Here is a 114,199-nt window from a genome sequence, read left to right on the forward strand (position 1 = left end):
CCCTGCATCACGTCCGCCTCCGCGCCCAGGGCGCTCGACGGCGGCTGGAGCAGCAGCGACAGCGACCTCGCCATGCCCGCGATGCCAGGGGAGCGCCCCAACACGCGCGCCTGTCCCGCGTCCGCGAGCAGGTCGAAGACCACCTCCCGGTCCCACTCGCCCAGCACGCGGCCCCCGGAGAAGAAGTCCCCTTCGTGCGCGTGCGCGGTGGGCAGCAGCGCGTCTCCCAGGCGGCGCAGCAGGGCCTGGGGCTGGAGGGGCGAGGCCTTCTCGAACAGGTAGATGGGCCCCAGCACCAGGCGCGCGGTGGTGAGCGTCACGCGCCAGCCGGTGTCGGTCGTGAATGCGCCGACGGCCGTCTCCCCGGACGCGAGCGCCGTGCGCAGGCCCATGCGGAAGGTGATGCTCCGGCCGCCGGTGCCGGACAGGCCGCAGCCCGCCGCGAGCGCTCCGCCCAACATCCACGTGAAGGCACGACGGGAGTAGCGCTTCATGGCCGGTCCTCCTGGAGGTCCAGGTACACGGTGAGGGTGCCGCGCACGGTGCGAGGCGCACCGGCGGAGAAGTGACGCGTGGCCAGCAGGGACGCGGGCGCGTCGGGGCCGCGGAAGTTGGACACGTAGTTGAACTCGGACTCGCGCCAGCGCGCGTCCAGCAGGTTCTCCACGGAAAGGCCCAGCTCCACCGCGCGCCACCGCGCGCGGGCCGCCACGTCGAAGAGGAAGATGGACTCGCTGTAGCGGTCCAGCGGCAGGGGCTTGGGCCCGATGGCGCTGTGCCCCAGCGCCACGCTCCACCCCACCGGCTGACGGGCCACGGTGGCCGTGCCCCGCCACGACGCGTCCACGCGCCCCAGCACCTGCGGGATGTACGGCAGCACCGCGCCGTCCCACAGCTTCCACGGCGAGGCCCCGGGCACCGGCTGTGTCGCGCGGGCCCACGCGAGGCTCGCCTGCACGTCCAGGTGCTGCTCCCACTGGAAGCGCGCGCTGCCGAACGCGCCCAGCCGCTGCGACGGGCCAATGGGCTGGTTGCGCCCCGTCGTCTCGCTGAACACCAGGTCCTGCGACACGCGCGTGGCGAACACGGCGCTCCGCAGCTCCAGCGAGGACGGACCGTCGGCCCAGCGCCAGCCCAGGCCCGTCTCCCCGGATGTCACCCGCGCATAGGGCGCGAATTCCGCGTCGGACAGGCCGGCCGCGTCGCTGGAGCGGGCGCCCAGGCCCGCGCTGGTCAGCCACGTGAGGCGCGGCGTCAGGCGCACCTCCGCGCTGGCTCGAGGGCTGGCGAAGAAGCCATAGGCCTCCACGGACTCCTCCGGGATGCGAGCCCCCTGCCGGTCCTCCGCTGGCCGGTTCAGGTCCTCCACGCCGAACAGGAACGCGTCCACGCGCACGCCGCCTCGCAGCGTGAGCCACTCCAGCGGCGCGCCGCGCAGGGACAGGTACGCGCCCAGGTTCGTCACGCGCACCTGGTTGTCGAACACGGTGGCGTAGGGCGCGCCGCCCTTGTCGCGCAGGCGCCGAGCGCGGGTGTGCACGGTGTCGTAGCGGGCCACGTAGCCCAGCTCCACCGGCTGCGGCTGGCCCCACCAGGTGAGGCCTGGCGTATAGCGGCCGCGCAGGCCCACGGTGGTGCCCTGATAGGACTGCTCCGTGTTGTCGCCGCGCTGGAACTCACCAATGGGCGGCGTGTCCTGGAGGAAGCCGGTGAAGTTCTCGCGGCTGCGCATCTGCCGGGCGATGGCGAAGGCCTGCTGCACGAAGCGGCCTCCGCGCTCCAGCCGGGACGTCAGCTCCACGGAGGCGATGTGGCGCTGGCTCGCGCCGCCCTGGTTCGGGTCGTAGAGACAGAAGAACTGCGAGTCCGCGTCCTGCTCACACGGCAGCCGCGCGTCCACGACGTCCGTCTCCCGCACCACGCCCGCGGAGGCGTAGCGCGCGGCGTAGCTCGCGCCGAACAGGCGCAGCTTCGCCTCCGGGCCCAGGCGCAGCTCCGTCTGGGCCATCAGCCCCGCGTTCGCGTACGCGCGGTTGGGACCGAAGCCGTGCCCCTGGCGCAGCAGCACGCCGACGAAGGTGGCGGCGGTGGACTCGGGAGGGCCCCACACCAGGGACAGCCGGCGCGACGCGAAGCTGCCGTAGCTGGCGGACGCGGTGATGCCCCGCCGCTCCAGCCCCAACTGGTACTCCACGGTGCCCGCGACGCCGAAGTCGCCCTGGGATGGATCATACGGTCCCTCCGTCACGCGCAGCGACTGCACCAGCTCTGGGATGATGAAGTACGTGTCCGCGTAGCCGTGACCGTGGGCGTTGGAGACCTCGTTGAGGGGAACGCCGTCCAGGCGCATCTCCACGTCCTTGCCCTCGCCCGCGTCGAAGCCGCGCAGGTAGACGGTCTCCGCGTGCCCCTCCCCACCGTGGTTGGCGAGCATCACGCCCGGAGCGAGCAGCATCAGGTCCGTGGCCGAGTTGCGAGGCACGTCCGCCAGCTGCCCCACCGTGATGTGGAAGTCCCCCACCGCGACCGGAGGCGGAGCGGCGGACTGCCCGCGCACCGTGGTGGAAAATGAGGACGGCTCCGGCTTCGCGGGCGCTGGGGCCTGCACCTCCGTGGAAGCCCGCGCATCCGTCGAGGCCGTCGGAGGCTCTGGCCGCGTGAGCGCTGTCTGCTCCGCGCCCGTGGGCGCCGGAGGCACGGGCGGAGAGCGCTCCTCCGCGAGCGGCATGGCCTCCGCCACCGGCTCGAACATCACCGGCACGTCCACGCGCACCTCCAGCGGCTCCTCGCCCTGGCGCGCGGGCTCGAAGCGCCAGCGCAGGGCCGCCGCCATCGCGGCCTGGTCGAACGCCACGCCCCCGGACTCCTGGACCTCCACCTGGGACACCTCGCCCCCGCTGTCGATGGTCAGCCGCAGCAGCACCCGCACGGCCTCCGTCAACGGCGGGACGTCCGCAGGCATCACGGGCGGCGGCGCCTCCACGGGGACGGGCGGCGTCACGGGCGCTTCGGGCGACGCGCTCAACAGCCAGAGCACCAGCGTCGGGATGAACACGGGCAACGACCTCGGACTTCGGGGTCCACCCGGCACGGGCGGACCTCCCAACGGCCGCCCGTGGATATCGCAACCCAGACTTGACTTGCAACATAGTTACAAATACCAACTGGATGCATGAACCGACGAAGCAAGTGGACCCGTGGCCTGCTGCCAGGTGCTTTGGCACTCATGGCCTCCGGCTGCGGTGACGCCGTGGCGCGGGGCGACGTGCGGGTGTCGTTGAGCGGCGGGGACGGCACGCAGCGCGGCTACGCGGATCACCTCTTCCAGGACGGCTGGTCCGTGCAGTTCACGAAGTACCTGGTGTCCCTGGGCGACTTCACCCTCACCTCCGCGGCCGGCGACGTGCACGCCACGACGGAGCACCTGCTGGTAGACGTGCAGAAGGGGGACGTGCCCCTCACCGGCCTCACGGGCCTGGAGGCGGGGCGCTACGGCGTGGCCTTCCGCGTGAGCCCTCCGGAGGCGCGCACCGTGGCGGGCACGTCCGTGTCCGAGGACGACCTGGCGATGATGCGCGAGCGCGGCTTCAGCTACTTCGTGGAGGGCCGCGCGCAGAACCGCGACCCCGCGCTGGGCCTCTACACCTTCCGCATGGGCTTCCCCGTGGACGCGCGGATGGTGGACTGCATCAACGGCGTGGACGGCACCCAGGGAATCGTCGTGCCGGAGAGCTCCGTGGCGGAGGCGGAGGTCACCATCCACGCCGAGCACATGTTCTACGACCGGCTGGGCACCCACCGCGGCGTGCAACTGCGCTTCGAGGCCATCGCCGCCACTGCGGACGCGAACCACGCCATCACGCCGGAGGGGCTGGCGTCCCAGGATCTGCTCGACCTGCGCGGACTGGACGGCGGCGAGCTGCGCGACGCCCAGGGCCAGCCGGTCGTCTACCAGCCCGGCGCCTACGCCCTGCGCACGCTCCAGGAGTTCGTCACCCAGAGCATCGTGGATCAGGCACACCTCAACGGCGGCGGCGTCTGCACCGTCGCCGCGCCGTAGGGCCTCCCCGTCACGAAAAGGGAAGGCCCCGGCGGAGGCGTCAGGCCTTGGGCGCTTCCTTCGCGGCGCGCTGCGCTTCGACCTCGCGCCGCACGTCATCCATGTTCAGCGCGCGGACCTGCCGCAGCAGGTCCTCCAGCGCCGCCGCCGGCATCGCGCCCGGCTGCTCGAACAGCAGGATGCCGTCCCGGAACACCATCAGCGTGGGGATGGAGCGAATCTCGAAAGCACCGGACAACTCCGGCTGCGCGTCGGTGTCGATCTTCCCGAACACGACGTCCGCGTGCTTGTTGGAGGTGCTCTCGAAGATGGGCGCGAACGCGCGGCAGGGACCACACCAGGTCGCCCACCAGTCCAGGATGACGATGCCGCTCTTGCCCACCGTCTCCTTGAAGTTGTCCTTCGTGATTTCGAGCGTCGCCATGAGGTCCTCCTACCGAACGTCCAACAGCTCCACCTCGAACAGGAGGGTGGCGTTGGGGGGAATCACACCGGCCGCACCGCGCGAGCCGTAGCCCAGCTCCGGCGGGATGGTGAGCTTGCGGATGCCGCCGACCTTCATGCCCGCGACGCCCTGGTCCCAGCCCTGGATGACCTGGCCCGCGCCCAGCCCGAAGGTGAAGCCCTGACCCCGGTCCCGGCTGCTGTCGAACTTCTTGCCGTCCGTGAGCGTGCCCACGTAGTGCACCGTCACCCGCTTGCCGGCGACCGCTTCCGCCCCGGTCCCGACCTTCACGTCTTCCACTCCCAAGCTCATGTCAGGCTCCTCGGGCGGAAGAATCCGCCCTGGAAAGATGCGCACTCTAACGCCGTGCGCAGCCTCCCGCCTCCCTGAATGCCCCACCCTGGCCCGGAATAAAAAAGTGACGGCGGGGCTCCGGATGATTCCGGACACCCCGCCGCCAGCTCCTGCCATGGAGACTTCAGGTCAGAACGTGCCACCCACGTTCAGCGTGGTCGTGTAGCTACCACCGCCCGACGGGTCGCTGCCGCCCGGATCGATGTCCGGAGCGAACTGCTTGTCGAACAGGAAGTTGTAGTAGCCACGCAGGTCCGCGGTGAAGTGGCCGAAGTGGCCGCGCACGCCCACGCCCGCCGGGATGTTGCCCACGGTGTCGTCGCTGTAGCCGAGCGACTCACCGCCGCGGAAGTGGTAGTTGCTGATGCCGATGCCGCCCAGGAGGTACGGCTGCACCGCCGTCGGCGTCACGGCCAGCGTCAGGGCCGCCTGGCCACCGTTGCGCACCAGGTCCGGACCGTCATCCGCACCCGCGGCACCCGCGTCCTTGATGTTGTTCAACGCGCCGGAGTAGCCCACTTCGACGCCCAGCACGGACGTCGGCTTGAGCGACGCCGTCACGGCCGCGGAGGGACCGGGAGCAATCTGCGGAGCCAGGGCGCCGGTGTAGCCTTCCACACCGCCACCGATGAGGAGCGTCAGCCCCTTCTTGTCGTTCTTGCTCTTCTTCTCCACCTCCAGCGGCTGGATGTCCTCATTGGACGACGCCGTGGGCGCGTAGGCCGGAGGCGGCGTGGTCATGCCGCTGCCACCCGTGGCCTGCTCGCCGGACAGCGAGCTGTCACTCTGGCTCATGCCGCCGCTGCTCGTGCCGGACGGAGGCGGAGGCGGAGCAGGAGGCTCCGCGGGAGGCTGCGCCTGGGGAGTCGATTCGAGCGGTTCGCTCTGCGGCATGACGTCACTGGAGCCACTGCCTCCCACGCCAGCGCCGCTGCCGCCCACGCCGGACTCGTTCACCGGCTCGCAACGCAGCGGCGTGTTCAGGTAGATGGCGCCGCTGCCACCCGTGCCCTTGGAGCTGGGGCTGCTCAGGCCCTGGTCGCTGGTGCCCAGGTTCTGACCGCTCGTCGAGGAGTCGTCGATCGACCCGCTGCCGCCCGTTCCTTGAAGCGATTCATCCACCGGCGCCTCCTCGATGGTGAGGTCCTCCTCCTGGACCCCGCCCTGAGAGGATTGCGCCGTCATGTCCTTGTGCTTGTCCTTGTGGACCGCGGCCTGCCCTGGAGGGCAATCCTTCTCCGCCGCACCCGCGCCCGTCCCATACATGAGCGCCGCGATGGCGCCCGCCAGAATCTTCGCTTTCATCCAACCCTCCATCGTCGACTGACTGACATGAAGGTTGTCGTGCGAGGGACATCCGGCAAGCCTTGCGCGGAAGGTCAAAGACAGCTGACCTGCACGCCTGCCCCCCAGGGGGGAAGACGTGGTTTCAGAGCCACTTCACGGGGACGGAGGGCTCGGACGCCCCCCTATCCACCGTCAAAGACAGACGTCCATGGACCTCCGTCAGGCGTTGCGAAGCCAGGCCGAACCGGTGACGACAGGCAATTGCAGCGCGCGCTCACGGTCCAGGTCCAGGTTGCCGATGTGCAGCGACAGCGGCGACTGCACCCACTTGTAGATGGACTGGTGGAACAGGCGCACGAAGCGGTCCACGTACCCGCCCAGCCGCTCCGCATCCACCTCCGGGAACATCGCGGTGAGCGCGGTGCGCATCTCCGACGGAGTGAGCTTCTCCCCCGCGTGCAGGTAGAAGCACGCGTCCAGGATGGGGAAGGGCATCAGCTCCTCTTCGCCCACCTGATCATGCGCCAGCTCCGGCCCCGCGGGCTTGGCCAGCACCTTGCGGATGCCCTCGTAGCCGGTGGTCTCCTGCAAGTAGTCCAGCAGGTACATCACCACCGTCTTGGGCACGTTGGCGATGACCGCGAGCGCGCCCATCAGGTCACCGCCGATGGTGGTGTAGCCCACGGACTTCTCGCTCATGTTGCCCGTCTGCAGGAACAGGCCGCCGCAGGAGTTGCTCCAGTTCCACATGCGCTGGGCGCGGATGCGGGCCTGGATGTTCTGCTCGGTGATGGGCGTGAGCTTCTGCTCGCCCAGCATCGTCTGGGCGGCGGCCTTCTCCCGCTCGAAGGCCTCTTCGATGGAGACCACCTGGAAGGGCACGCCCAATTCCCGCGCGATGGTCTCCGCCGCGTCGCGCGTCTGCTGGCTGGAGTACGGGCTGGGCATGTAGAACGCCTGGATGAGCGAGCCCGGGTTGTCCGGCCGCGCGCGCTTCGCGTACCGGTGCGCGATGAGCAGCGTGAGCAGCGAGTCCCGTCCGCCCGACAGCGCGATGCCGAACAGCTTGAAGGCGCGCGTCTTCTCGAAGTAGTCGCCCACGCCCAGGGACAGCGCGTCCAGGATGTCCTCGCACAGCGCCACGCGCGCGGTGCGGCGGGTGTCCGGCGCGGGGAGGAAGAAGCTGCGGTGCGCGGGCACGGGGTATGTCAGCTTCTGGCGCTCGGTCTTCACCGCCTGCGTGCAGTCCAGCGTGGGCACCTGCTTGCCGCCGGCCGACACCCAGTCCTCGCGGTCCACGCGCCAGGTGGTGTTCTCCGTGCGCAGGCGCAGCGTGCGGTCCAGGTCCACCACGGCGGAGGTGAAGCCCTGCTGGAAGCGCGGCGTCTCCAGCACGTGGCGGCCGTTCTGGTTGATGAAGCCGCCGCCGTCGAAGACGAGGCCGTCGTTGCTGCCCACCGCGTTCGCGTACGCGATGGTCACCTGGTGGTCGGACGCGCGCGTGGCGATGAGCTCGCGGCGCGTCTCCCAGAAGCCCAGCCGGAAGGGGGACGCGGACAGGTTCACCACCAGCTCGCCGCCGGAGTACGCGCGCCGGCGCATGGGGCCGTCCGCGCTCCAGATGTCCTCGCACACCTCCGGCGCCAGCGTGCCGAAGTCGAACTGGAAGAGGTAGTCACCCAGCGGCACGCCCCGGTGCGTCTCCGCCATGCCCGGCTGGCCGTGGCCGAAGGTGCGGCCCTCATAGAAGACGTTGTACGTGGGCAGCTTCTCCTTCGGCACCAGGCCCAGCACCTTGCCGCCCGCCACCACCGCCGCGCAGTTGAGGCGCACGCCCTGGTGGGCCACGCCCACGCCCAGGATGCTCACCAGCGGCAGCGCCGCGGTCTCCTTCGCGAAGCGCTCCAGCTCCGGCCACTGGTGGTCGATGAAGCCCTGCCACTGGACCAGGTCCTCCGCGGGGTAGCCGGCGATGACCTGCTCGGGGAAGACGCCCAACGTGACGTCCTCCGCCGCCATCTTCCTCGCCAGGTCCAGCACCCGGTCGGTGTTCGCCTGGAAGGCGCCCACGGTGGTGTTGACGCTGGCGATGCCAATCTTCACGAGCCGCATGGTGCGTCGCTCTCCTCGGAAGGCGTGATGTCCCGAGCAATGCGCGCATGGGGGGGCCAGGGCAAGCGGATGATGCGGCCTTGGGGCCCCGGGCGTTCAGTTCCCTCGGCCGGAGGGCCCGGCTAGTTCAGCGGTCCGCTGGGGCGCACCGGCTGCAACTGGCTCAAGAGGTCGCTCACGTCCACCAGCACCTGCTCCAGGCGGCGGCGCACGTCCAGCTCGCCCAGCAGCTCCTGCCGCCGTCCGGGCTCCGGCACCAGCGCGGAGGCCACCACGTCCGCCAGCATGCCCCCACCGGCGCGCGCGGCCACCGGCAGCAGGCTCTCCGCGAACGAGGGCGGCACCCGGCCCGCCAGCTCGAAGACGGCCTGGCGCAGCTGCTCCTCCTCCGGCCCGGTGTAGGGCGGATCCGCCAGCACCTGGGCGCGCACCTGGCGGTAGAGGGTGTCCGGCGACAATTCCTTCACCATCCGGACGCGGCTGACGCCCTGCAGGAGGATGTTGTAGCGCCCGTCCTCCACCTGTTCGTCCCAAACGATGACGCCCGCGCACATCAGGGGCTGCAGCGGCGGACGGCCCTCGTAGTTGCCCTCCCAGCCCGGCTCCAGCTGGCCCAGGGCCAGCACCCGGTCCGTGGCGAGGGCGTCCTTCACCAGCGCCCGGTAGCGCGGCTCGAAGATGTGCAGGGGAATCACGGTGTGCGGGAACAGGACCGCCGACGGCAGGGGAAACACCTTCAGCGCACCGGCGGCGCGTTCCACGGTCTCTTGTGCGGTCATGGTCACCCTTCCCCGTGTGTAAGCCCCCGGGGCATGGGGCGCATTCCAATCAGGCAGGCATCCGGGCCCGGGGTCCCGGTGGCAAGGGCCCCGGGTTCCGCTAGGGTGCGCCCCCGAATGTCCTCGACCGAGCCTTCCCCCCAGACCTCCCCGGCCGCCACGGCCGCTGACGCCCCGAAGCTGTCCTGGTACCGCCGGATGTACCTGCGCGTGGAGGCCGCCGCCTCCACCCCGCACGCGCTCGCCACCATGATGGCGGTGTCGGTGGTGGATGGATCCGTCTTCCCCATCCCGCCCTTCGCGGTGCTGGTCCCCATGGTGCTCGCCCAGCCGAAGAAGTGGGTGCGCTACTGCCTGCTCGGTACCCTGGCGAGCCTGGTGGGCGGCCTCATCGGCTACGGCCTGGGCGCGTTCGTGGGCGAGGGCATCACCCAGCTGCTGCACATCGACCTGGACGTGCGCGTGGACCGCTTCGGCGTGTCCGGCACGGTGGGCGAGCTGTTGGGGCGCAACTTCTGGGTGCTGGCGCTCCTGTGCTCCATCCTGCCCACGCCGTTCAAGATCGTCGCCATCGGCAGCGGCCTGGTGTCGGTGCCGCTGGAGCGCTTCCTCCTGGCGTCCATCATTGGCCGCTCGGTGCGCTTCTTCCTGGTGGGCAGCGTGGTGCGCTTCTTCGGCCCCACCGCCCGCAAGTGGCTGCGCGTCTGACGCGCGCCTAGCCGCGGCGCGCGCCGCCCACCGCGCCGCGCGCCGCCACCTTCGGGGAGCTGCCCTCCACCAGCACCTCCTCCACCGTGGACAGGAGCACGTCCGGGCGCACCGGCTTCTCCAGCACCCGCTGGGCCACCGTCTCCACGAACGCCCTCGCCTCCGGCGATGACGCCCCGCCGGAGATGAACACCACCCGCGACGCCAGCTCGGGCGCCTGCTGCTGGAGCCGCCGGTACACCGCGATGCCGTCCATGCCCGGCATCTGCAGGTCGCACAGCACCACGTCGAAGGACTCGCCCGCCGCCACCTTCTCCAGCGCGTCCTCGCCGCGCGTGACGGTGACGACCTCGTGGCCAGGCTCCAGCAAGAGGCGCATGGACTGCGCCAGCCGGGGCTCGTCGTCCACGATGAGCACCCGCCCGCGCCGCCCGGAGGCCGCCGGCGCCGGAGCCTCCTCGAGGCTCGCCACGGCATGCAGCGCCGGAGGGCTCCCCGCGCTCTGCACGGGCGCGGGCGGAAGCAGCAGCGTGAAGGTGGCGCCCTGGCCCGGAGAGCTGTGCACGCGCAGCTCGCCCCCGTGCGTGCGGACGATCTGCTGACAGATGGCGAGCCCCAGGCCGGTGCCCTCGTCACTGCCCTTGGTGGTGAAGAACGGGTCGAAGATGCGCGGCAGCACGTCCGGCGGGATGCCGCCGCCCGTGTCCTCCACCTCCACGCGCGCGTGGCCGGAGGCATCCGTGCTGGTGCGCACGCGCACCTCGTGGCGGCCGGGGTCCCCTTCCGGGATGGCCTGCAGGGCGTTCACCAGCAGGTTGAGCAGCACCTGCCCCAGCCGCGCCTCGCTGCCCAGCACGCGCGGCACCGGCCCGAAGTCCTCCACCAGCCGCGCCCGCGCGCGCAGGGCGTGCAGCACCACGCGCACCGCGGGCGGCACCAGCGCGTTCAGGTCCACCAGGCCGCGCTCCGGCGCGCCCTCGCGGCTGAACACCTGCAGGTCCCTCACGATGAGGCGGATGCGCTCCGCGCCCTCCTGGGCCCCGCGCACGCTGGAGAGCGCGTCGCGCACGCAGGACGGTGCCTGCGCGCCCTCCGGAGAAAGGCCCGCCGCGAGGCTCCTGCGCGCGGCCTCCAGGTTCAGCGCCAGGTAGGCCAGCGGGTTGTTGATTTCATGGCCCACGCCCGCGGCCAGCGTGCCCACGGCCGCCACGCGCTCGGCGGCCACCAGCCGCGCCTGCAGCTCCTTCGTCGCGGTGACGTCGCGGTGGGTCGCCACGAAGTGCGTCACGGCCTGGCCGTTGGCGCGCACCGGGGACAGCTGCATCTCGCTCCACACCCGCGTGCCATCCGGCCGCGTCAGCGCCACCTCCGCGCGCAGCGAGCGCTCCTCGCGCAGCGCCTCCAGCAGCCGCTGCCGGTCCCCGCCGTCCGCGGACGCCAGCAGCTCCCCGGGCGCCGCGCCGACGAGCTCCTCGCGCCGCCGGCCCACCAGCGCGCACAGCGCCTCGTTGACGAAGACGGTGTGCAGGCCGCCCGACTCGCGCACCTCGCAGATGAGCACGCCCTCGTGCACCGCGCGCACGGTGGTGGCCAGCAGCTCCAGCAGCTCCACCGCCTGGCGGCGCTCCGCGCGCGCCGCCGCGAGCAGCAGGCCCGTCAGCGCGGTGATGCCGATGAAGAGCTGCAGCACCACCAGCCCCCGGTGCGGCAGGTCCACCGTGAAGAACGGGCCCAGCTCCCGCGCCGTGCCGGCGATGGCCGCCAGCGCGATGGAGAGCGAGGACAGCGCCGCCCCCCGCAGCCCGAAGCCCAGCGCCGCCCAGGCCATCAGCGGGAAGAGCAGGAACGTCATCGCGTGCGCCGCCCCGGAGCCCGGCCGGGGGAAGGCGAAGACGCCCACGCACACCATGACCGTCAGCGCCGTGAGCAGCAGCGCCTCCCACGAGCGCGCCATGCGCCGAGGCCTGCGCAGCAGCAGCACCGGCGTCACCAGCAGCATGCCCAGCAGGTCCGCCATCCACCACAGCCAGCCGGCGGCGCCCCACTGCGCGAAGGGCACCACCCCGCCCAGGACAAGCCCCAGCGTGCCCATCCCGGAGCCCACGAGCGCCCCCAGCCCCGCGCCCGCGCCCAGCCACACGACGTCGCGCACGCGGTGCAGCTCCCGCGCGCCCTCCATCTTCCGGAACAAGAGCGCCGGCAGCACCGCCTCCAGCGTGGAGCCCAGCACGACGGACAGCCCCACGCCCGGGGTCACCCCCATGGCGTACGACACCGCGCCCGCGCCCAGCGCCACCGCGGGCCAGCGCGACACGCCCAGCAGCAGGAGCCCGCCCAGCGCCACGCCCGACGGCAACCACACGGGACAGATGTGGCTCTTCTCCGCGGCCAGCGACAGCGCCACCCGCGCGGCCAGCAGGTACACCGCCGCCAACGCGAGGACCTCCACGAGGCCCCGGACCGGGAACGCCGCCACACGGGCCTGAGGACGACCTTGGATGATGACTCCCCCCGTCCCTTCCAGGCCGTGACACCAGGGCCGGCAGGAACATGCGTCATGCTAGCGGGGACCGCAGTGCGTTGCACCCCATCCGCCGGCAGGCCCGCCCGGCAGGCAGGCGGTGTGCGGCAGGCGATGCAATGGACACCCTTGGGGACCGTAGGAAGGGGCAAGGAGGAACGAAATCCATGTCGCGTCCCGGTCTTGCTGCGCTGCTGTCGTTCTTCATCCCCGGCGTGGGGCAGATCTACAACGGTGACATCCTGCGCGGGGTCTTCTGGCTCATCATCACGCCCGGCTTCTGGCTGGGCACGGGCGGCATCCTCGGCTGGGTGTGCCACGTCATCGCCGCGGCCACCGCCTACAACCGCGCCGAGGACAAGGAGCGGATGAGATACGGCATGGGCTAGTCGCGCGGCCTTGATGCTCGGAAGAGCCCGGACATGAAAAAGGGGCCCACCGGCCCCTCGCCCACCGCCGCCCCGGTGCCCTCATGGGCCGGGGCGGTGTTGCTTCATCGGACTCAGGTGTTGAACGCGTCGGGCAGCGGCTGCGGGCCCGGGATGATGCCGGCGATATCGGGATCCTCTTCGCCCGGCCCGCGAGTCGGACGGTTGTCCTTCTCGGTCTTGCGCTCGGCCTTCTTGGCGTCCTTCTCGCGCTGCTTCTGCGCGCGCGCCATCTCCTTCTGCCGCTTTGTGGACCTTCCCTGCATGGAGCCTCCTGGGAAAACATTGACCGAAAAAGAGGCCCGGCCCCGTCAAGGCCGGACCTCGTGGATGCGTGAAGAGCAACTGAGCCGGGAGGCTCAGCCGACCGGGCGGACGTTCTCCGCCTGCAGGCCCTTGGGGCCCTTCTTCACGTCGAACTCCACCTTCTGGCCTTCAGCCAGGGTGCGGAAGCCGTCCGACTGGATGGCCGTGTGGTGGCAGAACACGTCCGGACCACCGCTGTCCTGCGTGATGAAACCAAAGCCCTTCGCATCATTGAACCACTTCACCGTACCACTTGCCATGATCTGCTTCCTTGTCCCACAGACAACCCGGCGAGAGCGCCGGGCTGCCCGCCCCGTGACTTTGGGGCGAAGACCGCGCCTTAACCCTGAACAGGCATGAAGTCGAGCCGGGAACCACTCCCGGTCTCCCTCACGGCGTCGAAGGTAACAACCTCGATCTCGGGGTGAAACGCCTTCTCGGGGCCGGGCATTTCCCGCTGGCTGACGCTCCAGGCAGCCAGGGGTGACACTTTTCGGGCGCACGGGTGTTCTGGAATAGTTTCCACCCCTGAACACTTCCGCCTGGACGTGTCCTATCGTGGGATCCGCCCGTACCCGCTCCACCCTGCCGTCCCCCTCCCGTGAGGCGTCCTTCCCAGTGACAAACCCGACCCGTGTGACCTTTGGCCAGCGCGATGCCTCCTTCGCGGAGGACCTGAAGCGGCGCGTCTCCGAGTACTTCGAGACCCGGAACCTCTCTCAGCGGGCCAACAAGGCCATGTACGTGAAGGCCCTGTCCATCATGGGCTTCACGGCGGGCGTCTACGGCTTGTTGCTCAGCGGCCACTTCAACGCCTGGGGCATGCTGGGCCTGGCTGTACTAATGGGCGTGGCCATCGCGGGCATCGGATTCTGCATCGGCCATGACGGCGTGCACGGCTCGTACAGCGACGACGCGAAGGTGAACGCGGTGGTGGGCTTCGCGTTCGACCTGATTGGCGCCAACAGCTACATGTGGCGCATCACCCATAACGTCCTGCACCACACGTACACGAACATCCAGGGCATGGACGAGGACCTGACGGTGAGCCCGCAGCTGCGGCTGTCGCCGTACAGCGAGTGGAAGCCGTACCACCGCTTCCAGCACCTGTACGCGTTCACGGCGTACTCGTTCACCACCGTCTTCTGGGTGTTCGCCAAGGACTACAAGTACTTCTTCCAGAAGGACCTGGGCCCCTACAAGGGCAAGAAGCACGCGCCGGCCGAGTGGGCCGCCTGCTGGCGATGAAGGCCGTGTACTACGGCTGGACGCTGGTGATTCCGTGGCTGGTGCTGGACGTCACCTGGTGGCAGTTCGTGCTGGGACAGCTGGCCATGCACCTGACGGCGGGCTTCATCCTGGGCATCGTCTTCCAGCTGGCGCACGTGGTGGAGGACGCCGAGTACCCCGTGCCGGACACGGACGGAAAGGTGGAGGACGCGTGGATGGTGCACCAGCTGCGCACCACCGCGAACTTCGCCCGCAAGAACCGCCTGCTGAGCTGGTACGTGGGCGGCCTCAACTTCCAGGTGGAGCACCACCTGTTCCCCAAGGTGTGCAGCATCCACTACCCGGCCCTGAGCGAGATCGTGAAGGCCACCGCCCACGAACACGGCCTGCCCTACATCGAGGCGGAGACCTTCCGGAGCGCCGTGGCGTCGCACTACCGCATGCTCAAGATGCTGGGCCGCCCGCCCGCGGTGGACGCCATCCCGGAGCAGCCCAAGCCGAAGCTCGCCGTGGCCGCCTGAGCCACCCGGCCATCGCGCGGTAGCCCCAGGGGCCGTCCTCCTCATCCGAAGGAGGCGGCCCCTGCTGCTTTTCAGGCGCCCGCGGTCCGCAGCGCGGCCAGAAGCTCCCCCGCCGAGGACACCACCGCGCGAGCCCCGTGCGCGTGCAGCTCCTCCGCCGTGCGGAAGCCCCAGGTGACGCCCACGCCGTACATGCCCGCGGCCTTCGCGGTGTCCATGTCCACGGAGGTGTCCCCCACGAAGCCGCACGCCTCCGGCGCCACGCCCAGCTCCGCCGCCAGGGCCAGCGCCGCGGTGGGGTCCGGCTTGCGGGGGATGCCCGGCCGCTCGCCGTACACGGCCGTGAAGCGCACCCCGGGCAGCAGCCGCGCCGCCAGCCGCTTCACGAAGTCGTCGGACTTGTTGCTGAGCACGCCCAGCCGCACGCCGTCCGCCGCCAGCTCCGCGAGCGCGTCCTCCACGCCCGGGTAGGCATACGTCCGGTCGAACAGGTGGGTGTCGTAGTAGGCGTGGTAGGTGGCCAGCACCTGCCCCTGGAGCGCGGGGGGCGCGCCGCCCGTGGCCCGCTCCGCCAGCTTCGCCACGCCCTCTCCCACGAAGCGCAGGTAGGCGGCCTCCGGGTGCGGCGGCAGGCCGTGCTGCTGAAGCGCGTGGTTCATCGCCGTGGCGATGTCCCCCAGCGAGTCCACCAGCGTCCCATCCAGGTCGAAGAGCACGGCGCGCAGGAACATGATGGGCGCTTCTCTAGCAGAAACGCGAACGCCCCGACCCAGGCAGGGTCAGGGCGTCTTTTGTAAAGCGCGGATCCCGGAACCGGCCGGGATCCGCCGCGAAGCTCTGGTTACGGCGTGGCGGCGGCGGTCTTCTCACCGGTCGCGGCGCCACCGGCCTGGATGACCGCGAAGTTGATGTTGCCGTAGCCGGCCGTGGCGCAGCTGAACATCACCCGCTTGATGATCTTGAACTGGACGTCCTTGTTGGCCTGGATGTTGACGTCACCCTTGAAGGTTTCGCCACCGCCGGCCATGGAGTGCAGGTCCTCGAACTGCTTCTTCATGTCCCGCAGCTTCTCTTCCAGCGCGGGGATGTTGAGGTACTCGTCCTTGGTGAGGTCCTCCACCCGGCCCACGATGGTGCCCGACACGCTGACCTGGTCGTTGGACACCATCACCACCGGGTGCATCTCCACTTCCTTCACGTTGACCGCTTCGGGAAGGACGATGTCCTTGGTCATCATCAGCACCTCGCCCGTCGCGGAGAAGTTCGCGATGAGGAAGAGCACGATGATGACGAACATGTCGACGAGCGGGGTGATGAGCAGGTCCGCGTTGCCGTTCTTCTTGCCGTGACCGCCGTGGCCGAAGACCTTGGAGTGCTCCAGCCGCTTGCCGTACCGCTTACCGGGAACCTTGATGCCCATGGCGTTCGGTGACTCCTGTTAGCCCATCGCCGCGGAGACCGACACCTGGGGCAGCCCGGAGCCGATGCACTCGTCGATGATACGGACCAGGTCCTCGTAGCGGACCGCGTCCTCGGTCTGAAGGGTGATGGCGGACTGGTCGGGCAGCTGCGCCTTCAACTCCTTGAAGCGCGCAACGAGCTTGGTCAGGTCCGGCCGGCCCTTGTCATCCCGGGTGAGGGGAATGGGGTCGAAGGCGCTCTGGTCGGCGGTGAGGCGCATCTCCGTGGCGGACACCAGGAGGGTGAGCTGGACCGTCTTGGTCTTCTCCTCCTCCTGCTGCTCGTCCGTGGAGGCCCCGCCGGCCTGCGACACCTGGAGACGGCCAATCTGGGTCCAGACCGCCGTCATGATGAGGAAGCTGATGGTCACTGCCATCAGGTCGATGAAGGGCACCATGTTGATGGCGGTATCGAGCGGCTTCTTGCCGCCCTTTCCACCGGTGCCCAGGTCCATTCCGCCGGCCATGGCGACTACCTCCCAACCCTACCGCGCTCTTCGCGCACGAACGACGTTTCAAGAAGACTGCGAAGGCTGGCGCGCCTGCCGGTGCCCTCCATGCCTCGGAGTGTCCAGACAGCGCGCCAGTACCGCCGGTTCCACGACACCGCGCTACAGCGAGGAGGACTACTCCTCGGCGTGGGCGGAGGCCGGGATGTTCAGGTTCTTGAACTTGTCGCGGTTGGCGACGATGAGGTTCAGCACGGAGACGCTGGTCTCGTTGATGTCGTTGATGAGGCCCTGGGTGCGGCCCATCAGCACGGAGAAGGCGATGAGCGCCGGGATGGCCGTGAGCAGACCGAAGCCCGTGCAGTTCATGGCTTCCGAGATGCCGTTCGCGAGAATGGTCGCCTTGTCGGCCGGGTTCACGTTCGCCACCGCCTCGAAGCAGGTGATGAGACCGTTCACCGTCCCCAGGAGGCCCGCGAGCATCGCCGCGTTGCCGAGCATCGCGAGGTAGCCCGTGCGCGCCTCCAGACGGGGCGTCTCACGCAGGCTGGCCTCGTCGAGCGCCGCCTGGACCTCTTCCTGGCCCTTGGGGACGTTCATCAGGCCGGCCTTGATGACGTTGGTCAGCGGGGTGCTCTTCTGGCCGGCCACGTAGTTGATGGCCTTGTCCAGGTCGCCCGCGTAGATGTGCTTCTTCAGCCCGCGCAGGAAGCCTTCCTTGTTGATGGAGGCCTTGCCGAACAGGACGATGCTGCGCTCGATGATGATGGAGAGCGCGATCACCAGACAGACCGCGATGGGGTACATGCCGGCCTGACCGGACTCCCAGCGGCGCCCCAGCTCCTGCAGGAAGGTCTCATTGCTTCCGCCGGCGTTGGCGAGGACGGACAGATTGGCTACGAACCCCAGGTTCATCACGGAAAGCCTCCAGATGGACGGCGCGGCACGCGCCTGCGAGCCGCTCCGCACTGCTACCGGCCGGGTGGACCTCCACCCTGGTCAGCGGCAGGAATTTTGGATCACGGTGGCGCCGAGTCTAGGAACCGCTCCCAGGCGTGTCAAGGCAGGCACCCTCAGCGTTAGTTACTGAAATCTCACAGGAATTTTGCGTTGGCGCGCGGCTTGCCAAGTCGCTCCACAGGGCACAGGACGGGCCCTTTTCAGTGGCTTGCGCAACAGGCATGCCAGCGATTTGGGCACCTTGGAATGACGTGTTAGGCGGGAAAACCATGGCCAGGAAGCGCATTGGTGAGCTGCTCGTGGAACGTGGCGCGATCACCCCCGCCCAGTTGGAGGCGGGGCTCGCGGCGCAGCGGCAGACGCGGCAGCGGTTGGGTGTGACGCTCATCGGGCAGGGCGCCATCACGGAGGCCACGCTCGCGCAGGCGCTCAGCGAGGCGCTGGGGATGCCGCAGGTGGACCTGGCGGCGATCACCCCGGACTGGGCCGCGGTGCACCTGTTGCGAGCGCGCTTCTGCGAACAGCACGACCTGTTCCCGTACGCGCTGGAGAGCGTGGGCGGCAAGCGCCAGCTCGTGGTGGCGATGGCTGATCCGCTGAACATCACCGCCATCGAAGAGATTGAGTTCACCAGCGGACTGAAGGTCAGCGGCCGGGTGACGGCGCTGTCCGCGGTGCGCGGCGCCATCCTGCGCTACTACCACAAGGTCCCCGTGGCCACGGGCCCCCGCCCCGCTCCGGCGCGGCCGCCCGCGAGAGCGGCTCCAGTGCCCGCGCGTCCGGCCGTGGAGGATGACGACGAGGAGGTCATCGTCGGCGAGGAGCTGCCCGCGTCGGAGAAGACGCAGCGCACGTCGCTGGCGGACCTCATCCGCGAGCGCGAGGAGCAGGCGAAGCGCAAGCGCGGTGGCGCGGCGGACAAGGGCAAGCCGCGGGCGCCGGCGTCCGGCGGGGGCGGCGTGCTGGATGACCTGGACTACCTCTTCGGCCAGGCGGCGCGCGAGGAGCCGGACCGGCTGGAGGAGCTGGAGCGCCGCTTCTGGGCCCTGATGCGCATCATGGCGCGCAAGGGCCTGCTCACGAACGAGGAGTTCCGGCGCGAGCTGGACGACGAGGGCGGCGAGGGCTGAGGCGCCCCACGCCGCACGCGCTCAGTCCGCGGCCAGGGGCAGCCGCACCGTGAAGGTGGTGCCCTGCCCCATCGTGCTCTCCACGGTGAGACGTCCGCCGTGGTTCTCCACGATGCCCTGGCAGATGGACAGGCCCAGGCCCGTGCCCCGGCCCTCGGGCTTGGTGGTGAAGAAGGGCTCGAAGATGCGCGACAGGTTGCGCGGCTCGATGCCGGTGCCGGTGTCGCGCACGCGCACCACCGCCTCCGTCCCCTCCTGAAGCGTGGTCAGGAACACCAGCCCACCGGGCTGCATGGCGTGGCAGGCGTTGGTGATGAGGTTGACGAACACCTGCACCAGGTTGGCGCGCACGGCGGCCAGGGGCGGCACGTCGCTGGCGTACTCGCGCTGCACGCTGACGCGGGCCTGGGACACGACGTGCTCGCAGAAGCCCACCGCCATGTCCACGACGGCGTTGAGCGACACGCGCTCCGGCCGGTCCTGCGCGGGCCGCGCGTAGCTCACCAGGTCGCGGGTGAAGCGCAGGATGCGGTGGCTGCTCTCCAATATCTTCTTCAGCTTCTCCTGGTCCGCGGGGTTCGCGCCCGGCGTCATCCGCGAGCGCTGCAACAGCGCGTCCGCGTAGGTGGCCACCGCGGTCATGGGGTTGTTGATTTCATGCACCACGCTGGCCGCGAGCTGCCCGATGGAGGCCAGCTTCTCCGCGTGGATGATGCGCTTCTCCAGCTCCTTCACCACCGTGACGTCCTGGCCGATGGCGATGACGCCCTCGACCTCGCCCGGCTGGGTCTGCATGGAGGAGGTGGCGAAGGACACGCGCACCTCGCCGCCGTCGCGGGTGAGCAGGCGCGTCTCGAAGTTGTTCACGGACTCGCCGCGCATGGCCGCCGCCAGCACGGGCACCAGCCGCAGCTGCTCGCTGTCCGCCACCAGCGAGGACAAATCCCGCCCCAGCACCTGCTCCTTGGTGAGACCGGTGAGCGCGCTCAGCGCCTGGTTGAAGACCACCACCTGCTTGTCCCGGTTCACCACCAGGATGAGGGCGTTGGCCTTCTCCAGCAGCTCCTCCAGGTACTTGCGCACGAACGTCAGCTCGTCGATGAGCTTCGCGTTCTTCACCGCCACGGCGACCTGGCTGGCCAGCTGGAGCAGCACGCGCTCGTCGTGCGCGGGGTCCGCGTCCAGCCCCTCCGGGTACTCCATGTTGATGGCGCCGAAGAGCTGGCCGCTCGCGACCAGCGGGGCGCTCACCGCGCGGGTGCTGCCGTGGAAGAGCAGCGGCACCTCCTCGGAGATGGTCACCCGCCCCTGGGGCAGCGCCGTCTGCGTGAGGTTGGTCTTCTCCACCGAGCGCTGGAAGAGCACCAGCGGCTCGTGCGCGCCCTCCTTGAGGCGCCCTTCCGCGTAGAGCGACGTGAGGCCGCCGGTGCGCGCGTCCACGATGCGGATGCAGAAGGCGCGGCCGGGGAAGAGCTCCTTCACGCCGCGCGCCACCGCGGCCACCAGCTCCTCCTCGCCGCCGGCCTCCGCCACGCTGCGGCCCAGGTCCAGGAGCACGCCCTCCGTGCGCGCCTGCTCCAGCAGGGCCCGCTCCGCCACCACCAGCCGGCCGCTGATGACCTCCGTGTCCACGCGGGCGCGCACCGCCACGGTGTCCGAGCGGCGCGACAGGGTGAGCACCAGCGAGGTGCCGCTCTGGAGCACGAGGTCGATTTCGTGGGACTGCCCGTCCTCCGGCGCGACGGCGCTCGCCAGCGCCTCCGCCACCACGTCCACGCTGATGTCGTGCATGGCGCAGAAGCGGCGCATGGCCGGGTTCGCGGCCGCGATGCGCAGGGACACGTCGCAGACGGCGGCGGGCTCGTCGAGCGCGTCGAAGAAGGCCTGGAAGGCGTCGGGGGCCAGATTTCCGGGCGGACGCACGGCGCGGACCTCACTCTTCATGGGAGCTGGCCTTGTCCAGGTCGAGGATCTGCTTCGCCCCCACGTACGACTTCACCTCGAAGCGGGTGATCTTCCCGATCTTCCGGACGATCTCCGCCATGCGCTCCGCCTCGCGGTAGATGATGTCCACCGGCCTGTAGGCGAAGTCCTCCTCCTTGAGCTTGCGCTTGAGCAGCTCCGCGTAGCCCATCACGGAGGTGAGGGGCTGGTTGAGTTCGTGGGCCGCGGTGCCGGCGAGCGCGACGATGACGGCGTTCTTCTCGCTCTCCTCCAGCCGCGTCTCCACGTCGTACAGCTTGCGCTCCAGCTGCACCCGGTCGCGGAGGTCCGTGAAGATGCCCACGGTGAAGGACTCGCGGCCGCCCTCGTAGACGATGGAGGCCGTCATGTTCACGGGCACGCGCTCACCGGAGCGGTGCATCAGCTCCTGGCGCGTGAGGGACAGCCGGCCCTTGCCGCCCATGTCGGGTCCGCGCAGCTGGGCCATGATGCGCTGGGCCTCGCCGGGCGGGTAGAGCTGGAGCGCGTTGAGCTTCTCCTGGGCCTCCTGCGCGGTGTAGCCGCACATGGCCTCCGCGCCCTTGTTGAAGAGGATGATGCGCCCCTTCAGGTCGGCCGCGATGATGGCGTCCACCGACGAGTCGATGAGCCGCTCCAGGAAGTCCTTCGTGTTGCGCAGCTCGTCCTCCAGCTTGCGGGCGTGCGTCACGTCGCGGAAGGACAGGATGGTGGCCGCGTCCTCGTCGCGCAGCGGCGCCGCGGACATTGACAGCGTGAGGCACCTTCCCGCGGGCGTGCGCACCACCACGTCCACGCCCATGCGCGCTTCACCCCGCGACGCGGACGTCACCAGCTCCATCAGCACGCCGTCGTCCACCGGCTGGGTGATTTGATTCAGGTGCTTGCCACGGGCCTCGCTGGCGGTGGTGTCCAGCATCTGCGCGCCGGCGGGGTTGAGCGACAGCACGGCGGCCTCGTCATCGAGGATGGCCACGCCCTCGCTCACGTGGGCGAAGAAGAGCTGGTAGGGCTTGAAGGACGCGGCCTTCTCCTCCGCCGCCAGCCGCGCCGTCTGCACGGACTGGAGCACCGACGCGCTCCGCAGCGCCACCGCCGTCGCGTGGGCCACCGTGGTGAGGAAGTCGATTTCGCGGGTGCTGAAGGCCCGCCTGCGCCCGGCCGCGCGCAACAGCAGCACGCCGCGCACCTGGCCCCGGATGGGCAGGGGCAGCGCGGCGATGGCGTGGATGCCTCGGGCGGCCACGGCCCTGCGCTCCAGGTCGCCCAAGAGCGGGTGCGTGGCGGCCTCCTGCATGACCACGGGCTTGCCGGTGCGCACCACCTCGCGGATTTCCGGGTAGCGCGCCAGGTCGATGCGCAGGTCCTTCATGCCCGGGTCGTCGCTGGCGGCGACGATGACGCCCTCGTCCACGCCGCCGCCCACCATCACCAGCGTGGCGCGCGCGATGTCCAGCTGCTCCGCCAGACGCCGCGTCACGCCGTGCAGGAGCGCTTCCACGTCGGAGCTCTCCGCGTAGTCGGCGGTGAGCTCCAGGAGCAGCGCCAGGTCCGTCTGGCTGCGGGCCTGCTCTTCACGCTCGCGGTGGCGCTCCGCGGCGCGCTGGAGGCGCCAGGTGAGCTCGTAGGGCAGCCCCTGGTGGGTGACGATGTCCGCGGGGCGCAGCGTGTCCACGGCGGCGAAGCCGCGCGGCTCCGGGGACACGACGGCGATGAGCGTGAGGTGCGGCCCGTTGAGGGACGTGAGCAGCTCCACCACGGCGGGGCCGCAGCCGGGGGCGGTGAGGTCCACCAGCGCCAGGGCGGCGTCGTCCGGGTTGTCCACCACGCGCAGGCCCGCGCGCTCGGCGGCGGCGTTCAGGGGTTCTCTTGCCACCGACCCTGGGGGGACCAGGACGATGCCGAAGGCGGGTTCCGACGGGGCCGACACGGGGCGCTGGACTCCGGAGCGAGGGGCGCCGGAGTCTACACAACCCCCGGGGTCAGGGGCAGCCCGACTCGAAGGCGCCCTGGTCCGGCGCCGCCCCACAGTAGGGCAGGCCCAGGGACAGGCCCGCCTCGCGCGCGGGGGACTGCGAGGAGAGCTGGTAGTCGTCCGCGCCCGTGTCCACGAAGCCGGGTGCGCGCTCCTGGGAGCGCTTGTCCAGGCCAGCCTTCGTGCGCCAGTCCGCCAGGCCCAGGGTGGAACCCTCCAGGTTGAACACCGCCGCGCCGCTGCTCCGGAAGTACAGGTTGCCGTCCACCACCGCGCCGCTCCGGCCCGCGCCACCGCGCGCGGCGATGCCACAGCCGGCGAGGATGTTGTTGCGCACATCCAGGCCCTGGCTCGCGCCGTTGGAGCCCGTGCCGAAGATGAGGCACGCGCCGCTCAGGTTCCACACGGTGTTGTGCTGCACCTTCACGTCCACGGACGCGTCGATGCGGATGCCGGTGCCCTCCTCCCCGTCCGCCTCGCCCAGGCCGTCGTGGATGAGGTTGCGGCGCAGGATGACGCGCGTGGGGGGCGCGCCCTCGCGGTTGCCGCCAATCTGGATGGCGCGCGCGTTGGCGTAGAAGACGTTGTCCTCCAGCGTGACGTCGGACGGGGACATGTGGACGATGACGCCCTCGCCCGCGGAGGTGGACACCGCGCGGTGGTTGTAGATGGTGTTGCCGCGCAGCGTGACGCGGGTGCACGTCTTGATGTCCGCGCCGTTCTCCCGGTTGTCGTGGAGCTGGTTGTCCTCCACGAGCAGGTTGTCGAACGGCGTGCCCGGGTTGGTGGCGCCGCCCTCCGGCCCCAGGCACTGCACGCCGTCGCCGGAGTTGTGGTGGATGTCGTTGCCGCGCACGGTGACGTTGCTCGCGGAGGTCTGCACCGCGACGCCGTGGCTGTCCACGTCGCCCTGGTCGAAGTGGGAGATGTCGTTGTCCTCGATGAGGACGTCGTGCGCCTTTTCCGTCACGTAGACGCCCGCGCCCTCCGTGCCGTTCTTCACGATGCTGTCGCGGAGCACGCCGTGGTGCGCGCCCGCGCCGCGCCACATCACCGCGAAGCTGGACTCGCCGCCCACGTCCACCGTGAGCCCCTGGATGTTCCAGTACGCGCCGCTCACGTCCACCAGCGACGTCTCGCCAATGGAGCCGCCCTTCAGGATGGCCGTGGCGCCCGGCGCGGCCCGCAGCGTCAGCGGCTTGTCCGCCGTGCCCTGCCGCTCCGTCAGTTGAACGTGTTCGCGCCACGTGCCGGACTTGAGGAACACCGCCTCACCGGGCTTCACCTGGGACAGGGCTCGCGCCACCGTGCGCAGGGGCAGCTCCTCCGTGCCCGCCGCGGAGTCGTTGCCGCTGGGGGACACCCAGAGCACGCGCGTGTACTGCGGCTCGGCGGGCGGCGGCGGCGGTTCGGGCTCCTGAGGTTCCTCCGTGGGTGGCGGGTCCACGGGATCCGTGGGCGTGGTGCCGCCGTCCGTGGCGACGCCCGCGTCCTCGTCGGGAGGCGTGCCCGCGTCGGCCGGTGTCTGGGGCCGTTCGGGCGGAGTGACGATGGGCGGACCGGACGTGCCCGGAGGTGTGGCTGTCGCGGGCGAGGGCTCGACCTTGCCGGTACAGCCGACGGTGCCAGCAAGCATCCCGGTGGCGCAGACGATGGTCGTCAGGGTCAGGCGGAAGCGCATGTGGACTCCTCGTGGGGGTTCACGGCGCGGGGGTGCGCTCGCGGGGTCGGCGGGCAACGGGAACACGCGTGCCGTGCATTCCCCGTGAGCCATGGACATGGACGCCGCCCGGTCGCAGGGCAGCCGGGCAAGAATGTGAATCCGCGCGGTTGGGCCTGGCGCCAGGGGCCCGCGAATGTGCCGGAGGGTGGTCACCGCGCGCAGAAACACGCGGGCCGTGTTCCCCGGCAGGAGGAACACGGCCCGGATGCGACGGCGGATGACGGCTTCAGGGGGCGGCGGAGTCCCGGGCCTCCCGGCCGAGGAGTGCGTCCAGCTCCCCGCGCGCCTCCAGGTCATACAGGTCATCGCAACCGCCAATGTGGCGGCCCGCGATGAAGATCTGCGGCACGGTCTGACGACCGCAGCGCCGCAGCATCTCCTCATGCCGCGCTTCGTCCGCGGCGACATCCACCTTCTGGAACTCGCAGCCCTTCTCGTTGAGCAGGTCCATGGCCTGCCGCGAATAGGGACAGGTGCGCTTCATGTAGACGACGACCTCGAGCATCACGACCTCCTGCGTCGAAGGGTGGGGACTCGCCTCGCGGTCCGCCACCCGGCACGAGTGCGCTCGCTCCCCTGCCCGCTCGCCTTTCAGCGGACGCCGGACACGGGCACCGCCGCGGGCAGGCGCGCGCTGGCCTCCCGGGCACGGCCGCGCAGGTCCCACGCGTAGAGGGCGCACCACTGGAGCACGGCGGTGAACACGAACAGCAGCGGCCACAGCGGCGTGTAGTGCAGCCGCAGGAGGTACAGGCCCGCGTAGTACACGTAGAACTGGAGCACGAACGCGAGCAGCGAGTGCCGACCGATGACGCTCGCCACGCGCAGCCAGCGCGCCAGGTATCCGGCCTGCTCGGCGTGAATCAGGAGCCCCAGCAGCGCGAGCGCCGTGCCGCCATAGAGCCCGACATAGGCGGGCCCCGGCGGGTACTTCTGCGCCTGCGACGTGAGCGCCATCAGCGTGTCGAAGCCCGCGCCATGCCACAGGTGGTGCACCGCGATGTGGAGCACCACCAGCCCGGCGCCGCTCACGGCGATGCCCAGGCCCACGAGTTCGAAGCGGCGCCCCACGCCCTTCACGTCCGCGCGGCCCCACGTCCCCAGCCACTCGCCGAACATGCTGCCCACCAGGTACACGCCCAGCCACGGCACCACCGGGAAGCCGGAGAGCAGCACGGACAGCTCGCGCTGACCGAAGAAGACCTCCTTGAACGCGCGCGCCACGCCCCACTCCGGCCACCAGCACAGGCTCACCACCCAGCTCAGGACGAACAACCCCAGCCCCAACATCGCCCGGGCCCGCCCATCGAGCCGCGTCACCACCCAGGGCCCCACGAGCAGCGCCACGCCGAGGGTGTCCGTCACCGGCAGGACCCGCAGCAGGACCCACGGCTCGTCCGGCCAGAAGCGATACGTGGGCACGATGAGCAGGTGGCCCGCGGTGAGCAGGAACAGACCCCGGCGCTGGAGCCGCGTGCGCAGCGGACCGAAGTCTCGGCTGCGCGCGTACAGCAGCCCCAGCATCAGGCCGCTGATGACCATGAAGCCGGGCGTGGCCAACCGTGTCAGCAGGTTGAGCCGCTCGCGCAGATGCGCGGCCTCACCGCCCAGCGGATAGAGATACGCGTCCGCGAAATGAGAGAGGAACACGAGCAACATCACCGTGCCCCGCATGGCATCCACCGCTTCCAGCCGTCCAGAGGCGGAGCGCGCCCCCGACACCTGCTCGCGCTGCATTGGGATTGTCCTTTCGGATGACGGCGCGCGGCATGAATGGCATTCCTCCCCCTCGAGGAATGTCGGCTCTGCGCGCCGCCACACCGAATATCACCCCGGCCGTCAAAGACAAACATTTGGACCCTCAATCCCTTCCCACTGGAATCCTTGTCGCGCCAAGCACCGTGTCTGGGATTCAGGATTGACCCGCGAGGGCCGGGTGCCCGCCCGGTGGGGAGGTGGACGGGCATCAAGAGGGGAGCGGCGGGAGCGGGCGTGCTAGGTAGGAGTCATGTCTCCCCGACGCCCCGAAATCCTCGCCCCCGCTGGTGACCTGGAGTCGTTGCGTGCCGCCCTCGCCAGTGGCGCGGACGCCGTCTACTTCGGGCTCGACGAAGGCTTCAACGCGCGAGCCCGCGCGGAGAACTTCTCGCTCGAGCGGTTGCCTGAGACGGTGGGGCTCATCCACCGGGCCGGTGCGCGTGCCTACGTGACGCTGAACACGCTGGTGTTCGAGCCGGAGCTGCCGGTGGTGGAGCACCTGTTGCGCGGCGTGGCAAAGGCAGGCGTGGACGCGCTCATCGTGCAGGACCCGGCGGTGGCGCTGCTGGCGCGGGCCATCTGCCCCCAGTTGGAGCTGCACGCGTCCACGCAGATGACGCTGTCCAGCGCGGAAGGCGCGCGGTTCGCCACGGGCCTGGGCTTCACGCGCATGGTGGTGCCGCGCGAGCTGTCGGTGGCGGAGATCCGCCGGCTGGCGTCGCAGACGGACATCGAGCTGGAGGTCTTCATCCACGGCGCGCTCTGCATGTCCTGGAGCGGCCAGTGCCTCACGAGCGAGGCGTGGGGCGGCCGGTCCGCCAACCGGGGCCAGTGCGCGCAGTCGTGCCGGCTGCCGTACGACCTGGTGGTGGACGGCGAGACGCGCGACCTGGGCGAGGTGAAGTACCTGCTCAGCCCCAAGGATCTGGCGGGCGTGCGCGCGGTGCCGGAGCTGGCGGACATCGGCGTGCACAGCCTGAAGATTGAAGGCCGCCTCAAGGGGCCGGCGTACGTCTCCAGCACGGTGCAGGGCTACCGCCGCTGGCTGGACGGCGTGATGGCCGGCAAGCCCGACAGCGTGCGGCTGGCGAAGGACCTGGCGGAGATGTCGCTGTCATACAGCCGGGGCTTCTCTCACGGCTTCCTGGCGGGCTCCGACCACCAGACGCTGGTGGAGGGGCGCTTCCCGAAGCACCGCGGGCTGTACCTGGGCCGGGTGCATGCGGTGTCCGGCAAGGACGTGCTCGTGGTGCCGGACGACCGGCCGTGGACGGGTGCGCTGGGCCTGGGCGACGAGCGTCCGGAGGCCCCGGCGGGCAACGTGTCCGCGCCGCTCACGGGCGAGCCCGACCCCGCGGACGTGGATCCGCGTCCGGGCATGGGCGTGGTGTTCGATGCGGGCGCGCCGGAGGACAAGCACGAGCCGGGCGGCCCCATCTTCCGCGTGGAGCGCGAGGGCGACGCGTGGGTGCTGGGCTTCGGCCATCCGGGTCCGGACCTGGGCCGCGTGGCGCCGGGGCAGCGCGTGTGGCTGAACAGCGATCCCGCGCTCGCGCGGCGCACGGGGGATCTGCTCGCGCAGGGTGAACCCGAAGGCCGCATCCCGCTGTCGCTGGTGGTGTCCGGCTCGGAGGGCACGCCGCTGCGCGTGCGGATGAGCACCGGGCGGTTCACTCGTGAGGCCGTGGGCACGACGCTGCTCGCGCCGTCGCGGGGCGCGGGCGTGGACGCGGCGCTGCTCAAGGACAAGCTGGCCGCGCTGGGCGGCACGTCGTTCCACCTGGCGGAGCTGGACGCGTCCGGCCTGGCGCCGGGGCTGCACCTGCCAGTGTCGGAGCTGAAGGCGCTGCGGCGGCAGTTGGTGACGGAGCTGACGGCGGATGTGGAGCGTGGCCCCGCGCGGACCGTGAGCACGGAGGCGGTGGAGGCCGGCGTGCGTCAGGCATTGCTGGCGAAGGTGGCGTCGCGGCCGGCGGAGGACGCGCCCCGGTTGCTGCCGCTCTGCCGCAACGACGCGCAGTTGGAGGCGGTCATCGCCGCGGGCCTGCGCGAGGTGGAGCTGGACTGGATGGAGATGGTGGGGCTCCAGAAGGCGGTGGAGCGGGCGCGCGCGGCGGGCCTGCGCGTCACCATCGCCACGGTGCGCGTGCAGAAGCCCGGCGAGGAGGGCTACGACACGCGCCTGGACCGGCTGCGGCCGGACGCGGTGCTGGTGCGCCACTGGGGCGCGATGATGCACTTCCTGGAGCAGCCGGCGGGAGCCTCGCGGCCGGTGCTGCACGGGGACTTCTCGCTGAACGTCACGAACTCGCTGACGGCGGCGCACCTGTTGAGCCTGGGGCTGGACACGCTGACGGTGTCGCACGACCTGGATTCGGAGCAGCTCTTCGGGCTCTTGGAGCAGGCGCCGGCGCACCGGTTCGCGGTGGCGCTGCACCACCACATCGCGACGTTCCACACGGAGCACTGCGTGTATTCACACACGCTGTCCAACGGGCGCGACTACAAGACCTGCGGGCGGCCGTGTGAGAAGAGCGCCATCGCGCTGAAGGACCGGCTGGGCCTGGAGCACCCGGTCATCGTGGACGTGGGGTGCCGCAACACGGTGTTCAACGCGCAGGCGCAGAGCGCGGCGTCGCTGGTGCCCCGGCTGCTGGAGCGCGGCGTGCGGCGCTTCCGCGTGGAGTTCGTGCGCGAGACGCGCGAGGAGGCCGCGCGGGTGCTGGGCGCGTATCAGGAGCTGCTCGCGGGCCGGCTGTCGCCCGCGGAGGCGGTGAAGCGCGCGGCGGTGCACGAGCAGTTCGGCGTCACGCGCGGCACGATGCAGGTGCTCAAGCACCCGGCGGCGAACGCGCGCTGAGACGCGCTGTTCGCTCAGGCCGCGGCCGCGGACGGGGGCTCGGCCTTGGTCGTCACGAGGTTCACCGGCTCACCGTCCTCGCCCAGGACCACCGGGGCGATGCCCAGCTTGCGCTCCACCAGCGCGTGGCCCAGGTAGACGAGCGGCGTCAGGCCGATGGCCACCAGCAGCTTCACCGCGTACGAGGTGAAGATGATGCGGAAGATGACGTCCTGGGGCAGCACGCCCGTCCAGGCGACGAACTGCACCACCACCGTGTCGATGAGCTGCGACACCACCGTGGAGCCCGTCGCGCGCAGCCACAACATCCGGTTGTTCGTCACCCGCTTGAGCAGGTTGAACACCGAGATGTCCAGGAACTGCGCCACCAGGTACGCCACCATCGACGCCATCAGGATGCGCTGCGAGCCGCCGAACACGTTGTTGAACGAGGCCGCCACCGTCCCGCTGTAGTCCTTGGCCTCCGTCATCGGCGCCCACGGAATCAGGCCCGCCAGCGCGACAATCACGAACGTGAAGATGGCCATCACGAAGCCCACCCACGTCACGAACCGCGCGACCTTCTTGCCGTAGAACTCGTTGAGGATGTCCGTCAGCAGGAACGTCACCGGGAACGGCAACATCCCCACCGACATCACCGCGACCACCGGGCCCAGGTGCACCTCGAACAGCTTCACCCCGATGATGTCGCCCACCACCAGCGAGGTGATGAACAGCCCCGCGAGCACCACGAAAAGCTGAATCCGCCGGTCCAGGGTCATCCGTTGCGTCCTTCAAGAGCAGAGGCGCCCCCACTGCTAGCACACCCTCCCGCCTCCGTCGCTTGGACGCCCGGGGCCTACTCGGGCAGGTAGTACTGCCTGCCCGGCCCCACGGGCACCGTCTCCCCGGAGCCGCCCGCCTCCGACAGCACCAGGCGCGGCCGGTACACCCCCAGCACCGTTTGCTCGGTCGCCGTCGGGTTGTCGTAGCCGTGCCCGAAGACCTCCGGTCCGCTGAACGCCATTCCCCGCCCCACCGGCTGGCCCTGGAGCACCAGCCCCGCGCCCAGCACCAGCTCCATGCCTTCCGTGTGGCCGTCCGCGCGCGGCGGGATGCTCGCTCCCGGCGCCACCCGCAGCCGGTACACGCCGTAGGTCGCGCCTTCGTGGATGACGTCCACGTGGCCGAAGGGCTTCGCGTCCGTCCGGTACACCATCTCCTCCGCGGTGCGGTGCACCTGGAGCGACGGAATGGCCCAGCCCGTCAGCGCCTCCGGCTTGGTGACCCGCACCGTGGCGGCGTGCAGCGGCGCGTGCGGCGCGGCGTCCGTGGGCGGCGCCAGCAGGTAGCGGCACACCGCCTCCGCCGCGGACTCCAACAGCTCGAAGCGGCACGCATCCAGGAGGAAGCGCAGCTCTCCGGCCAGGCGCCCGTAGTGCACGGTGTTCGCCAGCCGCCCGCCCACCGCCGCCTGCCGCGCGTCCAGGAAGAGCGCCACGTCCAGGCGCAGCGGCTGCGGCGTCACGCGCTCCCGGTTGTAGAGGCCTACGATGACGTCCACCGTGAGCCCGCGCAGCTCCATCACGTCCAGCGGACGGCCCTGCGCGTCGGTGACCACGGGGTGCATCCACACGGGTTCCTGGCTCACAGCTGCGCGCTCCTTCCGCCATCCACGGCGATGACCTGCCCGGTGAGATACGGCGCCTCGCGCGCGAGGAACACCACCGTGCGCGCCACGTCCTCCACGCTGCCCTCGCGCCCCATGGGCACGCGGTCGAGCACCTCCTTCCGCGCGGCTTCGTCGAAGTGCTCCGGGAAGGCCACCACGCCCGGCGAGATGGCGTTGACGCGCACGTGCGGCGCCAGCTCCACCGCCAGCGCACGCGTGAGCATCACGAGCCCCGCCTTGCTCACCGAGTAGTGCGAGTAGTGGCTCACCGCCCGCTCTCCGCCGATGTCGGTGAGGTGCACCACCAGCGGGTCCTTCCCCGCGCGCAGCGACGGCAGCAGCGCCTGCGTGAGGAAGAAGGGCGCGTCCACGTTCACGGCGAGCATGCGGCGGTACTGCTCACGCGTCACGGCCGCGAAGTCCACCCGCTCGTAGAGCCCCGCGTTGTGGACGACCACGTCCAGCGCGGGATGCGCCTCACGGACCCGAGCACCCAGCGCGTCCACGGCTTGAGCGTCGGAGAGGTCGCCGCTGTACAGCGTGACGTCGCGGCCCAGCGCTCGCAGCTCCTGGGCCAGCGACTCCAGCGGCTCCATGGAGCGGTTCGCGTGAAGCGCCAGGTCGTAGCCGGCGCGGCCGAGCGCTCGCGCCACCGCGCTGCCGATGCGCACGCCCGCGCCCGTGATGAATGCGGTCCCCATATGCAGGCCCTGCCTAACAGGCCCGCCCGCGAAAAAACACCGCGGGGCGACACCTGGAGTCCCCACTCCAGGCACCGCCCCGCGTCACTTCATCCCCTTTGCGTCGTCCGTCCCGTCTCGTCTCGGCTCCTTGTCCTTGCTACGGGTAGTAGACCACCGTCTGCCAGCGGCGCCCGCCGTACGGCACCCAGACCCACTCCGTCACCGCCTGGTAGCCGCCCGGCACATAGCGCTGGTCGTAGTAGCCCGGCGTGCACCGCGTGTGGCGGCCGTGGCGGCCACGGGACACGCACTGCTCGGGGACCCAGACCTGCTCGTAGCGCGCCGGCACCCAGCGCTCCACCGTCTGCAGCTCGTAACGGCCGCGCGAGTCCACCGGGCGCGGCATGGGGCCGTAGTTGCAGTTCGGGCCGCGGCAGCCCATGAAGCGGCGCGTCTTCGCGTCGTCATTGTCGTAGCGGAACGCCTGGCCCTGCGGCGCGGAGTCCCAGCCGCCGTTGTACCGCTGCTGGCCGCCCCACTGCGCGTCCGCCCGGGTCGGGCCGCGCCAGTCCGCCGCGAACGACGTGGAGGAACCGAGCAGCATTGCACCGAAGGCCAGGGTCGCGAGTCCGAGCTTGAAAGCCATGTCTTCCATCCTCCGTCCGAGTTGCTTGTCCTGACTGACGGGGCCCCCGCCGGAACATTCAAATCCCGTCGAGTCCCTCTCGACACCGGAGGCCGCGGGGTGGCGGGCCCGGGGGGATGTGGGTACATCTCCGGTCATGTTCCACCGAGACGGCCCCACCTTCCGCGAGCTTGCACGGCAGGCCCTCACCTCCGTCGAGGAGGGCTACGACCTGCTCGCGCCCAAGTTCGAGCACACGCCGTTCCGCACGCCGGATCCGGTGCTCAAGGCCGCGCTCGCGCACGTGGGTCCCGTGGGCAGCGCGCTGGACGTGTGCTGCGGCACCGGCGCCGCGATGCGCGTGCTGCGCCCGCTGTGCACGGAGCGCGTCGTCGGGTTCGACCTGAGCCAGGGCATGCTGGATGAGGCGCGGCGCAGGCTGGTGGATGCGCCGGGCAGCGCGGCGCTCGACTTCGTCCGGGGCGATGCGCTGGCGATGCCCTTCGACGCGGCGTTCGAGCTGATCACCAGCTTCGGCGCCTTCGGGCACATCCTGGAGGAGGACGAGCCGCGCCTCGTCGAGGGCATCGCGCGGGCGCTGAAGCCCGGGGGCCGCTTCGTCTTCGTCACCGCTCGGCCGCCGTCCGCGCTCAACCCCGGCTACTGGGTGGCCAAGGGCTTCAACGCCGCCATGCGCGTGCGCAACGCGCTCTGGAAGCCGCCGTTCGTCATGTACTACCTGACGTTCCTCGTGCCCCGCGCCCGCGCGCTGCTGGAGGCGGCGGGCTTCGACGTGGAGGTGCGCGAGGGCGACATGCCGGAGCCCTTTGGCCGGCTCGTCACCGTCATCGCCACGAAGCGCTGAGCGGACTCACGGCGCGGCCGCGGCGGCTTCGGACTCCGCGTACTCCACCGCGAGGATCTCGTACTCCACCGTGCCGCGCGGACGCTCCACCTGCACGGCCTCGCCGGCCTCCTTGCCCAGGAGCGCGCGCGCCAGCGGGGACTCCACGCTCAGCCGCCCCGCCTTCACGTCCGCTTCATCCGGACCGACGATGCGATAGCGCATGCGCGCGCCGTCCTCGTCCTCCAGCACCACCCACGCGCCGAAGAAGACACGGCCCGCCTGCGATGGATCCGCCTCCACCACCCGCACGTCCTCCAGGATGGCGGTGAGCTCGCGCGCCCGGCGCTCCCGCTCGCGCTTGCGCACGCCCGCTTCCAGCTCCGGCCAGTCCTGGGGCGCGGGGCCCTGCAGTTCCAGCAGCTCCTCCTGGAGCGCGCGGTAGCCCTCCGGCGTGATGTAGCGCTGCTCCGCCGACGTCGACCGGGGACGCGCGGGGGTGAGCCCCTCGTCACCGCCCCCGTCTTCCTTGGTGAATGCCTTCGACATGGCCCGCTCCCTTCGTCCGGGAAATTTCTCAACGTTTCCCGGGCCTTGCACGCTGGGTTAGCTTGCCCGCCCGCTTTCTATTGGCGCAATTTTACTACTCAGGCGGAATCCGCCAGGATTCGAGGGCATGCACCTCCCCCGAGCCGTGCCTCGCTTCGAGCATCGCCTGGCTGTCCGTCTGCGCGGCATGCTGCCGCTCTACACGCGGGATGTATCGGAGAGCGGCTTCTGCGCGGAGATGCTCCAGCCGATGAAGGCGGGCGATCTCCTCGAGGGCGCGTTGCTGCTGGGGGACGAGGAGGTCCCCTTCCAGGCCCGGGTGATGTGGGCCCGCCGCTCCGCCGGGGAGCGCACGCGAGGACGCTGCGGCGTGCGCTTCGTCACCATCGGCGAGGACTTCCAGCGGCGGCTGGGTGCGTTCAGGCGCTTGCAGGGCAGGCGCCTGATTCGCTGGTTCACCTGACGAAGCGGATCTACTTCGCCGTTTCAGAGGCCGCCGGGGCCGAGGTCTCGGACGGAGCACCGGGCGTCGCGGGCGTGGTGGACGGCTCCGTGGCGGAGGGCTCCGCGGCGGACGACTCAGCCGGGGGCGCGATGGGGGCGCCTTCGGGCGCGGGGGCCTGACCGGAGGGCACCACCTGGAGCTTGTAGCGGCTCACGCCCTTGGGCAGCACGACCTCCACCAGGGGGTTCTCCTTCACCAGGCCCGGGTCGATCGGGAGGGAGAACTCGCCGTTCTCGTCGGTGGTGGCGTTGATGTGGTTGCGGTACTCGCCGCCCAGCACCTTGGCGCCCTTCACCGGCTTGCCCGTCGCGGCGTCCGTCACGCGCAGCACCACCAGCTGGCCCTCCTGGAGCCCGGTGGCGCCATTCGCCTGGATGACTTCGTTGTAGCGCGGGCGCAGCGCGCAGGCGGACAGCAGCGCGGAGGAGAGGACGGCGATGGTCAGCAGGTTGCGGCGAAGGCTCATGGAATCCATCCAGGCTGGGAAGCGGTACGGCGGAGGCGCGGCAGCATAGCCGCCAGCCACCAGACGCCAAGTCTCCGGTGCGTGACAGCCCCCGTGTACGGCATCCGCCCTCACGCCGGGTCGCGAAATTCCCGGCAGGCAGGCACGGCATGCGCCCACCTTCTCAGGGACCGGTGGAGCCGTCAGCCCTTCCACCCGCCCGCTTCCAGCACCATCTCCCAAGGTGTCCGGGCACATCCTTCCCCCGCCCGCACGGAGGTCATTGCTCCATGGATGAGACCTATACGGAGACATCCGAACGCGTCGCGCGTCCGGAGCGCCGCTTCATGATGGACAACGGGCGGGCCGAGTACGCGACCATTCCAGCCGACACGCGCGTGGAGGAGAGCCGCATCGTCTGGAAGCACAACCGGTTCGACGTGAGCGTGCTGACGATGGTGCTCATCAGCGCCATCACGTTCTTCATTCCGTTGTTCAACGGCCTGTTGGCCGGCACGTTCGGAGGCTTCCACGCGGGCCGTCCCCGTCGTGCGCTGGCCGCCGCGGCCGTCGCCTCAGTGGTGGTGCCCGCCGCGTTCTACGTGGCCTTCAACGTCTTCAGCGTGGGCGGCGAGCGCATCTTCCTGGGCCTGGGCTGGGGGAACTGGACGCTGCTGCACGTCATCGGCCTGTTCATCGGAGCGCTCTGCGGCGCCTCCAGCCGTCCGGTGTTCACCGGTGAGGTCCCCGTCTTCCGTACGCAGTACGTCAGCGGACCTCCACTCCTAACGCAAGGCGATGTCGCGCCATCCCTTCCGGAAGGCTCGCGAGACTTCTCCCGGGACCTGCCCACGACGCGAGTGTCCCCTCCCAGTGGACCTGTGCGCGGGGAGTGAGCAGCACGCTCCAGCGGGAGATACGCCCCAGGTACCACTCCACCTGGAGCGTCGCGTCCGCCTCGTGCGTGAAGCCCGGCGTGATGCCCGTGCGCCACGACGGCACGTACGTGGCCTCCAGGCGCAGGGCGCTGTTGCCTGGACCGGGAAGGCCCACGCGATGGGCCAATGACAGACGGGGCCCCACCGTGGGGACCGTCTCCGTGGGGCTCCAGGACATCGTGGCCTGGGCGCCCAACCCCACCGCGAGGAAGGTGTCGAAGCGCTCCGAGGCCGCCACCACGCCCAGCGCCTCCGCCTCCACCGTCGCGCGGTAGGGCAGCGGACGGCCGATGTCCGTGGACATCCTCGCCTCCGCGCCCCAGCCCAGCGAGTCGGAGAACGACCGTTGCTGCTGGGGCAACTCGGGCATCAGCGTGCGGTAGCCCACCAGCGTCAGGCGCGAGCCGAGGATGCGCGGCACGCCCCAGCGCGGCTCCACCGACAGCTCTCCGTCCAGCACGCGCAGCTCGCTGCTGGACTGGAAGCCGTGCAGGCGCGCGTCGCCCAGGGCCTCGTTCATCGCGGAGGTGCGCAGGCTCACCACCGGCCGCGCGGCGCCCACCTCCGGGAAGTCCACGCCGCCGCTGACCACCGTGCGGGCCGCGCCGGACTCACGCAGCGCGCCCCGGGCCCAGGAGGTCTCCGTCTCCACCTTCCGGTCATGGTCCTTGGCGAGGAAGGCCCGTGGATCCACGTCCGCGAGCGGTCCGTCGTTGAGCGCGCCCTGCGCCTCGGTGGCCGCGGCGAAGGCGGCCTCGGTGTGCTCCGCGCGGACCAGGGCCTTGAGCTCGTCCGGCGTGGGCGGGCGCTTGATGGCGGTGTCCAGGGCCTGCTGGAGCAGGGCCGTGCGGTCGAGCACCGCGAGCTTGCGCTGCATGGCGTCCTCGCGCTCGAAGAGGAGTTGCCGGTCCTTGACGCCCTGGGTGGCGCCGCCCTGCCCCTTCAGGTCGAGCGCCACGAGGCGCTCGCGTTCGATGGCGAGCTTCTCCCCTTCGGCCTGGTCCACCGCCGCGCGCTCCACCCGCACCGCGTGGGCCACGTACGCGTGCAGGGCATCGCGGGCTTCGGGACGCGCGGCTGGGGATGCCGCGTCGAGCGCCGTCGTCACGGCGTGGGGCAGTTGTTCCCAGGCCTGCCTGCGCTCGCCGGGTTCAGGGGACTGGAGGCGGCGGTGCACCTGGTGCAGCGGCGCGAGCGCGTTGGACGGAAGCAGGGAGGCCAGCTTCGTGAGCAGCCGCTCCTCTTCCACGAGCGCGCGCCGGGCGCGGTCTCCCGTGGATTCGAAGGCGTCCGGGACGTGCTCCAGGAGCGGCACCGTGCGCCCGTTCGCGTCCACGACGTTCGTCTTCGCCAGCGTGTCCAGCGTGGCCGTGGGCAGGACCCACAGCGTGCCGGGCGCGCTCACGTGACGGCCGTTCTCCAGCGAGCCATTCAGGAGGAAGAGCAGCGCGGCGGCGCAGTTGTCGGTGAAGAAGTAGTAGCCCAGGTAGCCGCGACGCTCGAGTTCCCAGATGCGCTCCAGCATGCGCTGGGACTCGCCGGGCGTGAGGTTCAGCCGGAAGCGGCGGATGGTGCGCTGCTCCAGCTCCAGCGATTCATGGGTGATGTCGCCCAGGGTGCCCGTGAGGAAGACGGTGCTGTAGCCGCCCGTCATGCCCTTCATCAGGTAGCCCAGGCCCTTCTCCTCCATGCCGGTGAGGGCCACGAGCTGCACGACGCGCTCGAAGCCGGGGCCCTGCACCGTGGCGCCTTCGCGCCAGACCGGGCGCAGGAGCAGGTGGCCGAAGAGGGACTGGGGCTGGCGGCCCGTGGCCGCGACGAGCAGGACCTCCAGATGGGAGAGCGCATCCGCCTCCGCCCACGTGTCGAAGGCCGGGCAGTCTCCCCGCGCGGGCAGAGTACCCAGGCGCGCCTCCGAGATGAACTCCGACAGGGCGCGCGTCTTGGACAGCTCCTGACAGCGCACCTGATCATCCTCGGGCAAGGCGTCCGGGCGCAGGGACTCCGCGGGGACGAACAGCTCCTCCGCGAACGTGACGAGGTCCAGCGAGGCGCTGGCCTGCCCTCGGGCGCGGCTGAAGGCTCCCGCGTAGGTGATGCTCGCGGTCTCCTTCCACGTGAGGGGGCGCTCCAGGGGGAGCAACCATCCGTCCAACCTGCGCCACTGGGGACGCCTGCTCCAACCGCGCGCGTCGTCCCAGCGCTGCATCACGGCGTGCACCACGGCGCGGCGGCGCCACAGATGCTCGGCCTCCGTGTCGGTGAGCCGTGACAGGCGCAGCGTGGCCCGGCGTTCCTCGGAAGGCGCGTAGCGGTAGAGGTGGAACTGCTCGCGCTGCTCCGACCAGTCGGGACGGGCCTTCGTGCCGTCGCCCAGGCCCAGCGGCGCGGGCTCCTGATGCAGCACGAACTCCAACCGGCCTCCGGGCGGACGGCGCATCGCGGGAGGCAGGGCGGCGAGCCCCGCCTCCACGTCCGAGACCAGCGAGGCATCCCGCGCCGCGGCGCCCCGCAGGACGACGCCCGACGTGGCCTCCAGCGCCGCGACCCGCTCGGCCAGGACGACCTCCGGGGACAGCTCCTTCAAGAACGCCGGCACCGCGAGGTGGCCCAGGGGTTCTTGCGCCCGCGCGCTCACGGTCGACAGCAGCACCGTGAGCCATCCCATCCAGGCCAGGCGGGGCCTCACGGGAGGGCCTCGGCCGTTTGGGGCGCTCCCTCCTGTTCCAGGATGAAGGCCTGACGGTCCTCCTCGAGCCGGGGTTCGGTGCGCGCCAGCTGGCCCACGCGCTCCAGCCAGGCTCGGGCGCGCTCGGGCGTCAGCGTCTTCGCGTCCGCCATCATCAGCAGCTCCTTGCGGTGCGTGCGCAGCAGCTTGCCGAAGACATCCAGGTTCTCACGGCGGATGCGCGCCGCCTGTGCCAGGTCCTCCACCGTCGGGCCCGCGCCCAGCGCCAGGTCCTCTCGCAGCTGGTGCGTACGGGCCCGCAGGTACGTCTGGGCCGCGTGCCCCACCTCCTTCGGCGGGGGGTGCCTGCCCTTGCGCCGCTCCGCTCGCGCGTACGACTGCCAGATGATGATGCCCAGGCCCATCACCGTCAGCGCCACCGTGGCTGTCGACAGGAGCTGGTTCTCGCGGCCGTTGCTGCTCTCGCTGCGCGTGCGCGAATCCTCGCCCTGGTCCACCCGGTTCGACTCGCTGGTGCCCTCGCTGCTGTTCTCGCTGGAGCCCCCTTCTCGCGAGCTGTGGTCGCTAGAGCCCGAGGAGTCCGAGGAGTCGCTTGAATCCGAGGAGTCGCTGGAGCCCGAGTCCGACTTGCTCGAATCCCCGTGGCTGGAGTTGCCCGAGTCGGAGTCGCTGGACTCGCCCGAGCCCGACTCGCTGGAGCCCTCGTCGCTGGAGCCGTTGGAGTCCGACTTGCTCGAGTCCCCACCGCTGGAGTTGCCCGAGTCGGACTTGCTGGACTCGCCCTGGCTGGAGTCCCCCTGGCTGGAGTTGCCCGAGTCCGACTGGCTGGAGTCACCCTGGCTGGACGCGCCCGAGTCCGAGGAGTTGCCCGAGTCCGAGACCTCCGCGCCCCTCAAGCCCACGGCGGGCGTGCGGCACCCCACGGCGAGCGTCAGCATCGACGCCGTCACCACGCGCTTCCACGAAGACTTCGTCCGCATCCATCCCCCTCGAAAGGGCGCCACCGGGCCTGGCGCCAGCCAGTGCCCTAGCCAACCGCATGCCGGGCGCTGGATTGTGCATTATCGGGAGGTTGCTGGATCGTCTGACGCGATACGGCGCGAAAATCAGCCTCCGGGGTGCATCACGCGCTTCGCGCCCCTGTTTCACCGCAGGTGTGACGGACGCCCTCCAGGAAGAGACGTCTCAGATAGGGATTGAGGAAACGTCCCTCCGGGTCCAGTTGCTCGCGCACGCGCTGGAAGTCATCCCAGCGGGGATACAGATGTTTCAGGGTCTCCGCCGTCTGGGTGTGCAGCTTGCCCCAGTGCGGCCGGCCACCGTGGTTGCGGAAGATGGCCTCCGCGCCGGAGAAGTAGGGCTCCAGCGGCATGCCCCGGTATTGATGCACCGCGATGAACGCGCGGTCCCCGCCGTGCGCCGGGCTGAGGAACACGTCGTCGCCGCGCACGAAGCGGTACTCCACCGGGAAGTGCACGGGCAGTTGCTCTCGCGTGATGTATTCAGACAGCTCGCGCAGGCAGTCGGGCCCTCGCTCCACCGGCACGGCGTATTCCATCTCCTGGAAGCGCACGAGCCGCGGCGTGGCGAACAGCGTGTGGCTCTGCCCCGCCAGCACGCCCTCCGACGCCAGCTTCGCCGACAGCCGGCTCACTGGCGCGCACAACGCCGGCCGCATGCGGCACGCGCGGCTCACCGCGCCGAAGACCGCGTTCTCCATCACCATCTCGCTGAACCAGCGCCCCACGCCCACCCCGTGCGGGGTCTCGTCCGTGAGGTCCATCGCCTTCGTCATCACGCGGTCGGAGTGCGGGAACCAGAAGAACTCGTAGTGCCGGTGGCGCGCCCGCGCCTCGTCCAGGCCCGCCAGGCACTCCTCCAGCGCCAGGTTCCGCCGCGTCAGCCGCAGCCGGTACGCGGGCAGCAGGCGCAGCCGCACCCGCGTCACCACGCCCAGCGCGCCCAGGGACACGCGCGCGGCCTGGAGCAGCTCCGGCGACGCTTCCTCCGAGCACGTCACCTCGTCCCCGCTCGCCGTGACGAGCGTCATCGCCGCCGCCTGCGTGGAGAGGATGCCCAGCCCCACGCCCGTGCCGTGCGTGCCCGTGCCCAGCGCGCCGCCCAGCGACTGCTTGTTGATGTCGCCCAGGTTCTCCATCGCCAGCCCGTGCGACGCGAGCAGCGCGCCCAGCTCGCGCAGGTTCGTGCCCGCCCACACCACGGCCTCGCGCGTGCGCTCGTCCACGGACTCCAGGCCCCGCAGCGCTTCGAGTGACACCATCGTCTCGTCCGTCGCGCACAGCGGCGGGAACGAGTGGCCGCTGCCCACCACGCGCACGGTGCGCGATTGAGCGCTGGCGTCGCGGAGCGCGGCCTTCAGCGCGTCCACGGAGTCCGGCTGGAGGAAGCCGGAGGGATGGGCCACCACCCCGCCGGACCAGTTGCGCCACGTCTTCGTCTTCGCCGTGTCGGTCGTCATGCCGTCACCCCCATTCGCCCCGGTAGGTCGGGACCTCTTCCACGACGCGCCCCTCGGAGATGAGCAGCAGCGTGCGGAAGTGCTCGCACACCTCGCCTGCCTTCGCGTGCCGGAAGAACACCGGCGCGCCCAGGGGCAGCGGCACCGGGCCCGCGTACGCGATGGGCGTCTGCACCTCGCCCGCGCCTTCCAGCGGGAGGAGCTTCGCGCCCTCGGGAAGGTAGGGCACGGGCAGCTTGTCCACGCCCGCCGAGCCGGAGGCCACGAAGCCTCCCCCCTGGAGCGTGAAGAGGCCCGGGCCGGGACGCCGCGTGACGGGGATGGCGAATGCCACCGCGGGCTGATGCTGGAAGCCGCGATAGCCGTCGAAGAGCGCGGGCGAGTACAAGCCACTGCCCGCGGTGAGCTCGGTGACGCTCGCGTCCTCGCGCGTGGACTCCAGGCTGCCGGTGCCTCCGCCGTTCACGAAGCGCGGCGCGAACCCCGCCTCCTTCAGCGCGGCCACCACCGCCTGCCTGCGCGAGTGCACGCGCCCCACCGAGCCCCGCTTGAGCGCCCGGATGACCACGTTCTTCGGCCCCGCGTGCGGCGCGGCGTCCGGTACGCCCGCGAGCTGCGCCTCGTAGCCCATGACGCCCGCGAGGAAGACCGCGTCCCCTTCCGCCGCGATGCTCTCCGCCACCGCCAGCGCGTCCTCCGGCGAGCGCACCGGCGAGCGGTGCACCCCGAAGCGCAGCCCCGGCAGGTCCACGGACAGGTCCACGTCCAGGCACAGCGGCGCCCGGGTCCCATGCCGGCGGGCCGCGCGGGCGGCGAGCGCCACGTGCTCCGGCGAGTCGACCATCAGCGTCACGGGCGCTGGCGGCCGGCACAGCTCCGCCAGGGCCTCGGCATCCACGACGGGGTAGCCCATGAGCAGGTCGCTAAAGCCGCGCTCCCGCAGGTGCACGGCCTCGTCGGCGCTGAAGCACATGAGGCCCTGGAAGCCGGGATGCCCGTCGAGCACGCGCCGCAGCAACGCGACGCACCGCACCGACTTCGTGGCGACGCGCACCGGCAATCCGCCCGCGCGCCGCACCAGGGCCGCCGCGTTCTCGTTCAGCAGGTCCAGGTCCGCGAAGGCCAACGGCAGCCTCCGTCCCTCCAGCGCCTGGGCGTAGTAGGCGTAATCACGCGGCATGTCAGGGCCTCCGGGCGCGGGCACGACGGGAGCGGACATCATCGCCGCGCCCCGTCAGGTCCGGGGCCTGCTGGCACCGGGCGCGTGGGGTGGTGGACAGGCGGGGACAGGAGTCGGAAAAGGGGCAGCGCGCCGGACATCCCTGGGGGAACGCCCGGCGCGCGCACACGCGGATACTTCGACTCCTAGGTCGGCCCACCCCCCCGGAAGGGCACGGAACGCCATGGTGCCGCCAGCCGAAAGTCATTTCTATTGAGGAAATCACGCGAGTCTTAAACGACTCGGGGGGCAGGGAATCACTTCCCACCTGGACAGGCGGAAGAAGCACTGATTCCACTCCCGACCTCACAAGTCTTCCAATTGTCTCCAACGGCTATAGTAAGAAAATCGTGATTGATTTGATTTCCGAGGACCAACGCCTCTTGCAGGAGCTGGAGGGCCTGCTGGAGGGGTTGGAGCCAGGCTCTGACGCCCTGCCGGCGGTCCTCGCCGCGCTCCGAGGCGCCCTGCGCGCGGAGCGGACGGCGGCCTACGGCGTGGACGTGGGCCCGGACCGCTATCACACGGCGTTCGTGCACGGCGTGGGCTTCCCTCAGCCGCCCTCCGTCATCTCCGAGGCCTTTGACGCCTCGCTGCCGCCGGCGGGCAGCCGCTTCGGCTATTTCGATCCCGCGCGTCCACCGCTGGCCCAGCGCAACCGGGCGATGCGCTTCTCGCCGCTGGGCATGTCGGAGCCGCTGCGGGCCCTGCCCATCACCGGCGAGGGCGAGGGCCCGCTGTGGGAGCGGCTGGGATTGAGCGAGGAGGAGTGGGAGCACGCGCGGACGCAACTGGCCGGGCATGCCTCCCATCTCTACCGGCAACTGGGATTGGAGCATCTGGCGCAGCTGCGGGTGCTGGTGTGCGAAGGCGACATGATGCTCGGGTGGGTGGGCGCCTTCCGGACGGAGCCCTTCACGGAGCGGGAGCAGCGGCTGTTGCAGGCGCTGACGCCCTCCATCCAGCGGCGGATGGCCATGGACCGGCGGCTGCGCGAGGCGGGCCTCCTGGGGCCGGCGTTGGGCGCGGCGCTGGAGGTGCTGGGGCGGCCCGCGTGGGTCGTCACGTTCAGCGGCCGGGTGATGCACGCGAACAAGGCGGGGCAGGCGCGGTGGGAGCTGGACTCCGAGGCGCTGGCGAGGCAGGTGCGCGAGTGCCTGCGGAGCCCGCCGGGCACGGGGCCGCTGTTCTCCTCCGGGCCGCTGCGCACGCAGGGACTGCCGGACCACTACCTGGTGCTGGACCCCGGACCTCCGATGGAGCCGACGTCACGGCTGCCGGTGCTGACCCAGCGCTGGGGGCTCACCGCGCGCGAGGCGCAGGTGCTGGAGCACGTGGTGCAGGGTGAGACGAACAAGGCCATCGCCCTGCACCTGGGCTGCGCCGAGCGCACGGTGGAGGTGCACGTCACGCACCTCTTGAACAAGGCGCAGGTGGAGAGCCGCTCCGCGCTCATCTCTCGCTTCTTCCAGTCCTGAGCGCCGCCTGGGGCGTGACTAGGATGGAGGGATGGAAGACGCGCTCTTGAGGAAGGCGCTGGCCCGCGCCGACGCGGCGGTGGCGAAGGGGCCGCACGCGGTACCGGCGGATGGGCGGCAGCGCACGCTGCACGTGGCGATGGGGGACCCGCAGGCGGACTTCGAACGGGTGCTGTCCATCCTCTCGCTGCACGGGCTGCTGGACGAAGCGGGAGGGCTGCGGCCGCACGTGTGCCTGGTCTCCGTGGGCGACCACTTCGACTGGGGCCCCGCGGCGGATCGGGAGCGCGTGGCCCAAAGCGCGCTCCGGCTGGTGGCGTGGCTCGCGTCCCATCCGGCGGATCAGGCGGTGGTGCTCCTGGGCAACCACGACCTGGGACGCGTGGGAGAGCTGGCGGACTTCACGGATGCGACGTTCCGCGCGGCGCAGGTGGAGGCGGACCGGGTCTACGCGGGGGATGACACCGACGCGGCGGCGGAGCGGGCCTTCCTCCAGCGCTGGCCCGGATTGCCAACGGTGGAGCTGGCGGCGCGGGACTTCAGCACCTGGACCGAGGAGCAGCGCGCGTGGGTGGAGCATCTGCTGCGAGCACGGCGCTTTCGCGTGGCGCATGCGGCCGGGGATTCGCTGCTGGTGCTGCACGCGGGCGTCACGCGCGAGGACTTGGGGGTCGTAGGACTCGAGTCTGAGCGGTGGGCGGAGGCGCGCGCGGTGGCGGAGGCGCTCAACGGCGTGATGGACCGGGCGGTGGCGGCGTGGAAGGGCGGGCCGCTCGTGCTGCCGGGGTTGCACCATCCGGGCAACGCGAAGGATGGCGAGGGCGTGGGCATCTTCTACCAGCGGCCCAGCCTCGCCGCGGAGGATGGGGAGCGTGTGAGGGGAACGCCTCGGCGCAGGTTCGATCCACGCAGGTTGCCGCTCGGATTGACCCAGGTGGTGGGCCACACGCGGGACAAGCGGGTGCGGGAGCTGGTGTCACCCGGTCCTGTGCGCGACGGAGTGCTGCGCCACCTGGTGACGGACGGGGCGCGCGTGGACTACGCGCACGGCCCGCCGCCCGTGACGGACCCAGGCGAAGCGGTGATGGTGTTCACCGACGGCGCCATGCGCGAGGGCCGCGCGGAGGACTTCGAGCTGTTTGATTTGGATGCCCGCCGCGCGGTGCCGCTGGCACCGTGATGGGCCCGTCCGTGGGGATGCTGTTCAACGTGAACGCACCTGCGGGTGAGCGCTGTCCGATGCGGCCACCCTTCGCGCATGCCTCGTGCGGCGCATGCGCGAAGGCTTATGCATCTACTACGGCGCCGCGCCAGGCACGGCGGCGGGCGACTTGAGGCCGGCGAGCTTCTTCTCCAGCGACTCCACCTGACGCGGGGACACCTGCGCGGCGGGCAGCGTCTTCGCGAAGGCGAGCGCCTCTTCCAGCGTCTTCACCGCGCCCGCGGTGTCCTTGCGCGCGACCAGGATGTCCGCGCGGCCGGAGAGCACGGACAGCCGCCGCGCTCCCTGCACCCGCGCCAGCGCCCGGTCATTCGCGGCGAGCGCGTCGTCCAGCCGGCCCGACAGGCGGTACAGCGTCGCGAGCCGCGCGGGCGGGTTGTAGTCCTGCGGCAGGTCCTTCTCGCTCTGCTCCAGCGCGGGGATGGCCCGCTGCGGCTGCTCCAGCGTCATCGCCGCGAGCATGCGGTGCGAGTCGAACACGCTGCGCGCCTCCGGGTTCGGCGCCTTCGCGGCCTCGCCCTCCAGGAACGTCAGCCACTCCTGGGCCACCTGCTTCGCGCCCGCGGTGTCCTTGTCCTGCTTGCGCGCCTCCACCAGCACCTCGTACAGGCCGGAGCGGTCATCCGCCTCCATGTCGATGGCCGGCGGCGCCAACACATCGCGCGCCTTCGCCTCCAGCGCGTGCCGCAGGTCCGCAGCCTCGGGCGTGCCTTCCGGGATGGCCAGCGCGCAGGTGAGCCCGTTGAGGACGCCGTTGGCCAGGTTGAGCGAGCGCTGCACCTTCGGCAGCTCCGCCACCGCCTTTTGCGCGCAGGGCACGTACTGCTTCGCTCCGTACTGCGCCATCAGCAGCGACTCCAGCGCGCGGCCCCGGCGGGACCAGTCCGCGGGGGCCTCCGCGAGCGCGAGCGACAGGGCCTCGGCGGCCTCCGCGGGCTTGCGCTCTCCGTAGAGGGCATCACCGCGAGCGAGCAGCGCCTCCGCTCCGGTGGCGCCGCCCTGGTAGGCGCGCTCGCCGTCCTCGAAGAGGCGCTCCAACTGCGGCACCGTCGCGCTGCCGGCGAAGCGCAGCAGGGCCTTCTCCTCGCGCGGGTCGATGATGAAGAAGGTGGGCCAGAACTCCACCGGGTACTTCTCCTGGAACGTCGCGTTCTGGGTCAGGTCGGTGTTGAGCTCCAGCCACACGAAGCGGTCCGCGTGCTTCGCCAGCGCCTTGTCCGTGAAGACGTACGCGCGCATGGAGCGGCAGGTGTGACACCACGGCGCCCAGGTGTCGACGAACAGGGGCACGCCCTTCGCCTTCGCGTCCGCGAGCGCGCGGGCGTAGTCATCCGGGATGAAGGGCAGCGGGCCTTCGGCGTGGGCCTCGGCGGACGCGGACGCGGGCGCGTTGGCGTTCGTGGCCGTGCAGGCGATGGACCCCGACAGGAACAGGCAGGCGAGGAGGGAGCGCATGCGGCGCACCCTATCGCGCCTCTCCAGGGGTGTCCTCGGTGGACAGAGTGCGCACACTTCGCTGGGCACCACGCGGCGTGCGTGCTGTCCTGCACCTGGCCCCTATGCCCATGAAGGACCCTCGCGCCCTGCGCACCGCCCTCGCGTCCGCCCTGGACGCCCTGCCCGCCTCCGAGCGCTTCCCCGACAGCGGTGACGCCGACGTGGCCCGCCGCCTGGCTGAACGCCTGCGCCGCGACCTGCTGCCGCGCCTCGGCGCCGGGGACGCGCCGCTGCTCCTCGTGGCCATCGCCGGCCCCAACAACGTCGGGAAATCCACGCTCTTCAACTCGCTGGCGAAGGCGTCCCTGTCCCCCGCGCGTCCCGAGGGCGGGCTCACCAAGCAGTGCCTGGCCGCGTCGAATCCGGAGACGTGGACGGGCGCGCTGAAGGACGTGCTCACCCAGCGCTACGACATCATCCCGGTGGCCGACGGCACCGTGGCGCCCGTGGACGAGCCCGGGCCTGCGGGCCGGCTGTACCTGGTGCTGTCGGAGGCCGTCCCGCGCGGGCTGCTGGTGATGGACACGCCGGACTTCGACAGCGTGTACCGCGACAACCGCGAGCGGGCCGAGGCGCTGCTCGTCACGGTGGACGTGCTGGTGTTCGTGGTGAGCCGGCAGACGTACCAGAACGCGGCGCTGGTGGACTTCCTGCGCGCGGCGGTGGGCCACGGCAAGCCGTACCTGCTCGTCTACAACGAGGCCACGCGCGAGGACGTGGCGCGCGGCCACCTGGACAAGCTGGCCCAGGACGTGGGCCACCCGCCCATCGCGCGCTACCTGGCGCCGCACCAGCCGGACGTGGAGGCGGGACTGAAGCCGCTGGCCACGGAGGCGCTGGATGGAAGGCCGCCGCTCGCCGCGCTGCTGGGACAGGCGGAGCATGCGCGCGAATTGAAGGCGCGGGCGTTGGAGGCGTCGCTGTCGGATGCGCGCTCGGAGCTGGACACGGTGGCGCGGGCGGCGACCCGCGCGGCCCGTGAGCCGGAGCGGCTGAGGCAGCGGCTGCGGCACGACCTGCAAGGCATTGGCGCGCAGGCGGCGCTGAAGGCCGTGCCCGCGGACGTGCTGGTGGATGCGTTCCGCGACGAACTGGATGCGCGCAGCACCTTCCACCGGTTCGTGCGCCTGCCGTTTCGCGGGCTGGCCACGGCGCTCACGTTCGTGAGCCGCAAGGTGCGCGAGTCCTTCACCGGCCCCCAGCCGCATGAGGCGCTGCCCTCGCAGGCCGTGGATGACTCGCTGAAGGATGGGCTGCGCCGGCTGGTGGATGCCTTCGCGCCGGAGGTGGCCGCGTGGCGCGGGGACGCGGAGACGCGCGAGAAGCTGGCGCAGGCGTTCGGGCCCGCGATGCTCGGCCGGCTGGATGCGCCGCTGGACCTGGGCGCGCTGCACGCGCACGCGGCGGACCGGGCCACGCTGTATGACTTCTGCCGCCAGTTGGTGGGCAGCGAGCTGCAGGGCGGCATGCGCGAGGAGCTGCTCCAGGCGCTCACCACGCTGGTGTACTCGGTGCCGTCCGGCGCGGCGGCGGTGGTGACGGTGGCCACCGGCGGCCTGGGCCATGACGCGGTGGTGTGGGCAGGGACGCTCCTGTCCACTCCGCTGCTGGAGCGCTTCGTGGACCTCTTGGGCGCCCAGGTGCGCGCGACGGTGACTCGCAAGTGGGCGGACGCGCACGGGGCCACGCTGGCGCAGGCCCTGGAGACGCGCTTCTTCGCGGAGCTGTTGTCCCACCTGGACGCCCAGGCGGAGGGCTGGCTGCGCACCGCTTCTACATTGGAGACGGCACGGCGGGCGGCGGAGTAGGCGGCTGGTTCCTGACAGGGTCCGGCCTCCCGGATGGAGGCAAGACTTCGTGCCTCATCGTCATCGATGCGTCATGCTGGGTCCGCCATGACCGGTCCGGGCCCGGAGGCGGGTTCTCCTCTCATCCTTTCGTTCCGACATCTGCTGACCGAGTCCGTCAGTGCGTTCCTCGACGAGGCGGACATGACGTGTCCGCAGACGGCGGATGCGCTCAGCGAGCTGCTGGTGACGCTGTCGCGCTACCGCGAGGAGGGCGCCCTGCTGTTTCCCACCGCGTTCCTGGGTGACGACCTGGGCACGATGATGGAGATGCTGGGCGGGCACGACCCGATTCCCCTGGGCTCGGGGCCGCGCAACCGCGCCACCATCCAACGGGCGCTCAAGCAGTGCGCGCCGCTGGGACAGGGGCGCTGGTGGGCGCTGTACCTGCTGCGCGATTCCGCGGGCCTCACCTACGGCATCTTCCGCACGGATCCGTTCCCCCTGGCGGAGACGCCGCTGGAGCGCCTGCGGCACGCGCCGGACCGGGGCGCCCGCGTGGTGGGCGTGTTGCAGTTGGCGGACAACATCATCGAGCTGCGCGGTGGCGGTGGGCTGTGCCGGCACGTGTACCTGTCCGGCGCGCGCGTCGACCTGGAGCCGCCCTCCGTGGTGCTGGACACGCTGGCGAGCGCGGTGACCGAGCAGGTCCTGCCCTCCAGCCGCGAGTACGCGCGGGGCTTCTTCCAGCGGGTGCTGTTCGAGGTGATGCAGTCCTCGCACGGCACGCTGGTGGCGGTGCTGCCCCGCGAGCGCGCGGGCTCCGCGCTGTTCGTGGACGGCATCCTGCTGCCGCGCCCCATGGACGTGGTGGCGCTGCTGGACCGGCATCACGCGACCCAGGACGGCAGCGCGGCGTCAGCGGTGCGGGCGGCCTCGCAGCTCTTGCGCGGCATGATGGCCACCGACGGCATCACCGTGCTGCGCGCGGACGGGTGCATCCTTGGCTACAACGTCTTCGTGCGTCACCCGGAAACCCTGGCGCGGCAGCCGGGCTTCTTCGGCGGGGTCCGGCGGCGCACGTTCGAGGTGCTGTGCGCGGCCCTGGGCAACGAGCTGGCCGCGGCGTTCATCCGCTCGCAGGACGGGGATGTCGCGTGCCGTCGCGCGTGACGGTTTCCTGTTTTGCATGCTGTCCGGATTGATTGCGAAACCGAGGGACGGAGGACCCTGGAGGTCGCATTCAGGCACCGGAACTCGGGACGTGGGCGGAAGGTTGAGAACCTCAACTTAATCTGTAAGGCTGCGCGCGCTTTGCGCACTGCTCCCCTCCCCCTCCGCGCGTACGCCGCGCTGTCCCTGCTCGCCGTGTGCCTCGCGAGCGCGCCTGCCGTGGCGCAGAAGCTGCCGGCTGTCGTGGTGACGGGGGCACCCGCTGCACCGTCGCCCACCGACACCGGTACAGGGCTCTGCATGGCGTCCAACGTGTGGACGCGCACCGCGGCGGAGTATCCGCAAAGTCAGTCGCTCTATACGGATGTCCTGAATGCATACATGGAGGAGAACCGCGCGACGCGGATGACTTCCGTGCTGCGCTCCGCGTTCGACCTGTCGAACAACCTGAATGACGGTCGCATCCTGAGCTACGGCGACTTCGTCAACGTGGTCTCGGGCTGCGCCCAGGGCGGCTGCCCCTTCCACTACAACGATTCGACCACCCGGTTCGTCTCCCGTTTTCGCGGCTACCTGAACGTCACCCCGGCCATGGTCGGGCGGGTCCTGCACTTCGGCTTCTATGCCGACGACGCCATCAGCTTCGTGCTGTTCGACAAGACCAGCACGCGCTACGACGTGGTCATCCGGCCACCGGAGCTCGGTGCACCCACGCGCCGCACCACCAATTCAGTTACCTTCAACCAGTCCGGGCTCTACGCCATTGAGTTGCTCTACGTGCAGATCGTGGAGCACGCGGCGCTGGAGTTCACGGTCCTCGACGGAACGTTCACGGACTATGACCGTCCGGCGAATCAAGTTCCGGTCGTTCCGCTCAACACCGCAGGCTTCTCCCTGGTCCAGCCCGCGCAGTTGTTCCAGACCGAAACCGGTCGCCCGTCATTCCCGGACAACCTGGACCAGTGCGTCCAGTGCAACCGGCAGTTCGCGAACCAGCCCGGCAATGGCAGTTGCGGTCCGTCCTACTACTGCAACTCCGCTGCGCTCTGCGCTCCCTGTGACACGAACCTCCTTTGTGGAGACACGTGCTCACCTTGCGGTCCTACCGCGCCCATCTGCGCGCAGGTCAATGGCCAGTTCACCTGCGTCGCGTGCACCCAGAACAGTGACTGCGCCACGGGCCGCTGCGACACCACCAACAACGTGTGCACCGGCTGCGTCCGCGATTCCGACTGTGGCTCCGGCCAGGTCTGCGACGAGCCGAACTTCACCTGCGTCCAGTGCACCTCCGACGCGGAGTGCCCCGGCAGCCAGGTCTGCGACCTCACCGCGAACACCTGCGTCGAGTGCAACGAAGACACCCAATGTGACCGTGGCGAGTCGTGCTCCAACCACGTCTGCACGCCCTGCAGCACCAACGACTCCTGCGCCGGCAACTCCTGCAACTGCTGCCCCAATGGCACCCAGTGCGCAGCGCCCACTCCCGGCGCCCCGCCCTCCTGCGTCGAGTGCACCACCGACAGCCAGTGCTCCAACGGCCAGCGCTGCGACACCCTGAACGGCGCCTGCGTCGACAGCATCCCGGAGTGCAACACCTCCGACCGCTGCGGCCCCGGCTGCTCCAAGTGCCCCGGTGAGCGCCCCTTCTGTCTCGACGGCGAGGTCTGCGTCCAGTGCCGCAACGACCTGGAGTGCGGCGACGGCCAGACCTGCGTCAGCGGTGAGTGCAGCTCCTGCACCACCGACAGTCGCTGCGGCCCCCGCTGCGACTCGTGCGGCGGAGACACGCCGTTCTGCCTCTCCGACGGCACCGTGCAGAACAGCGTGTGCGTGGGCTGCGTCAACGACTCCGACTGCGGCAGCGGCACCTGCGACCCCACCACCCGCACCTGCTCCAACACCGGCGCCTGCGCCGTGACGTGCGAGGCAGGCACCGTGTGCGACGGCTCCGCGTGCGTCGAGTGCTTCGCGGATGCCCACTGCCCCTGCGGCGGCACCTGCGACCTCACGTCCAACACCTGTCTTGAAACCTGCGCCGACAGCGGCGACTGCCTGGGCGTCGAGTTCTGCTCCGCCGAAACCCAGCAGTGCGAACGCGGCCGCCGCAAACCCGGCACCGAACCCCAGGGCGGCGCCTTCTGCTGCGGCACCACCGCCGAGGACACCCCCACCGGCAGCACCGCGATGCTGGTCACCCTCGCCCTGGGCTTCCTCTTCCTGCGCTCCGCCCGCCGCGTCCGATGAAGCCCTCCCGCTCGCCGCTGCTCCCGCTGCTGCTGGCCCTCGCGCTGTCCACCGCCGCCCACGCCGCGCCGGATCCGCGCTTCAACATCCAGGTCTTCCGCCCGTCCGGCGCGCCGCAGGACCTGGTGATGGTCACCCAGTCCCGGCCCCTGTCCCACCTGTCCGTCTCCGCCGGGCCCTACTTCAGCTACTCCATCAACCCGCTCTCGCTCGTCCCCAAGGACGGAGACCTGGGCTCCATCAGCCTCGTGGGCAACCGGCTCCAGTTGGATGTCATGGCCACCGTCGGCCTCTTCGACTGGTTCGAGGTCGGCGTGGACATGCCGCTCGTGCTCCTGCAGGGCGGCCAGAACCTGGAGGTCATCGGCACCGAAGGGCCCGTGGAGAGCTTCGCCCTGGGCGACCTGCGCCTCATGGGCAAGGTGGCCATCCCCGGCTTCCGCCGCTCCGCGGAGGGGCACGGCTGGGGCGCGTCCCTCACGCTCAACGTCAGCTTCCCCACCGGCGTGCAGGAGGCCTTCGCGGGCGACGGCGAGCTCACCTGGGCGCCGGGCCTGGTGCTCGACTACCGCTTCGAGTCCGGCATCCTCCTCGCCTTCAACGGCGGCTTCTGGAAGCGGCCGGACGTCATCTTCAGCGGCGTGCAGTTGGGGGACATGGCGCCGTTCGGCCTGGGCACGGAGGTGCCCCTGTTGCGCGGCAGCGGCATCACCGCGCTCGGCATGGTGAACGGCGCGTTCGGCCTCAAGAAGGCGCCGGGCCAGGAGCGGCAGATTCCCGCGGAGCTGCTCATCGGCCTGCGCTGGTACAGCTCGCTGGGCGTCACCTTCACCTTCGGCGGCGGCCTGGGCTGCGGCTGCTCGCTGGCGTCACCGAACCTGAGCTTCTTCACGTCCATCCTCTGGGTGCCCGCCAAGACGCGTGAGTGGGAGGCCATCGAGCGCTTCAAGGAGCCGCCCGAGCCGCCGCCGCCGCCCGTGGATCCCGACTTCGACGGCGTCATCGGCGAGCGCGACCGCTGCCCCAACCTCGCGGGCCCGGTGGAGAACAGCGGCTGCCCGGACACCGACGCGGACTCCGACGGCGTAGTGGACCGCATCGACAAGTGCCCGGACGTCCCGCAGGGCAAGCGTGGCCGCGACGGCTGCCCGCTCGCGCGCACGTCGGGGAACAAGATCGTCATCCTGGAGCAGGTGAACTTCGCCACCGACCAGGACGTCATCCTCTCCGAGTCCTACCCGGTGCTGGAGGAGGTCGCGCGGGTGATGGAGGAGAACCCGAAGATGGACCGCATCCTCATCGAGGGTCACACCGACTCGCGCGCCAGCGACCAGTACAACCTGGACCTGTCCAAGCGCCGCGCCGCCAGCGTGAAGCGCTTCCTCATCGAGAGCGGCGTCGCCGCGGAGCGCGTGTGCTCGCAGGGCTTCGGGCGCAGCATGCCCGTGGCCGACAACGCCACGGAGGAGGGCATGGCCCTCAACCGCCGCGTGGAGTTCACCATCCAGCCGCCGAGCGACGGGCCGCGCCCGCCCTGCCCGGATGACGTGGAGGCCGCGTCCAAGAAGAAGCCCGGCAAGCGCCCGGCGCCGAAGTCCCCGGCGCCGCCCAAGAAGAAGCCGTAGCGGCGCGAGCTACTCGACGATGAAGTCGGCCGCCGTGCGGCGGCGGCCGGCCACCACCGACACCACCGCGCGGCCCTTGCCCACGGCCGTCACGCGGCCCTCGGACGACACCGTCACCACGGCGGTGTTGGAGCTGAACCACTCCAGCGGCACCTTCTCCAGCGCCACGCCGTTGCGGTTGTACGCGCGCGCCTGGACCATCACCGACTGGCCCTTCTTCTTGAAGGTGTACGAGGTGAGGTTCAGCCCCAGGCGCGCGAAGTCCGGCGGCACCACCTGCACGGCGATGGCGCGGTGCAGGTGCCCCAGCGTCGCGCTGACGGTGGCCACGCCGGCCGACGCGGCGATGAGCTCGCCGTTCTCGACGCGCGCCACGGCCTCGTTGCTGGAGCGGAAGTCGGGCGTCGCGTCGGGGATGACGTGGCCCGCTTCATTGCGCGCCACCACGCGCAGCTTGATGGTGCGCCCCACCTCCACGAAGTCCGCGCCCGGCGCGCGCACGTCCAGCGACGCGAGGATGGTCAGGTCCAACGGCAGCGCGGCCTTCGCGCGTCCGCCCTGCACGCCGATGATGGTCTTCCCGGACTTGCGCGCCACTACCGTGCCGTCCTCCAGCACGGAGGCCACCTCCGGCGCGGAGCTGGTCCAGCGCAGGCGCGTGTCCATCATCTTGCGCCCGTCCGCGTCCAACACCGTGTAGCTGAGCGGCAGGTTCTGCCCCTGGGTGCGCAGGTAGCGCTGCTCGGGCGGCTCCAGGGTGATGGTCGTGGGCGTCGGTCCACATGCGCCCAGGACACCCAGCGCGAGGAAACCCAACAGGGAAAAGGAGACGGGACGTGAGGTCTTCACGAAGGCAGGCACGGGGCAGGTGGGGAATGGCCGAGTCTACCGGCGGATCACGAGGAGGGCGTGAAAACCGCGCGCCTCCGCGCCGAAGTCCGCGCGCCTGCACGCCTGCTGACGACTACTGCCCACTTCCCCGGCGCGGGGTCCGGGCCTCCATCGCCCCCAGCACCTGCGCGGCCAGGGCCTCCCCCTCCCGCCAGCCCGCCACCCGGGCGCGCTCCCTCGCCTGCTCCAGCCGCTCACGCGCCTCCGGCGCACGGCCTCCCGCCACCAGCAGTCGCCCGGCGTTGTAGTGGATGCGCGCCACCTCCTGCGCATCCCCACCCTGCTCGGCCAGGGCCAGCGCGCGCTCCAGGTCCGACAGCGCCTGGGCCGGCTCGCCCGCGAGCACCCGCAGGCCCGCGAGCTGCGACAGCGCCCGCGCCTGGCCCACCGCGCTGCCCACCGACCGCGCCTGCTCCGCCGCGCGCGTGAAGGCCACCCGCGCCCGGTCCTGCTGCCCCAGCCGCTGCTGCAGCCGGCCCAGCAGCAGGTAGTGCTCCCAGAAGAAGTCCGCCGTGTGCGGGGTCCGGTTCCCCATGCGCTGGAAGGCCCGCGCCAGCAGCTCCACCGCGGCCGTCGTCTCGCCCTTGGCCTCACGCACCCGCGCGAGCTCGCAGAGCACCAGGGCCTCGACCTCCGGGTCCGCGCCCGCCGGCCCCTGCGCCATGCTGAGGCGCACCTCCGCGTCGTCCACGCGCCCCAGCTTCAGCTCCGCGACGGCCAGGCGCCGCGCGACCTCCGCCCACCGGCCGGGCGACTGCATCACCGGCACGCGGTCCAGCCACGGCGTCACCAGCCCGTCCACGGCGGCGGGGTCCGCCTGCGTGAGGCATCCCGCCGCGCGCGCGAGCACGTCCAACTGCCAGCGCACCACCGCCGCCGTCGCGCCGGGCGCACGGCCCAGGGCCCAGCGGAAGAACTCCACCGCGGAGCGCCACTCGCCTCGCGCCGCGAACCAGTCTCCCGCCCGCTCGCACGCGGCCGGCGCGGCGGCGGCATCCGCGCCCAGCAGGTGGTCCGCCACGCGCACCTCGCGGGCCGGCTCCTGCGCGAACGCCATCATGTCCAGCGCCTCCGCCAGCTCCTGGTGCGCGCTCCGCAGCTGCTGCGGCGACAGGCGCTCGCGCAGCACCTGCCGCGCCTCCTCGCTCCTGAAGCGGAAGATGCCGGGCTGCCCGGGCACGGGCACCACCCACTCCGCGTCCTCCAACACGCTGGCGCCGTCCGAGGCCGTCAGCGACGCGCGCACCAGCTCCGCGGAGAAGAGCGAGCCCTCCACCGCGGCCCGCTGGAGGAAGCGCAGCGACGCGGCGGGCAAGAGCTCCAGCCGCGCGCCCAGGGCCTGCCCCAGGCCTTGCGGCAGCGCCGCGGGGGACAGCGGGCCATTGGATTGGAAGCCGCCCTCCGTGCGCTGCAACACGCCCACCGACACCAGCAGCCGCACCAGCGCCAGCGCATGCGCGGGATTGCCGCGCACCCGGTCCGCCACCGCTCGCTCCAGCGACGGCGACAGGGCCATGCCCAGGCTCGCGGTGAGCAGCGCGTTCAGCTCCGACGGTGACAGCCCCTCCAGCACCGTCACCGGCAGGGACGCCAGGGCCGTGGGCACCGCGTCCACGTCACCCGTGGCCACCAGTGACACGCCCAGCTCCTTCGCCGCGAGCAGCCCCGCGAGCATCTCCAGCGAAGGGCCGTCCACGCGGTGCACGTCGTCCACCAGCAGCAACAGGCCGGACGGCTTCGCCACGCGCTGGATGGCGTCCACCACCGCGCCGTCACCCGCCGGCAGGAGTCCACCGCCTTGCGGCGCACCCCGCGCGAGCCTCCGCCACAGTGCCGCGGCCTCCGGTTCGGAGAAGCCCAGTCCCGACAGCGGCGGCAGCGACGCGTCTCCATTCGTGGCGGCCCGCGACAGCGCGGCGAACACCGTGCGCCACAGGCCCAGCGCTCCCGCGGAGCGAGGGTCTCCACCCCACGCGTACACCACGCGCGGCGAGGCGCCCGTGGCCAGCTCCGCCACCGCCTCCAGGAAGCGGCTGCGGCCCACGCCCGAGGGCCCCACGAAGAGCCGCGCGCCGCCTTCGCCCTTGTACGCCGCCTCCACCACCAGCGCCGCCTGGGTCAGGGCCTCGTCGCGCCCCACCAGCGCGTCCACGCGGGTCGCGGGCGCGCCGGACTCCACCCGCCACGCCGTGCCGCCGGGCAGCTCGCGCGACATGCCGATGCGCACCCCGCCCGCCTCCACCAGCAGCGACTTCACGGAGGCGCCCACCAGCAGCTCGCCGGGCACCGCCGCGTCCGCCAGCGCCCGGGCCTGCTCCAGCCCCAGGCCGGACAGCCGCGACGCTCCGGCCTCCGCGCTCACGCGCACCACGCCGGACTCCAGGCCCCGCCGCGGGTTCAAGCCGGCGCCGCCCAACTCCTCCGCGCACTGGAGCGCCCGCGTCGCGTCCTCCGCGTGCGCCTGCGGCAGGCCGAAGGGCAGACACCAGTGCGTGTCCGACAGCGCCAGCGCCTCCACGTGGTGGCGCGCCGAGGCCTGCGCCACCGCCTCGCGCAGCCGGGCCGCGTGGGCCGGCTCGCCCGCGACCACCAGCAGCGTGAGCCGGCGCATCTGCGCCTGCGCGTCCATCGCGCGGATCTTCACCGTGGGGCCCGGGGCCTCGTCTCCCAGGGCCGGGGGCCCGTCGTCGTCCTCGTGCGCGGCGGGCGACCCGGCCAGCGCGGAGGCCAGCGGCGCGGGGACCTCCATCGTCGGGTCGGTGGGCGGCTCGTGCACGGCGCCGTCGCCGCGACGCGCGGGCGCCTTGGCCGTCGGAGCGTCGGGGAGGTCCTCGTCGCCCAGGTGCACGGGCGACTCGCGCAGCGCGGGCATCGCCAGGTCCGGCGCGGCGTCTCCGGAGGCAGGCGTCCGCGCCAGGTTCGGCGCGGCGTCTCCGGAGGCAGGCGTCCGCGGCAGCCCTGGCGCGTCGTTTCCGGACACGGGCGTGAGCAGCTTTGGCGCGGCGTCCCCGGACGGGGGCGTGAGCGAGTTGCCGCACGCGGGGCAGAAGCGGCTGGTCGCGGGGGTGGACTGGCCACAGCGCGGGCACGACACGTTGGAGGGCTCACGGACCTGGGGCAGCCCGGGCTCGCCAGCGCCCGCGTCTCGCAGGCGCGCCAAGACCGTATCGCCCACCAGCCGCGTCACCACCGCGGGGACGCTCTCCTCCGGCGGCTCCGGCGTTTCGTCCAGATAGGCCTGGAGCGCGCGGGCCACGTCCGCGCAGCGGGCGAAGCGCTGACCGGGCGCACGGTGGAGCATGCGCAGGATGATCTGCTCCAGCAGCGGCGACAGCCCCTCCACGAACTGCGAGGGCCGGGGCACCGCCGCCAGCGCGATGCGCCGCATGGCCTCCGCGGGGTTGTCCGTGTCGATGAACGGCCGGCGCGTGCACAGCTCCCACAGCACGACGCCCAGGGCGAACTGGTCGCTGGTGCCGGAGACGGGCTCGTTGCGCACCTGCTCCGGCGACATGTAGCGCAGCTTGCCCTTGAGCACGCCCGTGCGCGTGCGGCTGGCGCGGATGGTCGCCTTGGCCACGCCGAAGTCCACCACCTTCGTCAGGCCATCCAGGCGCACCATGATGTTCTGCGGGCTGATGTCCCGGTGCACCAGCTCCAGCGACTGGCCCTGGCTGTCGCGCGCGTGGTGCGCGTGGTCCAGTCCCAGCGCCGCGTCGCGGATCATCTGCGCGCAGACGCGGTGGGGCAGCGGCGTGCCGGCCCGCTGCGCCGCCTTCGCCAGGCGGCCCAGGTTCTCGCCCTCGATGTACTCCATGGCGATGTAGAACGTGCCCTGCCACGCGCCGACCTCGTACAGCGAGACGACGTTCGGATGGTTCAGGTGCGCCGCGACGCGGGCCTCGTCGAGGAACATCTCCACCGAGCCGTCGTGCTCCAGCAGGTCCGGCAGCAGGCTCTTGAGGATGACGGGGCGCTCGAAGCCGCTTACGCCCACCTGACGTGCCAGGAAGATTTCCCCCATGCCCCCCACGGCCACGCGGCGCAGCACCGCATACCTGCCGAAGATGAGGGAAGACGGGGAAGCACCGGACACCATCGCCCTTGAACCGTACCCAGCGATCGCCATCCCCCGCCAGTCCCCGGCCCTTCGCTTTCGCACGGGGAGCCATTAGCCATTCCGCCCCCGTGTGGGGTCCTGGCGTACCGCGCACGAGTCACCTCGACCCAGCCATGTTTCAGACGGACCAGGTCAGCCGTCCGGCCTGCTCGGACGACCCGGGCGCGAGGGTCAACGGCGACACATACAGCCCGCGCCGCTCCCGCTTCCACCAGGCCCCGGTGCGCTGGCGCTCCGACCGGGACGTCATCCGGTAGTCGTGGAGCACCGCCCGTACGAGCCGGGGCGGACGGTCTGGAAAGGGATTGGACGCGAACAGCCCCAGCACCTCCGGCGAGCCCTCCAGCAGCCGCTCCAGCAGGGCCAGGAACCACGACGGCGGCGACCCCAGCGCGGCGAACCACATCTGCCAGTCCAGCCGGGGCTGATGCGGAGCGACCCATCGCGGTGGCCGGTCCACACCCGACGTCTTGTATCGGAACGGGTACTCCACCCAGTGCACGCCGTCGTTCGAGCCCTCCACGGTGATTTCCGGCCGGTCCACCGTCATCACCGCGAACAGGCCGTAGGAGTTCACCGAGTGCAGCGGAAACACCCGGTCCTCCAGCCAGTCCACCGCCCGCACCAGACGCTCCGGACCGCGAGGCCACCACCCCATCCGCCGCAACTGCTCCACGGTGCCCATCGTGAGCAATGGCACCGCCGCGGCCACGGCCAGCGCCGTGCCCGGCACCGACGGCCGCCGCGAGGGCCCGGCGTCGCGCCACAGCGCCTCCGGCAGCACGCGCCGCAGGGCCGCGTCGTCCAGCAGCCACAGCCCCAGGGCCAGCGACTGGACGTTGAAGAAGCCGTAGTTGCCCGTGGCCATGATGGCCGCCTGCAACGCGGAGAAGATGCCGAAGGCGGCCTGCCGCACGCGCCGGGGACCGAACGCGAGGAACGGCACCGCCGTCTCCGCCGCCAGCACCGCCGCCGTGCCCGCGTGGCGCACCTGGCGCGGGAGCTGGTGCGCGGCCCAACCTCCGCGCGTGGGCAGGGGCGCGGTCTCGAAGTACACGTCGCACGCGCTCAACTCGCGCCACGTCCGGTCGCCCGAGTGGAACTTGCTGATGCCCGAGCCGAAGTAGAGCCGGAACACGAGCACGCGGAAGAGGAACACCTCCAGCGCGGACACGTCCCGCTTCCCCAGTCCGGGCCTCACGCCAACCGGCGCGGTGAGCGCGCCCAACAGCCCCATCTCCAACAGCAGCACGTCCCACTGGAACGACAGGAACTCGCGTCCCAGTGACACATAGGACAGATACAGCGCCCACAGCGCGGCGGCGCTCGGGAGCGGGGCCACATTGAAGAGCAGCGCCAGCGACAGCGCCTGTCCCACGCGGCAGCCGCGCACCAGCGCCGCGTCCGACGCGTCCTTCCAGAACACGGAGGGACGGCGCCAGCGGCCCTGCGCGGCCCAGCGCTCGGACTGCGCCACGTCGCGGATGGGACGGATGCCCTTCTCTCCGTAGAGCCCCAGCACCTGCTTCCCCAGCGACGTGAAGGCGACGAGGAACGTACCGCCCAAGAGGCGCATGAAGGCCCAGCGCACCCGCCGGTGCTCCGCGGGCTCCGTCACGCGGCTGAACAACCACGTGTCCCATCGCGATGCGCGCCGCCGGTTGTGCGCGATGACCGAATACACCGCGCCCGCCACCTGCCGGACGCCGGGCGCCAATCCCAGCCGCGCGGCCAGCCGCGTGCTCCAGCGGGGCGACCAGGCGAGCATGCGGAAGACGGCCTCCGCGCCGGACGAGCGGCGCCCCGACGGCTCCACCAGCTGCATCGCCCGCGACATGTCCTTCTTCGGAATGCCCAGGAGCTTGAGCAGCCATCCGCTCCCGCGCGCGAAGCGCACCCGGCCGCCGGTGTCCTGGCTCCAGCGCGCCACCCAGCGCTTGCAGAAGCCGCAGTCCCCATCGAACAGCACCAGCGGTCGCATCTCGCGCATCGGGTCGCTCCTTCGTCCGACGACAAAGGTGCGCGCGGCGGGCGGGATGCGAAGGGGCCGGGAGGGCTCGCTGGAGGGGCAGGCGGGCAGCGGAGCGGGGGCCCCTGTCACCTGGGGACAGGTGCCTAGCTTTGTCCGCATGAGCGAGCCCAAGGCCCAGGCGAAGAAGACGGATGAGATCGTCCCCGGCGTGCACCACTGGACCGTCTCCGACGACCGGCTCGGCGGCACCCGCAGCGACGCCTACGCGGTGGTGGATGACGACGGCACCGTCACCCTCATCGACCCATTGCCCATCGACGAGAAGGCCCTGCGCAAGCTGGGCGACATCGACGCCATCGTGCTCACCGCGGGCAACCACCAGCGCTCCGCGTGGCGCCTGCGCAAGGCGTTCGGCGTGCCCGTCTGGGCGCCCGAGGGCGCGCAGGGCCTGGAGGAGAAACCGGACTTCGAATACGTGAACGGCACCACGCTGCCGGGCGGCCTCAACACCTTCCAGACGCCAGGGCCCACGGAGGCCATGTACACGCTGTGGCTCCAGAAGAGCCCGCACGCCGTGGTGTTCATCTCCGACCTGCTGTCACACGAGGGCCGGCGCACGCCTACCTTCGTCCCCGGCGAGTACCAGGACGAACCGCTGCGCACGCGCACCAGCATCCAGCGCATCCTGGACCACCTGCCCATCCAGACCGTCTGCTTCGCGCACGGTGCGCCCATCCTCAAGGACGGCGCCAGCGCCCTGCGCAAGGCCCTGCAAGAGGACGACGAGTTCCCGCACGCCCCCGCGCCCTGAGCCCTTCAGCCCGGAGGCACTTCGCGCACCAGTACGTGGCCCGCGTCCTGGCCCGGAGGCACCAATTCCAGTCGTGCCCCGGCCTCCGCCCGGTCCAGCAGCGCGCCCAGCGGCAGCAGGTCGGTGACCGGGATGCGCACGGCGGGCAGGGCCGCGTCCTCCCGGCGCATCGCCCGGGCCACGCGCGACTCGTCACTCAAGTCCGTCTCGTAGACGAAGGTGCGCTCGTCGTAGTCGTGCCCACCGGGGACGCGCCCCACCAGCCGCATGGGCCCCAGCCTCGAGTGCACGCGCACGGCGGGGTTGTCCCACTGGGTGACGCCGCGCAGCCGCTTCGCGCGCACCATGCCCAGCGTGAGCAGCTTCACCCACGCGGACGCGCCCCGCCCCGGCAGGAAGCTGAACAGCGATACGCCCACGAACAGCCCCGGCGTCAGCGACGGCGCCACGTAGCAGGCCGCGCCAATGGCCGACTCCTCGTCCGCCAGCAGCAGCCGCTCGCGCGCGGGCGCCTTGAGCAGCCGCGCGGGACAGCGCAGCAGTCCAATGGCGCCGGGCAGCAGGTACAGGTCCGACAGCACCCAACGCGGCACGCCGATGCCGCCGAACGCCAACTGGTTGAGCGTGAGGTACTGCCGCGCGAGCTCCGCGTTGTGCTCCGCCAGCAGGTGCGTCACCGGGATGCCGTACGGCGCCAGGTCCAGCGACGGGACGTGCACGCCGGAGCCCAGCGCCTGCAATGACAGCTCCGGGGTCGCGGCGAAGAACGCCCGGGCCAGCGACGCGAGCTCACCCGCCATCGGCTTCGATGTCCTTCGCCACGACGTCCAGCCGGTACTCCGGAGGAAGCGAGACGCTTGAAGCGTCCACCGACGCGCGCGACACGAGACAGCGCGACGAACCGCCGCCCTTCTCCGTCAGCTCCGGCATCGGCATGGACACCACGCGCATGCCCAGCCGCTCGAAGGTCTCCACGATGTGCGCGGGCATCACCGTGGGCGCGAGCAGGTCCTTCCCCAGCGGCAGCCCGTTCGTCGCGTAGCGGCGGATGTCCGCTTCCGCCACCCGCACCAGCCGGTTCGCGCCGAAGCGCTGCTCCAGGAGCGCCACCGACTCCGGCGCCATCACGTCCGGGCACACCACCAGCCGGTCCACCGCCGGCAGGGGCAGCACCGCCATGTTCCCGTGGAACGCGGGCTCGCGCACCTGCACGCGCAGCACCTCGCCGGGGAAGTACTTCTGGGCCGCCTCCAGCCCGTCGAGCGTCGTGCGCCCGCCCCAGAACAGCAGCGTCACGCCGTCGAACGTCGCCACGTCGCCGTGCGCCTCCCAGATGCCCACGCCGGGGTCGACGACCTCCAGGCCCAGGCGCTTCGCCAGCGGCGTCCAGTGGTCACGCTCCGCGAAGCGATGCGCGCTCATCATCTTGGGCAGGAGGAACAGCGGGGCCTGGCCCTCGCGCGCCACCACCTGGCCGCACTCGGCCGCGTAGGGCATGCCCGTCAGCGCGTCCGACGGCGAGGGCAGCGCCACCACCGTGCCTCCTCGGGACTCGATGTGCCGGGCGAGCGTCAGCCACTCCCGCCGCGCGCCGCGCGCATCCGCCGGGGCAGCCTCGCGGCTGCGGAAGTTCGAGCGGCCTCGCAGCGCCCAGCCCCGGCCCGGGGGCGACATCAGGAAGAGGTCCATCATCCCTCGCTTCTAGCCACCGGCCCGGAGCCCCACAACGCATCCGTCTCCGGCCTTGAGAAAACAGTCTGGCAAATTGCAACGCCTGCCCGTCCCCTCTCATTTCCCCCCGAAAGGGGGTTGCCCCACCGCCCCGCGCGCATGGCATCCTCGCCATTTTTGAGCACAAACGGGGCTGGGGATTCATGCACTTCGAGTTGGCCTTCGTGCTGCTCTTCTCCATCGCGACAGCGGTGGCGATCGCGGCGCGCTACTTCAAGTTTCCGTACACGGTGGCGTTGGTGTTGGCGGGCCTGGGCCTGGGCATCGTGCAGGCCTTTGAGCCGCCGCACCTGACGAAGGAGCTGCTGTTCGCGGTCATCCTGCCGGGCCTGCTGTTCGAGGCGGCGTTCCACGTGGACTTCCGCAAGTTCATGAAGAACAAGCTGGCCATCACCTCCATGGCCATCCCGGGCCTGGTGGCGTCCATGGCGCTCACGGCGCTGCTCCTGTCTCCCGCGATGCAGGGGATGAACCTGCTGGAGGGCTTCGGCCTCATCCACGCGATGGTGTTCGCGTCGCTCATCGTGTCCACGGACCCCATCGCGGTGGTGGGCCTGTTCAAGGCGCTGGGCGCGCCCAAGCGGCTGGCCATCCTGGTGGAGGGCGAGAGCCTGCTCAACGACGGCACCTCCGTGGTGCTCTTCACGCTGGTGGTGGGCGTGGCCGGGGGCCAGGCGTTCACCGTGGGCGGCGCGGTGATGGACTTCATCAAGGTCGCCGGCATGGGCGCCGTCATCGGCGCGGCGGTGGGCTGGGCGGTGGGCAAGGTCATCCTGCGCGTGGAGGACGCCATGGTGGAGATCACCTGCACGGTCATCGCCGCGTACGGGTCCTTCGTGGTGGCGGAGCACTTCCACTACTCGGGCGTCATCGCGGTGGTGGTGGCCGGCATGGTGTGCGGCAACTGGGCGGCCCAGGAGGGCATGGGCCCCACGGTGCGCATCGCGGTGGAGAGCTTCTGGGAGTACCTGGCGTTCGCGCTCAACTCGGTGGTGTTCCTGCTCATCGGCCTGGAGGTGCAGCTGTCGTCGCTGCTCGACTCGTGGCTGCCCATCCTGCTGGCGTACGGGGCGGTGGTGCTGGGCCGCGCGGTGGTCGTCTATGGCGTGTCCGGCCTCTTGCGCTTCACGTCGGAGAAGCTGCCGTGGAAGTGGAGCGCGGTGCTCACCTGGAGCGGCCTGCGCGGTGCGGTGTCCATGGTGCTGGTGCTCGGCCTCCCGAACGACTTCGCCCACCGCGAGCTGCTGGTGAACATGACGTTCGGCGTGGTGGTGCTGTCCATCATCGTCCAGGGGCTCACCATGGCGCCGATGCTCAAGGCGCTGGGCATCACCGGCATCAAGGACGTGTACCAGGAGCAGTACGAGCTGGCCCGGGGCCGGCTGGGCGCCATCCACGCGGCGCTCGCGTCGCTGGAGGCCATGCGCCGCGCCCGCGAGATTCCGGTGGACACGCTGGAGCCCCTGGAGCGCGAGTATCAGCAGAAGGCGCAGGCGGTGGAGCAGGAGCTCATCACGCTCAAGCAGCAGTCCAACCGCTTCCACGACGAGGAGAAGCAGGAGGCCATCCGCCGCGTCCTCATCGTGGAGAAGGACGCCCTCTTCAGCGCCTACCAGCAGGGCACGCTCAACAAGGAGGTCTTCGAGCACCTCACCGCGGAGCTGGACGAGCGCATCGCCAAGGCGAAGGACGACGAGGCCCACGTCCCGGAGGAGGACGCCCCCGCCCCTCCGCCGCAGGCCCTGGCCTCCTGAGCGGCCGGCCCGACGACCCGACCGGGCCGCTCCTCTCGTATGAAGGGGAGCAGGCCCGGTATCGTCACGGCGTTCCGGCCTGACAGGGAAGGCGACGCGCATGCGGTGGATTCGGGGTTCGTGGCTGGTGCTCTCCTTCGTCGCGGGAGGGTGCGCACCGCTCGACCTGACCGCCCTCAAGCCGCAGGCCCCCGCACGCTCCCGCGTCGTCGCCGAGCCTCCGGGCGCGGCGTGTGCGTCTGGTGGGAAGGCCGTCCAGACGGGGCTGGACCTGGACGGGGACGGCGTCCTCGCGGACGCGGAGGTCACGAGCACCGAGTACCTCTGCGCGGACGCACCCACGCAGGTGCTGGTGCGGACCTCGGAGCTCGCCCCTGGCGCCGTGTGCGCGGAAGGGGGCCGGCTGACGCAGGCGGGGCTCGACCTGGACGGCGACGGCGTGCTGGACGACGCCGAGGTCACCCGCGAGGTCCCCGCCTGCACGCGCGCCTCGGCCATCGTCACCCGGACCCGCCCGGTGACGGACAGCACCTCCTGCCTGTCCCCCGCCACCGTGCTGGAGGCGGGCGACGACGTGGACGGCGACGGCGTGCTCGACACCGCCGAGGTCCAGGCCTCCCATCACTTCTGCCTCGTGGACAGTGCCCTCTTGCGCATCCAGGTCCAGCCCGAGCCGGCGGGCGGGGCCTGCGGGCGGCCCGGCATGCGCGTGGAGGCCTTTGGAGACATCGACAACAACGGGCAGCGGGACCCCGACGCGGAGGCCCTGACCACCCTGCTGCTGTGCCAGCCCGCGCGCGTCTACAGCGGCGGCCCGTACGTGGTGACCACCGCCGAGGACCTGGCGGGGCTCCGGGGCGTCACCCGCGTGGACGGGGACCTGCTCATCCACAGCGAGACCCTGACGGACCTGGCCCTGCCGGAGCTGTCCGCCGTCATGGGCGCCCTGACCATCCAGGCCAACCCCCAGCTCACCCGCGTGGCGCTGCCCGGGCTGAGGTTCGCCGGGGAGCTGTGGCTGGATGACAACGCGGTGCTGTCCACGGCCACCGTGGGAGACCCGGCTGGCCGGGTCCACGTGGACCGGAACCTGTCCGTGCGGGGCAACCCCGCGCTCCCGTCGCTGGACGGGCTGCGCGCGCTGACCCCGCGCCGCTGGCTGGGCGTGGCGGACAACGCGCTGCTGGAGACCTTCGAGTTCCCTTCCGTGGACAGCCTCCCGGATGGCCTCAGCGTGCAGGGCAACCCGCGGCTGCGCACGCTGTCCATGCCGTTCCTCGAGTCCGCGGGCAGCGTGTCGCTGAGCCAGAACGAGGCCCTGGAGTCGCTGTCCGGCCTGTCCAGCCTGCGCACCGTCGAGCACCTGTCCATCTTCTCCAGCGGGAAGCTGACGACGATGCAGGGATTCGACACCCTCCTGACCGCGAGCTCCATCACCATCGCCCGGAACCCGAAGCTCCAGACCACGGAGGGCTTCCCGCGCCTCATCCGCGCGGGCGCGGTGACCATCGGTGACAACGCGGTGCTGGAGTCCACGGGCGGCATGCCCGAGCTGCGCACCGTGTCCGAGCTCTTCACCGTCCGGAACAACGCCCGGCTGAAGTCAGTGACGGGCCTGGACCACCTGGACTCCGTCCACACCCTCCTCGTGGAGCTGAACCCGCGCCTCACCGACCTGGGCGGCTTCGGGCGGCTGCTGCGGCTGGACCGGCTGTCGGTCCGCTACAACAACGACCTGCGAGAGCTGAACCGGCTGGAGGGGCTGCGCTACCTCCAGTTCCTCACCGTGACGGACAACCCGTCCCTCCAGGAGCTGGGCCTGCACGGGCTCCAGGCCGTGGAGGGAGGGTTCAACGTGGCCAACAATCCCCTGCTGCCCGCGTGCAGCGCGCGGGAGCTGGCCGACCGCGTCTATTCAGGGATGGAGATGCGCGTCATCAGCGGCAACGACGACGCGGCCACCTGCCCCAACCCCTAGGCCCCGTCAGCTCGCGTTGCCCTCCACCCGCGACTGGAGCACCGCGCCCAGCACGTCCGCGGTGTCCTCGCGCAGCCGCGACAGGTGCGTGTAGAGCACGTCCTCCACCTGGGCCACCGCCTCCTTCGGCGCGCCGGCCTCGCGCAGCCCCGCCAGCACCGTGTACGCGGCCACCGCCAGCGGCCCCACGTAGCCGCGCGACTCCTCCCAGAACTCCTCGAAGCACGGCACCGCCTCCCCCGCCACCACGCGCGCGAGCCGCCCCAGGCACGCCTCCCAGTAGGCGCGGTGCGCGTCCCGGGCCGCGTCGTCCGCGAACGGGCCCTGGCGCAGCTCCAGCCGCGTGCCGTCTTCCCCTGCTCCGGTCGCGTGGAAGGTCAGCTCCGCCCGGGTGCGCCCCGGCGGCACCGGCCCGCCGCCCTCCCAGTCCATCTCCAGCGCCAGGAACCGCCCCGGCTCCACCTGCACGATGCAGCCCACCTGTGAGAACGCCCGGCCCGCCGAGTCCCTCAGGCCCACCCGGTAGGGCTGGCCCAGCGCCCCGGGGTCCGGCGCGTGCGTGCGGTAGCAGCCCGGCGGCGCGCCGAACCAGCGGCGGATGAGCGCGGGCTCCGAGAACGCGGGGAACACCGCATCCGGCGGCGCGGGCAGCTTCCACTCCAGCGTCAGGTCGCTCACGCCCGCACCCCCGAACGCGTGCGCAGTTCGAAGCGGGGCACGTTCGCCAACTGCGCCTCCGGCGCGCGGTACTGCTCCACCACCAGGCTGATCCGCGACTCCCGCATCGACTCCGCGCCGGAGGTGATGGCCTCCACCTCATGCAGCAGGTCGCCCCGGAACATCACCAGCGCGTTCTGCTGGGGCTTGAGCTCCGCCACCTGACCTCCCCGGTGATACAGCCGCAGCGCCCCACCCCGGAGTTCCTTCGGAACCTGGACATACAGCACGCTCACCGCCACCGGGCAGCCGATACTCGGGCCGTAGAATTCAAGACTCCGGTCGATGTGCGCCGCGACGTTCCGGCCCTTGCCCACCAGCAGCGGGTTGAGCAGGAAGGCGTTGCACTCCGGCAAGAGCGTCTTGGCCAGGTACGGCGCGAACGCCGGGAAGCGCTCGTGGACCTCCGGCAGCGCGTCCCGGCGGAACGTCAGCGAGAAGCCGTACGTGCCGGAGAACTGCCCCGACAGGTTCGACTCTCCCAGGAGCGACGAGCCCAGGATGGCCGAGCGGATGGAGGCCATCGTCTCCTCTGGGAGGACGTCCGGAGTGCGGTGGAAGAAGGTGTCGAGCCGGAAGGCTCCACCCCACGGTGGCTGGAAGCGCATGGCCCCGGAGTCTACCCAGCCACGCCGCGCTGCCCCATCCCCCGCCGCCACTCGGGCGGAGGCCCTCCACGCCCCCACGCGCAACACAACGCGTCAATCCCTGACAGCACAGCGCGTCAAGAATGACATCAATTTCTCTTATTTATCATTTATCACGCCAAAGCCGAATTCTCCGGCCTCCCACCTTGCGACTCCCGGGCGTTCAGACTTTCTTCGGCCAAGCTACGAAGTCCCCTTCGCAGCGCTCGCCGTCCCACGCCCCATCCACCCCCACAATGGAGTTCGCAACCATGAGCCGAAGCAGACTCACGGGAATCGCGCTCGCATTCCTGGCCGTCAGTTGTCTGGCGGTGCAATCCGCAGAAGCCGCCACGTATGGCGTCACGCCATCGGGCTCCTCCGCCGTCTTCTACGTCGACACGACGGACTGGGCGGACATCCACTACGTGCTCAACGGCGGCGGACAGCAGAACATCCGCATGACGGTGACGGGAGGCCGCAACCAGTACACCGTCACGGGCCTGAGCACCGGCAACACCATCGACTATTTCTTTACGTACTGGGACGTGTCCTGTGCCTGCGCGCGCGACACGACCTGGACGCGCTACACGCATACCGGCACGGGCGGCGGTACGGACGCGGGCACGGGCACGGACGCGGGCACCGGCGTGGACGCCGGTCCTCCTCCCAACGGCGACGCGGGCCCGGTGGTGCCGCTGTTCACCAGCAGCACGGCGCTGGAGGCGGCCACGGTGGAGAACACCTCCACGGCCCTCATCACCCGCGTGGGCGACCGCGTTCGCGACCGCCACATGCGCGAGGACCAGTACCAGGCCTACGACCACTACCTGAAGCTGTACTTCGAGAAGCGCACCCACTGGATTGAGATCGTCGACCAGGTCGCCAAGGGCGGCAGCGTCATCACGGTGAACCTGTACACCATCTATCCGTATGACTCGCCGGACTTCCGCGCGTTCTTCCGCGGCATCAACACGGTGGCCGAGTACTGGCACAACGCGGACTTCGTGAAGGTCAACGACTACAAGTACACGTCGTCGGTGAACTTCAACGCCAAGGAGGGCCGCGCCATCCGCAACGGTGACCGGATGGAGCTGGAGGTCGGCGTGTTCCTCCAGCAGCCGGTGGAAGGCCGCTTCAACTACTACTCCACGACGATGCTCTACATCGTGGGCCAGGGCGGCATCGTGCCCTTCGAGGGCCAGGGCAGCCTGCGCGACTCCTTCCCGCTGCCGGAGAAGGCCTGGTCGGGCGGTCGCGGCACGCTGCACACGCCGTTCTCCAACGAGCCGGACAACCGCTTCCTGCAGATGGCCACCAACATGGCGCCGGTGAACGCGCAGCCCTTCGTGGAGGGCCGCCGCCTGCACCACACGAACTTCCGCGACGGCAGCCACTCCGAACCGGACAACCCCATCTTCACCGCGCACGCGAACAAGCTGGGCAACAACTACGTCAACGTGTCCTGCATCTCCTGCCACAAGCAGAACGGCCGCGGCCTGCCGCCTGGCACCACGAACACCACGCTGGAGAACTACGTGGTGAAGGTGGGCAAGGTGAACAACGGCGTGGTGTCCGTGGACCCGGCGCTGGGCTTCCGCCTGCAGCCGCGCGCGGTCAGCGGCACGCCGGAGGCGGACGTGCGCATCGGCAGTTGGACGACGACGGCGAGCGGCACGCTGAACGGCGGCACGGCGTACAGCCTGCGCAAGCCCAACTACAGCTTCCTCAACGTGACGCCGACGAACTTCTCCGCGCGCATCTCGCCGCAGCTGGTGGGCATGGGCCTCCTGGAGGCGGTGCCGGAGTCGCAGATCGCCGGCCTGGCGGATCCGAACGACGCGAACGGCGACGGCATCTCCGGCCGCATGCAGACGGTGAAGGACCCGGAGACGGGCGTCACCCGCATGGGCCGCTTCGGCTGGAAGGCCGGCACCGCGCGCGTGAAGCACCAGGTGGCCGAGGCGCTCAACAGCGACATGGGCGTGACGACCAACGTGTTCAAGACGCAGGACTGCGGCTCGTCGCAGCAGGGCTGCGCGGGCACGAGCACGGAGCTGGGCGACAGCGAGCTGGACAAGATGACCCGCTACATCGCCCTCCTGGGCGTGCCCGCCCGCCGCGACCACTCGGACGCGACGGCGATGCAGGGTGAGACGGTGTTCAACAACGCGGGCTGCGCGAAGTGCCACGCGCCCACGCTGACCACCAGCCAGTACAGCGCGATGGCCGAGTTCCGCGGCCAGACCATCCACCCGTACACGGACCTGCTGCTGCACGACATGGGCGCGGGCCTGGCGGACAACCTGCCGGAAGGCCAGGCCTCCGGCTCCGAGTGGCGCACGGCCCCGCTCTGGGGCATTGGCCTGACTGCGGGCGTGTCCGGCGGTGAGGCGTACCTGCACGACGGCCGCGCGCGCAGCGTCACCGAGGCCATCCTCTGGCACGGCGGCGAGGGCGAGGCCTCCAAGCAGGCCTTCGTGAACCTCAGCGCCGCGGACCGCAACGCGCTCTTGAAGTTCGTCAACTCGCTGTAAGGCGGCAAGCCGGCTTCAGACACAGACGCCGGGCGGGAGGGGCCACCGGAGCCCCTCGCGTCCGGCGTCGCGCCGTTTCAAGCCTGCCCGCCTGGTGCGCCTCCGGGCGCTTCGGGGTCCCTGGAGGCCATCCCATATTGGTTCCAGGGGAGGAGCCACGGGATGGACGAACAGGGAGCAGTGGAGGCCGCGCCGAGGTTCAAGAGCGGGACCCCCTACCTGGACGAGATCCTGTGCGGAGGCTGGTTGCGTGGCGGGCTGTACCTCATCGCCGGGCCGCCAGGCTCCGGCAAGACGACGCTCGCCAACGAGATGTGCTTCCGCGCCGCCGAGGCGGGTGACAGCAGCCTCTACGTGACGCTGCTGGCGGAGACCCACGAGCGCATGCTGCTGCACCTGCGCTCGTTCGAGTTCTTCCACAAGGACTCGGTGGGCACCCGGGTCCACTACATCAGCGGGCTGCCCTCGCTCCGGGAGGGCGGGGGGCGGGCCTTCGTCGACATGCTGGTCCGCACGGTCCGGGAGCGTGATGCGCGGCTGCTCATCGTGGACGGCCTGATGGTCTTCAAGGACCGGCTGCGCCCGGACGAGGACCTGCGCGAGCTGCTCCAGACGCTCAGCGTGCGGCTGTCCGCCCTGGACTGCACGACGCTGCTGTTGAACACGGAGACCCAGAAGGGCACGGGCCCCGAGTTCGGCGTCGTCGACGGCGTCGTGGCCATGAGCGCGGACCTCATCGGGCTCAAGGCCACGCGCGGCATCGAGGTCACCAAGTTCCGCGGCAGCAACAACATCCCGGGCCGGCACACCTTCCTCATCGACGAGAAAGGCGTGAGCATCTACCCGCGCTTCGAGGCGGTGATGCGCGACACGCCCCGCAAGCTGGCCGACCCGCGCCACCGCAGCCGCTGGGGCATCGAGGGGCTGGATGCCATGTGCTCGGGAGGGCTCGTCACCCGGTCCTCCACGCTCATCATGGGCAGCCCCGGCAGCGGCAAGACGCTCATCGGCATGTCGTTCCTGTTGGAAGGGGCACGCCAGGGAGAGCCGGGGCTCTACTTCGGCTTCGCGGAGAGCGGCGCGCAGCTCACGCTCAAGTGCCACAACGTGGGGCTGGAGCTGGAGCCGATGCAGCGTCAGGGGCTCTTGCGGCTCGAAGCGCGCGCGCCGGTGGAGACGCTGCCCGACGCGATGGCCCAGGAGCTGGTGGAGCTGGTCGAGAAGCAGGGCGTGAGGCGGCTGGTGCTGGATGGCCTGGAGCCCTTCGCCAAGGAGGCCATCGACCCGGAGCGCACCACGCGCTTCATCACCGCGCTCATCAACGCGATGCGCGAGCGTGACGTCACCCTGCTCATCACCCAGCAGACGAACGACATGTTCGGCCCGGAGCTGCACTCGCCCATCCGGGGCATCGAGGCCATCTGTGACAACCTGGTGTTCCTGCGCTTCTTCGAGCTGCACGGCGAGCTGCACCGGCTCATCACGGTGCTGAAGATGCGCGACAGCACCAACGACCCCTTCCTGCGCGAGCTGCGCATCACGAACGAGGGCCCCCGCGTCGGGGAATCCTACGTGGCGCTGGAGGCCATGCTCACCGGCCAGCCCCATGCGCGTGTCCAGGGGACTGGCGTCACCGGCCCCGGCCGGAACAGGGAGGACGGGTGATGTCACGCATCCTCGTGGTGGAGGATGAGGAGACCCTGGCGGACGCCATCCAGGACGTGCTGCAGGACGCCGGCTTCGAGGTGCAGGTGGCCCGCAACGGACTGGAGGCCTTGCGCAAGATGGAGGCCGGCGTGCCCGACGTGCTGCTGCTGGACCTGATGCTGCCGCTCCTGGACGGCCGCGGGCTGCTCACGCGGATGCGCGACCAGGAGCGACTGCGCGAGCTGCCGGTGGTGGTCATGACGAGCGCCAGCCGCAAGGCGCTGGGCGAGCATCCGGTCCGCTCGTTCCTGCCGAAGCCCGTCACGGCCGTGGGGTTGCTCAAGGCCCTGAAGTCCGTGCTCCCGGGTGCGGAAGGGTGAGGCCCCACATCCCCGGACGCCACCTGACACCCGGGTGGCCCGGGTCACTGCGCACGGGCGCACGGTCGGCGTCCGCGATGCGCGATGGCGGACAGGTGCGGAGGAGTCCCCACTCCCGGCCTCGTGAAGCGTTCCGACATTTCCGGTGACCCTTTCCCGGAGAACGCCCATGGCGCATCGTCCCGCCCCTCCGCCGCCGCTTTCCGACAATGACATCCAGGCGGAAACGGTGGCCTTCATGGATGCACGGGGACACTGGCTGACCGCCGTCGCGGCGCGGCGGGTGGCGGCGGTGCGCGAGTTCTTCCGGCAGCACGCCCACCTGCGGCGCGACTTCCTCCGGGAGCGTGCCGACGAGGAGCGCCGGGAGGGACGGCTCGCCCTGGAGCTGTTCTCCCGCGCGGCCCAGCGCGTCCGGTGGCTGCTCACCACCGGGGACGGCCCCAGCACGCGCATCCATGGCGCGGAGGCCGGACGCGACCTGGGCCTGCTGTTCGCGGGCACGGACTCCGGACTGGATGGCCTGGCGTCGGAGCGGGAGCAACGCTGGAACCTCAACCACCCGCACCCGCTTCCATCCACCGGCTTTCGCGCGAGCCGCCCCGATGAGGCCTCGACGCAATACCTGGCCTTCTACGCGATGTTCGGCGCCTCCAACGAGCGATTCCCCGAAGAGCAGCTGAACAGGCTGATGGGCACGCTCAGCGACATGGGCCCCCCGGATGATCAGAACCTGGCCTGGGACGGCATCGACCTGGGGCGCCAGTTGGGCGATCCCCGCTTCGACGTGAACGCCTGGCTCTGGAAGACCGTGGGGGACACAGGCCAGGTTCCCCAGGCCGCCGAGGCCGTCGCGAGCTAAGGGCCTGGCGTCAGCGGCAGCAGGACGAGCTCCTTGGGGTATTTCTTCGGGTCGTCGGGTTTGCCCCAGGGGATTCGCACGTAGGACAGCCAGCGGCCATCGGGCGACACCAGGGGGGCGCGCACGCCGTGGTCCTCGGACTCCAGGGGCAGCTTCCAGCACCTCCACGGGCGCACCGCCGTGCACAGCCACGGTGAGCGTTCGTTCTTCGGCGCGTGCAGCAGGAACCCGCCCTCTCCCAGCAAGGCGGATCCTCCGCCAGCGCGCGCCGCGAGCACCAGCTCCTCCACGGTGGGCGCGCGCGTGCGCACGGGGCCCGCGTCCTCGGGGGCTTCGATGACCTGGAACTCCGGGGCCAGCTCGCCGCGCGAGGTGTCCGCGAACAGCGAGGCCCGCGATGACAGCGGCAGGGCGTCGCGCAGCTGTTCCGAAACGGGAACGGTGCGGCTTCCCACCGGGTAGCAGCGGGTCTGATACTGCGACTTCAGGAGCAGGTCCTCTCGCGGGAACGGGCGGTCCTGCCTGGCCACCACGGGCCCCCACTCGCGCGCCGCCGGGTCGTAGCAGCGCACCTGTGCGCCATCCGGCTGGACATGGCACAGGGTGCCCTCCCGCCAGTACAGGTGGGGCTGGCGCTCCGGGGGGATGCTGGGGACGAACGGCACCTGACCGATGACCTCCGCCTTGCCCTTCGCGATGCTCAGCGGAAGCGGACGCGTGGCGGCCTGGAGCCGCTGCTGGAGGGCGCGCATGCCGTAGCGTTCGGCGCAGGCGCCGTCGGTCTTCAACGGGCCATGCAGCTCCGGGTGGACCCCTTCCGCGAGCGCCCGCCGGGCGGAGATGGCCTCCAGCGCCGTGGAGAGACAGCCCATGCGGGAGATGCGCACCTCTTCCTTCTTCGCCCCGAACGAGGCGTCGCGCGCGTCGTCATTCATCTTCACCAGCCGCGCGAAGGCGGCCAGGGCCTCGCGGGCGGAAGCATCGTCGCGGGCGAGCAGCGCCTGGAGGCGGGCCTCGGTCTCCGGCGCCAGGTCCCAGCGCACCGCGCCGAACGCCCCCATGTTCGAGGCCAGCGTCAACGCGGGGACGTCAGGCACGCCCGCCATCCACAACGACAGACGGCCCGGCTGGCAGCGCATCTTCACCTCGCCTTCGGCGGACGGACCGTCCCCGGCGACGACGAAGCCGCCGCGGATGAACTCCAGACCTCCGGGCGCGGACAGCTTTTGAGACATCCGCACTCCGTCGCCGCGGCAGGAGCTCTCAGCGCCGAGGTCGTACGGCGTGACCCTGCGCCACGTCTCCAGTTCGAAGGGGATGCGCGGGTCCTGGCCCAGGTCGCAGGCGATCCGCGTACGGAAGACGCGTTCGGCGGCGTCCCACTTCAGCGGGGGCCCTTCCCAGGCCAGCTTCTGCATCACGACGTCCGTCCGCACGAGGCGCGGTTCCTTCGAAGCGAACACGCGGGGCGCGACGTACGGGCCCAGCACCAGGGAGCGCACGACCAGCGTCTGGGTCTTGCCCTCCGAGTCCACCTTGCCCGGCTTGGGACGGCGCATGTAGGCGACCCACCGGCCGTCCGGGGACACGCGGGCCTCCGACAGGTCCTGGCTGCTCTCCTCCTGGCCCGGACCGTCCCATTGGAGGGACCAGCACCTCAGGGGCCTGCGCACGGAGCAGAACTGCTTGCGCTCCTCGTCCAGGATGAACCGGCCTTCGGCGAAGAGCCGGGAGCCGGTGGACGCGCGCATCGCCTTCTTCAGCTCCTCCGCTTCCGGCGCGCGAAGGCGCGGAGGGCCGTCCCCTTCAGGGACCTCCAGGACATGGGCCTCGTGGGTCGTGCTTTGCCAGTACAGGACGGCCCGGGGAGACAAGCGCAGGACGGGGTCATACCGGTCGGGAGGCCGGACGTTCCGGGTCCCCAGGGGAATGCCGCAGGCCCCCGCGCGAGCGGTCCAGGTGGACGGGGCACCCCGGTCCAAGGGGACCGCCTTGCTCCAGCGCCGCGCCACGGGGTCGTAGCAGCGCATCTGCTTGCCGGTGTCCTGCTGCGCCACGCACAACCGTCCCTGGCGCCAGAACAAGTCCGAGTCCACGAGCGAGCCGGGCTGGAACGGCGACCTGGATGGCTGGACCTCGCCGAGCTCCTCGGGAGCGCCTGTCTCCAATGGCGGCCGGTCTTCCTCCGGCTGCGGATCCACCATGACATCGAGAGGGGCGTACTCGGCCGGGTCACCCCCCGAGGCCAGCTCGACGCGATACCGGGCGCGCACGAGCGCGGCGGCCAGCCCCGCGACGCTGTCCGCCTCCAGGTTCGCGTCACGACCGTACAGGCGGGAGGGAACGCCCTTGCCGGCCAGGAGGTCCAGCTCCTCCAGTGCCCGGCGGTCCCCGGCGTCGTCGCGGACCAGCAGGGGCAGGATGCGGGCTTCGCTGTCCCGGGACACCCGAAACTTCACGGAGGCGGAGGCGGCGCCGATACCGATGGGCTCCAGCCGCAGCAGGGGGGCCTCGGGCACGCCCTCCACGGACAGCTCCAGCCGCCTTGCCTCACAGCGGACGCGGATGCGGGGGCGCGGGGGAGGCGGCGGCAGTTGGGTGCCAGGAGCGTCATCCACGATGCGAAAGCGGCGCTCGACGTGTGAGCCATCCGGCAGGGACAGCTTCTGGGTGATGACCGCCTCCGCGGGCTGGCAGGAGGCCGGCCTGGCCTGGGTCACCTCCACGGACTGGGAGACGGTGATGTCGGGCGTCTTGCCCAGCCCCAGGTCGCAGGCAGCGGACTCCGTGAGCTTGGGAGGAAGTGCCTTCGCCTCCGCGAAGGTCCGCGGCTCGGCGGCGAGGACCACGCCCTGCGACGGTGGCTCCGCGGCGGAGGTCCGGGCCGAGGACAGGGTCAGCAGGAGCCCCAGGCACCACCCACGAACGATACGAAAGTGCATGTGTCCCGGACCGTAGCAGCAGGTCATCCTCCGCCGTCCAGGGAGGGGAATGCACGCTGGCGCACCGTCACCGCACATCCCGGTAGCCAGCACACGCGCGTCACGCCACGCTGGCCCTTCCGTGGACGACACCCGCCTTCCCGACCCCGAAGCCCTCCGCCCGCTGCTCACCGACGCGCTGACGCTGCCCGCGCTCCAGCCGCATGGCCCGCGCCTGGAGCGGCTCCTGGAAGACTACGCGCGGGGCATGGCCCGGAAGGACGCGCCGCTCGTCGTCGCGCTGGTGGGCGCCACCGGCGCGGGCAAGTCCACCCTGCTCAACGCCCTCTCCGGCCAGAACCTCTCCCGTGAGGGCGTGGACCGCCCCACCAGCACCGTCTCCACCCTCTTCGCGCCGGAGGGCACGGCCACGGACGAGCTGGCCCGCACCGGCGCGCGCGTCGTGCGCTACACGCCCGGGCCCCAGGGCCTGTGGAGCGGCCAGGTGTTCATCGACACGCCGGACCTCAACAGCGTGGCCACGGCGCACCGGGATGTCGCGCGCGCCGCGCTGGACAAGGCGGACGTGGCGCTCGTGGTCATGCACCGGGGCAGCGTCGCGGAGGCCACCCAGGTGGAGTTCCTCAGCGAGTTCGCCCGCCGCCGAGCGCTCGTCTTCATCCTCAACTTCGCGGACGAGCTGTCCGCCGAGTCCCGCGACGCGCTGAAGTCCCAGGTCCGCCGCGTGGCCACCCAGCACTACGGCCTGGCCGCGGAGGACGTGCCCGTCTTCGCCATCAGCGCGCGCGCCGCGAAGGACGGCCAGGACGTCTCCGGCGAGTTCGGCCCGCTCCTCTTCCACCTGCGCGGGCTGGCCACCCAGGCCGTCGCCGCGCGCGTGCGCCACACCAACGCCCTGGGCGCGCTGGAGGAGTTCGCCAACACCGTCCAGACGGCGCTCAACGACACGGACGCGCTGCTCGCGAAGACGCGCACCGCGCTGGACGCGGGGCTCGCGCGCGCGGCGGAGTCGCTCCAGGCGGACTTCGACGCGCGGCTGTCCCTGGCCCACGGGCACCTGGCGTCGGAGGTCCGCCGGCAGGCCGCGGGCCGCTTCTGGGACCCCGCCGCGTGGGGGCTGCGCTTGTCCTTGTGGGGCGCGTCCGGGATGGGCGTGGGGGCGCTCGTCGCGCGCCGCAGCCTGCCCGCGGGGCTCGCGGTGGCGGCGGCCTCCACGGTGGTGGACGCGGTGAGGGACCGCACCCGCGCCCGCGCCGCGGAGGTGGCCGTGGTGGAGCCCTTCGAGGACGACTTCCTCGCGGAGTCCGCCGCGCGCACCGCCCTGGCGGAGGCGCGCAGCGTGGCGCGCACGCAGGGGCTGGAGGCGGAGACGCTGGGCGTTCCGGACGTGGAGGTGATGCTGTCGGAGCTGCGCGTGGCCCGGGCGGGGGCCTGGCGCTACACGGCCTCCACCGCCGTCGCGGAGGCCGTGGCCCGCTGGTGGCGCACGGCCCGGTGGCTGGTGTTGCCGCTCATCAACCTGCCCCTGCTGGCGCTGCTGGGGCACGTGGGGTACCGCGTGGTGCGCGGCTACGTCGAAGGCCCCCTGTTGCCGTTGGAGTACTTCCTCAACGCGGGGGCCTTCTTCGGGCTGCTCGCGGGCGCCGGAGCGCTGCTCGCGTCAGCGAGTCTCGTCGGAGCCGCTCGCCATGCGGGGAGAGCGGGCCGGAGCCGGTTTGTCGAGGCCCTCGCCGCCCTGGGCGGGAGGCTGGGAGAGGCCGTCGATGATGGCCTTGGCACCGGGCGGCAGGCCGCGCGACGCATCCTGGAGCGGATTCGCGCTGTCGGGTGACATGGACATCACGGCCTGGCCCGGCATGTGGACGCCGCCGTTGGAGGCCATCATCGGCTGCGCGGAGTCCTTGCACAGCGGCGCCGACACCAGCGTGTCACGCACCGGATCGCCATAGCCCACGATGCGCGCGGGCACGGAGGGGTTGTTCCACCCGGCGCCCTGCTCCTTGGCGACCTTGAAGTGCAGGTGCGCGCCGCACGCCCAGCCCGTCGCGCCGGAGAAGCCGATGAGTTGGCCCTCCTTCACCTTCTCACCGGCCTTCACCACCACGGCGCTGAAGTGCAGGTACTGCGTCTCCAGCCCGTCGCCGTGGGAGATGACGACGTAGTTGGCCAGCGGCGCGAACTGCTCGCCGCACCCGCCCTGCTTGCTGTCGCCACGCGCCATGCGCACGACGCCGTCATGCGCCGCCACGATGGGCGTGCCTTCCGGCATCCGGAAGTCCCACGCGAACGTGTCGTTGTGCTGGTGGCTGCCGGTCTCATGGCCCTGGCTCACCGTATAGATGCGGCCACACGCGAAGGGCACGCCGACCTCAGGCATGTTCGCGACCGCATTGGCGGAGGGAGGGAGGACAGGAGCCGAAGCGAGGAGGGAGCCGACGAAAAGAGCGGAGATGTTCATATCGGGGCGGGCGGACAACCGGCGCAAGGGCTTGCGCTATTTCCCTGTGATTTTCGCTCAGTCCCGAACGGATCACTAGCAGGCGAGCCGCGCCCTGCCCTGTCTCAAGGGGGCGACCCTTGACCACATTCCAGAGGGAAACCGCTCCGAAAGCACAGGAGCGCCTGTCTCCCCGTCTGGCCACTTGGCAGGCATTGCGCCTCTCAAGCCTTGCCGCTCCAATCCCTGTCAGCTGACCGGATGTAAAGACAGACGCCCGCCTGCCCGGAAGCCCCACGGGCAGGCCCGGGCATCCGCGATCAGACACCCCGGAAGACCCTCCTCAAAAAGTGACTGGTCACTTTTTAAGTAGGCGGTTATGGTTCCGGCATGCCCCCGAAGTCCGCCGCCAGGAAGGTCGAGGCTCCCGTGCGCCGCACGCAGGCGGAGCGCCGCGAGTCGACGCGCCGCAAGCTGCTGGACGCCACCATCGAGACGCTGGTGGAGCAGGGCTACGCGCGGCTGACGACGGTGGAGGTGGCGAAGCGGGCGGGGGTGTCGCAGGGGGCGCTCTTCACGCACTTCGAAACGAAGGAGGAGCTGCTCGCGGTGGCGGTGGAGCACCTCTTCCCCCGCCTCATCCAGGACTTCCTCGCGGGCGTGGGCGCGCGGCCGTCCGGGAAGGACCGGGTGGGGGCGGCGGTGGACATGCTGTGGGCCGCCTACCAGCGGCCGGAGCTCCAGGCCGCCATCGAGCTGTACGTCGCGGCGCGCACCAGCCCGGAGTTGCAGAAGGCGCTGGCGGTGGTGGACGGGCCGCACCGCCAGAACCTGCACCGCGTGGCGCGCGAGCTGTTCCCGGACGTGGCCGCCACGCACCCGGACTTCGACGACGTGGTGGAGCTGGCGCTGGACGCGGTGCAGGGCGCGGCGGTGGGTGGGGCCGCCCGTCCTTCGGATCCAGCGCACCGCCGCATGCTGGACACGCTGGCGCGCTTCATGCGCGTCGCGTTCGCCCCCAAGGACTGAATCGCAGGAGGTCAGCAGCCATGGACATGTCGCACATCCCCGACCTCATCACCCCGGCCATCCCGGTGTTCGTCATCACCGTCATCGCCGAGGCCTTGTGGGTGCGCAAGCTGCGGCAGGAGCACGGCGAATCCATCAAGGGCCACACGTGGAAGGACACGCTGGCCAGCCTCTCCATGGGCCTGGGCAACGTGGCGGTGAGCGTGTTCTGGAAGGGCGTGGCGTTCGCGGGCTACGCGGCGCTCTACCACCTGACGCCCCTGCGCATGGGCCACGGGCTGTTGGCGTGGGTGCTGCTCTTCTTCCTGGAAGACCTCTGCTACTACGCCTTCCACCGCGTCCACCATGAGAGCCGCTTCTTCTGGGCGTCGCACGTGGTGCACCACTCCAGCCAGCACTACAACCTGTCCACGGCGCTCAGGCAGACGTGGACGCCGATGACGGGCTGGGTGTTCTGGGCGCCGCTGGCGCTCTTGGGCTTCTCCCCGGAGATGATCGTCACGCAGCAGGCCATCAGCCTGCTGTACCAGTACTGGATCCACACGGAGGCCATCGACCGGCTGCCGCGCCCGGTGGAGTGGCTGTTCAACACGCCGTCGCACCACCGCGCGCACCACGCGTCCAACGCGGCCTACATCGACGTGAACTACGCGGGCATCCTCATCATCTGGGACCGGCTCTTCGGCACGTTCGTCCCGGAGACCGAGCGCCCCATCTACGGGCTGACGAAGAACCTCACCACGCACAACCCGGTGCGCATCGCGTTCCACGAGTTCGCCGCCATCGCCAGGGACGCGGCCCGCCCGGGGCCACTGAGCCAGCGGCTGGGCTACATCTTCCGCAACCCGGCGTGGAAGCCCAAGGGGACACTGCCGGCGTCGGAGCCCGCGCCCGTGGAGGCCGCGCCCTCGGCACCGTAGGGAGCGCGCCTTCCAGGTGGCGGACAGCCTGGGCGGTGGAACCGACGTCCAGGCAACGGGACCCGCGACATCGTTGCGTCCGCGCCGTGCGGGCCTTGCTACGGTGCGCCGCGACGGTTCTGGCGGGCGCCGCGCATGAGGTCGGCGCCCCTTGCAAGGGAGTCGGGTCATGACGGAGCGCGAGTTGTGGGAGCGGTACCAGCGGCACCTGTGCGTCGTCCCCTCCGTGGGGCTGACGCTGGACATCTCCCGCATGAACTTCGGCGCGGACTTCCTGGACGGGATGCGCCCGCGCATGGACGCGGCGTTCCAGGCCATGGACGCGCTGGAGAAGGGCGCCATCGCCAATCCGGATGAGAAGCGCCGCGTGGGCCACTACTGGCTGCGCGCCCCGGAGCTGGCGCCGGAGGCGGAGCTGAAGACGGCCATCACGGACATGCAGGCCCAGGTGGCCGCGTTCGCGAAGGACGTGCACGCGGGCAAGGTGAAGCCGGCGAAGGCGGCGAAGTTCACGCAGGTGCTCATCGTCGGCATCGGCGGTTCGGCGCTGGGTCCGCAGTTGGTGGCGGACGCGCTGGGCAGCGGCCGGGACGCGATGCAGGTGCACTTCCTGGACAACACGGATCCGGACGGGATGGACCGGGTGCTCAACGGCCTGGGCGAGCGGCTGGCGGAGACGCTCGCCGTGGTCATCAGCAAGTCCGGCGGCACCAAGGAGACGCGCAACGGCATGCTGGAGGCGGAGGCCGCCTATAAGCAGCGCGGCCTGGACTTCGGCGCGCACGCGGTGGCCGTCACGGGCGACGGCAGCGAGCTGGACAACTACGCCAAGGGCCACAAGTGGCTGCGCACCTTCCCCATGTGGGATTGGGTTGGCGGGCGCACGTCGGTGATGTCGGCGGTGGGGCTGTTGCCGGCCTGGTTGCAGGGGCTGGACGTGGACGGCTTCCTCGCGGGCGCGAAGGACATGGACGCGGCGACGCGCGGGCATGACGCGGCGGCGAACCCGGCGGCGCTGCTCGCGCTGATGTGGTTCCACGCGGGTGGCGGCAAGGGCCAGAAGGACATGGTCATCCTGCCGTACAAGGACCGGCTGATGCTGATGTCCAAGTACCTCCAGCAGTTGGTGATGGAGTCGCTGGGCAAGGAGCTGTCGCTGGACGGCAAGGTCGTGAACCAGGGCATCGCGGTCTACGGCAACAAGGGCTCCACGGATCAGCACGCGTACGTGCAGCAATTGCGCGAGGGCGTGAACAACTTCTTCGTCACCTTCGTGGAGGTGCTGAAGGACCGGGACGGGAAGTCCCTGGCGGTGGAGGGCGAGAACACCAGCGGCGACTACCTGCTGGGGTTCCTCCTGGGCACGCGCCGGGCGCTGTTCGAGAAGGGCCGCGAGTCGATGACACTCACCGTGCCGGACGTGAGCGCGCGCACCGTGGGAGCGCTGATCGCGTTGTACGAGCGCGCGGTGGGCCTCTACGCGAGCCTGGTGAACATCAATGCCTATCACCAGCCGGGCGTGGAGGCGGGCAAGAAGGCCGCGGGGCGCGTGCTGGAGCTCCAGGGCAAGCTGCTCGCGAAGCTGAAGTCAGCGAAGGCGGAGGCGCGGTCGGCTGATCAACTGGCGCAGGACATTGGCGCGGCGGATGAAGTGGAGACGGTGTTCAAGCTGCTGGAGCACCTGTCCGCGAACGGCGACCACGGCGTGAAGCGCTCGGGTGGCGCGCGTCCGGCGGAGGCCCGCTTCCAGTCCGCGTGACAAATCATTGCCCGCCGGGGCAATGCCTGACGGTTCCAGGCCACGGCTAGCCTGGACCGTCATGGGCCGAGCACACGCGGTGGGGCTGTGGCTGTGCGTCCTGGGCGGGCTGGCGGCATGCCCGGAGGTGCACCGCCCGGGCGGCAAGCTGGACCGGGCGGCGCACAGGGACGCGGTGGAGCGGATACCGAAGTTGCGTTGCAGCAAGAAGGACTACGACCATTTCTGCGCCCTCCCGGACGAGCCGAGCGAGGAGTGCCTTGAACTGTGTGGTGGTCCATGACGCGGCCATGGCACGTTCCCCTGAGCCTGGTGGCCTGCCTCGTGATCCTGGCCCCCGCCCTCTTTGTCCTCAGGCAGACACGGGAGGCCAGCGCGGCCCCCATGCCGGAGCCAGAAGGCCTGGTCCCCATGCTGAGTTACGACGCGCGGATGCGGCGGACGACCTACCATCAAACCTGTTCGGAGCAGACCGAGTGTGAGGCCCCTCTCGTCTGCTTCCACGACGGCCGCTTCCGGAGCTACTGCTCGGACAGCGAATGTGCGACCGATAGTCAGTGTCCCGACGACCAACGCTGCAGGACCGTGATCGCTCCCAGAACGGGTGGCGGCTTGATCAGACTCTGCCTCGTCGTCGGCATTCGACAGGAAGGTCAGGGCTGCTTGAGGACTCCCTTCGACGTGACCGATGCATGCACGGAGGGGCTTGAGTGCCGGGGCAGGGATGGCTACTGCGCCCGTTCCTGTACCCCGGACCAACCCGACTCATGCCCGGAAGGCTTTTTCTGCGCGGATGTGAAGCCGACACCTGCGTGTCTCCCCACCTGTGAAAAGCGCGGCTGCGCCCAGGGACAGCGCTGCATCCCGTTCGAGGAGGGCACCTCCATCTGCGCCTCCATCCACGGGCCCAACTGCATGGACACACCATGCCCTGATGGACGCGAATGCCGCATGCGCCCAGACCCGGCGATTCCGGGCAAGGTCTGGGCGGAATGCGTCCATCGATGCTCCGCCACGAACCCTACGTGTGGCGAAGGCCAGGTCTGCGACCACTACCACTGCCTGCAATCCTGCGACCCCGAAGGACCGAATCCCTGCGCCGAGGGCTTCCACTGCGACCGGCGCGGCGAGAAGCTCCCGTGGTCCTGTCAGCCGGACTACTGGCGCGGCGGCTGATCAGCTCCTGACGCTCTGACTGCCCCGGGGTCGACACCTTCATGGCCCCGGGCGCACGGGATGTGGAGGCCCGGGTGGGTTCCATCGTGAAGGCTCGCCCCCAGGAGCCTCCTCCCGATGAAACCGTCCTCCGCCTTCCAGCTCGCCCCTCCCGTCCCCTCTCGAGAAGCCGAAGAGCCGTGGTACGGCACCGTGCAGGGCTGCGTGCGCAGCCGCGATGACGTCACCCTGTCCGCGCTTCCCCGTGCGCACTACCGCTCCGCCCTGGAGATTGGCGGCGCCATTGGCCTGCTCACGGAGAAGCTCCAGGCGAGATGTGACGCCCTGCTCTCCCTGGAGACCTCCGACTCCGCCCAGGCCCGCGCCATCCACCGCTGCCGCCACCTGTCGCACGTGCGCTTCGAGCGCATGAACGTGCCGGACCGCTACCCCGAGCAGACCTTCGACCTCACCCTCGTGTCCGGGCGCGGCGCGTGGTGGAGCCTCCCGGAGATGGCGCTCGCGCAGCAGCGCATCCTGGAGCACCTGGAGCCCGGCGGGCACCTGGTCCTCGTGCACTGGACCGGCCAGACGCGCGACATGCGCTGCAGCGGCCATGAAGTCCACGACGCCTTCCGCCGGCTCACCCCCAAGCACCTGCGCCACCTGCGCGGCGAGATGGAGGGCACCTGGCGCCTGGACGTCTTCGAACGGCTTTGAACGCCCTGGATGAATCCCGTCCCCCACCCGGCCCGGCCCGGCGGTAGAAGGGACGGCATGGAACTCGGAATCACGGGGAAGTCGGCGCTCGTCACCGGCAGCAGCAAGGGCATCGGGCGGGCCATCGCCATGGTGCTGTCGCGCGAGGGCGCCCGGGTGTGCGTGTGCGCGCGCAACCCGGAGCCGCTGGATGCGCTCGCGAAGGAGCTGCGCTCCGAGGGCGCCCAGGTGGCCACGGTGGTCACGGACGTGGCCACGCAGGAGGGCGCGTACCTGGCGGTGGACTCCGCGGTGCGCGCCTTCGGCGGCATCGACATCCTGGTGAACAACGTGGGCGGCAGCGGCGGCGCGGGCGCCTTCGACGCGGCCAGCACCCAGCAGTGGAACGACGTCTTCCAGCGCAACCTGATGTCCGCCGTGTGGTGCAGCCAGCGCGCGGTGCCGTTGATGCGCCAGACTGGCGGCGGCAGCATCGTGCACCTCAGCTCCATCTTCGGCCGCGAGTACGCCACCAGCGCGCCCTACAGCGCGGCCAAGGCGGGCCTCATCGCGCTCACCAAGGAGATGGCCGTGGACCTGGCGTCCCACCGCATCCGCGTCAACGCCGTGGCCCCGGGCTCCATCTTCTTCCCCGGCGGCAGTTGGGACCGGCGCCAGCAGCACGACCCGGAGGCGGTGGCGAAGATGGTGCGCGAGCAGATTCCCTGGGGCCGCTTCGGCACGCCCGAGGAGGTGGCGGACGTGGTCGCCTTCCTCTGCTCGGAGCGTGCGAAGTGGGTGACGGGCTCCACCCTCCCCGTGGACGGCGGCCAGGGCCGTGCCTACTGAACCCGGTTGCGGTATGCAGTCCGCGCGAATGAGGCCAACGCATTGCTGAAGCTCTACAAGAAGGACGGCGACACCCTGCGCTACTGGGAGGCGTGGGAGCACGAGGGTGTCGTCACGGTGCACTGGGGCACCGTCGGTGAGGGAGGCGAGCAGAAGACCGTCCCCGTCCCCCCGGACGAGGACCCCGACATGGTCATCGCCCAGGAGGCCGAAGCCCTGGTGGACGCCGGCTACGACGAGCCCGAGCCGGACGCCCTGTCCGTGCTGCTCGTCGAGTACACCGTGCAGGGCAAGGGCACCGGCCACGACTTCGAGCAGCGCAACGCCGTGGAGGAGTTGCTCACGGACGCGCTCGGCTGGACGGGCAACGGAGAGGTGGAGGGCGGCGAGACGGAAGAGGGCGTCATGCGCGTGCACTGCCGCGTGATGGACCCCGACAGCGCCGCGCGCACCGTGGTGGAGGCCCTGGACGCGGAGGACCTGCTCGAAGGGGCCCGCGTGCTGGTGGCGCGAGGCGACGAGAAGCCCCGCGTCGTGCACCCGCCGCTCTTCCCCGTGCTCAAGTCCTAGATGGTTCCGGAGCCTGTCCCCGGGGCCCGAAGACGCGGAACAGCAGCACCAGCGACGGCACCACCGTCACCAGCCCCACCCCGAGCGCCACCAGGAGCAGCCGCTGCACCACCGGCTGCGCCGCGGCGCTCTGGAGCGTCAGGTGCGGGTAGACGAGATACGGCGCCTGCGACACCGCCCACCCGAGCACGATGAGCCCGCCCTGCGTGGCCGCCGCCACCCGCGCGGCCCGGAAGCGCCGCGTCCACAGGAGCGCGAACGCCGTCACCGCCGCCACTGCGGTCCCCCCGTGCAGCGCCAGCGCGAACGGCGTCTGGAGCAGGCCCGTCCACACCCGGGGCGCCCCCTCGCGCGACAGCAGCAGGACGGCCAGGGCCAGCGGGAACAGCAGCCCGCCCGTCACCAGCGCCCGGCGCCGGAAGTCCTCCGCCAGCTCCGGCGTGCGCGCCTCGTGCGTGAGGTACACGGCCGCCAGGAACGCGAACAGCCCCAGCGTCAGCACGCCCACCGACAGCGCGAAGGGCGACAGCCACGACGCGAAGAAGCCGCTCACCACCGCGTGTCCCTGCATGCGGATGGTGTCGCTGGCCACCGCGCCCACGCACATGCCCAAGAGCAGCGGCGCCACCACGCTCGCCACGCTGAACACCACGCCCCAGCGGCGCTCCACCGCGTCCCCGCGCGTGTCGTAGGCGCGGAAGGTGAACGCCGTGCCCCGGAACACGATGCCCAGCACCAGCAGCGTCAGGGGCACGTGCAGCGCCACGCTCAAGGCCGCGAAGGCACGCGGGAAGCCGCTGAAGAGCAGCACCAGCCCCACGATGAGCCAGACGTGGTTCACCTCCCACACCGGGCCGATGGCGTGGGCGATGAGCGCGCGCTGCTCCGCCTTGCGAGGTCCCCGCGCCAGCAGGTCCCACACCCCACCGCCGAAGTCCGCCCCACCCAGGAGCGCGTACAGCACGAACGTGCCCGCCACCGCGAGCCCCAGCAGCGTCGTCTCAGTGGGCATGGGCCACCTCGCCATCCACGGCCGCGCCGGGTCCCTTGGGCAGCGTGCCCGCCACCTGCCGCCAGAGCACGAAGAGCACCGTCACCCCGAGGAACAGGTACACCGCCGTGAAGGTGAAGAACGGCGCGGCCAGGTGCGGTACCGGCGTCACCGCCTCGCCCGTGCGCATCACGTCCCGGACGATCCACGGCTGCCGGCCCCACTCCGTGACGAGCCACCCCGCCTCCAGCGCCACCAGCCCCAGCGGCCCCGACCAGAGCCACGCGCGCATCATCGCCTTGCCGTGCGGCCACTCGCGGCCCCGCCACCGGCGCCACAGCGTGGCCAGCGCGAGCAGCGCCATCAGGCTGCCCGTGCCCACCATCACCTGGAAGGCCATGTGCACCTTGGCCACCGGCGGCCAGACGTCGCGGGGGAACTCGTTCAGCCCCTTCACCTCCGCGTCCGGATCCGCGAACGCCAGGATGGAGAGCCCCTTCGGCAGGTCGATGGAACCCGACACCGTGCGAGTCTCCACGTCCGGCCATCCTCCCACCCGCAGGGGCGCGCCCGCCTCCGTGTCGAAGTGCGCCTCCATCGCGGCCAGCTTCACCGGCTGCTCACGCGCCACGTGCTTCGCGGACAGGTCGCCCACCAGCGGCTGCGCGAGCGCGGTGACGCACGCGAGCGGCAGCGCGATGGACAGCGCCTTCTTGTGGAACGCCGCGCCCGGGTGCTTCAGCAGGATGAAGGCGTGGATGCCCGCCATCGCGAACGCGCTGGCCTGATAGCAGGACAGGAGCACGTGGGCCGTCTGGTACTGCCAGCCGGGGCTGAACATGGCCACCAGCGGCTGCACGTCCGTGGGCCCCGCCGGCGTGGGCGTGAAGCCGGACGGGTTGTTCATGAACGTGTTCACCAGCGTGACGAAGAACGCGCTCGCCGCGCCGCTCACCGCCACCATCACGCCGCTGAACAGGTGCAGGCCCGGCGACACGCGCTCGCGGCCGTACAGGTAGATGCCCAGGAAGATGGCCTCGGTGAAGAAGGCCACGCCCTCCAGACTGAAGGGCAGGCCAATCACTTCCCCGTAGCGGCCCATGAACTCCGGCCACAAGAGGCCCAGCTCGAACGAGAGCACCGTCCCGCTCACCGCGCCCACCGCGAACAGGATGGCGGTGCCCTTGGCCAGCTTCTCGCTGAGCTTCCGGTAGTCCGCGTCCCCCGTACGCCGGTGCTTCAGGTCGCTCAACACCATCAGCACCGGCAACGCCACGCCGGCCGCCGCGAACACGATGTGGAACGCGAGCGAGAGCCCCATCTGCGCGCGCGCATAGAGCAGGTCCGTCATGGACATCAGTCTGCTTTATGCGCGCATTTTACGCATTCAGGATTTCTTATTCTTCTCCACAGTCACCTTGTCCGCGGGCACCTTCGCGACGGTCCGCGAGGGCACCAGGGTCTGCATGGAGTTGCGGGCCACGGCGGTGGCGAGCGAGGTGACGAAGATCATCACCACCTTGCGGCCCAGCTCCGCGCCCAGCGGCTTGTCCTCGATGCTGGTGGCCACGCGGTCCGGGTGGGCCCAGGCGCGCTCCAGGGCCTTGCGGCGCAGGCGGCGCACGCGCTCGTCATGGTGGCGGGCGCGGTAGATGGCGATGCCCACGCCCAGGCCCACCGCCACCAGGGCGGCGGCGCCCACGGTGATGAGCAGGTCCTTGTTCTGGTTGACGTGGTAGCGCACGTCCGTGGCGCGGGTGCGCCGGCGGTCCAGCTCCTCCAGGGTGAGCAGCAGCTCGTCGCGGATGCGGTCCGCGGTCTGCTCCACCTGCTCGCGGTCGCCCATGCGCTTGGTGATGGCGTGGTCGGCGTGCGTTTCGGTCTCGGAGGCCTGGCTCATTGCAGCGTCTCCCGGGTCATCTGGAGGTCCGTCTTCAAGCGCTCCTGGGTGTGGACCAGCGGCTTCTTGGGAATCCGCTTGGTGCCCAGGAACAGGAGGAGTCCGGCCACGGCCAGCAGCACCGCGCCCACGATGAGCACGCCCACGGCGGCCCCCAGGGGCAGCGCCAGGCCCAGCGCGACGAACAGCACGGCCAGCGACGTGAGGGCCAGCACGGCCCCGGCACCCAGGAAGATGCCCGCCAGCTTGGCCGCCTGCAGCTCCTGCTTCAGCTCCTTCTTGGCGTGCATCACCTCCGCCTTCACCAACAGGCGGGTCTCCGACAGCGCGTGCCGGATGAGTTCGGGGGTGGAGAGCGTCTCCAGCTGGCTGCGCTCCAGGCGTTCTGATTCGAGGTCCACGACCGTGCCTCCGACAGGATGACTTCACGGGGAATCACCGACGGTCGCCTGCCTGGCGTCCCGGCTGTCCCCGGTCTGTCCCTGAAGGTGGTCAGGAAGGGTGTGTGGGAGAAGTCCCGCCGCACACCCCGTTCGCGTCCGGCTGCCTGCCTGGTGCCCCGGCCCTTCCGGGTGGGCCTGACGCGGCCGGCGGGCTCGGCCGGCTAGCGGCGGGTCTTCTGGTGGGCGATCGCCGTGGCCAGCGTCTCGCGCACCTGGCGGGCCCGGAACAGGCGGTCCGCGGTGTCCAGCAGGTTCTCCGCGTACAGCACCTGCTTGCGCAGGCGGGCCGGGATGGCGCGGGTGCCCAGGTGCGCGCCCAGCAGGGCGCCGGTGAGGGCCGCGGCCACGTCCGCCTCGCCGCCACAGCGCAGCGTGAGGACCACGGCCTCGCGGAAGTCGTGCGGCACCTTCAGCGTCGCGTACAGCGACGTGAGCAGCACCGGCACCACGTGGCACGGCAGGCCGTCCACGCCCTTCAGCTCGCTGGGGGGCACGCCCACCTTGCGCAGCTGGTTGAGCGCGCGCTGGGTGTCCCAGGTGAGCAGGCGCGGCAGGTGGCGGATCTCCTCCGCCAGGTTCTTGTCGTGCACGGCGGCGGACAGCGCCAGGACCTCGCAGAAGGCCGCGGGCGTGAGGGCCTCCTGCTCCATGCCCAGCGCCACCGCCTGCGCGAACGCGGCGGCGGCGGCGGCGCAGACGGGGTCCTTGTGCGTGATGACGGTGAGCACGCCCGCGTCGTGCGGCAGGCGCGCGCGCTGGCCGCTTTCGAAGAGCCCCACCACCAGCGCGCGGCTGAGCACCGACGGGCACTTCGTGCCCAGCGGCGCCCCCGCGCTCATCCACGGCGTGCCGCCCGCGAGCCGCTGGAGCGCTTCGGAGAGGCTGCGCGGCGGCTGGAGGATGATGCCCTCCTGCCACAGCCACGCCAGGTGCAGCGCCGCGCTGCGGCCGTCCACCTTGCCCTCGCGGATGACGCTCTCCGCGGCCGCGAGCAGGAGCTGCGTGTCGTCGCTGAACTGGCCCTTGGCGAACTTGCCGCGCGGCCGGGGCGCGAAGTCCTCCGCCAGCCCAGGCAGCCGCGCCAGGCTCGCCGGGGGGATGCCCCTCAGCGGAAAGCCGAGCGCATCCCCGATGGCGAGCCCCAGGAATGCCGCATGAAAACGGTCCTGGCGGTCTGCGGGAGTCAGCGGCATCGGAGGAGCGGAGATTACCCGAGCCTCAGCCAAGGACGAGCACCGAGATGAACGCTGCGTGGGCGCGCGACGCGACGGCGGATCGAACATGGGGCCTTGACGTGCACGAAGCGGGTGCGGTGAAGCGCTGGACAAGAAAGGTCCCGCTGGATTGCACCACGCGCGTCGCCACTGTCCGCCTCCTCCGCCGCAACCACGGCGCAACCGGGGGCGCGGTAGCTATCGCATCCCGCTGCGTTTCAGCAAGCAGGCGAGCCCGTTGAAACGCGCGAGCACGCATGCATGTCCAACTTCGAATGCTGCGCATGAACCGAAAGGGACGCACGGGTGGACTCGTGCGCGTGCGCCGCCCACGGGCTCAGGTGTTCACCTTGACGCGGGCGACTTCACTTCATCCAAGCGACGCACGCGCGTGCGCGCGGATCACGCGTCGTCGCGGCCCAGGTTCACCACCGCCATCAGGCGCGCCACCACGGCCTCCGCGCCCTGGTGCAGCCGCGCGCCGTCCCACAGCGCGGGGGACGTGTGGCCGCCGCGCTCGCGCCAGTCCTTCTCCACCTCTTCGTAGGTGAGGTTGCGGAAGCGCACGCGGTCCTCCAGCGCGTGGTCCGTGACGAAGCGGCGCGCGGTGGCGGACGGAGGATCCGCGATGCGGTGGAACAGCTCCAGGACGGGCGAATCGGGCGTGCTCATGTCAGCGCCGCATCATGCTTCGTCCGAGCTCCGGAACGCGAAAAGGGTGGAGCGCCGGCCCCCGTGCCGCGGGGCTTCGGAGCTCCACCCTTCCGGATACCGCGAAGAGGCCCCTAGCGGGACTCGTGGGCGCTGATGCGCGCGGCCTCGCGGCGCACCGCGGCCTGCTCCAGCGCGTAGCGCGCGTCCGCGGCGCTCAGGTCCTTGAGGCGCGCCTGGGCCTCTTCCATGCGGCGGCGGGCACCCGCGACGTCGATGCCGTTCACGTGCTCGGCGGCGTCCGCCAGCACCAGCACCTTGTCGTTGCTCACCTCCACGAAGCCACCGGCCACGAAGTAGCGGTCCTGCTTGCCCGCCTCGATGAGGGTGAGCGTGCCCGGCTCCACCAGCGACAGGAACGGCGTGTGGCCGGGACGCACGCCGAACAGGCCCTCTCCGCCCGGCACGATGGCCTCGTCGGCCTGCACGGACAGGATGCGCTTCTCGGGGGTGACGATCTCGACAGTCAGCTTGGCCATGAAGGTCCTCGTGCTACCGCACTACCGCATCAGAAAGTCAGCCGCTGGGTCTTCACGCCCACCGGCTCGAACTCCACCACCCCGGCGTCCGTCAGGCGCGGGCCCTTGCCCGGGATGCCCAGCGTGCCCTCCAGCCACTTGAGGTGGTGGGCCAGCTGCCGCACTTCCGACAGCTGCTTCGTCGTCATCAGCTCCGTCAGCCGCCGCTCCTGGAGCTTCTGCCCGGTGCGGTCGAACTGGGCGGCCACCATCACCCGCGCCCACGCCAGGCTCTGGCCCTTCGCCTTCTTCTTGCCGGGGAGCGGCTTGCCCTTCTCCACCAGCGGGTAGAGCACCCAGACCTTCTCCCCGTCATTCGACGCGAAGTAGAGGTCATCCACCGTCCCCACGCACACGTCCGCCGTCCAGAGGGGCCCGCTCTCCTTGAGCATCTCCAGCCGGCACTTCCCCACGCCCACGTCCACGCTGCGGACGCTGTAGAGGCCGTTCGCGCTCACCCGTGCCCGGCTGCCGCGCTCCTCCGCCAGGGCGGAAGGCGCGGCACCACAGATGAGCAGGGCGAGCGCGACGGTCAGGCGCATGGGTGTCTTACGCCGCCGCCAGCTTGCGGGCCTTCTCCTGCGCCTCCTCGATGGAGCCGACCATGTAGAAGGCGGACTCCGGGAGGTCGTCGTGCTTGCCGTCCGCGATCTCCTTGAAGGAGCGGATGGTGTCCTGGAGCTTCACGTAGCGGCCGTCCAGGCCCGTGAAGACCTTGGCCACGAAGAACGGCTGGGACAGGAAGCGCTGGATCTTGCGGGCGCGCGCCACGGAGAGCTTGTCCTCTTCGGAGAGCTCGTCCATGCCGAGGATGGCGATGATGTCCTGGAGCTCCTTGTAGCGCTGCAGGATGCCCTGGATGCGGCGGGCCACGGCGTAGTGCTCGGCGCCCAGCACGTCCGCGGACAGGATGCGGCTGGTGGAGTCCAGCGGGTCCACGGCGGGGAAGATGGCGAGCTCCGCGATGGAGCGGTTGAGCACCGTGGTCGCGTCCAGGTGGGCGAACGCGGTCGCGGGGGCCGGGTCCGTCAGGTCGTCCGCGGGCACGTAGATGGCCTGCACGGAGGTGATGGAGCCCTTGGTGGTGGAGGTGATGCGCTCCTGCAGGCCGCCCATCTCCGTGGCGAGCGTGGGCTGGTAACCCACCGCGCTGGGGATGCGGCCCAGGAGGGCGGACACTTCCGAGCCGGCCTGGGTGAAGCGGAAGATGTTGTCCACGAAGAGGAGCACGTCACGGCCCTCCACGTCGCGGAAGTACTCCGCCATGGTCAGCGCGGAGAGGGCCACGCGGGCGCGGGCGCCGGGCGGCTCGTTCATCTGGCCGTACACGAGGACCGCCTGGCTCTTCTCCAGGTTGTCGGTCTGGATGACCTTGGTCTCCTGCATCTCGTGGTACAGGTCGTTGCCTTCGCGGGTGCGCTCACCGACGCCGGCGAACACGGAGAAGCCGCCGCGCTCCACGGCCACGTTGCGGATGAGCTCCTGCAGGAGCACCGTCTTGCCCACGCCGGCGCCGCCGAACAGGCCGATCTTGCCGCCACGGGTGTAGGGGGCGAGCAGGTCGATGACCTTGATGCCGGTCTCGAACATCTGCACGCGCACGTCCTGCTCCGTGAACGGCGGGGGCGCGCGGTGGATGGGCCAGTACTCGGTGGCGCTCACCGGGCCCATCTCGTCCACCGGCTCGCCAGTGACGTTCATGATGCGGCCCAGGGTGGCCTTGCCCACCGGCACCTGGATGGGGGCGCCCGTGTTGCTCACCGGCATGCCGCGGCCCAGGCCCTCGGTGGAGTCCATGGCGATGCAGCGCACGGTGTTCTCACCCAGGTGCTGCGCGACCTCGATGGTGAGGTTGTCCTTCTCCGCGCCCAGGTTGGGGTTGGTCACCTTGAGGGCCGCGTACACCTCCGGGAGCCCGCCGGGCGGGAACTCCACGTCGACCACGGGGCCGAGAACCTGCGTGATCTTGCCAGTCGTCGGGACTTGAGCGCTCATGGGACTCCTCTGCCTTGTCTCGTGTGGCGAGCGGCCGGGGCGCCGCCGCCCGTCAGGAAATCGAACCCCGAAGAGGGGTGTGGGCGGGCCCCCTTTACCGGGGGGTGCCCGGCAGGGTCAAGCCTCCCGGGTCCGCCTACGTAAGTCCCGCTTAGCGGAGCGGTGTCCCGGGCGCCAGTCCCTTGCCATTCCCCTCGGTCCTGCCTGCCCGGTGGGGGGCCCTGGAACGACGAAGGGCCCGCGCCCGGCGCTCGTGGGAGCGTGGAGCATCGGGCCCATCGTCTGAAGCCGAGGGAGTGCGACCGGGCGGGAGGCGGACTACTTGAGGGCCTCGGCGCCGGAGACGATCTCCATGAGCTCCTTGGTGATGACCGCCTGACGGGTGCGGTTGTAGAGCAGGGTGTAGCTGGAGATCATGTCCGTGGCGTTGTTGGTGGCGTTCTCCATGGCGCTCATGCGCGCGCCCTGCTCGCTGGCCACGCTCTCCAGCAGCGCCCGGTACAGCTTGATGTTCACCGCCTGGGGGACCAGCCGGTCCAGCACGGCCTGGCGGGACGGCTCGTACTTGAAGTCCACCAGGGCCGGGGCGGAGGTCACGGTCTCCGGGGCGGGGGTGGCGGCCTTCGTCGTGGCGGGCTGCAGCGGCAGGAGCTGCGACACGACCACGTTCTGGGTGATGGCGGAGACGAACTCGTTGTAGACGACGTAGACCGCGTCGACCTCGTCGTTGAGGAAGGCGGCGGCCAGCTCTTCCGCGACGTTGGCGGCGGAGCGGTAGTTCAGCGTCGCGTACAGGCCGGCGAAGTCCTTGCGGATGGACTGGCCGCGGTTGCGGAAGAAGTCGTTGCCCTTGCGGCCCACCGTGGAGACGCGCACCTGGAGGTTGCTGTTCTCGTACAGGTAGCGGTTGGCGCGGCGGATGACGTTGGAGTTGAAGCCGCCGGCGAGGCCGCGGTCGGACGTGAGGAGCAGCAGCTCCACGCGGCGGATGGGGCGGGTGGCGAGCAGCGGGTGCGCCAGCTCCTGGTCGGCGGAGCGCACGGCCAGCTCGGAGATGATCTGCTCCAGCGTCTGCGCGTACGGGCGGGCGGCGAGGATGGCGTCCTGCGCCTTCCGCAGCTTCGCGGCGGAGACCATCTTCATGGCCTTGGTGATCTGCCGCGTGTTCTTCACCGAGCGGATGCGCTTGCGGATGTCGCGAAGGGACGCCATGGACCGGAAACTCCTCGTAAGACGTGCGGCGCGCGCCCCGTGACAGCCCGGGCTGGCCATATAGGGACGGCGGGCCCCCTATATAGGCGGGGCGGAGGCCGGTCAACGGCGGGGTGCCCGGACCTGGGGCCCCTGCCCGCCGCCATGGCCCGTCCGGGGGCCGGGCGGGCGTGACCAGTTCCCGCCAGAGGGGCGCGGGTGGTGCTTTCCGAGCGGGGGGCTCCGGAAGAGAATGGCCCCTTCCGACCGTTCTGCGGGGTCCATGAAGGCTGGCGGCACGACCAGGGTGTGGGTACGCAGGGGCCTGGGGCTGCTCGGGCTGGCCCTGGCCGTCCTGCTGGGTCTGTCCCACTTCGTGCGCCTGCGCTACCAGGGCCGCATCGTGCCGCTGGCGGTCGCGCCGGAGGCCCCCATCGCCCTGGTGTTCGGGGCGGGGCTGGCGCCGGGCGCGGTGCCGTCGCCGGTGCTGGCGCAGCGGCTGGACGCGGCCATCGCGCTCTGGCGGCAGGGCAAGGTGCGGTCGCTGCTGGTGAGCGGGGACAACTCCGCGCCCTTCCACAACGAGACGCGGGCCATGCGGCGCTACCTGCTGGAGCGCGGCGTGCCGGAGGACGCGGTCATGGGGGACGAGGCGGGGCTGTCCACCTACGACAGCTGCCTGCGGGCGCACTCGGTGTTCGGCGCGGACCGGGCGGTGCTCGTCACGCAGCGCTTCCACCTGTCGCGGGCGCTCTTCATCGCCAACTCGGTGGGCATCGACGCGTGGGGCGTGGCGGCGGACGAGGGACGGGCGACTCCCTGGCGCTACACGGTGCGCGAGACGCTGTCCCGGGTGCTGGCGCTGGGGATGGTGCTCTTTGAGGTGAAGCCCGGCAGCACTGACGGCCAGCCGCCGACGGCTCCCCGCTGACGGGGGTTGGGCCCGCCAGGCAGGCGGGCGGCGTCCATTGCCGCTCCCGTCCGGGGGTCCCATTTTCGTGGGGACACGGAAGCTTTTCTCAACCGTCCCTGTCGAGGAGACCCCATGAAGTTCAACAAGCTCGGAGACGAGGATGTGGGCGAGTCCACCTCGCTGCGCCACCGGAACCCGGACACGGGAGAGGACGAGATCAACATCTCGGACCAGGACCTGGCGCTGTCGCCCCCCATGGAGGAGGAAGCGGATGCGCGGGACATCCTGCCGGATCAGATCCAGCGCTTCGGCCGGGGGGATGAAGAGGAAGAGGAGCGCGAGCTGACCGCGCAGCCGGACGAACCCGGACCGCGCGCCCAGTCGCCGGACCTGCTGCCCGAGGGGTAGCCGGGTCCAGCGGTCGGGTGCGGCGTAAAGAACAGGGCGCGTCCCCGTGAATGGGACGCGCCCTTTGTTTTCAGGCGGGGCCTCCACTAGGAGGCCCCGTTCGGCATAGGGCTAACGGCGCGAGGACTTCTTCGCGGCGGCCTTGCCCGTGGCCTTCTTCGTGGCCCCGCGCGTGGATGCGCCTTTCTTCGCCGTGGTACCCTTCTTCGCGGCGGTCTTGCCTGCGGACTTCTTCGCGGCAGCCCCACGCGTCTGAGCGCCCTTCTTCGCCGTGGCGCCCTTCTTCGCGGCGGCTCCGCGCTTCTGGGCCGCGCCCTTCGCGGCAGCGCCCTTCGCAGCGGTGGCTCCGCGCTTCTGGGCCGCGCCCTTCGCGGCAGCGCCCTTCGCGGCGGACTTCTTCGCGGCAGTGCCCTTCGCGGCAGCGCCACGCTTCTGAGCCGCGCCCTTCGCCGCAGCGCCCTTCGCAGCGGACTTCTTCGCGGCAGTGCCCTTCGCCGCAGCGCCCTTCGTGGCAGCGCCCTTCGCAGCGGACTTCTTCGCGGTGCCACGCGCGGGTGCGGCGGTCTTCGCGGCAGCGCCCTTCTTCGCGGTGGCGCCCTTCTTCGCGGCGGTCTTGCCCGTGGCCTTCTTCGCGGCCCCACTCGCGGGCGCGGACTTCTTCGCGGCGCCCTTCTTACCGGCCGCCTTGCGCGCTCCCGTCCCGGTGGAACCGGCTTCGGTCGGCGCCTCCGCTTCGGTGGCTTCGGCCTTCTTCGCGGCGCCCTTACGAGTGCTCTTCGGGGCCTTCACGGCAGGGGGCTCGGGCTCCTCGAACAGCTCTTCCTGCTCGGGGGCCTCCTCAGCAGAAACCTCGGCCTCCTCCTCGCCGGTGTCCTCGGCCAGTTCCTCTTCCAGCTCCTCCTCGCCGGACACCTCGGCCTCCCCGGCTTCGAGCTCGTCGGCGGCCTCCGCGGCTTCGAGCTCCTCCTCCTCGTCGGCCTCTTCGTCCTCGCCCGCGTCACGGGCCAGGGCGGCCAGGGCTCCCGAGTAGTCACCGCCACGGCCCGCGGGGGCCTCCTCCTCGTCCTCCAGCGCCTGCGCGGCCGCTCCGGACAGCGCGCCCTGGAGCACGGCGTTCATCGCTCGCGCGAAGGTGCGCTCCCCGAAGCTCTCCACCTCTTCCACGGGCGGAATCAGCACCTCGAGCATGTCCTTGAGCCTGCGGTACAGCCGCATCTCCCTCTTCTCGCCGTCCCAGGTACCGAAGACCCAGGTGTCGCCGTCCAGCGCGTCCACCCAGCCGGGCAGCGGCCCTCCGCCGTCCCCCTGCTCCTCCATCGCGGACTTGCGCGCGACGAACAGGTGCCGGTGCGGCCCCTTCAACCCGAAGCGCCACACGCCCGCGGCGGGCAGGCCCACCACCATCAGCCGGCTCTTCTCCAGGACGCTGGGCGCTCCCTCCTCGCCACGCAGCGGGAACAGCCGCACCTCGCCCTGGAACTCACCGCCGTTGAGCGCCTGGTACAGGTCCGCCAGGTCCTCGGGGAACGGGACGCCGCACTCCGTCTCCGCGCGGCGGACCTCCTCCGCCTGCACACCCTCCGAGGTCGCCTTCGCCGACTTGCGCAGTGCCTCCAACCACTCGTGCATGACCCCTCCACGACATCGACAGCCACCAGGGCTCGCACCTTATGGCGCCTTGGGCCCCCGTGAGCAGTGTGCATGTCGGGTTTCGTCCACCCGACGGCCTCTAGACATATTTGGACAACCTGACACGCCCGCCCCCTCCATCCCCCCTGGCCGCCTGCCCCGGGTCCAGGCAACCCGGATGGAAGCCCGGCCCCCCGGGCGTTAGGAAGGCGCCATGGCGCATCCCGTAAGCATCGAGGCGACGACCGAGACCTTCGACTCGCTCGTCATGGAACCCCGCGACGAGCTGGTGGTGGTGGACTTCTGGGGCCCCGGCTGCCCGAACTGCGACATCTACGCGGCCGCCGAACCGGAGCTCCTCAAGGAGCTGGACGGCGCCCCCATGCGCGTCGTCAAGGTCAACGCCTACGAGCACGAGGCCCTGGCCACCCGCTTCGGCCTGTTCGGCATCCCCACCTTCCTGCTGTTCCGCAACGGGAAGCTGCTGGGGAAGATGAGCCAGTACTACGGCAAGCCGTACTTCCTGGGCGTCATCCGGGACCACCTGCCCGGCGGCGCCAAGGCCCAGGCCTGACGCCTTCAGTCCCGGTAGCCGCGCGCCTGCAGCCGGAACAGGTGCGCGTACCGCCCGTCCAACGCCATCAGCTCGTCGTGGCTGCCCAATTCCTGCACCGTGCCGTTGTGGAGCACGGCGATCTGATCCGCCATGCGCACCGTGGAGAAGCGGTGCGAGATCACGATGGCGATGCGGTCCGCGGCCAGCGCCTGGAAGCGCTCGAAGAGGGCGTGCTCCGCCTCCGCGTCGATGCTCGCCGTGGGCTCGTCCAGGATGAGCACCTCCGCGTCGTCGCGCATGAACGCGCGTGAGACGGCGAGCTTCTGCCACTGGCCGCTGGACAGCTCCTGGCCCTTCTCGAACCAGCCGCCCAGCATCGTGTCGTACTGCGCCGGCAGCGCCGCGATGACCGAGTTCGCCCCGCCCTGCTCCGCCGCCCGCTCGATGCGCGGCCGGTCCTCCAGCGCGGGCACGTGGCCCAGGCCGATGTTCTCCGACACGCTGAACTGGTAGCGCACGAAGTCCTGGAACACCGCCCCGAAGCGCCCGCGCAGGTCGTCCGCGTCCATCCGCGCCGTGTCCACGCCGCCGTAGAGAATCTGGCCTTCGGTGGGCTCGTACATGCGCAAGAGCAGCTTCACCAGCGTGCTCTTCCCCGCGCCGTTCTCCCCCACCAGCGCCAGCTTCTGGCCGGGCTTGAGCGTGAGGTTCACGTTGCGCAGCGCCCACGCGTCCTTGCCCGCGTAGCGGAAGGAGACGTCCTTCAGCTCGATGGCGTTGTCGCGTCCGCGCGGCGGTGAGACCGCGGGCAGCACGCGCGGCGTGTTCTCCACCGTGGGGATGTCCAGGTAGGCGAAGAGGTTGCTCATGAAGAGCGCGTCCTCGTACATGGAGCCCACGCTGGTGAGGATGCCCTGGAACGCGGCCTGCCCCTGCCGGAACACGGCCAGGTACAGCACCATGTCGCCCACGGAGATGCCGCCTGCCGCGGCCTTGCTAGCCACGAAGAGGTAGCAGCCGTAGAAGGCCGCCAGCGACAGCAGGCCCAGCCCCAGGCCCCACACCATGCGCTTGCGCGCGAGCGCCCGGTCCTCCGAGAAGAACTTCTGGAACAGGTCGCGGTAGCGCCCCAGCACCAGCGGCCCCAACCCGAAGAGCTTCACCTCCTTCACGGTGCTGTCACGCGTGAGGATCCACTCCAGGTAGTTGAGCTTGCGGCCCTCCGGCGCGCGCCACGAGTACAGCCGGAAGCCCTCCGCCGCCAGCCGCGCCTCCGCGATGAACGCGGGGATGGACGCGGCGAGCAGCACCACCACGCTCCACGGCGACAGCGCCACGAGCAGCACCGCGTAGGTGGACAGGGTGATGACGTTGCGCACGATGCTGAACGCCTGCATCACCAGCGACAGCGGGCGCGCGTTCGCCTCCCGCCGCGCGTTCTGCATCTTGTCGTAGGTGTCCGAGTCCTCGAAGTGCTTCAACTCCAGGTCCAACGCCTTCTGGAGGATGCGCTCGTTGAGCAGGTTCCCCAGGTGCGCGCGCAGGAGGTCCTTCGTCAGCGTGAGCCCCCGGTCCACCACCGCGGAGGCCACCATCAGCGCGAACTCCGTGGCCACCAGGCTCACCACGCGCGAGCTCGCCGCCGCGTCGCCCTTCGCCGCGGCCACCACCGTGTCGACGATGAGCTTGCCCACCCACGCGATGCCCGCTGGCAGCACCGCCGCCACCAGCGTGAGCACGCCCAGCACCACCGCGCCGCGGGGGCTCGCCCGCCAGAAGAGGTGGAAGGTGCCCGGTAGCTGCTTGAAGAGGACGCCCGCGTTCTTCAGACGGGCCCGGAGCGACGGCGGTGATGAAGGCAGGGGACGTGGCAAGGTGCCGCCCCTCATAACGCTCCGGCACGCGCCGCGCTGGACTTCCCTGCTTTCAGGAAGCGGGGGCGCCCTTGCCGTCCGGCAGGGCGGTGGGCGGGGCGACGTGCCGTGAGACGAGCACGTCGCAGCGCGAGTGCCGCAGCACGCCCTCTGTCAGCGCGGTGGGCGGGTTCGCGGAGGACATGCCCAGCGTGAGCAGGTCCGAGTCGCGCTCCCTCGCCTCCGCGAGGATGCACTCGCATGGGTCTCCGAAGCGCAGGCGGAGCTCCATCACCCGGCCCGTCTCCCGGTAGGGCGCCAGGAAGCGCCCGAGCGCCCTTCGCGCCGCGTCCTCGCGCTCCTGCCGCAGCCGCAGCTGCTCCGCGAGCGGGGCATGCTCGTCCTCGCGCAGGTCCACCACGTGCAGCACCTCGATGGGGGTCGAGGCCGGACACAGGCGCATCGTCAGCTCCAGCCCCCGGCGGGACTCGCGCGAGAAGTTCACCGCGACGAGGGGCCGGTGGTAGACGCGGCCCGGGTGCGGCATCACCACCAGCACGGACGCGTCCACCTCACGCACCAGGCGCATCACCATGGCGTCGTCCGGCAGCGGCTTCCCCGGCTGGGGCAGGTGCGGCCGGCCCACCACCAGCACCTCCACGCCCTGGTCCTTCGCCAGCTCCGCCGCCTCGTGCGGCGCGTCACCGGTGCGCAGCTCCTCGCGCACATCCACGTCCGGCCGCTGCCGCAGCCGCTTCGCCGCGGACGTCACCGACCGGCGCAGGCACTGCTCGCCGTCCACCGCCCCATCCGGGCCGGCGTGGCCATCCAGTGACGGGCTCACGTGCAGCACGCTGAAGGCCGCCCCGTGCGCGAGCGGAAGCCGCAGCGCGCGGGCCAGCGCGAACTCGGATTGCAGGGAGAAGTCCAACCCCACCGCCACCCGTCGCAGTCCCCGCTGTGCGCGCGGGAGGCCGTCGGGCAGCAGGGGCAGGCTCCTTCTGGAAGACACGTTTGGCCTCATCTCGACTCCCTTCCCCCTCACCGCGGGACGCACCGCGGAAGGGCTTGCCGCCTCACGCGGGCCCTCATGGACATACATTCAGACCCGTCGGTGGATGTGCCACCCGTCTTTTGCGGGGATGCCGCGTCCGCAGCCCGACGGCGCGGCACGCGAGCGGCGTGGCCGGCGGGACGCTCCGGCGGGGGCAGGCGGACAGGCCTTCCATCCTCTGGACGCCGTCCTGTTTCTGTAACGTTTTCAGGGCGCCGCACCGCTTCGTTCAAGGACTCCAGGGCAGGCGTGCGTTCAGGGCCGCCATTTCAACGGGTTGAGACGTTCACCGCCGGACCTTGGGAAACGGGGGCGCTTTCGGAGGTTCGGCCAGCCCTTTGCAAAGACCTCTGCACGGCTTCTCACGAGGCCATGGGCGGCGGGTCGGACGGCAGGACGCAAGGGAGCGGGAACATGCGAGGGGTCATCACCGGACGTGAGGTGGTTGCCAACCTGGGACTCATCTACCGGGAGTTCGGAACAGCCTGTGTGTTGCGCTGCCTCTGGGTGATGCTCAGCGGGAAGTCCACCACCTTCCTGGAGGTGGCATGTCCCTGCGAGAAGATGCGGCAGTGAGCACACGCCGCTGAAGACAGCTCGGGCCGCGGGGAGCACGAAGGCTTCCGCGGCCCGAACGGCTTCAACGGCGGTTCAGTGAGGCGTCGCTAGCGCTGATACGGATCCGCGTCACCGCGACGCACTTCCTCGCGCTCGTCGGTCTTGTCCTTGATGGCGTGCTTCACGTCCTCGACCACGCCCTTGACCTTGCCCTTGAGCGTGTCCGCCTTGCCCTCGGCCTCCAGCGAACGGTCGCCCGTCGCAACGCCCACGGTTTCCTTCACCTTGCCCTTGGCCTTGTCAGTCCACTCGCCCATGGCGTCCTCCTGACGTCGGTGTGTGAATCGTTGTGGAAGACAACGTGCTCACGTCACAGGCGCGCGGCAGGTGACGGTGGCTCGTCCGCACGGCCGCCCTGCTCGGGCCGCGACAGGCCGGAATGTCATGCAATGGACAGTACGCGGCGCGCGATGAGACGACACGCGCCCTGCCCTCCCTACCCGTTGCGTCCCTGTTATTCGCGGAGACCCGGGAGTCTGGATGGCAAGACGAAGACGTTGCATTGACGCATCCGCACTTCGCCCTCAGGCTTGAGCCGTTCAACCGGATCCGTCACCCGATGACTCAGCCATCCCCCCCTTCGACCCAGGCGCTGCTCTTCAAGCTGCTCTTGCTGCGCACGCTGGTCGTCACGGTGGCGGTGGCGCCGGCCATCTACGTCGACATGCAGTTGCTGGAGGTGGACGCGAGCAACGTCGGGTTCGTGCTCGGCGTCGTCACGCCCATCGTCATTGGCGGGCTGGCGCTGGTGGTGCCCATTGGCGCGGTGGGCGCGCTGCTCAGGCACGCGGTGGAGGCGAAGGCGAGTCCCGCGGAGCGGCTGGGGCGGCTGTTGCGGCTGCCGGGCGTGCTCACGTTCGTGGAGGCGCAGTCGGGCTGGTTCCTGGGCGGCATCTTCTTCAACGGCGCCATTGGCCTGGCGCTGGACCGGCCGCCGCGCGTCATCCTGGTGGGCGTGGCGGTGGCGATGAGCGCGGGGCTCTTCAGCGCGCCCATCATGTACATGCTCTACGAGAAGGCGCTGGCGGCGGTGACGCTGGAGGCGTTCCGCCGCGCGCCGCACGAGCGCCCCGCCGGTGAAGGGCTGTTCCTGCCCCGGCAGAGCTGGTTCCTGCCGGCCATCGTCGTGTCCGCGCTGCTGATTACGTGCATCACGAGCATCGCCACGTTGCAGCTGCGGCTGGAGAAGAACCTGTCGTCGCTGGCGGACGACCTGGAGCTGTCGGGCGAGTACCGGGGCGCGGCGCGGGTGCGCGCGCGCATCCAGCCGTTGCAGCGCGATTTGACGCTGCCGGTGGCGTTCCTGGGTGGGTTCGCGGCGCTGGGGGCCATCTTCACGGCGGCATGGGCGGCGCGCCGGCTGGCGCAGGGCGCGAGGGCGGTGGGGGCGTCACTGGACGCGCTGGTGGAGGGCCGCGCGGCGCCGCCGCAGTGGGTGTCCACGGATGAATTGGGTGACCTGTCCGCGCGCACGTGGCTGCTCTATGAGCAGTTGCAGGAGCTGCCCCGGGCGCTGAGCTCGTCCGCGGGGCACCTGGCGAAGGCGGGCACGCGGCTGACGGAGGCGAGCGACCAGCAGAACCGGACGCTGTCGCGGCAGGCGTCCGCCATCCACCAGGCGCGCACGACGGCGCAGGAGATCCAGCAGATGTCGAAGCTGGCGGCGAGCCGCGCGGGGAGCATCCTGCAGGTGGCGGAGCGCGCCGCGGCGATGGGCAAGCTGGGCGAGGAGTCGCTGGCGGGCACGGAGCAGGGGCTCGACGACATCCGGGGCCTGACGCACGGCCTGAATCAGCAGGTGGTGGACCTGGGCACGCGGGCCCGCGAGGTGGGCCGGGTGTCGGAGGTGGTGAAGTCGCTGGCGGACCAGTCGCACATGCTGGCCATCAACGCGGCCATCGAGGCGAGCCGCGCGGGCGAGCAGGGCCGGGGCTTCGCGGTGGTGGCGCGGCAGATGCGCGAGCTGGCGGATCAGTCCATCAAGGCGACGGGCCAGGTGCGCGGCCTCTTGGAGGGCATGGAGACCGCCACGGGTGAGGCGGTGGCCACCGCGGACAAGAGCTCCGCGGGCGTGGAGGCGGCGCTGGTGCCGCTGCGCAAGAGCGGCGAGCGGCTGCGGGAGCTGATCAAGCTGACGCACGAGTCCGCGGGGGCGGTGCGGCAGATCGCCGAAGCCGTGGCGCAGCAGCACGCGGGCGTGGATCAGCTGTTCAGCGCGGTGAGTGAAATGGACGAGCTGATGGCCGCGACGCTGCGGCAACTGGGCACGACGCAGGAGGCGGCGACGGCGGTGGCCCAGGCGACGGGGCAGGTGTCGGAGCTGGCCGAGCGCTACGTTTCCTAGTCTGGCCTTCCGTCTGTCATTGCGTTAGCCTTCACGCCGGTCGAAAAACGGCGGACCGGTTCGGTGAGCCCCGGTCACTTCCATGGTGGAAGCACTTGTCCGTCTCCTTCGGGATTCAGGACCCACGGCCCTTCGAAGGCACTCGTGTGCCTTCGCGAGGTCCACCATGAAGCTGAATCACCTTGATCTGCGGGTCCCCGACGTCCAGGCCACCGCCCGCTTCTTCACGCGCTACTGCGGCTTCACGTCGCACGCGAAGAACCATGACTCGCCCGCCATCGCCATGCTCGGGGGGACGGATGGCTTCGTGCTCATCCTCCAGCGCCGCAAGCGCGACTCCGACGTCTTCCCCGAGGACTTCCACGTCGGCTTCCTCCAGGACTCCGAGGCCCCCGTGCTCGCCTTCCATGAGCGCGTGAAGGCGGACGGCCTGGAGGTGTCCGACGTCATCCGCAACAACCGGGGCACCCTCGTCTACTGCCGCGCCCCGGGCGGCATCCTCGTGGAGGTGAGCTGCCGCCCCGGCGCCGTGTAACCCGCGCCCCTTCAGCCGCTCCGCGCCATGCGGAGCGGCTCGTCGTCCTCCATGGGCGGCACGTACGGCCAGCCCTTCAGCGGACCCTTGCCGGCTTCGCGCGTGAGGTAGTCCGCCGCGATGTTCGCGCTCTCCATGATGGTCAGGAGCCCGCTTCCCGGGTGCGTCCCACCGCCCACGAAGTACAGCCCCTCCACCTGCGCGTTCTTCACGCGCGGCCGCAGCGGGCCCAGTTGCAGCCAGGTGTGCGACAGGTTGAACACCGCGCCCCGGAACACGTTGAAGTCGTCCCGCCACGTCTCCGCCGTGAAGTAGCGCTCCGCCTTCACGTGCTCGCGCAGATTCCTGATGCCCACCTTCTCCAGCATCTTCGGGATGCGCTCGCGCAGCGTCGCCTCCGTCTTCGCCCAGTCCACCGGACGCGCCGTGTTGGGCGTGGGCACCAGCACGTACAGCGTGGAGTGCCCCTTCGGTGCGCCCGTGCCGTCCGTCACGCCCGGGTTGCACACGTAGAAGGGCGGGTCGTCCACGTCCACTGTGCGGTCCTCCAGCGCGTCCCGGTCCGTGCGCCTCGCGCTCTCCGACAGGTAGATGAGGTGGTGCGGCAGGTCCGCGTACGTCGTGTCCACCCCGTAGTACGCCATGAACGTGCTGCACGAATACTTCGCCCGCTCCAGCGCCCCGTCCGACAGCCGCGTGCCCTCCCGCAGCTCCGGCGCCAGCAGCTTCTGCGCCGCGTACGCGAGGTCCGCGTTCACCACCACCGCGTCCGCGTCCAACACCTCGCCATTCGCGAGCTTCACGCCCACCGCGCGCCCGGCCTCCGTGCGCACGCGCTCCACCGCCGTGCCCATCCGGAACGTCACGCCCAGGTCCTGGGCGCACTTCATCATTCCTCGCGCCAGCTCCCGGAAGCCGCCCTGCACGTGCCACACGCCGAAGCACAGCTCGATGAACGGAATCACGCTGAACACGGAGGAGCACGTCGTCGGGTGCAGCCCCAGGTACTTCGACGGATACGCCAGCGCGTACGTCATCCGGTCGTCGTGGAAGAACGAATCCAGCTGCCGGTAGAGCGTCTGCCACGGCTTGAAGCGCAGCGTGGGCGCGAGCCGCCAGGGCGCGTAGTAGTCCAGGCTGCCCGCGTTCGTGCAGATGAACTTCTCGTACGCGAGCGCGTACTTCCGCCGCCCGTCCTCCATCCACTCCTGGAGCGCGCGCCCCTTGCCCGCGCCGAACTTCTCCAGGTCCTGGCCCATCCGCTCCAGGTCCTTGCGCGTGTCCAGGTGCGTGCCGTCCCAGAAGTGCACGCGCGTGTTCGGGTCCACGGGCACCAGCGTGACGTAGTCCTCCAGCCGCTTCCCCGAGCGCCAGAAGATCTGCTTCAGGATGCCGGGCAGTTGGAGGATGGACGGGCCGGTGTCCACCGCGTACTCGCCGCCCTCCCCCAGCGTGAGCCCCTTCATCCGGCCGCCGGGCACCGGGTCCTTCTCCACCACGGTGACCCGGAAGCCCTGCCCCGCGAGGTTGATGGCGGCCGTCAGGCCCCCCGGGCCCGCGCCCACGACGATGACGTGCTGAACCATGTGCCTCACGATGCCCGGCCCCATGCCGCCTGGCGACTGTCCCTTGAGGACGGCCCGCGCGAAAAAGCGTTTCCGTCCGGGACTCCGGGCGCTCCGCCGGGCGTTGGCTCCAGGTCGGACCCGCCCCTTCCCCGAAGGAGCGTTCTCTGGAAGACGGGCCACCATCCTGAATCCACAGGGTGCCCGGCCTCTTGTAGCCTGCGACGCGCATCCATGAATCCCCCCTCGGAGGCCCGCCCACAGGAAGTCCTGCTGTTCACCCTGGAGCGGCAGCGCTACGGCCTGCCCGTGGAGGACGTGCGCGAGCTGGTGCGCGCCGCGCGCCTCACGCCCCTGCCCCGGGCACCCGACGTGGTGGAGGGCCTGCTCAACCTGCGCGGGGAGCTGCTGCCCGTGCTGGACCTGCGCCGCCGCTTCCGCCACCCCGCTCGCGCCCTGTCCCCCATGGACCACTTCATCGTCGCCTCCGCTGGTGGACGGCGGGTGGCGATGCGCGTGGACCGGGCGGAGGGGCTGCACGCCGTCGCCCCCGGGGAGTGGGACGCGTCCCCCCGCGAGCTGCCGGGCGTGGGGTTCGTGGCCGGGGCCGCGAAGCTCCCGGACGGGCTGGTGCTCGTGCACGACCTGCGATCCTTCCTCTCCGAGGCGGAGGCCCTGCAACTCGACAGCGCGCTCGGAGCCCTTCCGGAGCCTGCTTGATTGGCGGCGTCCTCCCCTCGGGCTTCAAGGAGGTGCTCGCCCTGGTGGAGGAGCGCGCGGGGCTCGCCGCGCCCAGCTGCCTGGCGGCCGCGCTGGAAGGCATCCAGCGCGCCATGGCCCGCGCCAACCAGGACGACGTGGAGGTCTACCTGCGCGAGCTGTCGTTCGACAACGCGCTCCTGGACGACCTGCTCACCGAGCTGACCATCGGGGAGACGTACTTCTTCCGCACCCACGAGCACTTCGACCACCTGCGCCGCGTGGTGCTGCCGGAGTTGCGCGAGCGCCAGGGGCCGGACCACCTGCTGCGCGCGTGGAGCGCGGCGTGCTCCTCCGGTGAAGAGCCCTACTCCATCGCCGCGCTGCTGATGACCGAGGGCTGGGAGGAGCGCATGACGGTGCGCGCGACGGACGTGTCGCGCACGGCGCTCCAGCGCGCCCAGCAGGCCCGCTACACGGACTGGTCCCTGCGCGGCCCCTCCGCGGACCGCATGCGTCCCCACCTCAAGCAGGAGGGCCGCTTCTACCTGCTGTCGCAGGACGTGAAGCGCCACGTGCAGCTGGGCTACCTCAACCTGGCGCTGGAGACGTGGCCTTCCGCGGAGAGCGGCCTCTGGCAGATGGACGTCATCTTCTGCCGCAACGTCCTCATCTACTTCAACCGCGCCACCATCGAGGGCGTGGCGCGCAGGCTCCATGCGTCGCTGAATGACGGCGGGTACCTGTTCACGGGGCCGTCGGATCCGCCGCTCGGGGACTACGCGCCGTTCGAGCCCGTCCTCACGGAGTGGGGCGTGCTGTACCGCAAGCCCCTGGCCGGCTCGAACGCCGGGCACTTCGTCCCGCTCCAGCCCCTGGCGCCCCTGCGCGCGGATGGCACTCCCTTCCCCGTGGCCACGCCGGGCGCGGCCTCCGGTGGACGTCCCGGATCCGGTTCGTTCCCCGTGGCGGGGACCCGGCCGGCTCCGGCCGGAGGCGCTGGAGGCGCCGCGCAGGGACCGCTCGCCGCCGGGATGCCCGCGACGGCCGGAGCGGCTGGCGCGACCGCGGGTGTCTCCCCGCCGTGGACGTCCAGGCCCGCGGGAGCGGGGACTCCCGGGACCGGCACCTACGGCGCTCCCGCTCCGGGCCTCGGAGCTCCTGGCGGTGGTGCGCCTGCTCCGGGCCCCGGACCTTTCGGCGGCGGTGGGCCCACTTCAGGCCTGGGGCCTCCGGGGGGCGACGCGCCTGCTCCGGGCCTCGGACTTTTCGGCGGCGATGGGCCCGATTCGAGCCTTGGAGCTTCCGGCGGCGGTCCCGCTTCAGGCTTCGGGGTTCCCGGCGGTGCGCCCTCATTGGGGGGCGCCCGCTCCGGCGCCACTCCCGCTTCGGGGACGCCGGCGGTCCGCACAGGGGATGCGTCCACTTCGGGCACGCGGACCCGCTTCACGCTCAGCGTGGAGGCCCTGGAGGCCGTGCGGGTGGCGCTGGCCCGGGGCGACTGGCGCGAGGCGGCCCGGCGGGCGGGGGCCCAATCGGCCGACCCGGAGGGCGCCCTGGCCGCGGTTCGTGCACTGGCCAACCTGGACCCGCGCGCGGCGCTGTTCGCCTGCGCGGAGGCCGCGGTTCGTCACCCACTGGTCGCCGGTCTGCGGTATCTGGAGGCCTTGCTGCTCCTGGGACAGGCGCGGCTGTCCGACGCGGAGAGGTCCGCCCGGCAGGCGCTCTACCTGGAGCCGGGGCTCGCGGTGGGCCACCTGCTCCTGGGCCACGTGCTGCGCCGGCAGGACCAACCCGCCGCCGCCGCCCGGGCCTACCGCGAGGCGGAAGGGCTGTGCCGGAAGCTGTCGCCAGAGGCGCTGGTGCCGCTGGCGGAAGGTGAGCGGGCCGGGGCGCTGGCGGACGTGGCCCGCGCGGAGTGGCGGCGCCTGGAGCGGACCGAAGGCTAAAGAGGCGAGCGGATGCCGAAGCGCGAGGGAAACATCGACTGGGACAAGGCCCGGGCCCGGCTGGAGGCGCTGGAGCGCGCCACCGAGGCACGCGACACCTTCACCGACGAGGCGGCCCTCGCCGCGCTCGACGCGCGCGCCCTCTCCCTGGCCCGCCCCGCGGAAGTCCCCGTGCTGCCCGGCAGCCAGCGGGAGATGGTCCGCTTCAAGGCCGCGGGCCAGACCTACGCCCTGGAGTCGCGCTTCATCCTGGAGGTCATGCGCGCGCCGGAGCTCACCCTGCTGCCGGGCGCGCCGCCGCTCTTGCGCGGCCTGACGCTGCTGCGCGGCGAGGTGCTGCCCGTGGTGGAGCTGGCGCCGCTGTTCGGCCGGCCCGCGGCGCAGGGCGTAGGCCCCGTGCTGGTGGTGGGAGTGGCCCGCGCGGAGCTGGGCCTGCGCACGGATGAGGTGATGGAGGTGGTGGTGCTGACGGGCACGGAGCTGCTGCCCGCGCCCCCCTCCCTGGAAGAAGAAGCGGGCGCGCTGGTGTCCGGCGTCAGCCCCGACGGCACGCTCGTCCTGGAGGGAGAGGCCCTCCTTGGCGACGAGCGTCTCGTGTTCGAGCTTTCCGAAGAAGGAGTCGCATGAGCATCGGGAATCGCATCGCGCTGGGCTTCGGGCTGTCCCTGCTGGTCCTGCTGATCATCGCCGGCGTGGCCTTCCAGGGCGCCCAGCAGCTCACCACCACCACCGAAGGCCTGCTGGAGTCGCACAACAACTACAAGCTGCTGCGCGAGGTGCGCGCGCTCATCGTGGACGCGGAGACCGGCCAGCGCGGCTTCATCCTCACCGGTGACGACAGCTACCTGCGCCCGTACCAGAACTCCCTGAACGAGCTGCGCGCGGACCTGGACGCCCTGCGCCCCGCGATGGCGAAGTACGCCGACCAGCGCACACGCTTCACGAAGCTGGAGCCGCTGGTCGTAAGCAAGCTGGACGAGCTGGCGGAGACCATCCGCATCCGCCGTGAGCAGGGCTTCGACGCGGCCGTGGCAGTGGTGAAGACCAACCGCGGCCAGAAGGAGATGGAGACCATCCGGGAGATCATCTACGACATGCGCGACACGGAGGAGGAGCGCTGGAAGCAGTACTCCGACGCCGCCACCCAGGCCGCGCAGCGCAGCGTCTGGGTGCTGGCGCTGGGCACCCTCCTGGGCCTGGCCATCGTGGGCGTGGGCAGCTTCGTCATCACCCGCGGCATCACCGACCCGCTGCGCAAGCTCACCTTCGGCGCGGAGCAGCTGGGCAAGGGCGACCTCACCCACCGCATCGACGTGCGCGGCAAGGACGAGATGGCCGACCTGGCCGGCGCCTTCAACGGCATGGCGGAGCGCCGCCAGCAGGCGGAGATCCAGCTGGCCAAGCAGGCCGAACAGCGCGAGCACACGCTCAAGACCGTGGCGGAGTTCGTCAACCAGCTGGCCGGCGCGTCCTCCGAGATCCTCGCCAGCACCACCGAGCAGGTGGCCGGCGCCCAGGAGCAGGGCACCGCCGTCACGGAGACGGTGAGCACCATCGAGGAGATCACCAAGACGTCGGAGGAGGCCGCCGGCCGCGCCCGCGCGGTGAGCGAGTCCGCCCGTCACTCGGAGGAGGTGGGCCGCTCCGGCCGCCGCGCCGTGGAGGAGGCGGTGTCCTCCATGGGCGCCGTGCGCGACCAGGTGGAGTCCATCGCGTCGCGCATCCTGGCCCTGGCCGAGCAGGCCCAGGCCATTGGCGACATCATCACCACCGTCAATGACATCTCCGAGCAGACGCACATGCTCGCGCTCAACGCGTCCATTGAAGCCAGCCGCGCGGGCGAGCACGGCCGCGGCTTCGCCGTCGTGGCCTCCGAGGTGAAGGCCCTGGCGGACCAATCCAAGAAGGCCACCGCGCAGGTGCGCCAGATTCTGGGGCAGATCCAGAAGGCCACCCACGGCGCGGTGATGACCACGGAGGAGGGCACCAAGAGCGTGTCCGCCGCCACGCGCGTCGTCACGGAAGCCGGCGCCACCATCCAGCAGCTGGCGGACCTGCTCACGCAGGCGTCGCTCACGGCCGCGCAGATCGCCGCGTCCGCCAACCAGCAGGCCACCGGCATCGGGCAGATCCGCCAGGCGATGCACGACGTGAACCAGGCCACGCAGCAGGGGCTCATCTCGTCGCGGCAGACGGAGCGCGCGATGCAGGACATCAACGCCATGGGCCAGAAGCTCAAGGGGCTGCTCGGGGAGTTCGGTCGCTAACCCATGCCCATGGATCGCGACAGGCTGGCGCAGGCACTGCTGGACTCGTTCCTGGAGGAGCTGGAGGGGCACGTGGTGTCCCTCAACCGGGACCTGCTCGCGCTGGAGCAGGCCCCGGCGCGCGCGAAGGAGCTCATCCCCGGCCTCCTGCGCACGCTGCACAGCGTGAAGGGCGCGTCGCGCGCGGCCAGCGCCAGCATGGTGGAGAACGCCTGCCACCGCATGGAGGAGGTGCTGGAGCCGCTCATCCACGGGCGCGCGCCCTCGCCGGACCTCTTCGAGCTGTGCTTCGCCACGGTGGACGCGCTGGACGACGCGGGCCGCCGGCTGGCCTCGCGCCAGGAGCTGGCCGGCTCGCCGCTGGAGACGCTGCTGCCCCAGTTGGAGCGGGCCGCGCACGGCACGCCGGGCCAGGCTCCGCCGAAGCCGGCGCCCGCCGCCCCTGCGCCCAACGAGAAGCCCCCGGCCGCCGCGGAGGCCGAGCCGGAGCTCTCCTTCCCCGCGCAGGCCAGCGGAGAGACGCTGCCGGTGCGCGTGTCCGGGCAGAAGCTGGACGCGCTCTTGGGCCGCAGCGGTGAATTGCGCGTGGCCATGCTGCGCCTGGAGGGCCACGCCGAGTCGCTGGAGGCGCTGCGCGACGACGTGACGGGGCTGCGCGAGCGGGTGCGCGGCACGCAGTCCGAGACGACGCTGCGCCGCGTGGAGCTGGAGCTGGCGCGGGTGGCGCGCGTGCTGGCGCAGGACCGCCGCGCGCTGTTCCAGTCCTCCACCGGCCTGGATGATGAGGTGCGCCGCGCGCGCATGCTCCCCTTCGAGGAGGGCTGCACCGGCCTGGAGCGCGCCGCGCGCGACGTGGCGCACGGCCTGGGCCGGCGCGTGCGCATGGAGGTGCACGGCGGCGGGCTGGACCTGGACCGCTCGCTGCTCCAGTCCCTGCGCGAACCGCTGCTGCACCTGGTGCGCAACGCGGTGGCGCACGGCCTGGAGGCGCCGGAGGAGCGCGTGCGCCACGGCAAGCCGGAGGAGGGCCGCGTGGTGCTGTCCGCGCGGCTTCGCGGCAGCCGGGTGGAGGTGGCGGTGGAGGACGACGGGCGCGGCCTGGACCTGGAGGCCCTGCGCGAGCGCGCGCGGGCCCGGGGCATGGAGGCGCCCGAGGACGACGAGGACGCGGCGCGGCTGGTGTTCCTGCCGGGCCTGTCCACCGCGGCGAAGGTGACGGCGGTGTCCGGCCGGGGCGTGGGCCTGGACGTGGTGCGCGCCCAGGTGGAGGCCCTGCGCGGCAGCGTGGAGGTGGCCTTCAAGGCGGGCCAGGGCACCCGCTTCACGCTGGACGTGCCCCTCACCCTGAGCACCCTGCGCGTGCTGCTGGTGTCCGTGGGCGGGCAGGTGCTGGCGCTCGCCAGCGAGGGCGTGGACCGGCTGTTGCGCCTGTCGCCCTCCGACGTGCGCGAGGTGGAGGGCCGCATGTCCTGGGTGACGCCGGAGGCGCTGGTGCCGCTGGCGTCGCTCGCGGGCGTGCTGGACCTGCCCCCGGGGCCGCCGAAGACGCGGCCCCCCGCGGTGGTGCTGTCCGCGGGCACCGCGCAGGCGGCGCTGGTGGTGGACGAGGTCATCGCGGAGCAGGAGGTGCTGGTGCGCTCGCTGGGCAGCCGCGTGAAGCGCGCCCGGCACGTGGCCGCCGCGGCGGTGCTGCCGGATGGGCGCATGGCGCTGCTCCTCAACCCCGCGTCGCTGGTGCGGGCCGCCGGGGGACGCCCCTCCGCCCAGTTCTTCCCCACGCCCAAGGAGCAGGTAGCGCGCCGGCGCGTGGTGCTGGCGGACGACTCGCCCACGACGCGCATGCTGGAGCAGAGCATCCTGGAGGGCGCCGGCTACGACGTCGTCGCGTGCGCGGACGGCGCGGAGGCGTGGGAGCGGCTCCAGGCGGGCGGCGCGGACGCCATGGTGATGGACGTGGAGATGCCGCGCATGGACGGCTTCCAGGTGACGGAGGCCGTGCGCACCTCTCCACGCTTCGGACGGGTGCCGGTGGTGCTCGTCACGTCACGAGAGAAGCCCGAGGACAAGGCGCGCGGCCTGCAAGCCGGCGCGAGCGCGTACATCGTGAAGAGCGCGTTTGACCCCACGAGTCTGCTGGAGACCCTGAGGCGACTGCTATGAAGACCGAACCGTTGCGCATCCTGGTGGCCGAGGACTCGCCCACCGCCCGGCGGCTGCTGGTGGAAATCCTGCGCACCGACCCGGCGCTCACCGTGGTGGGCGAGGCCCGGGACGGCCTGGAGGCGGTGGAGGCGTGCCAGCGGCTACAGCCGAACCTGGTGACGATGGACATCCAGATGCCGCGCATGGACGGCCTGGACGCCACCCGCCGCATCATGACGGAGGTGCCCACGCCGGTGGTGGTGGTGTCCACGCTGGTGGAGCGCGACATCCAGACGTCCATGGCCGCGCTGAGGGCCGGGGCGTTGGCGGTGCTCCAGAAGCCGGTGGGCCCGGAGTCGCCGGACTTCGAGGCGGACAGCCGCCGCCTGCGCGACACGCTCAAGGCCATGGCCCAGGTGAAGGTGGTGCGCCGCTGGCCGGACCGCGCCGCCACGCCGCCGCCCCCGCTGGAGTCGACGCCCACGCCCGGCGCCCGCCCGCCCGCCGTGCTGGCGATGGCCGCGTCCACCGGAGGCCCCGCCGCGCTCTACCGCATCCTCTCCGACCTGGGCGAAAGGGAGACGCCTCCGCCCCCCATCCTGCTGGTGCAGCACATCGCGCTGGGCTTCGGCTCCGACCTGGCCACCTGGTTGGGCACGGCCACGAAGCTGCGCGTGAAGGTGGCCGAGGACGGCGAGCCCCTCATGCCCGGCACCGTGTACCTGGCCCCGGACGACAAGCACCTGGGGGTCAGCATGGACCAACGCGCGCAGGTGTCCGGCGCGGCGCCCATCCAGGGCTTCCGGCCGTCCGCCAACTGGCTCTTCCGCAGCGTGGCCCGCGCGTACGGGCAGACGTCACTGGCGGTGGTGCTCACCGGCATGGGGCAGGACGGCCTGGACGGCATCCGGGACCTCCACCAGGCAGGCGGGCGGGTCATCGCCCAGGACGAGGCAACCTCCGTGGTCTACGGCATGCCCGCCGTGGTGGTGGGCGCCAACCTGGCGCACGAGGTCCTGCCGCTCGGGCAGATCGCGCGGCGGCTGCTGGCACTGCTGCAACCGACGGGGCGGCTCACCTGAAGTGTTCGTTGAGTGAAATTGATTCGTCGGAATTTGTGGCCGGAATGGCGGGCCTGGAACGGAGTGTCAATATCGGGTCCAATCGGGGCCCCTCCCCCGCCCCCTCTTACCGATGAGCGCTCCCACGACCGGTCTGGCCTACGAAGCGGTGTTCGCCGCCATCCCCGACCCTGCCTACCTCCTGGATGGCACGGGTCGGCTGGTGTCGTGTAGCGCGGCGGGCGCCCGTGCGCTCGGCCGTGAAGCCGGCGCGCTGTCGGGCCGGCACTGGAGCGAGCTGGGCCTGCCGCAAGAGGCGCTGGCCGCGCTGGAGTCCGCGCGCGTCCGCGTGGTGACGCTGCGCGAGTCCGCCACCGTGGAGGCGCCGTGGCCGGGCGCGCAGGGCATCCGCCGGCACGCGCTGGTGCTCACGCCGCTGGGTTCGGACGCGGATGCGTCTCCGGCGGTGCTGGTGACGGCGCGGGCGCTCACGGAGGCGGAGGCCATCTATTCGCGCGCCCTGGAGCTGGAGCAGGCCGCGCGCGCGGAGGTGGAGACCGCCGAGCGCCGCCGCTC

96 protein-coding genes and 1 pseudogene (2 of these 97 cut by a window edge) are annotated in these 114,199 nt (G+C 71.1%); 43 read left to right on the forward strand and 54 right to left on the reverse strand.

The features are described from left to right. Together ACX114_RS36955 and ACX114_RS36960 are read right to left on the reverse strand one after the other, a co-directional pair. Positions 1–494, reverse strand: the 5' portion of a protein-coding gene (locus ACX114_RS36955; protein WP_459292285.1) for a hypothetical protein. It extends 319 nt beyond the left edge of the window; only the first 494 of its 813 coding nucleotides appear in the window; its start codon is at positions 492–494; the stop codon falls past the left edge of the window. Next, positions 491–3,055, reverse strand: coding sequence for a TonB-dependent receptor domain-containing protein (locus tag ACX114_RS36960; RefSeq protein ID WP_459292287.1), 2,565 nt, complete (start codon positions 3,053–3,055; stop codon positions 491–493). Before ACX114_RS36960 ends, ACX114_RS36955 begins: the two co-directional genes overlap by 4 nt. 171 nt (positions 3,056–3,226) lie before the next feature. Here ACX114_RS36960 and ACX114_RS36965 point away from each other — a divergent pair, with 171 nt between their 5' ends. Further along, positions 3,227–4,060, forward strand: a complete 834-nt coding sequence (locus ACX114_RS36965; RefSeq protein ID WP_459292289.1) for a hypothetical protein — start codon at positions 3,227–3,229, stop codon at positions 4,058–4,060. Positions 4,061–4,100: 40 nt separating this feature from the next. Here the strand turns inward: ACX114_RS36965 and trxA are convergent, their stop codons facing one another. The 5 genes from trxA to ACX114_RS36990 all read right to left on the reverse strand — a co-directional run bounded on the left by trxA (position 4,101) and on the right by ACX114_RS36990 (position 9,037). Beyond that, a complete protein-coding gene (trxA, locus tag ACX114_RS36970; RefSeq protein WP_120592013.1) occupies positions 4,101–4,484 on the reverse strand; it encodes a thioredoxin in 384 nt (127 codons plus the stop codon). Positions 4,485–4,493: 9 nt separating this feature from the next. Beyond that, positions 4,494–4,817, reverse strand: a complete 324-nt coding sequence (locus ACX114_RS36975; RefSeq protein ID WP_014400210.1) for an FKBP-type peptidyl-prolyl cis-trans isomerase — start codon at positions 4,815–4,817, stop codon at positions 4,494–4,496. A gap of 171 nt (positions 4,818–4,988) precedes the next feature. Continuing rightward, complete coding sequence (locus ACX114_RS36980) at positions 4,989–6,164, reverse strand: hypothetical protein (RefSeq protein ID WP_459292291.1); 1,176 nt, start codon at positions 6,162–6,164, stop codon at positions 4,989–4,991. Between the two features lie 201 nt (positions 6,165–6,365). Then, entirely contained in the window at positions 6,366–8,258 is a 1,893-nt protein-coding gene (gene nadE / locus ACX114_RS36985; RefSeq protein WP_459292293.1) for an NAD(+) synthase, read from the reverse strand. A 122-nt stretch (positions 8,259–8,380) separates the two neighbouring features. After that, positions 8,381–9,037 carry an LON peptidase substrate-binding domain-containing protein gene (locus ACX114_RS36990; RefSeq protein ID WP_459292295.1) on the reverse strand — a complete coding sequence of 219 codons (657 nt, stop codon included), beginning with the start codon at positions 9,035–9,037 and terminating at the stop codon, positions 8,381–8,383. A 117-nt stretch (positions 9,038–9,154) separates the two neighbouring features. Here ACX114_RS36990 and ACX114_RS36995 point away from each other — a divergent pair, with 117 nt between their 5' ends. Further along, entirely contained in the window at positions 9,155–9,745 is a 591-nt protein-coding gene (locus ACX114_RS36995; protein ID WP_459292297.1) for a YqaA family protein, read from the forward strand. 7 nt (positions 9,746–9,752) lie between these two features. Here the strand turns inward: ACX114_RS36995 and espC are convergent, their stop codons facing one another. Beyond that, positions 9,753–12,221, reverse strand: coding sequence for a serine histidine kinase EspC (gene espC, locus ACX114_RS37000; RefSeq protein ID WP_459292299.1), 2,469 nt, complete (start codon positions 12,219–12,221; stop codon positions 9,753–9,755). A 212-nt stretch (positions 12,222–12,433) separates the two neighbouring features. Here espC and ACX114_RS37005 point away from each other — a divergent pair, with 212 nt between their 5' ends. Beyond that, complete coding sequence (locus tag ACX114_RS37005; RefSeq protein ID WP_120560975.1) at positions 12,434–12,655, forward strand: hypothetical protein; 222 nt, start codon at positions 12,434–12,436, stop codon at positions 12,653–12,655. 113 nt (positions 12,656–12,768) lie between these two features. Here ACX114_RS37005 and ACX114_RS37010 read toward each other — a convergent pair whose 3' ends face one another. Together ACX114_RS37010 and ACX114_RS37015 are read right to left on the reverse strand one after the other, a co-directional pair. Next, positions 12,769–12,960 (reverse strand): hypothetical protein, encoded by a 192-nt coding sequence (locus ACX114_RS37010; protein WP_014400217.1) that lies wholly within the window; start codon positions 12,958–12,960, stop codon positions 12,769–12,771. Positions 12,961–13,053: 93 nt separating this feature from the next. After that, positions 13,054–13,260, reverse strand: coding sequence for a cold-shock protein (locus ACX114_RS37015; RefSeq protein WP_014400218.1), 207 nt, complete (start codon positions 13,258–13,260; stop codon positions 13,054–13,056). A gap of 358 nt (positions 13,261–13,618) precedes the next feature. Here ACX114_RS37015 and ACX114_RS37020 point away from each other — a divergent pair, with 358 nt between their 5' ends. Together ACX114_RS37020 and ACX114_RS37025 are read left to right on the forward strand one after the other, a co-directional pair. Next, on the forward strand, positions 13,619–14,248 hold the full coding sequence (locus tag ACX114_RS37020) for a fatty acid desaturase family protein (protein WP_459292302.1): 630 nt from the start codon (positions 13,619–13,621) through the stop codon (positions 14,246–14,248). Beyond that, positions 14,227–14,751: a fatty acid desaturase family protein gene (locus ACX114_RS37025; protein ID WP_459292304.1), complete on the forward strand. Its 525-nt coding sequence runs from the start codon at positions 14,227–14,229 to the stop codon at positions 14,749–14,751. Before ACX114_RS37020 ends, ACX114_RS37025 begins: the two co-directional genes overlap by 22 nt. Positions 14,752–14,822: 71 nt before the next feature. Here the strand turns inward: ACX114_RS37025 and ACX114_RS37030 are convergent, their stop codons facing one another. The 4 genes from ACX114_RS37030 to ACX114_RS37045 form a co-directional block, all read right to left on the reverse strand. Beyond that, the gene (locus tag ACX114_RS37030) at positions 14,823–15,482 is read right to left on the reverse strand and encodes an HAD family hydrolase (RefSeq protein WP_459292306.1); all 660 of its coding nucleotides are present in this window, start codon (positions 15,480–15,482) and stop codon (positions 14,823–14,825) included. 110 nt (positions 15,483–15,592) lie between these two features. After that, positions 15,593–16,171 carry an ExbD/TolR family protein gene (locus tag ACX114_RS37035; RefSeq protein ID WP_459292308.1) on the reverse strand — a complete coding sequence of 193 codons (579 nt, stop codon included), beginning with the start codon at positions 16,169–16,171 and terminating at the stop codon, positions 15,593–15,595. An 18-nt stretch (positions 16,172–16,189) separates the two neighbouring features. Next, positions 16,190–16,678, reverse strand: coding sequence for an ExbD/TolR family protein (locus ACX114_RS37040; RefSeq protein ID WP_206787329.1), 489 nt, complete (start codon positions 16,676–16,678; stop codon positions 16,190–16,192). Between the two features lie 159 nt (positions 16,679–16,837). Then, a complete protein-coding gene (locus ACX114_RS37045) occupies positions 16,838–17,575 on the reverse strand; it encodes a MotA/TolQ/ExbB proton channel family protein (RefSeq protein ID WP_207054597.1) in 738 nt (245 codons plus the stop codon). Positions 17,576–17,889: 314 nt separating this feature from the next. On the opposite strand from ACX114_RS37045, the gene ACX114_RS37050 reads away from it, so the two are divergent. Next, on the forward strand, positions 17,890–18,750 hold the full coding sequence (locus ACX114_RS37050) for a GspE/PulE/PilB domain-containing protein (RefSeq protein ID WP_459292310.1): 861 nt from the start codon (positions 17,890–17,892) through the stop codon (positions 18,748–18,750). Between the two features lie 21 nt (positions 18,751–18,771). On the opposite strand, the gene ACX114_RS37055 is transcribed toward ACX114_RS37050, so the two are convergent. From ACX114_RS37055 to ACX114_RS37075, 5 genes are all read right to left on the reverse strand, one after another. Then, positions 18,772–20,694, reverse strand: coding sequence for an ATP-binding protein (locus tag ACX114_RS37055; protein ID WP_459292312.1), 1,923 nt, complete (start codon positions 20,692–20,694; stop codon positions 18,772–18,774). Further along, on the reverse strand, positions 20,684–22,642 hold the full coding sequence (locus ACX114_RS37060; protein ID WP_459292314.1) for a PAS domain S-box protein: 1,959 nt from the start codon (positions 22,640–22,642) through the stop codon (positions 20,684–20,686). Before ACX114_RS37060 ends, ACX114_RS37055 begins: the two co-directional genes overlap by 11 nt. A gap of 52 nt (positions 22,643–22,694) precedes the next feature. Further along, the gene (locus tag ACX114_RS37065; protein WP_459292316.1) at positions 22,695–24,368 is read right to left on the reverse strand and encodes a right-handed parallel beta-helix repeat-containing protein; all 1,674 of its coding nucleotides are present in this window, start codon (positions 24,366–24,368) and stop codon (positions 22,695–22,697) included. 268 nt (positions 24,369–24,636) lie between these two features. Beyond that, a complete protein-coding gene (gene grxC, locus ACX114_RS37070) occupies positions 24,637–24,915 on the reverse strand; it encodes a glutaredoxin 3 (RefSeq protein ID WP_459292318.1) in 279 nt (92 codons plus the stop codon). Positions 24,916–25,001: 86 nt separating this feature from the next. Continuing rightward, positions 25,002–26,147, reverse strand: a complete 1,146-nt coding sequence (locus ACX114_RS37075) for a heparan-alpha-glucosaminide N-acetyltransferase domain-containing protein (protein ID WP_459292320.1) — start codon at positions 26,145–26,147, stop codon at positions 25,002–25,004. Between the two features lie 271 nt (positions 26,148–26,418). On the opposite strand from ACX114_RS37075, the gene ACX114_RS37080 reads away from it, so the two are divergent. Beyond that, on the forward strand, positions 26,419–29,028 hold the full coding sequence (locus tag ACX114_RS37080) for a U32 family peptidase (RefSeq protein ID WP_459292322.1): 2,610 nt from the start codon (positions 26,419–26,421) through the stop codon (positions 29,026–29,028). A gap of 14 nt (positions 29,029–29,042) precedes the next feature. Here the strand turns inward: ACX114_RS37080 and ACX114_RS37085 are convergent, their stop codons facing one another. From ACX114_RS37085 to ACX114_RS37100, 4 genes are all read right to left on the reverse strand, one after another. Continuing rightward, positions 29,043–29,789 (reverse strand): queuosine precursor transporter, encoded by a 747-nt coding sequence (locus ACX114_RS37085; protein ID WP_459292324.1) that lies wholly within the window; start codon positions 29,787–29,789, stop codon positions 29,043–29,045. A gap of 77 nt (positions 29,790–29,866) precedes the next feature. Continuing rightward, entirely contained in the window at positions 29,867–30,637 is a 771-nt protein-coding gene (locus ACX114_RS37090; protein ID WP_459292326.1) for a dihydroneopterin aldolase, read from the reverse strand. A 17-nt stretch (positions 30,638–30,654) separates the two neighbouring features. Further along, positions 30,655–31,380, reverse strand: coding sequence for an SDR family oxidoreductase (locus ACX114_RS37095; protein WP_459292328.1), 726 nt, complete (start codon positions 31,378–31,380; stop codon positions 30,655–30,657). A gap of 139 nt (positions 31,381–31,519) precedes the next feature. Then, the gene (locus tag ACX114_RS37100) at positions 31,520–32,008 is read right to left on the reverse strand and encodes a hypothetical protein (RefSeq protein WP_459292330.1); all 489 of its coding nucleotides are present in this window, start codon (positions 32,006–32,008) and stop codon (positions 31,520–31,522) included. Positions 32,009–32,144: 136 nt separating this feature from the next. On the opposite strand from ACX114_RS37100, the gene ACX114_RS37105 reads away from it, so the two are divergent. Then, a complete protein-coding gene (locus tag ACX114_RS37105; RefSeq protein ID WP_459292332.1) occupies positions 32,145–32,852 on the forward strand; it encodes a class I SAM-dependent methyltransferase in 708 nt (235 codons plus the stop codon). A gap of 6 nt (positions 32,853–32,858) precedes the next feature. On the opposite strand, the gene ACX114_RS37110 is transcribed toward ACX114_RS37105, so the two are convergent. Continuing rightward, a complete protein-coding gene (locus tag ACX114_RS37110; RefSeq protein ID WP_459292334.1) occupies positions 32,859–33,380 on the reverse strand; it encodes a GreA/GreB family elongation factor in 522 nt (173 codons plus the stop codon). Between the two features lie 127 nt (positions 33,381–33,507). Here ACX114_RS37110 and ACX114_RS37115 point away from each other — a divergent pair, with 127 nt between their 5' ends. Then, a complete protein-coding gene (locus ACX114_RS37115; RefSeq protein ID WP_158619177.1) occupies positions 33,508–33,843 on the forward strand; it encodes a PilZ domain-containing protein in 336 nt (111 codons plus the stop codon). Between the two features lie 10 nt (positions 33,844–33,853). On the opposite strand, the gene ACX114_RS37120 is transcribed toward ACX114_RS37115, so the two are convergent. From ACX114_RS37120 to ACX114_RS37140, 5 genes are all read right to left on the reverse strand, one after another. Next, the gene (locus tag ACX114_RS37120; RefSeq protein WP_459292336.1) at positions 33,854–34,351 is read right to left on the reverse strand and encodes a transthyretin-like family protein; all 498 of its coding nucleotides are present in this window, start codon (positions 34,349–34,351) and stop codon (positions 33,854–33,856) included. 747 nt (positions 34,352–35,098) lie between these two features. Continuing rightward, positions 35,099–37,957: an Lnb N-terminal periplasmic domain-containing protein gene (locus ACX114_RS37125; RefSeq protein WP_459292338.1), complete on the reverse strand. Its 2,859-nt coding sequence runs from the start codon at positions 37,955–37,957 to the stop codon at positions 35,099–35,101. Beyond that, positions 37,954–38,937, reverse strand: coding sequence for a hypothetical protein (locus ACX114_RS37130; protein ID WP_459292340.1), 984 nt, complete (start codon positions 38,935–38,937; stop codon positions 37,954–37,956). The genes ACX114_RS37125 and ACX114_RS37130 overlap by 4 nt, the downstream gene beginning before the upstream one ends. Positions 38,938–39,080: 143 nt before the next feature. After that, a complete protein-coding gene (locus ACX114_RS37135; protein WP_459292342.1) occupies positions 39,081–40,436 on the reverse strand; it encodes a D-arabinono-1,4-lactone oxidase in 1,356 nt (451 codons plus the stop codon). A 4-nt stretch (positions 40,437–40,440) separates the two neighbouring features. After that, positions 40,441–41,616, reverse strand: coding sequence for an amino acid deaminase/aldolase (locus tag ACX114_RS37140; protein ID WP_459292344.1), 1,176 nt, complete (start codon positions 41,614–41,616; stop codon positions 40,441–40,443). A gap of 389 nt (positions 41,617–42,005) precedes the next feature. Here ACX114_RS37140 and ACX114_RS37145 point away from each other — a divergent pair, with 389 nt between their 5' ends. Together ACX114_RS37145 and ACX114_RS37150 are read left to right on the forward strand one after the other, a co-directional pair. Continuing rightward, entirely contained in the window at positions 42,006–43,133 is a 1,128-nt protein-coding gene (locus ACX114_RS37145; RefSeq protein WP_459292346.1) for a helix-turn-helix transcriptional regulator, read from the forward strand. Between the two features lie 31 nt (positions 43,134–43,164). Continuing rightward, the gene (locus tag ACX114_RS37150) at positions 43,165–44,313 is read left to right on the forward strand and encodes a metallophosphoesterase (protein ID WP_459292348.1); all 1,149 of its coding nucleotides are present in this window, start codon (positions 43,165–43,167) and stop codon (positions 44,311–44,313) included. A 117-nt stretch (positions 44,314–44,430) separates the two neighbouring features. On the opposite strand, the gene ACX114_RS37155 is transcribed toward ACX114_RS37150, so the two are convergent. Next, positions 44,431–45,810, reverse strand: a complete 1,380-nt coding sequence (locus tag ACX114_RS37155) for a thioredoxin family protein (RefSeq protein ID WP_459292350.1) — start codon at positions 45,808–45,810, stop codon at positions 44,431–44,433. 110 nt (positions 45,811–45,920) lie between these two features. Between ACX114_RS37155 and ACX114_RS37160 the strand changes: the two genes are divergently transcribed. The 4 genes from ACX114_RS37160 (at position 45,921) to traB (ending at position 52,681) form a co-directional block, all read left to right on the forward strand. Next, complete coding sequence (locus tag ACX114_RS37160) at positions 45,921–47,660, forward strand: GTPase (RefSeq protein ID WP_459292352.1); 1,740 nt, start codon at positions 45,921–45,923, stop codon at positions 47,658–47,660. Between the two features lie 66 nt (positions 47,661–47,726). Then, positions 47,727–48,812 (forward strand): hypothetical protein, encoded by a 1,086-nt coding sequence (locus ACX114_RS37165; protein ID WP_459292354.1) that lies wholly within the window; start codon positions 47,727–47,729, stop codon positions 48,810–48,812. A 141-nt stretch (positions 48,813–48,953) separates the two neighbouring features. After that, complete coding sequence (gene traA / locus ACX114_RS37170) at positions 48,954–51,056, forward strand: outer membrane exchange protein TraA (RefSeq protein ID WP_459292356.1); 2,103 nt, start codon at positions 48,954–48,956, stop codon at positions 51,054–51,056. Beyond that, positions 51,053–52,681 carry an outer membrane exchange protein TraB gene (gene traB / locus ACX114_RS37175; RefSeq protein WP_459292358.1) on the forward strand — a complete coding sequence of 543 codons (1,629 nt, stop codon included), beginning with the start codon at positions 51,053–51,055 and terminating at the stop codon, positions 52,679–52,681. The genes traA and traB overlap by 4 nt, the downstream gene beginning before the upstream one ends. Positions 52,682–52,690: 9 nt before the next feature. Here the strand turns inward: traB and ACX114_RS37180 are convergent, their stop codons facing one another. From ACX114_RS37180 to ACX114_RS37190, 3 genes are all read right to left on the reverse strand, one after another. Next, a complete protein-coding gene (locus tag ACX114_RS37180) occupies positions 52,691–53,530 on the reverse strand; it encodes an Ig-like domain-containing protein (protein ID WP_459292360.1) in 840 nt (279 codons plus the stop codon). A gap of 115 nt (positions 53,531–53,645) precedes the next feature. Continuing rightward, positions 53,646–57,701: a protein kinase domain-containing protein gene (locus ACX114_RS37185; protein ID WP_459292362.1), complete on the reverse strand. Its 4,056-nt coding sequence runs from the start codon at positions 57,699–57,701 to the stop codon at positions 53,646–53,648. 109 nt (positions 57,702–57,810) lie between these two features. Next, positions 57,811–59,682: a lipase maturation factor family protein gene (locus ACX114_RS37190; RefSeq protein ID WP_459292364.1), complete on the reverse strand. Its 1,872-nt coding sequence runs from the start codon at positions 59,680–59,682 to the stop codon at positions 57,811–57,813. 139 nt (positions 59,683–59,821) lie between these two features. Here ACX114_RS37190 and ACX114_RS37195 point away from each other — a divergent pair, with 139 nt between their 5' ends. Then, a complete protein-coding gene (locus tag ACX114_RS37195; RefSeq protein ID WP_459292366.1) occupies positions 59,822–60,475 on the forward strand; it encodes an MBL fold metallo-hydrolase in 654 nt (217 codons plus the stop codon). Between the two features lie 5 nt (positions 60,476–60,480). Here the strand turns inward: ACX114_RS37195 and ACX114_RS37200 are convergent, their stop codons facing one another. Then, positions 60,481–61,275: a hypothetical protein gene (locus ACX114_RS37200; protein ID WP_459292368.1), complete on the reverse strand. Its 795-nt coding sequence runs from the start codon at positions 61,273–61,275 to the stop codon at positions 60,481–60,483. Next, complete coding sequence (locus tag ACX114_RS37205; protein ID WP_459292370.1) at positions 61,265–62,167, reverse strand: dimethylarginine dimethylaminohydrolase family protein; 903 nt, start codon at positions 62,165–62,167, stop codon at positions 61,265–61,267. Before ACX114_RS37205 ends, ACX114_RS37200 begins: the two co-directional genes overlap by 11 nt. Before the next feature lie 182 nt (positions 62,168–62,349). Between ACX114_RS37205 and ACX114_RS37210 the strand changes: the two genes are divergently transcribed. After that, on the forward strand, positions 62,350–63,960 hold the full coding sequence (locus ACX114_RS37210) for a Na+/H+ antiporter (protein WP_459292372.1): 1,611 nt from the start codon (positions 62,350–62,352) through the stop codon (positions 63,958–63,960). A 100-nt stretch (positions 63,961–64,060) separates the two neighbouring features. After that, on the forward strand, positions 64,061–65,938 hold the full coding sequence (locus tag ACX114_RS37215) for a DUF7151 family protein (protein WP_459292374.1): 1,878 nt from the start codon (positions 64,061–64,063) through the stop codon (positions 65,936–65,938). Between the two features lie 6 nt (positions 65,939–65,944). On the opposite strand, the gene ACX114_RS37220 is transcribed toward ACX114_RS37215, so the two are convergent. After that, positions 65,945–66,616, reverse strand: a complete 672-nt coding sequence (locus ACX114_RS37220; RefSeq protein ID WP_459292376.1) for an SRPBCC family protein — start codon at positions 66,614–66,616, stop codon at positions 65,945–65,947. Beyond that, a complete protein-coding gene (locus ACX114_RS37225; RefSeq protein WP_459292378.1) occupies positions 66,613–67,263 on the reverse strand; it encodes a 2OG-Fe(II) oxygenase in 651 nt (216 codons plus the stop codon). Before ACX114_RS37225 ends, ACX114_RS37220 begins: the two co-directional genes overlap by 4 nt. 290 nt (positions 67,264–67,553) lie before the next feature. Here ACX114_RS37225 and ACX114_RS37230 point away from each other — a divergent pair, with 290 nt between their 5' ends. The 4 genes from ACX114_RS37230 (at position 67,554) to ACX114_RS37245 (ending at position 72,707) form a co-directional block, all read left to right on the forward strand. Next, complete coding sequence (locus tag ACX114_RS37230) at positions 67,554–69,818, forward strand: di-heme oxidoreductase family protein (protein WP_459292380.1); 2,265 nt, start codon at positions 67,554–67,556, stop codon at positions 69,816–69,818. A 162-nt stretch (positions 69,819–69,980) separates the two neighbouring features. Beyond that, positions 69,981–71,483 carry an ATPase domain-containing protein gene (locus ACX114_RS37235; protein WP_459292382.1) on the forward strand — a complete coding sequence of 501 codons (1,503 nt, stop codon included), beginning with the start codon at positions 69,981–69,983 and terminating at the stop codon, positions 71,481–71,483. Beyond that, the gene (locus ACX114_RS37240) at positions 71,483–71,845 is read left to right on the forward strand and encodes a response regulator (protein WP_459292384.1); all 363 of its coding nucleotides are present in this window, start codon (positions 71,483–71,485) and stop codon (positions 71,843–71,845) included. Before ACX114_RS37235 ends, ACX114_RS37240 begins: the two co-directional genes overlap by 1 nt. A gap of 169 nt (positions 71,846–72,014) precedes the next feature. Then, positions 72,015–72,707 (forward strand): hypothetical protein, encoded by a 693-nt coding sequence (locus ACX114_RS37245; protein WP_459292386.1) that lies wholly within the window; start codon positions 72,015–72,017, stop codon positions 72,705–72,707. Here ACX114_RS37245 and ACX114_RS37250 read toward each other — a convergent pair. After that, positions 72,704–75,649 carry a hypothetical protein gene (locus ACX114_RS37250; RefSeq protein WP_459292388.1) on the reverse strand — a complete coding sequence of 982 codons (2,946 nt, stop codon included), beginning with the start codon at positions 75,647–75,649 and terminating at the stop codon, positions 72,704–72,706. The genes ACX114_RS37245 and ACX114_RS37250 overlap by 4 nt on opposite strands. 121 nt (positions 75,650–75,770) lie before the next feature. Here ACX114_RS37250 and ACX114_RS37255 point away from each other — a divergent pair, with 121 nt between their 5' ends. Next, a complete protein-coding gene (locus tag ACX114_RS37255; RefSeq protein WP_459292390.1) occupies positions 75,771–77,480 on the forward strand; it encodes a GTPase in 1,710 nt (569 codons plus the stop codon). 222 nt (positions 77,481–77,702) lie between these two features. Here ACX114_RS37255 and ACX114_RS37260 read toward each other — a convergent pair. Next, positions 77,703–78,107: pseudogene (locus ACX114_RS37260) on the reverse strand (M23 family metallopeptidase); the annotation flags it as partial. A 369-nt stretch (positions 78,108–78,476) separates the two neighbouring features. On the opposite strand from ACX114_RS37260, the gene ACX114_RS37265 reads away from it, so the two are divergent. The 7 genes from ACX114_RS37265 to ACX114_RS37295 all read left to right on the forward strand — a co-directional run bounded on the left by ACX114_RS37265 (position 78,477) and on the right by ACX114_RS37295 (position 85,067). Then, positions 78,477–79,115, forward strand: coding sequence for a TetR/AcrR family transcriptional regulator (locus ACX114_RS37265; protein ID WP_459292392.1), 639 nt, complete (start codon positions 78,477–78,479; stop codon positions 79,113–79,115). A 20-nt stretch (positions 79,116–79,135) separates the two neighbouring features. Then, entirely contained in the window at positions 79,136–80,035 is a 900-nt protein-coding gene (locus ACX114_RS37270; protein WP_459292394.1) for a sterol desaturase family protein, read from the forward strand. 169 nt (positions 80,036–80,204) lie between these two features. Further along, positions 80,205–81,794, forward strand: coding sequence for a glucose-6-phosphate isomerase (locus ACX114_RS37275; protein WP_459292396.1), 1,590 nt, complete (start codon positions 80,205–80,207; stop codon positions 81,792–81,794). A gap of 61 nt (positions 81,795–81,855) precedes the next feature. Further along, the gene (locus ACX114_RS37280) at positions 81,856–82,077 is read left to right on the forward strand and encodes a hypothetical protein (RefSeq protein WP_459292398.1); all 222 of its coding nucleotides are present in this window, start codon (positions 81,856–81,858) and stop codon (positions 82,075–82,077) included. A 1,010-nt stretch (positions 82,078–83,087) separates the two neighbouring features. Next, positions 83,088–83,669 carry an SAM-dependent methyltransferase gene (locus tag ACX114_RS37285; protein ID WP_459292400.1) on the forward strand — a complete coding sequence of 194 codons (582 nt, stop codon included), beginning with the start codon at positions 83,088–83,090 and terminating at the stop codon, positions 83,667–83,669. A 57-nt stretch (positions 83,670–83,726) separates the two neighbouring features. After that, positions 83,727–84,497, forward strand: coding sequence for an SDR family NAD(P)-dependent oxidoreductase (locus tag ACX114_RS37290; RefSeq protein ID WP_459292402.1), 771 nt, complete (start codon positions 83,727–83,729; stop codon positions 84,495–84,497). Between the two features lie 42 nt (positions 84,498–84,539). After that, complete coding sequence (locus tag ACX114_RS37295; protein ID WP_459292404.1) at positions 84,540–85,067, forward strand: hypothetical protein; 528 nt, start codon at positions 84,540–84,542, stop codon at positions 85,065–85,067. On the opposite strand, the gene ACX114_RS37300 is transcribed toward ACX114_RS37295, so the two are convergent. The 10 genes from ACX114_RS37300 to atpG all read right to left on the reverse strand — a co-directional run bounded on the left by ACX114_RS37300 (position 85,057) and on the right by atpG (position 94,051). Beyond that, positions 85,057–86,079: a cytochrome d ubiquinol oxidase subunit II gene (locus ACX114_RS37300; protein ID WP_459292406.1), complete on the reverse strand. Its 1,023-nt coding sequence runs from the start codon at positions 86,077–86,079 to the stop codon at positions 85,057–85,059. The two genes, ACX114_RS37295 and ACX114_RS37300, sit on opposite strands and share 11 nt — an antisense overlap. Further along, positions 86,069–87,409 (reverse strand): cytochrome ubiquinol oxidase subunit I, encoded by a 1,341-nt coding sequence (locus ACX114_RS37305; protein WP_459300385.1) that lies wholly within the window; start codon positions 87,407–87,409, stop codon positions 86,069–86,071. Before ACX114_RS37305 ends, ACX114_RS37300 begins: the two co-directional genes overlap by 11 nt. A 36-nt stretch (positions 87,410–87,445) precedes the next feature. Then, positions 87,446–87,958, reverse strand: a complete 513-nt coding sequence (locus ACX114_RS37310) for a hypothetical protein (RefSeq protein WP_459292408.1) — start codon at positions 87,956–87,958, stop codon at positions 87,446–87,448. Continuing rightward, positions 87,955–88,359: a phage holin family protein gene (locus ACX114_RS37315; protein WP_120574800.1), complete on the reverse strand. Its 405-nt coding sequence runs from the start codon at positions 88,357–88,359 to the stop codon at positions 87,955–87,957. Before ACX114_RS37315 ends, ACX114_RS37310 begins: the two co-directional genes overlap by 4 nt. A gap of 203 nt (positions 88,360–88,562) precedes the next feature. Beyond that, positions 88,563–89,594 (reverse strand): ADP-ribosylglycohydrolase family protein, encoded by a 1,032-nt coding sequence (locus tag ACX114_RS37320; protein ID WP_459292410.1) that lies wholly within the window; start codon positions 89,592–89,594, stop codon positions 88,563–88,565. A 423-nt stretch (positions 89,595–90,017) separates the two neighbouring features. Then, entirely contained in the window at positions 90,018–90,287 is a 270-nt protein-coding gene (locus ACX114_RS37325; protein ID WP_128799771.1) for a hypothetical protein, read from the reverse strand. Positions 90,288–90,400: 113 nt separating this feature from the next. Further along, positions 90,401–90,805: a F0F1 ATP synthase subunit epsilon gene (locus tag ACX114_RS37330; RefSeq protein WP_459292412.1), complete on the reverse strand. Its 405-nt coding sequence runs from the start codon at positions 90,803–90,805 to the stop codon at positions 90,401–90,403. 29 nt (positions 90,806–90,834) lie between these two features. Then, the gene (locus tag ACX114_RS37335; RefSeq protein WP_459292414.1) at positions 90,835–91,386 is read right to left on the reverse strand and encodes a hypothetical protein; all 552 of its coding nucleotides are present in this window, start codon (positions 91,384–91,386) and stop codon (positions 90,835–90,837) included. Between the two features lie 7 nt (positions 91,387–91,393). Then, complete coding sequence (gene atpD, locus ACX114_RS37340; protein ID WP_014400285.1) at positions 91,394–92,839, reverse strand: F0F1 ATP synthase subunit beta; 1,446 nt, start codon at positions 92,837–92,839, stop codon at positions 91,394–91,396. Positions 92,840–93,157: 318 nt separating this feature from the next. Continuing rightward, positions 93,158–94,051, reverse strand: coding sequence for an ATP synthase F1 subunit gamma (gene atpG / locus ACX114_RS37345; RefSeq protein ID WP_459292416.1), 894 nt, complete (start codon positions 94,049–94,051; stop codon positions 93,158–93,160). A gap of 262 nt (positions 94,052–94,313) precedes the next feature. Between atpG and ACX114_RS37350 the strand changes: the two genes are divergently transcribed. Both ACX114_RS37350 and ACX114_RS37355 read left to right on the forward strand, forming a co-directional pair. Beyond that, on the forward strand, positions 94,314–94,961 hold the full coding sequence (locus tag ACX114_RS37350; RefSeq protein WP_459292418.1) for a SanA/YdcF family protein: 648 nt from the start codon (positions 94,314–94,316) through the stop codon (positions 94,959–94,961). Positions 94,962–95,075: 114 nt separating this feature from the next. Beyond that, positions 95,076–95,351 carry a hypothetical protein gene (locus tag ACX114_RS37355; protein ID WP_120560922.1) on the forward strand — a complete coding sequence of 92 codons (276 nt, stop codon included), beginning with the start codon at positions 95,076–95,078 and terminating at the stop codon, positions 95,349–95,351. A 111-nt stretch (positions 95,352–95,462) separates the two neighbouring features. Here the strand turns inward: ACX114_RS37355 and ACX114_RS37360 are convergent, their stop codons facing one another. Then, on the reverse strand, positions 95,463–96,980 hold the full coding sequence (locus ACX114_RS37360; protein WP_459292420.1) for an SMI1/KNR4 family protein: 1,518 nt from the start codon (positions 96,978–96,980) through the stop codon (positions 95,463–95,465). A 214-nt stretch (positions 96,981–97,194) separates the two neighbouring features. On the opposite strand from ACX114_RS37360, the gene ACX114_RS37365 reads away from it, so the two are divergent. After that, the gene (locus ACX114_RS37365) at positions 97,195–97,554 is read left to right on the forward strand and encodes a thioredoxin family protein (RefSeq protein WP_014400290.1); all 360 of its coding nucleotides are present in this window, start codon (positions 97,195–97,197) and stop codon (positions 97,552–97,554) included. A gap of 5 nt (positions 97,555–97,559) precedes the next feature. Here ACX114_RS37365 and ACX114_RS37370 read toward each other — a convergent pair whose 3' ends face one another. Then, positions 97,560–99,425 (reverse strand): ABC transporter ATP-binding protein, encoded by a 1,866-nt coding sequence (locus ACX114_RS37370; protein ID WP_459292423.1) that lies wholly within the window; start codon positions 99,423–99,425, stop codon positions 97,560–97,562. Between the two features lie 37 nt (positions 99,426–99,462). After that, positions 99,463–100,401, reverse strand: coding sequence for a universal stress protein (locus ACX114_RS37375; RefSeq protein ID WP_459292425.1), 939 nt, complete (start codon positions 100,399–100,401; stop codon positions 99,463–99,465). A 456-nt stretch (positions 100,402–100,857) separates the two neighbouring features. Between ACX114_RS37375 and ACX114_RS37380 the strand changes: the two genes are divergently transcribed. Further along, positions 100,858–101,019: a hypothetical protein gene (locus ACX114_RS37380; protein WP_014400293.1), complete on the forward strand. Its 162-nt coding sequence runs from the start codon at positions 100,858–100,860 to the stop codon at positions 101,017–101,019. Positions 101,020–101,108: 89 nt separating this feature from the next. On the opposite strand, the gene ACX114_RS37385 is transcribed toward ACX114_RS37380, so the two are convergent. Continuing rightward, a complete protein-coding gene (locus tag ACX114_RS37385; protein ID WP_014400294.1) occupies positions 101,109–101,318 on the reverse strand; it encodes a CsbD family protein in 210 nt (69 codons plus the stop codon). A gap of 302 nt (positions 101,319–101,620) precedes the next feature. On the opposite strand from ACX114_RS37385, the gene ACX114_RS37390 reads away from it, so the two are divergent. Together ACX114_RS37390 and ACX114_RS37395 are read left to right on the forward strand one after the other, a co-directional pair. After that, a complete protein-coding gene (locus tag ACX114_RS37390; RefSeq protein ID WP_459292427.1) occupies positions 101,621–103,405 on the forward strand; it encodes a methyl-accepting chemotaxis protein in 1,785 nt (594 codons plus the stop codon). A 166-nt stretch (positions 103,406–103,571) separates the two neighbouring features. Then, entirely contained in the window at positions 103,572–103,940 is a 369-nt protein-coding gene (locus tag ACX114_RS37395) for a VOC family protein (RefSeq protein WP_459292429.1), read from the forward strand. An 11-nt stretch (positions 103,941–103,951) separates the two neighbouring features. On the opposite strand, the gene ACX114_RS37400 is transcribed toward ACX114_RS37395, so the two are convergent. Further along, complete coding sequence (locus ACX114_RS37400) at positions 103,952–105,526, reverse strand: phytoene desaturase family protein (protein ID WP_459292431.1); 1,575 nt, start codon at positions 105,524–105,526, stop codon at positions 103,952–103,954. A 213-nt stretch (positions 105,527–105,739) separates the two neighbouring features. Here ACX114_RS37400 and ACX114_RS37405 point away from each other — a divergent pair, with 213 nt between their 5' ends. The 7 genes from ACX114_RS37405 to ACX114_RS37435 all read left to right on the forward strand — a co-directional run. Continuing rightward, on the forward strand, positions 105,740–106,225 hold the full coding sequence (locus ACX114_RS37405) for a chemotaxis protein CheW (RefSeq protein WP_459292433.1): 486 nt from the start codon (positions 105,740–105,742) through the stop codon (positions 106,223–106,225). Continuing rightward, complete coding sequence (locus ACX114_RS37410) at positions 106,222–108,153, forward strand: CheR family methyltransferase (protein WP_459292435.1); 1,932 nt, start codon at positions 106,222–106,224, stop codon at positions 108,151–108,153. Before ACX114_RS37405 ends, ACX114_RS37410 begins: the two co-directional genes overlap by 4 nt. Positions 108,154–108,165: 12 nt before the next feature. Next, positions 108,166–108,780, forward strand: a complete 615-nt coding sequence (locus ACX114_RS37415; RefSeq protein WP_459292437.1) for a chemotaxis protein CheW — start codon at positions 108,166–108,168, stop codon at positions 108,778–108,780. Next, positions 108,777–110,420, forward strand: coding sequence for a methyl-accepting chemotaxis protein (locus tag ACX114_RS37420; RefSeq protein WP_459292439.1), 1,644 nt, complete (start codon positions 108,777–108,779; stop codon positions 110,418–110,420). Before ACX114_RS37415 ends, ACX114_RS37420 begins: the two co-directional genes overlap by 4 nt. 9 nt (positions 110,421–110,429) lie before the next feature. Then, positions 110,430–112,580, forward strand: coding sequence for a hybrid sensor histidine kinase/response regulator (locus ACX114_RS37425; RefSeq protein ID WP_459300387.1), 2,151 nt, complete (start codon positions 110,430–110,432; stop codon positions 112,578–112,580). Continuing rightward, the gene (gene cheB / locus ACX114_RS37430) at positions 112,577–113,644 is read left to right on the forward strand and encodes a chemotaxis-specific protein-glutamate methyltransferase CheB (protein WP_459292441.1); all 1,068 of its coding nucleotides are present in this window, start codon (positions 112,577–112,579) and stop codon (positions 113,642–113,644) included. Before ACX114_RS37425 ends, cheB begins: the two co-directional genes overlap by 4 nt. 112 nt (positions 113,645–113,756) lie before the next feature. Continuing rightward, positions 113,757–114,199, forward strand: partial view of a sensor histidine kinase gene (locus ACX114_RS37435; protein ID WP_459292443.1) — the 5' portion only. It continues 1,288 nt past the right edge of the window; 443 of the gene's 1,731 nt are visible here — the first part of the coding sequence; it begins with the start codon at positions 113,757–113,759; its stop codon lies beyond the right edge, outside the window.

Source organism: Corallococcus sp. M7, from assembly GCF_054512695.1.

Coding starts and splice junctions, on each gene's coding strand:
- ACX114_RS37155 (WP_459292350.1), bottom strand. CDS start 45,810: ATGCGCTCCCTCCTCGCCTGCCTGTTCCTGTCGGGGTCCATCGCCTGC.
- ACX114_RS37280 (WP_459292398.1), top strand. CDS start 81,856: ATGGGCCGAGCACACGCGGTGGGGCTGTGGCTGTGCGTCCTGGGCGGG.
- ACX114_RS37110 (WP_459292334.1), bottom strand. CDS start 33,380: ATGTCGAAGGCATTCACCAAGGAAGACGGGGGCGGTGACGAGGGGCTC.
- ACX114_RS37385 (WP_014400294.1), bottom strand. CDS start 101,318: ATGGGCGAGTGGACTGACAAGGCCAAGGGCAAGGTGAAGGAAACCGTG.
- ACX114_RS37270 (WP_459292394.1), top strand. CDS start 79,136: ATGGACATGTCGCACATCCCCGACCTCATCACCCCGGCCATCCCGGTG.
- ACX114_RS37040 (WP_206787329.1), bottom strand. CDS start 16,678: ATGGCCGGCGGAATGGACCTGGGCACCGGTGGAAAGGGCGGCAAGAAG.
- ACX114_RS37215 (WP_459292374.1), top strand. CDS start 64,061: ATGCGGTGGATTCGGGGTTCGTGGCTGGTGCTCTCCTTCGTCGCGGGA.
- ACX114_RS37090 (WP_459292326.1), bottom strand. CDS start 30,637: ATGCACCCCGTGGTCACCGACGCGCAGGGCCGTCCGCTGGACGTGATG.
- ACX114_RS37190 (WP_459292364.1), bottom strand. CDS start 59,682: ATGCGCGAGATGCGACCGCTGGTGCTGTTCGATGGGGACTGCGGCTTC.
- ACX114_RS37275 (WP_459292396.1), top strand. CDS start 80,205: ATGACGGAGCGCGAGTTGTGGGAGCGGTACCAGCGGCACCTGTGCGTC.
- ACX114_RS37360 (WP_459292420.1), bottom strand. CDS start 96,980: ATGCACGAGTGGTTGGAGGCACTGCGCAAGTCGGCGAAGGCGACCTCG.
- grxC (WP_459292318.1), bottom strand. CDS start 24,915: ATGCTCGAGGTCGTCGTCTACATGAAGCGCACCTGTCCCTATTCGCGG.
- ACX114_RS37105 (WP_459292332.1), top strand. CDS start 32,145: ATGTTCCACCGAGACGGCCCCACCTTCCGCGAGCTTGCACGGCAGGCC.
- ACX114_RS37290 (WP_459292402.1), top strand. CDS start 83,727: ATGGAACTCGGAATCACGGGGAAGTCGGCGCTCGTCACCGGCAGCAGC.
- ACX114_RS37050 (WP_459292310.1), top strand. CDS start 17,890: ATGGCCAGGAAGCGCATTGGTGAGCTGCTCGTGGAACGTGGCGCGATC.
- ACX114_RS37205 (WP_459292370.1), bottom strand. CDS start 62,167: ATGATGGACCTCTTCCTGATGTCGCCCCCGGGCCGGGGCTGGGCGCTG.
- ACX114_RS37335 (WP_459292414.1), bottom strand. CDS start 91,386: ATGCGCCTGACCGTCGCGCTCGCCCTGCTCATCTGTGGTGCCGCGCCT.
- ACX114_RS37425 (WP_459300387.1), top strand. CDS start 110,430: ATGGATCGCGACAGGCTGGCGCAGGCACTGCTGGACTCGTTCCTGGAG.
- ACX114_RS37010 (WP_014400217.1), bottom strand. CDS start 12,960: ATGCAGGGAAGGTCCACAAAGCGGCAGAAGGAGATGGCGCGCGCGCAG.
- ACX114_RS37370 (WP_459292423.1), bottom strand. CDS start 99,425: ATGAGGGGCGGCACCTTGCCACGTCCCCTGCCTTCATCACCGCCGTCG.
- ACX114_RS37390 (WP_459292427.1), top strand. CDS start 101,621: ATGACTCAGCCATCCCCCCCTTCGACCCAGGCGCTGCTCTTCAAGCTG.
- ACX114_RS37400 (WP_459292431.1), bottom strand. CDS start 105,526: ATGGTTCAGCACGTCATCGTCGTGGGCGCGGGCCCGGGGGGCCTGACG.
- ACX114_RS37115 (WP_158619177.1), top strand. CDS start 33,508: ATGCACCTCCCCCGAGCCGTGCCTCGCTTCGAGCATCGCCTGGCTGTC.
- ACX114_RS37365 (WP_014400290.1), top strand. CDS start 97,195: ATGGCGCATCCCGTAAGCATCGAGGCGACGACCGAGACCTTCGACTCG.
- atpD (WP_014400285.1), bottom strand. CDS start 92,839: ATGAGCGCTCAAGTCCCGACGACTGGCAAGATCACGCAGGTTCTCGGC.
- ACX114_RS37245 (WP_459292386.1), top strand. CDS start 72,015: ATGGCGCATCGTCCCGCCCCTCCGCCGCCGCTTTCCGACAATGACATC.
- atpG (WP_459292416.1), bottom strand. CDS start 94,051: ATGGCGTCCCTTCGCGACATCCGCAAGCGCATCCGCTCGGTGAAGAAC.
- ACX114_RS37240 (WP_459292384.1), top strand. CDS start 71,483: ATGTCACGCATCCTCGTGGTGGAGGATGAGGAGACCCTGGCGGACGCC.
- ACX114_RS37285 (WP_459292400.1), top strand. CDS start 83,088: ATGAAACCGTCCTCCGCCTTCCAGCTCGCCCCTCCCGTCCCCTCTCGA.
- ACX114_RS37330 (WP_459292412.1), bottom strand. CDS start 90,805: ATGGCCAAGCTGACTGTCGAGATCGTCACCCCCGAGAAGCGCATCCTG.
- ACX114_RS37265 (WP_459292392.1), top strand. CDS start 78,477: ATGCCCCCGAAGTCCGCCGCCAGGAAGGTCGAGGCTCCCGTGCGCCGC.
- ACX114_RS37035 (WP_459292308.1), bottom strand. CDS start 16,171: ATGGGCATCAAGGTTCCCGGTAAGCGGTACGGCAAGCGGCTGGAGCAC.
- ACX114_RS36975 (WP_014400210.1), bottom strand. CDS start 4,817: ATGAGCTTGGGAGTGGAAGACGTGAAGGTCGGGACCGGGGCGGAAGCG.
- ACX114_RS37195 (WP_459292366.1), top strand. CDS start 59,822: ATGAGCGAGCCCAAGGCCCAGGCGAAGAAGACGGATGAGATCGTCCCC.
- traB (WP_459292358.1), top strand. CDS start 51,053: ATGAAGCCCTCCCGCTCGCCGCTGCTCCCGCTGCTGCTGGCCCTCGCG.
- trxA (WP_120592013.1), bottom strand. CDS start 4,484: ATGGCGACGCTCGAAATCACGAAGGACAACTTCAAGGAGACGGTGGGC.
- ACX114_RS37420 (WP_459292439.1), top strand. CDS start 108,777: ATGAGCATCGGGAATCGCATCGCGCTGGGCTTCGGGCTGTCCCTGCTG.
- ACX114_RS37415 (WP_459292437.1), top strand. CDS start 108,166: ATGCCGAAGCGCGAGGGAAACATCGACTGGGACAAGGCCCGGGCCCGG.
- ACX114_RS37320 (WP_459292410.1), bottom strand. CDS start 89,594: ATGCCGCTGACTCCCGCAGACCGCCAGGACCGTTTTCATGCGGCATTC.
- ACX114_RS37055 (WP_459292312.1), bottom strand. CDS start 20,694: ATGAAGAGTGAGGTCCGCGCCGTGCGTCCGCCCGGAAATCTGGCCCCC.
- ACX114_RS37405 (WP_459292433.1), top strand. CDS start 105,740: ATGAATCCCCCCTCGGAGGCCCGCCCACAGGAAGTCCTGCTGTTCACC.
- cheB (WP_459292441.1), top strand. CDS start 112,577: ATGAAGACCGAACCGTTGCGCATCCTGGTGGCCGAGGACTCGCCCACC.
- ACX114_RS37080 (WP_459292322.1), top strand. CDS start 26,419: ATGTCTCCCCGACGCCCCGAAATCCTCGCCCCCGCTGGTGACCTGGAG.
- ACX114_RS37005 (WP_120560975.1), top strand. CDS start 12,434: ATGTCGCGTCCCGGTCTTGCTGCGCTGCTGTCGTTCTTCATCCCCGGC.
- ACX114_RS37250 (WP_459292388.1), bottom strand. CDS start 75,649: ATGCACTTTCGTATCGTTCGTGGGTGGTGCCTGGGGCTCCTGCTGACC.
- ACX114_RS37160 (WP_459292352.1), top strand. CDS start 45,921: ATGAAGGACCCTCGCGCCCTGCGCACCGCCCTCGCGTCCGCCCTGGAC.
- ACX114_RS37120 (WP_459292336.1), bottom strand. CDS start 34,351: ATGAGCCTTCGCCGCAACCTGCTGACCATCGCCGTCCTCTCCTCCGCG.
- ACX114_RS37395 (WP_459292429.1), top strand. CDS start 103,572: ATGAAGCTGAATCACCTTGATCTGCGGGTCCCCGACGTCCAGGCCACC.
- ACX114_RS37045 (WP_207054597.1), bottom strand. CDS start 17,575: ATGAACCTGGGGTTCGTAGCCAATCTGTCCGTCCTCGCCAACGCCGGC.
- ACX114_RS37235 (WP_459292382.1), top strand. CDS start 69,981: ATGGACGAACAGGGAGCAGTGGAGGCCGCGCCGAGGTTCAAGAGCGGG.
- ACX114_RS37100 (WP_459292330.1), bottom strand. CDS start 32,008: ATGGCTTTCAAGCTCGGACTCGCGACCCTGGCCTTCGGTGCAATGCTG.
- ACX114_RS37305 (WP_459300385.1), bottom strand. CDS start 87,409: ATGACGGACCTGCTCTATGCGCGCGCGCAGATGGGGCTCTCGCTCGCG.
- ACX114_RS37075 (WP_459292320.1), bottom strand. CDS start 26,147: ATGCAGCGCGAGCAGGTGTCGGGGGCGCGCTCCGCCTCTGGACGGCTG.
- ACX114_RS37015 (WP_014400218.1), bottom strand. CDS start 13,260: ATGGCAAGTGGTACGGTGAAGTGGTTCAATGATGCGAAGGGCTTTGGT.
- ACX114_RS37135 (WP_459292342.1), bottom strand. CDS start 40,436: ATGACGACCGACACGGCGAAGACGAAGACGTGGCGCAACTGGTCCGGC.
- ACX114_RS37210 (WP_459292372.1), top strand. CDS start 62,350: ATGCACTTCGAGTTGGCCTTCGTGCTGCTCTTCTCCATCGCGACAGCG.
- ACX114_RS37130 (WP_459292340.1), bottom strand. CDS start 38,937: ATGCGGACGAAGTCTTCGTGGAAGCGCGTGGTGACGGCGTCGATGCTG.
- ACX114_RS37150 (WP_459292348.1), top strand. CDS start 43,165: ATGGAAGACGCGCTCTTGAGGAAGGCGCTGGCCCGCGCCGACGCGGCG.
- ACX114_RS37325 (WP_128799771.1), bottom strand. CDS start 90,287: ATGAGCACGCCCGATTCGCCCGTCCTGGAGCTGTTCCACCGCATCGCG.
- ACX114_RS37350 (WP_459292418.1), top strand. CDS start 94,314: ATGAAGGCTGGCGGCACGACCAGGGTGTGGGTACGCAGGGGCCTGGGG.
- ACX114_RS37380 (WP_014400293.1), top strand. CDS start 100,858: ATGCGAGGGGTCATCACCGGACGTGAGGTGGTTGCCAACCTGGGACTC.
- ACX114_RS36965 (WP_459292289.1), top strand. CDS start 3,227: ATGGCCTCCGGCTGCGGTGACGCCGTGGCGCGGGGCGACGTGCGGGTG.
- ACX114_RS37310 (WP_459292408.1), bottom strand. CDS start 87,958: ATGAGCCAGGCCTCCGAGACCGAAACGCACGCCGACCACGCCATCACC.
- ACX114_RS36980 (WP_459292291.1), bottom strand. CDS start 6,164: ATGAAAGCGAAGATTCTGGCGGGCGCCATCGCGGCGCTCATGTATGGG.
- ACX114_RS37200 (WP_459292368.1), bottom strand. CDS start 61,275: ATGGCGGGTGAGCTCGCGTCGCTGGCCCGGGCGTTCTTCGCCGCGACC.
- ACX114_RS37165 (WP_459292354.1), top strand. CDS start 47,727: ATGCGTCATGCTGGGTCCGCCATGACCGGTCCGGGCCCGGAGGCGGGT.
- ACX114_RS37085 (WP_459292324.1), bottom strand. CDS start 29,789: ATGACCCTGGACCGGCGGATTCAGCTTTTCGTGGTGCTCGCGGGGCTG.
- ACX114_RS37300 (WP_459292406.1), bottom strand. CDS start 86,079: ATGCCCACTGAGACGACGCTGCTGGGGCTCGCGGTGGCGGGCACGTTC.
- ACX114_RS37230 (WP_459292380.1), top strand. CDS start 67,554: ATGAGCCGAAGCAGACTCACGGGAATCGCGCTCGCATTCCTGGCCGTC.
- nadE (WP_459292293.1), bottom strand. CDS start 8,258: ATGCGGCTCGTGAAGATTGGCATCGCCAGCGTCAACACCACCGTGGGC.
- ACX114_RS36995 (WP_459292297.1), top strand. CDS start 9,155: ATGTCCTCGACCGAGCCTTCCCCCCAGACCTCCCCGGCCGCCACGGCC.
- ACX114_RS37225 (WP_459292378.1), bottom strand. CDS start 67,263: ATGCGCTTCCAGCCACCGTGGGGTGGAGCCTTCCGGCTCGACACCTTC.
- ACX114_RS37140 (WP_459292344.1), bottom strand. CDS start 41,616: ATGCCGCGTGATTACGCCTACTACGCCCAGGCGCTGGAGGGACGGAGG.
- ACX114_RS37355 (WP_120560922.1), top strand. CDS start 95,076: ATGAAGTTCAACAAGCTCGGAGACGAGGATGTGGGCGAGTCCACCTCG.
- ACX114_RS37185 (WP_459292362.1), bottom strand. CDS start 57,701: ATGGCGATCGCTGGGTACGGTTCAAGGGCGATGGTGTCCGGTGCTTCC.
- ACX114_RS37095 (WP_459292328.1), bottom strand. CDS start 31,380: ATGGGGACCGCATTCATCACGGGCGCGGGCGTGCGCATCGGCAGCGCG.
- ACX114_RS37030 (WP_459292306.1), bottom strand. CDS start 15,482: ATGTTCCTGCGCGCCGTGCTCTTCGACCTGGATGGGACGCTGGTGGAC.
- ACX114_RS36990 (WP_459292295.1), bottom strand. CDS start 9,037: ATGACCGCACAAGAGACCGTGGAACGCGCCGCCGGTGCGCTGAAGGTG.
- ACX114_RS37065 (WP_459292316.1), bottom strand. CDS start 24,368: ATGCGCTTCCGCCTGACCCTGACGACCATCGTCTGCGCCACCGGGATG.